117 protein-coding genes and 1 pseudogene (2 of these 118 running past the window's edge) are annotated in these 114,400 nt (G+C 64.2%); 35 read left to right on the forward strand and 83 right to left on the reverse strand.

The genetic code is table 11. The features are described 5' to 3' along the window. Positions 1-43, reverse strand: the 5' end (the start) of a protein-coding gene (locus tag MAB_RS20050; protein ID WP_005080323.1) for an SRPBCC family protein. 416 nt of this gene lie to the left of the window's left edge; 43 of the gene's 459 nt are visible here — the first part of the coding sequence; it begins with the start codon at positions 41-43; its stop codon lies beyond the left edge, outside the window. Between the two features lie 52 nt (positions 44-95). Here MAB_RS20050 and MAB_RS20055 point away from each other — a divergent pair, with 52 nt between their 5' ends. Then, on the forward strand, positions 96-593 hold the full coding sequence (locus MAB_RS20055) for a pyridoxamine 5'-phosphate oxidase family protein (RefSeq protein WP_005080322.1): 498 nt from the start codon (positions 96-98) through the stop codon (positions 591-593). Here MAB_RS20055 and MAB_RS20060 read toward each other — a convergent pair. Then, a complete protein-coding gene (locus MAB_RS20060; protein WP_005080321.1) occupies positions 590-1,363 on the reverse strand; it encodes an S-methyl-5'-thioadenosine phosphorylase in 774 nt (257 codons plus the stop codon). The two genes, MAB_RS20055 and MAB_RS20060, sit on opposite strands and share 4 nt — an antisense overlap. Before the next feature lie 320 nt (positions 1,364-1,683). Between MAB_RS20060 and MAB_RS20065 the strand changes: the two genes are divergently transcribed. Together MAB_RS20065 and MAB_RS20070 are read left to right on the forward strand one after the other, a co-directional pair. Then, the gene (locus tag MAB_RS20065; protein ID WP_005094663.1) at positions 1,684-2,301 is read left to right on the forward strand and encodes a superoxide dismutase; all 618 of its coding nucleotides are present in this window, start codon (positions 1,684-1,686) and stop codon (positions 2,299-2,301) included. A 40-nt stretch (positions 2,302-2,341) separates the two neighbouring features. Next, positions 2,342-3,214 carry a 1,4-dihydroxy-2-naphthoate polyprenyltransferase gene (locus MAB_RS20070; RefSeq protein ID WP_005094666.1) on the forward strand — a complete coding sequence of 291 codons (873 nt, stop codon included), beginning with the start codon at positions 2,342-2,344 and terminating at the stop codon, positions 3,212-3,214. On the opposite strand, the gene MAB_RS20075 is transcribed toward MAB_RS20070, so the two are convergent. From MAB_RS20075 to MAB_RS20090, 4 genes are all read right to left on the reverse strand, one after another. Then, a complete protein-coding gene (locus tag MAB_RS20075; protein ID WP_005094669.1) occupies positions 3,211-3,792 on the reverse strand; it encodes a Clp protease N-terminal domain-containing protein in 582 nt (193 codons plus the stop codon). The genes MAB_RS20070 and MAB_RS20075 overlap by 4 nt on opposite strands. A 6-nt stretch (positions 3,793-3,798) precedes the next feature. After that, positions 3,799-4,020: a sigma-70 RNA polymerase sigma factor region 4 domain-containing protein gene (locus MAB_RS20080; protein WP_005061819.1), complete on the reverse strand. Its 222-nt coding sequence runs from the start codon at positions 4,018-4,020 to the stop codon at positions 3,799-3,801. A gap of 76 nt (positions 4,021-4,096) precedes the next feature. After that, a complete protein-coding gene (locus tag MAB_RS20085) occupies positions 4,097-5,278 on the reverse strand; it encodes a cytochrome P450 (protein WP_005112110.1) in 1,182 nt (393 codons plus the stop codon). A 169-nt stretch (positions 5,279-5,447) separates the two neighbouring features. Beyond that, on the reverse strand, positions 5,448-5,639 hold the full coding sequence (locus tag MAB_RS20090; protein ID WP_005088954.1) for a hypothetical protein: 192 nt from the start codon (positions 5,637-5,639) through the stop codon (positions 5,448-5,450). 55 nt (positions 5,640-5,694) lie between these two features. Here MAB_RS20090 and MAB_RS20095 point away from each other — a divergent pair, with 55 nt between their 5' ends. Next, positions 5,695-7,029: a cytochrome P450 gene (locus tag MAB_RS20095; RefSeq protein WP_005080314.1), complete on the forward strand. Its 1,335-nt coding sequence runs from the start codon at positions 5,695-5,697 to the stop codon at positions 7,027-7,029. Here the strand turns inward: MAB_RS20095 and MAB_RS20100 are convergent. Beyond that, positions 7,013-7,534, reverse strand: a complete 522-nt coding sequence (locus MAB_RS20100; RefSeq protein ID WP_012296709.1) for a nitroreductase/quinone reductase family protein — start codon at positions 7,532-7,534, stop codon at positions 7,013-7,015. The genes MAB_RS20095 and MAB_RS20100 overlap by 17 nt on opposite strands. Positions 7,535-7,723: 189 nt before the next feature. Between MAB_RS20100 and MAB_RS20105 the strand changes: the two genes are divergently transcribed. Together MAB_RS20105 and MAB_RS20110 are read left to right on the forward strand one after the other, a co-directional pair. Further along, positions 7,724-9,109, forward strand: coding sequence for a wax ester/triacylglycerol synthase family O-acyltransferase (locus tag MAB_RS20105; RefSeq protein ID WP_005112112.1), 1,386 nt, complete (start codon positions 7,724-7,726; stop codon positions 9,107-9,109). Then, a complete protein-coding gene (locus MAB_RS20110; protein ID WP_005112114.1) occupies positions 9,106-11,271 on the forward strand; it encodes an aminotransferase class III-fold pyridoxal phosphate-dependent enzyme in 2,166 nt (721 codons plus the stop codon). The genes MAB_RS20105 and MAB_RS20110 overlap by 4 nt, the downstream gene beginning before the upstream one ends. A gap of 37 nt (positions 11,272-11,308) precedes the next feature. Here the strand turns inward: MAB_RS20110 and MAB_RS20115 are convergent, their stop codons facing one another. Further along, on the reverse strand, positions 11,309-12,253 hold the full coding sequence (locus MAB_RS20115; protein WP_005088949.1) for an SDR family NAD(P)-dependent oxidoreductase: 945 nt from the start codon (positions 12,251-12,253) through the stop codon (positions 11,309-11,311). A 55-nt stretch (positions 12,254-12,308) separates the two neighbouring features. Between MAB_RS20115 and MAB_RS20120 the strand changes: the two genes are divergently transcribed. From MAB_RS20120 to MAB_RS20130, 3 genes are read left to right on the forward strand one after another with little or no spacing between them, the layout of a single operon-like run. After that, positions 12,309-13,781, forward strand: a complete 1,473-nt coding sequence (locus tag MAB_RS20120) for a flavin-containing monooxygenase (protein ID WP_005094685.1) — start codon at positions 12,309-12,311, stop codon at positions 13,779-13,781. Next, complete coding sequence (locus tag MAB_RS20125) at positions 13,781-15,037, forward strand: sulfotransferase family protein (protein WP_005094688.1); 1,257 nt, start codon at positions 13,781-13,783, stop codon at positions 15,035-15,037. The genes MAB_RS20120 and MAB_RS20125 overlap by 1 nt, the downstream gene beginning before the upstream one ends. A 4-nt stretch (positions 15,038-15,041) precedes the next feature. After that, positions 15,042-16,205 carry a hypothetical protein gene (locus MAB_RS20130; RefSeq protein ID WP_005112117.1) on the forward strand — a complete coding sequence of 388 codons (1,164 nt, stop codon included), beginning with the start codon at positions 15,042-15,044 and terminating at the stop codon, positions 16,203-16,205. A 21-nt stretch (positions 16,206-16,226) separates the two neighbouring features. Here MAB_RS20130 and MAB_RS20135 read toward each other — a convergent pair whose 3' ends face one another. Next, positions 16,227-16,565, reverse strand: coding sequence for a DUF4229 domain-containing protein (locus tag MAB_RS20135; protein WP_005088828.1), 339 nt, complete (start codon positions 16,563-16,565; stop codon positions 16,227-16,229). Between the two features lie 89 nt (positions 16,566-16,654). On the opposite strand from MAB_RS20135, the gene MAB_RS20140 reads away from it, so the two are divergent. Next, positions 16,655-16,816, forward strand: a complete 162-nt coding sequence (locus MAB_RS20140) for a hypothetical protein (RefSeq protein WP_005061846.1) — start codon at positions 16,655-16,657, stop codon at positions 16,814-16,816. Between the two features lie 29 nt (positions 16,817-16,845). On the opposite strand, the gene MAB_RS20145 is transcribed toward MAB_RS20140, so the two are convergent. The 8 genes from MAB_RS20145 to MAB_RS20180 all read right to left on the reverse strand — a co-directional run bounded on the left by MAB_RS20145 (position 16,846) and on the right by MAB_RS20180 (position 24,842). Beyond that, complete coding sequence (locus MAB_RS20145; protein ID WP_005112119.1) at positions 16,846-18,240, reverse strand: MinD/ParA family ATP-binding protein; 1,395 nt, start codon at positions 18,238-18,240, stop codon at positions 16,846-16,848. Between the two features lie 240 nt (positions 18,241-18,480). After that, the gene (ccsB, locus tag MAB_RS20150; protein ID WP_005112121.1) at positions 18,481-19,452 is read right to left on the reverse strand and encodes a c-type cytochrome biogenesis protein CcsB; all 972 of its coding nucleotides are present in this window, start codon (positions 19,450-19,452) and stop codon (positions 18,481-18,483) included. Continuing rightward, complete coding sequence (resB, locus tag MAB_RS20155; protein ID WP_005088832.1) at positions 19,449-21,056, reverse strand: cytochrome c biogenesis protein ResB; 1,608 nt, start codon at positions 21,054-21,056, stop codon at positions 19,449-19,451. The genes ccsB and resB overlap by 4 nt, the downstream gene beginning before the upstream one ends. Next, positions 21,056-21,847, reverse strand: a complete 792-nt coding sequence (locus tag MAB_RS20160; protein ID WP_005080301.1) for a cytochrome c biogenesis CcdA family protein — start codon at positions 21,845-21,847, stop codon at positions 21,056-21,058. Before MAB_RS20160 ends, resB begins: the two co-directional genes overlap by 1 nt. Then, the gene (locus MAB_RS20165; protein ID WP_005080300.1) at positions 21,844-22,455 is read right to left on the reverse strand and encodes a TlpA disulfide reductase family protein; all 612 of its coding nucleotides are present in this window, start codon (positions 22,453-22,455) and stop codon (positions 21,844-21,846) included. Before MAB_RS20165 ends, MAB_RS20160 begins: the two co-directional genes overlap by 4 nt. Positions 22,456-22,458: 3 nt before the next feature. After that, positions 22,459-23,046: a histidine phosphatase family protein gene (locus MAB_RS20170; protein ID WP_005094697.1), complete on the reverse strand. Its 588-nt coding sequence runs from the start codon at positions 23,044-23,046 to the stop codon at positions 22,459-22,461. A 49-nt stretch (positions 23,047-23,095) separates the two neighbouring features. Then, positions 23,096-24,400, reverse strand: a complete 1,305-nt coding sequence (gene hemL, locus MAB_RS20175) for a glutamate-1-semialdehyde 2,1-aminomutase (protein ID WP_005112123.1) — start codon at positions 24,398-24,400, stop codon at positions 23,096-23,098. A gap of 52 nt (positions 24,401-24,452) precedes the next feature. Continuing rightward, positions 24,453-24,842 (reverse strand): nitroreductase family deazaflavin-dependent oxidoreductase, encoded by a 390-nt coding sequence (locus MAB_RS20180; protein ID WP_005088836.1) that lies wholly within the window; start codon positions 24,840-24,842, stop codon positions 24,453-24,455. Between the two features lie 21 nt (positions 24,843-24,863). On the opposite strand from MAB_RS20180, the gene MAB_RS20185 reads away from it, so the two are divergent. Next, positions 24,864-25,235 (forward strand): nitroreductase family deazaflavin-dependent oxidoreductase, encoded by a 372-nt coding sequence (locus MAB_RS20185; RefSeq protein WP_005061864.1) that lies wholly within the window; start codon positions 24,864-24,866, stop codon positions 25,233-25,235. 19 nt (positions 25,236-25,254) lie between these two features. Here MAB_RS20185 and MAB_RS20190 read toward each other — a convergent pair whose 3' ends face one another. Beyond that, positions 25,255-27,339: a M13 family metallopeptidase gene (locus MAB_RS20190; protein ID WP_005112125.1), complete on the reverse strand. Its 2,085-nt coding sequence runs from the start codon at positions 27,337-27,339 to the stop codon at positions 25,255-25,257. Between the two features lie 98 nt (positions 27,340-27,437). Here MAB_RS20190 and MAB_RS20195 point away from each other — a divergent pair, with 98 nt between their 5' ends. Then, complete coding sequence (locus tag MAB_RS20195; protein ID WP_005114647.1) at positions 27,438-28,217, forward strand: sulfite exporter TauE/SafE family protein; 780 nt, start codon at positions 27,438-27,440, stop codon at positions 28,215-28,217. Positions 28,218-28,338: 121 nt separating this feature from the next. On the opposite strand, the gene MAB_RS20200 is transcribed toward MAB_RS20195, so the two are convergent. The 12 genes from MAB_RS20200 to MAB_RS20255 form a co-directional block, all read right to left on the reverse strand. Further along, positions 28,339-28,911, reverse strand: a complete 573-nt coding sequence (locus tag MAB_RS20200) for a hypothetical protein (RefSeq protein WP_005112128.1) — start codon at positions 28,909-28,911, stop codon at positions 28,339-28,341. A gap of 55 nt (positions 28,912-28,966) precedes the next feature. Then, positions 28,967-31,138 carry a heavy metal translocating P-type ATPase gene (locus MAB_RS20205; RefSeq protein ID WP_005112129.1) on the reverse strand — a complete coding sequence of 724 codons (2,172 nt, stop codon included), beginning with the start codon at positions 31,136-31,138 and terminating at the stop codon, positions 28,967-28,969. Positions 31,139-31,185: 47 nt separating this feature from the next. Beyond that, positions 31,186-31,944 carry a class I SAM-dependent methyltransferase gene (locus tag MAB_RS20210; protein WP_005112131.1) on the reverse strand — a complete coding sequence of 253 codons (759 nt, stop codon included), beginning with the start codon at positions 31,942-31,944 and terminating at the stop codon, positions 31,186-31,188. 41 nt (positions 31,945-31,985) lie between these two features. Next, on the reverse strand, positions 31,986-32,255 hold the full coding sequence (locus tag MAB_RS20215) for a hypothetical protein (RefSeq protein ID WP_005061872.1): 270 nt from the start codon (positions 32,253-32,255) through the stop codon (positions 31,986-31,988). After that, the gene (locus MAB_RS20220) at positions 32,249-32,767 is read right to left on the reverse strand and encodes a hypothetical protein (protein WP_005112133.1); all 519 of its coding nucleotides are present in this window, start codon (positions 32,765-32,767) and stop codon (positions 32,249-32,251) included. Before MAB_RS20220 ends, MAB_RS20215 begins: the two co-directional genes overlap by 7 nt. Then, complete coding sequence (locus tag MAB_RS20225; RefSeq protein ID WP_005080288.1) at positions 32,760-33,197, reverse strand: hypothetical protein; 438 nt, start codon at positions 33,195-33,197, stop codon at positions 32,760-32,762. Before MAB_RS20225 ends, MAB_RS20220 begins: the two co-directional genes overlap by 8 nt. Positions 33,198-33,237: 40 nt before the next feature. Then, positions 33,238-33,714 (reverse strand): hypothetical protein, encoded by a 477-nt coding sequence (locus MAB_RS20230; RefSeq protein WP_005077855.1) that lies wholly within the window; start codon positions 33,712-33,714, stop codon positions 33,238-33,240. 120 nt (positions 33,715-33,834) lie between these two features. Continuing rightward, entirely contained in the window at positions 33,835-34,818 is a 984-nt protein-coding gene (gene hemB / locus MAB_RS20235; RefSeq protein WP_005080287.1) for a porphobilinogen synthase, read from the reverse strand. Between the two features lie 26 nt (positions 34,819-34,844). Then, the gene (locus MAB_RS20240) at positions 34,845-36,494 is read right to left on the reverse strand and encodes a bifunctional uroporphyrinogen-III C-methyltransferase/uroporphyrinogen-III synthase (RefSeq protein ID WP_005080286.1); all 1,650 of its coding nucleotides are present in this window, start codon (positions 36,492-36,494) and stop codon (positions 34,845-34,847) included. A 104-nt stretch (positions 36,495-36,598) separates the two neighbouring features. Then, positions 36,599-37,519 (reverse strand): hydroxymethylbilane synthase, encoded by a 921-nt coding sequence (gene hemC / locus MAB_RS20245; protein ID WP_005061881.1) that lies wholly within the window; start codon positions 37,517-37,519, stop codon positions 36,599-36,601. A 105-nt stretch (positions 37,520-37,624) separates the two neighbouring features. Next, positions 37,625-38,956 carry a glutamyl-tRNA reductase gene (locus MAB_RS20250; RefSeq protein ID WP_005061882.1) on the reverse strand — a complete coding sequence of 444 codons (1,332 nt, stop codon included), beginning with the start codon at positions 38,954-38,956 and terminating at the stop codon, positions 37,625-37,627. 144 nt (positions 38,957-39,100) lie between these two features. Beyond that, positions 39,101-39,355 carry a glutaredoxin family protein gene (locus MAB_RS20255; RefSeq protein WP_005061885.1) on the reverse strand — a complete coding sequence of 85 codons (255 nt, stop codon included), beginning with the start codon at positions 39,353-39,355 and terminating at the stop codon, positions 39,101-39,103. Positions 39,356-39,452: 97 nt separating this feature from the next. Here MAB_RS20255 and MAB_RS20260 point away from each other — a divergent pair, with 97 nt between their 5' ends. Continuing rightward, on the forward strand, positions 39,453-40,370 hold the full coding sequence (locus tag MAB_RS20260; RefSeq protein WP_005071061.1) for an HAD family hydrolase: 918 nt from the start codon (positions 39,453-39,455) through the stop codon (positions 40,368-40,370). A gap of 86 nt (positions 40,371-40,456) precedes the next feature. Beyond that, positions 40,457-40,924 carry an FAS1-like dehydratase domain-containing protein gene (locus tag MAB_RS20265; protein ID WP_005061887.1) on the forward strand — a complete coding sequence of 156 codons (468 nt, stop codon included), beginning with the start codon at positions 40,457-40,459 and terminating at the stop codon, positions 40,922-40,924. On the opposite strand, the gene MAB_RS20270 is transcribed toward MAB_RS20265, so the two are convergent. Beyond that, positions 40,921-41,925: an AraC family transcriptional regulator gene (locus MAB_RS20270; protein ID WP_005080285.1), complete on the reverse strand. Its 1,005-nt coding sequence runs from the start codon at positions 41,923-41,925 to the stop codon at positions 40,921-40,923. The two genes, MAB_RS20265 and MAB_RS20270, sit on opposite strands and share 4 nt — an antisense overlap. Before the next feature lie 109 nt (positions 41,926-42,034). On the opposite strand from MAB_RS20270, the gene MAB_RS20275 reads away from it, so the two are divergent. The 3 genes from MAB_RS20275 to MAB_RS20285 are packed head-to-tail and all read left to right on the forward strand — an operon-like array spanning position 42,035 to position 44,098. Then, positions 42,035-43,468, forward strand: a complete 1,434-nt coding sequence (locus MAB_RS20275; protein WP_005112138.1) for a DUF1254 domain-containing protein — start codon at positions 42,035-42,037, stop codon at positions 43,466-43,468. A gap of 10 nt (positions 43,469-43,478) precedes the next feature. Beyond that, positions 43,479-43,823, forward strand: coding sequence for a heme-binding protein (locus MAB_RS20280; RefSeq protein WP_005080283.1), 345 nt, complete (start codon positions 43,479-43,481; stop codon positions 43,821-43,823). Then, positions 43,820-44,098 carry a hypothetical protein gene (locus MAB_RS20285; RefSeq protein WP_005071070.1) on the forward strand — a complete coding sequence of 93 codons (279 nt, stop codon included), beginning with the start codon at positions 43,820-43,822 and terminating at the stop codon, positions 44,096-44,098. The genes MAB_RS20280 and MAB_RS20285 overlap by 4 nt, the downstream gene beginning before the upstream one ends. Here MAB_RS20285 and MAB_RS20290 read toward each other — a convergent pair. The 6 genes from MAB_RS20290 to proC all read right to left on the reverse strand — a co-directional run bounded on the left by MAB_RS20290 (position 44,095) and on the right by proC (position 48,933). Beyond that, on the reverse strand, positions 44,095-45,024 hold the full coding sequence (locus tag MAB_RS20290; protein ID WP_005088843.1) for an NAD(P)H-dependent flavin oxidoreductase: 930 nt from the start codon (positions 45,022-45,024) through the stop codon (positions 44,095-44,097). The genes MAB_RS20285 and MAB_RS20290 overlap by 4 nt on opposite strands. Before the next feature lie 98 nt (positions 45,025-45,122). Then, complete coding sequence (locus tag MAB_RS20295; protein ID WP_005080281.1) at positions 45,123-46,196, reverse strand: lysophospholipid acyltransferase family protein; 1,074 nt, start codon at positions 46,194-46,196, stop codon at positions 45,123-45,125. A gap of 22 nt (positions 46,197-46,218) precedes the next feature. Beyond that, a complete protein-coding gene (locus tag MAB_RS20300; RefSeq protein ID WP_005080280.1) occupies positions 46,219-47,283 on the reverse strand; it encodes an SDR family oxidoreductase in 1,065 nt (354 codons plus the stop codon). Between the two features lie 63 nt (positions 47,284-47,346). Then, positions 47,347-47,448: a 30S ribosomal protein bS22 gene (locus MAB_RS20305; RefSeq protein ID WP_003402602.1), complete on the reverse strand. Its 102-nt coding sequence runs from the start codon at positions 47,446-47,448 to the stop codon at positions 47,347-47,349. 194 nt (positions 47,449-47,642) lie between these two features. Beyond that, a complete protein-coding gene (locus tag MAB_RS20310) occupies positions 47,643-47,903 on the reverse strand; it encodes a helix-turn-helix domain-containing protein (RefSeq protein WP_005061934.1) in 261 nt (86 codons plus the stop codon). Between the two features lie 142 nt (positions 47,904-48,045). Continuing rightward, positions 48,046-48,933 carry a pyrroline-5-carboxylate reductase gene (gene proC, locus MAB_RS20315; RefSeq protein WP_171512658.1) on the reverse strand — a complete coding sequence of 296 codons (888 nt, stop codon included), beginning with the start codon at positions 48,931-48,933 and terminating at the stop codon, positions 48,046-48,048. A gap of 172 nt (positions 48,934-49,105) precedes the next feature. On the opposite strand from proC, the gene MAB_RS20320 reads away from it, so the two are divergent. After that, positions 49,106-50,350: a serine hydrolase domain-containing protein gene (locus MAB_RS20320; RefSeq protein WP_005112140.1), complete on the forward strand. Its 1,245-nt coding sequence runs from the start codon at positions 49,106-49,108 to the stop codon at positions 50,348-50,350. On the opposite strand, the gene MAB_RS20325 is transcribed toward MAB_RS20320, so the two are convergent. From MAB_RS20325 to MAB_RS20355, 7 genes are all read right to left on the reverse strand, one after another. Continuing rightward, positions 50,347-51,288 (reverse strand): R2-like ligand-binding oxidase, encoded by a 942-nt coding sequence (locus MAB_RS20325; protein WP_005094720.1) that lies wholly within the window; start codon positions 51,286-51,288, stop codon positions 50,347-50,349. The two genes, MAB_RS20320 and MAB_RS20325, sit on opposite strands and share 4 nt — an antisense overlap. A gap of 73 nt (positions 51,289-51,361) precedes the next feature. Further along, positions 51,362-51,805, reverse strand: coding sequence for a nitroreductase/quinone reductase family protein (locus MAB_RS20330; RefSeq protein ID WP_005061943.1), 444 nt, complete (start codon positions 51,803-51,805; stop codon positions 51,362-51,364). 9 nt (positions 51,806-51,814) lie between these two features. Further along, positions 51,815-52,270 (reverse strand): nitroreductase/quinone reductase family protein, encoded by a 456-nt coding sequence (locus MAB_RS20335; RefSeq protein ID WP_005080275.1) that lies wholly within the window; start codon positions 52,268-52,270, stop codon positions 51,815-51,817. Positions 52,271-52,297: 27 nt separating this feature from the next. Next, positions 52,298-53,137, reverse strand: a complete 840-nt coding sequence (locus MAB_RS20340; RefSeq protein WP_005098444.1) for a thioesterase family protein — start codon at positions 53,135-53,137, stop codon at positions 52,298-52,300. 5 nt (positions 53,138-53,142) lie between these two features. Next, the gene (locus tag MAB_RS20345; RefSeq protein ID WP_005080273.1) at positions 53,143-53,988 is read right to left on the reverse strand and encodes a sugar phosphate isomerase/epimerase family protein; all 846 of its coding nucleotides are present in this window, start codon (positions 53,986-53,988) and stop codon (positions 53,143-53,145) included. A gap of 16 nt (positions 53,989-54,004) precedes the next feature. Then, a complete protein-coding gene (locus MAB_RS20350) occupies positions 54,005-55,261 on the reverse strand; it encodes a hypothetical protein (protein WP_005112142.1) in 1,257 nt (418 codons plus the stop codon). A gap of 57 nt (positions 55,262-55,318) precedes the next feature. After that, positions 55,319-56,266: a Ppx/GppA family phosphatase gene (locus MAB_RS20355; RefSeq protein WP_005061956.1), complete on the reverse strand. Its 948-nt coding sequence runs from the start codon at positions 56,264-56,266 to the stop codon at positions 55,319-55,321. A gap of 34 nt (positions 56,267-56,300) precedes the next feature. On the opposite strand from MAB_RS20355, the gene MAB_RS20360 reads away from it, so the two are divergent. Then, positions 56,301-57,116 carry a DUF3109 family protein gene (locus MAB_RS20360; protein WP_005077870.1) on the forward strand — a complete coding sequence of 272 codons (816 nt, stop codon included), beginning with the start codon at positions 56,301-56,303 and terminating at the stop codon, positions 57,114-57,116. 88 nt (positions 57,117-57,204) lie between these two features. Here MAB_RS20360 and mca read toward each other — a convergent pair whose 3' ends face one another. From mca to MAB_RS20375, 3 genes are read right to left on the reverse strand one after another with little or no spacing between them, the layout of a single operon-like run. Next, entirely contained in the window at positions 57,205-58,077 is an 873-nt protein-coding gene (gene mca, locus MAB_RS20365) for a mycothiol conjugate amidase Mca (RefSeq protein WP_005112145.1), read from the reverse strand. Between the two features lie 51 nt (positions 58,078-58,128). Further along, positions 58,129-58,674, reverse strand: coding sequence for an SRPBCC family protein (locus MAB_RS20370; protein WP_005061963.1), 546 nt, complete (start codon positions 58,672-58,674; stop codon positions 58,129-58,131). Next, positions 58,664-60,232 carry a flavin-containing monooxygenase gene (locus tag MAB_RS20375; protein ID WP_005130449.1) on the reverse strand — a complete coding sequence of 523 codons (1,569 nt, stop codon included), beginning with the start codon at positions 60,230-60,232 and terminating at the stop codon, positions 58,664-58,666. The genes MAB_RS20370 and MAB_RS20375 overlap by 11 nt, the downstream gene beginning before the upstream one ends. 269 nt (positions 60,233-60,501) lie before the next feature. Here MAB_RS20375 and MAB_RS20380 point away from each other — a divergent pair, with 269 nt between their 5' ends. Beyond that, positions 60,502-61,272: a class I SAM-dependent methyltransferase gene (locus MAB_RS20380; RefSeq protein WP_005080268.1), complete on the forward strand. Its 771-nt coding sequence runs from the start codon at positions 60,502-60,504 to the stop codon at positions 61,270-61,272. Between the two features lie 17 nt (positions 61,273-61,289). Here the strand turns inward: MAB_RS20380 and MAB_RS20385 are convergent, their stop codons facing one another. The 8 genes and pseudogenes from MAB_RS20385 to MAB_RS20420 all read right to left on the reverse strand — a co-directional run bounded on the left by MAB_RS20385 (position 61,290) and on the right by MAB_RS20420 (position 70,349). Then, on the reverse strand, positions 61,290-63,110 hold the full coding sequence (locus MAB_RS20385) for an SDR family oxidoreductase (RefSeq protein ID WP_005112148.1): 1,821 nt from the start codon (positions 63,108-63,110) through the stop codon (positions 61,290-61,292). Between the two features lie 15 nt (positions 63,111-63,125). Then, on the reverse strand, positions 63,126-64,196 hold the full coding sequence (locus MAB_RS20390) for a PDR/VanB family oxidoreductase (RefSeq protein WP_005114661.1): 1,071 nt from the start codon (positions 64,194-64,196) through the stop codon (positions 63,126-63,128). A 53-nt stretch (positions 64,197-64,249) separates the two neighbouring features. Next, positions 64,250-65,134 (reverse strand): metal-dependent hydrolase, encoded by an 885-nt coding sequence (locus MAB_RS20395; RefSeq protein WP_005077882.1) that lies wholly within the window; start codon positions 65,132-65,134, stop codon positions 64,250-64,252. A 4-nt stretch (positions 65,135-65,138) separates the two neighbouring features. Further along, entirely contained in the window at positions 65,139-66,092 is a 954-nt protein-coding gene (locus MAB_RS20400; RefSeq protein ID WP_012296716.1) for an SDR family NAD(P)-dependent oxidoreductase, read from the reverse strand. 6 nt (positions 66,093-66,098) lie between these two features. Next, positions 66,099-67,019, reverse strand: coding sequence for an SDR family NAD(P)-dependent oxidoreductase (locus tag MAB_RS20405; protein ID WP_012296717.1), 921 nt, complete (start codon positions 67,017-67,019; stop codon positions 66,099-66,101). Continuing rightward, positions 67,016-68,587, reverse strand: coding sequence for a flavin-containing monooxygenase (locus MAB_RS20410; protein ID WP_005085991.1), 1,572 nt, complete (start codon positions 68,585-68,587; stop codon positions 67,016-67,018). The genes MAB_RS20405 and MAB_RS20410 overlap by 4 nt, the downstream gene beginning before the upstream one ends. A gap of 29 nt (positions 68,588-68,616) precedes the next feature. After that, a pseudogene (locus MAB_RS20415) lies at positions 68,617-69,470 on the reverse strand (metal-dependent hydrolase). A gap of 183 nt (positions 69,471-69,653) precedes the next feature. Next, a complete protein-coding gene (locus MAB_RS20420; protein WP_005085989.1) occupies positions 69,654-70,349 on the reverse strand; it encodes a TetR/AcrR family transcriptional regulator in 696 nt (231 codons plus the stop codon). A gap of 293 nt (positions 70,350-70,642) precedes the next feature. Between MAB_RS20420 and MAB_RS20425 the strand changes: the two genes are divergently transcribed. From MAB_RS20425 to MAB_RS20475, 11 genes are all read left to right on the forward strand, one after another. Then, complete coding sequence (locus MAB_RS20425; RefSeq protein ID WP_005085988.1) at positions 70,643-71,302, forward strand: TetR/AcrR family transcriptional regulator; 660 nt, start codon at positions 70,643-70,645, stop codon at positions 71,300-71,302. Positions 71,303-71,649: 347 nt separating this feature from the next. Beyond that, positions 71,650-72,612 (forward strand): MlaE family ABC transporter permease, encoded by a 963-nt coding sequence (locus MAB_RS20430; protein ID WP_005077888.1) that lies wholly within the window; start codon positions 71,650-71,652, stop codon positions 72,610-72,612. A gap of 2 nt (positions 72,613-72,614) precedes the next feature. Beyond that, positions 72,615-73,493: an ABC transporter permease gene (locus MAB_RS20435; RefSeq protein WP_005085987.1), complete on the forward strand. Its 879-nt coding sequence runs from the start codon at positions 72,615-72,617 to the stop codon at positions 73,491-73,493. A gap of 3 nt (positions 73,494-73,496) precedes the next feature. Continuing rightward, positions 73,497-74,591, forward strand: coding sequence for an MlaD family protein (locus MAB_RS20440; RefSeq protein ID WP_005085986.1), 1,095 nt, complete (start codon positions 73,497-73,499; stop codon positions 74,589-74,591). Further along, positions 74,588-75,601, forward strand: a complete 1,014-nt coding sequence (locus MAB_RS20445; protein ID WP_005085985.1) for an MlaD family protein — start codon at positions 74,588-74,590, stop codon at positions 75,599-75,601. Before MAB_RS20440 ends, MAB_RS20445 begins: the two co-directional genes overlap by 4 nt. Positions 75,602-75,615: 14 nt before the next feature. Then, on the forward strand, positions 75,616-76,620 hold the full coding sequence (locus MAB_RS20450; protein WP_005077892.1) for an MlaD family protein: 1,005 nt from the start codon (positions 75,616-75,618) through the stop codon (positions 76,618-76,620). Positions 76,621-76,628: 8 nt separating this feature from the next. After that, positions 76,629-77,876: an MlaD family protein gene (locus MAB_RS20455; RefSeq protein ID WP_005077894.1), complete on the forward strand. Its 1,248-nt coding sequence runs from the start codon at positions 76,629-76,631 to the stop codon at positions 77,874-77,876. Continuing rightward, complete coding sequence (locus MAB_RS20460) at positions 77,873-78,907, forward strand: MlaD family protein (RefSeq protein WP_005071126.1); 1,035 nt, start codon at positions 77,873-77,875, stop codon at positions 78,905-78,907. The genes MAB_RS20455 and MAB_RS20460 overlap by 4 nt, the downstream gene beginning before the upstream one ends. Continuing rightward, positions 78,904-79,983: an MlaD family protein gene (locus MAB_RS20465; protein WP_005094759.1), complete on the forward strand. Its 1,080-nt coding sequence runs from the start codon at positions 78,904-78,906 to the stop codon at positions 79,981-79,983. Before MAB_RS20460 ends, MAB_RS20465 begins: the two co-directional genes overlap by 4 nt. Further along, positions 79,980-80,807, forward strand: coding sequence for a hypothetical protein (locus MAB_RS20470; RefSeq protein WP_005094761.1), 828 nt, complete (start codon positions 79,980-79,982; stop codon positions 80,805-80,807). Before MAB_RS20465 ends, MAB_RS20470 begins: the two co-directional genes overlap by 4 nt. Before the next feature lie 3 nt (positions 80,808-80,810). Continuing rightward, positions 80,811-81,620 (forward strand): hypothetical protein, encoded by an 810-nt coding sequence (locus MAB_RS20475; protein ID WP_005071137.1) that lies wholly within the window; start codon positions 80,811-80,813, stop codon positions 81,618-81,620. Here the strand turns inward: MAB_RS20475 and MAB_RS20480 are convergent. The 22 genes from MAB_RS20480 to MAB_RS20585 form a co-directional block, all read right to left on the reverse strand. Beyond that, complete coding sequence (locus MAB_RS20480; protein ID WP_005071139.1) at positions 81,617-82,153, reverse strand: SRPBCC family protein; 537 nt, start codon at positions 82,151-82,153, stop codon at positions 81,617-81,619. The genes MAB_RS20475 and MAB_RS20480 overlap by 4 nt on opposite strands. Before the next feature lie 14 nt (positions 82,154-82,167). Then, the gene (locus MAB_RS20485) at positions 82,168-83,733 is read right to left on the reverse strand and encodes a flavin-containing monooxygenase (protein WP_005086236.1); all 1,566 of its coding nucleotides are present in this window, start codon (positions 83,731-83,733) and stop codon (positions 82,168-82,170) included. Further along, complete coding sequence (locus tag MAB_RS20490) at positions 83,730-84,431, reverse strand: hypothetical protein (protein WP_005085981.1); 702 nt, start codon at positions 84,429-84,431, stop codon at positions 83,730-83,732. The genes MAB_RS20485 and MAB_RS20490 overlap by 4 nt, the downstream gene beginning before the upstream one ends. A 50-nt stretch (positions 84,432-84,481) precedes the next feature. Then, positions 84,482-85,039, reverse strand: a complete 558-nt coding sequence (locus MAB_RS20495; RefSeq protein ID WP_005116030.1) for an SRPBCC family protein — start codon at positions 85,037-85,039, stop codon at positions 84,482-84,484. Positions 85,040-85,066: 27 nt separating this feature from the next. Next, positions 85,067-86,611 (reverse strand): flavin-containing monooxygenase, encoded by a 1,545-nt coding sequence (locus MAB_RS20500; RefSeq protein ID WP_005112160.1) that lies wholly within the window; start codon positions 86,609-86,611, stop codon positions 85,067-85,069. Next, complete coding sequence (locus MAB_RS20505; protein WP_005094770.1) at positions 86,608-87,465, reverse strand: SDR family NAD(P)-dependent oxidoreductase; 858 nt, start codon at positions 87,463-87,465, stop codon at positions 86,608-86,610. The genes MAB_RS20500 and MAB_RS20505 overlap by 4 nt, the downstream gene beginning before the upstream one ends. Further along, positions 87,462-88,463 (reverse strand): alpha/beta hydrolase fold domain-containing protein, encoded by a 1,002-nt coding sequence (locus MAB_RS20510; protein WP_005085977.1) that lies wholly within the window; start codon positions 88,461-88,463, stop codon positions 87,462-87,464. Before MAB_RS20510 ends, MAB_RS20505 begins: the two co-directional genes overlap by 4 nt. 101 nt (positions 88,464-88,564) lie before the next feature. Beyond that, on the reverse strand, positions 88,565-89,914 hold the full coding sequence (locus MAB_RS20515; protein WP_005112162.1) for an ABC1 kinase family protein: 1,350 nt from the start codon (positions 89,912-89,914) through the stop codon (positions 88,565-88,567). 73 nt (positions 89,915-89,987) lie between these two features. Continuing rightward, positions 89,988-91,268 (reverse strand): TetR/AcrR family transcriptional regulator, encoded by a 1,281-nt coding sequence (locus MAB_RS20520; RefSeq protein ID WP_005112164.1) that lies wholly within the window; start codon positions 91,266-91,268, stop codon positions 89,988-89,990. 136 nt (positions 91,269-91,404) lie between these two features. Next, positions 91,405-92,091: a response regulator transcription factor gene (locus MAB_RS20525; protein ID WP_005062021.1), complete on the reverse strand. Its 687-nt coding sequence runs from the start codon at positions 92,089-92,091 to the stop codon at positions 91,405-91,407. Continuing rightward, on the reverse strand, positions 92,088-93,569 hold the full coding sequence (locus tag MAB_RS20530) for a sensor histidine kinase (RefSeq protein WP_005112166.1): 1,482 nt from the start codon (positions 93,567-93,569) through the stop codon (positions 92,088-92,090). The genes MAB_RS20525 and MAB_RS20530 overlap by 4 nt, the downstream gene beginning before the upstream one ends. 150 nt (positions 93,570-93,719) lie before the next feature. Further along, positions 93,720-94,490, reverse strand: coding sequence for a phosphoglyceromutase (locus MAB_RS20535; protein WP_005071158.1), 771 nt, complete (start codon positions 94,488-94,490; stop codon positions 93,720-93,722). 85 nt (positions 94,491-94,575) lie between these two features. Then, positions 94,576-96,150, reverse strand: a complete 1,575-nt coding sequence (locus MAB_RS20540; protein WP_005085973.1) for a flavin-containing monooxygenase — start codon at positions 96,148-96,150, stop codon at positions 94,576-94,578. Further along, on the reverse strand, positions 96,147-97,088 hold the full coding sequence (locus MAB_RS20545) for a hypothetical protein (RefSeq protein WP_005094778.1): 942 nt from the start codon (positions 97,086-97,088) through the stop codon (positions 96,147-96,149). Before MAB_RS20545 ends, MAB_RS20540 begins: the two co-directional genes overlap by 4 nt. 25 nt (positions 97,089-97,113) lie before the next feature. Continuing rightward, a complete protein-coding gene (locus MAB_RS20550; RefSeq protein WP_005098458.1) occupies positions 97,114-99,150 on the reverse strand; it encodes an alpha/beta hydrolase fold domain-containing protein in 2,037 nt (678 codons plus the stop codon). After that, positions 99,140-100,024, reverse strand: a complete 885-nt coding sequence (locus MAB_RS20555; RefSeq protein ID WP_005112168.1) for an SDR family NAD(P)-dependent oxidoreductase — start codon at positions 100,022-100,024, stop codon at positions 99,140-99,142. The genes MAB_RS20550 and MAB_RS20555 overlap by 11 nt, the downstream gene beginning before the upstream one ends. Positions 100,025-100,147: 123 nt before the next feature. Further along, positions 100,148-100,702 (reverse strand): pyridoxamine 5'-phosphate oxidase family protein, encoded by a 555-nt coding sequence (locus MAB_RS20560; RefSeq protein WP_005094783.1) that lies wholly within the window; start codon positions 100,700-100,702, stop codon positions 100,148-100,150. Between the two features lie 53 nt (positions 100,703-100,755). After that, the gene (locus MAB_RS20565; RefSeq protein WP_005094785.1) at positions 100,756-102,330 is read right to left on the reverse strand and encodes an AMP-binding protein; all 1,575 of its coding nucleotides are present in this window, start codon (positions 102,328-102,330) and stop codon (positions 100,756-100,758) included. A gap of 67 nt (positions 102,331-102,397) precedes the next feature. After that, on the reverse strand, positions 102,398-102,901 hold the full coding sequence (locus MAB_RS20570; RefSeq protein WP_005086244.1) for a type III secretion system chaperone family protein: 504 nt from the start codon (positions 102,899-102,901) through the stop codon (positions 102,398-102,400). Beyond that, complete coding sequence (mshA, locus tag MAB_RS20575) at positions 102,898-104,229, reverse strand: D-inositol-3-phosphate glycosyltransferase (protein ID WP_005112169.1); 1,332 nt, start codon at positions 104,227-104,229, stop codon at positions 102,898-102,900. The genes MAB_RS20570 and mshA overlap by 4 nt, the downstream gene beginning before the upstream one ends. A gap of 64 nt (positions 104,230-104,293) precedes the next feature. Beyond that, positions 104,294-104,755 (reverse strand): SRPBCC family protein, encoded by a 462-nt coding sequence (locus MAB_RS20580; protein WP_005112171.1) that lies wholly within the window; start codon positions 104,753-104,755, stop codon positions 104,294-104,296. Positions 104,756-104,847: 92 nt separating this feature from the next. After that, the gene (locus MAB_RS20585; protein WP_005062045.1) at positions 104,848-106,086 is read right to left on the reverse strand and encodes an ROK family transcriptional regulator; all 1,239 of its coding nucleotides are present in this window, start codon (positions 106,084-106,086) and stop codon (positions 104,848-104,850) included. A 312-nt stretch (positions 106,087-106,398) separates the two neighbouring features. On the opposite strand from MAB_RS20585, the gene MAB_RS20590 reads away from it, so the two are divergent. After that, positions 106,399-107,148 (forward strand): SDR family oxidoreductase, encoded by a 750-nt coding sequence (locus MAB_RS20590; RefSeq protein ID WP_005062048.1) that lies wholly within the window; start codon positions 106,399-106,401, stop codon positions 107,146-107,148. Between the two features lie 284 nt (positions 107,149-107,432). Here the strand turns inward: MAB_RS20590 and MAB_RS20595 are convergent, their stop codons facing one another. From MAB_RS20595 to MAB_RS20605, 3 genes are all read right to left on the reverse strand, one after another. Continuing rightward, a complete protein-coding gene (locus MAB_RS20595; RefSeq protein WP_005112175.1) occupies positions 107,433-108,797 on the reverse strand; it encodes a L,D-transpeptidase in 1,365 nt (454 codons plus the stop codon). A gap of 99 nt (positions 108,798-108,896) precedes the next feature. Continuing rightward, the gene (locus MAB_RS20600) at positions 108,897-109,340 is read right to left on the reverse strand and encodes a hypothetical protein (protein WP_005094795.1); all 444 of its coding nucleotides are present in this window, start codon (positions 109,338-109,340) and stop codon (positions 108,897-108,899) included. A 91-nt stretch (positions 109,341-109,431) separates the two neighbouring features. Continuing rightward, positions 109,432-109,872 carry a winged helix-turn-helix transcriptional regulator gene (locus MAB_RS20605; RefSeq protein ID WP_005085961.1) on the reverse strand — a complete coding sequence of 147 codons (441 nt, stop codon included), beginning with the start codon at positions 109,870-109,872 and terminating at the stop codon, positions 109,432-109,434. Between the two features lie 88 nt (positions 109,873-109,960). On the opposite strand from MAB_RS20605, the gene MAB_RS20610 reads away from it, so the two are divergent. After that, positions 109,961-111,196, forward strand: coding sequence for an MFS transporter (locus MAB_RS20610; RefSeq protein WP_005112177.1), 1,236 nt, complete (start codon positions 109,961-109,963; stop codon positions 111,194-111,196). On the opposite strand, the gene MAB_RS20615 is transcribed toward MAB_RS20610, so the two are convergent. Continuing rightward, complete coding sequence (locus MAB_RS20615; protein WP_005114672.1) at positions 111,101-112,192, reverse strand: UDP-N-acetylmuramate dehydrogenase; 1,092 nt, start codon at positions 112,190-112,192, stop codon at positions 111,101-111,103. The genes MAB_RS20610 and MAB_RS20615 overlap by 96 nt on opposite strands. A 26-nt stretch (positions 112,193-112,218) precedes the next feature. Here MAB_RS20615 and MAB_RS20620 point away from each other — a divergent pair, with 26 nt between their 5' ends. Both MAB_RS20620 and MAB_RS20625 read left to right on the forward strand, forming a co-directional pair. Next, a complete protein-coding gene (locus tag MAB_RS20620; protein ID WP_005112179.1) occupies positions 112,219-112,722 on the forward strand; it encodes a DUF2505 domain-containing protein in 504 nt (167 codons plus the stop codon). A gap of 10 nt (positions 112,723-112,732) precedes the next feature. Then, on the forward strand, positions 112,733-113,248 hold the full coding sequence (locus MAB_RS20625; protein WP_005112181.1) for a DUF2505 domain-containing protein: 516 nt from the start codon (positions 112,733-112,735) through the stop codon (positions 113,246-113,248). A 38-nt stretch (positions 113,249-113,286) separates the two neighbouring features. On the opposite strand, the gene MAB_RS20630 is transcribed toward MAB_RS20625, so the two are convergent. Both MAB_RS20630 and MAB_RS20635 read right to left on the reverse strand, forming a co-directional pair. Next, positions 113,287-114,366, reverse strand: coding sequence for a hypothetical protein (locus tag MAB_RS20630; RefSeq protein ID WP_005112183.1), 1,080 nt, complete (start codon positions 114,364-114,366; stop codon positions 113,287-113,289). Continuing rightward, on the reverse strand, positions 114,363-114,400 hold the 3' portion of the coding sequence (locus MAB_RS20635; protein WP_005086251.1) for a hypothetical protein. It continues 1,291 nt past the right edge of the window; 38 of the gene's 1,329 nt are visible here — the last part of the coding sequence; the start codon falls outside the window, past its right edge; its stop codon occupies positions 114,363-114,365. The genes MAB_RS20630 and MAB_RS20635 overlap by 4 nt, the downstream gene beginning before the upstream one ends.

Consider the following 114,400-nt stretch of genomic DNA (forward strand, 5'->3'; position numbering starts at 1 on the left):
TGTCGGCGGGAGCGGCGATATGCACGGTGACCGAATCACGCATGGCGTCACGGTACTCGCGATGAATCCCGGCGCCGGGCCGGGTCTACATCTGCATGACCCTCACCCCTCGTTGTGATCAGCGGTTCAGCGAACCGGGCGCCTGCGCCCCGGCGTGGAGCGACGTCTCGGCGCTCTTGGCCGCCGCCGAGCTGTACTGGATCACCACCGTCCGGCCCGATGGCAGCCCGCACGTGACTCCGCTCGTGGGAACATGGCATGACGAATCATTCGTGTTCTGCACCGGACCCGCCGAGCAGAAGGCCCTCAATCTGGAATCGAACCGCGCCGTCGCGATCACCACCGGCGTCAATACCTGGAACGACGGGCACGATGTCGTCGTCGAGGGGACCGCGGAGCGCATTGTCGACGCCACCGCACTGCAACTCCTCGCGCGTTCCTACGTCGAAAAGTACGGCGAAGAATGGACATTCACACCGAGTGCGGGCGGATTCGGGGAAGGCGACCAATTCGCGGTGGTGTACCGGGTGGTGCCGTCGAAGGTTCTCTCCTTCACCAAGCGCCCGCACGCTCAGACGAGCTACGTCCGCTAGGGCAGTTCGATGGGGAGTGTGACGCCGTCGTGTGCGCGGCAGTGCCCACAGGTATCGACAGATTCGGTGGCGGTGACCGCCGATCGCACCAATTCCTTGAATCCGCCGATGTTGCGCTCGAATTCGGCGAACACATCCACCGCCCGCACCCCCTGGCCATGCTCAACGCCGGCATCCAGATCTGTCACCAATGCGATTGCCGCATAGCAGATTTCGAGCTCGCGTGCCAGCACCGCCTCGGGATATCCGGTCATGTTGACCAGGGTGAAACCCTGCGACGCATACCAACGGCTTTCGGCGCGGGTCGAGAATCGCGGACCCTGTACCACCACCATGGTGCCGCCGTCAATGGTGCCGGGCTGTAGGGACACCGCGCGCAGGCCTGGGCAGTACGGATCGGCGAATTCCACATGGATGCCGGCGCTGTCGAAATAGGTCTGCGCACGCCCACTGGTGCGGTCCACCAGCTGGTCGGGTACCACGATGGCACCCGGCCCCAGGTCGGCGGTCAGGCTGCCCACCGCGCAGGGCGCGAAGACCCGGCGCACACCCACGGCCCGCAGCGCCCACATGTTGGCGCGGTAGGGCACGGTGTGCGGCGAGAATTCGTGACGGCTGCCATGGCGTGGTAAAAAGGCGACCTCCCGCCCGCCCACCAGCCCGATCGTGATCGGCGCGCTGGGCTCACCGTACGGTGTCGCCGGCGTGACGGTCCGCACCGGTTTGTCGAAGAACGAATAGAAACCGCTTCCACCTATCACCGCGAGCATGCCGCTATTGTCGTTTATCGCCTGAGCCCCAAGCCATGTGGGGTATGCACACAAAGCCGACATTCATTAGTCGCTCAAGCAACCGGGATAGTTCCCGGCAATTGCCCGCCACAATGCGAGATGCCCCGCTTTCGACAAATTTACTCCACACGCCTTGACGAATCGTTTACCACGATTACCGTGGAGGCGTGAATTCGATTGAGCATCAACTAGATCGAAGACAATTCTTGATTACGGCCGCCGCATCGGCGGGCGCCCTGGCGCTCGCGTCGTGCACCAATCAGACCCACGAACAAACCCCTCCCACCAAGGAGACCGGCGTGTATCACTTGCCGAATCTCGACTGGGATTATTCGGCTCTTGAGCCCCATATCTCTGGCGAGATCAATCAACTGCACCACGACAAACACCATGCCGCTTACGTCAAGGGCGCGAACGACGCCCTAGAACAGCTCGCTCAGGCACGCGAGAAGGGCGACAATGCGGCCATTGTGCAGCTGGAGAAAAATCTCGCCTTCAACCTTGGCGGACATGCGAATCACTCCATCTGGTGGAAGAACTTGTCCCCCCACGGCGGCGACAAGCCCGAAGGCGAACTCGGCGGCGCCATCGACGAACAATTCGGGGGGTTCGACAAATTCCGCGACCAGTTCTCGGCGGCCGCGAACGGCGTCCAGGGTTCGGGCTGGGCCTGGCTGGGATACGACACCCTCGGAAAGAAGCTACTCACCTTCCAGATGTACGACCAGCAATCCAACGTGCCATTCGGAACGATTCCGCTCCTGGGCCTCGATGTTTTCGAGCACGCCTACTACCTGCAGTACAAAAACGTCAAGGCCGACTACATCAAGGCGTTCTGGAATGTGGTGAACTGGCCCGATGTCCAGGCACGGTTTGCCGCGGCGGTATCCAAGACACCGGGTCTGATCTTCCCCTAGCGTCCGGTACAGCCGGATCGCGCCATGGCAGGATTCCCGCATGGCCAGCATCGCGCAGTGGATCGAAGGCTCCCGTCCCCGCACCTGGCCGAATGCGGTGGCGCCCGTCATCGCGGGTACCGGCGCCGCGGCGGCGGCGGGCTCGGCCGTCTGGTGGAAAGCCCTGCTTGCGCTGGCGGTGTCGGTGTGCATGATCATCGGCGTCAACTTCGCGAACGACTACTCGGACGGCATCCGCGGTACCGACGATGACAGAGTGGGGCCGCTGCGGCTGGTGGGCTCCCGGCTGGCATCGCCGGCGTCCGTCAAGGCAGTCGCCTTCGCGTTCTTGGCGCTGGGCGCGGCGGCGGGATTGGCGCTGGCCATCACCACCGCCTGGTGGCTGGTGGCGGTAGGGGCGGTGTGCGTAGCCGGGGCCTGGTTCTACACCGGCGGATCGAAGCCCTACGGATACAGCGGCTTTGGCGAGATCGCTGTTTTCGTGTTCTTCGGCCTGGTGGCTGTGCTGGGTACCGAGTACGCGCAGACCTCGACAGTCAGTCCCGTCGGCGTCGTGTTGGCGGTGGCGATCGGCAGCTTCTCCAGCGCGGTGCTCGTCGCCAACAATCTGCGCGATATCCCCACCGATCGCGAGTCGGGCAAGATCACTCTGGCCGTCCGGTTGGGCGACGCGCGCACCCGAGTGCTGTTTCCTGCCCTGCTCGCCGTTCCGGTCCTGGCCAGCATCGGCCTCGGTGTCGCACACCCGTGGCGCCTCCTGGGGCTCGTGATGTTGCCGCTGATCGCCAAGGCCGCCCGTCCGGTGGTGACGCGAGCATCAGGGCCGGCGCTGATCCCGACATTGCGCGACACCGGACTGGCCATGCTGGGCTGGGCAATCCTCACCGCCGCGGCCCTTGCCTGGTTGAGCTAGGCGGCTTGATCGAGGAGACCGACCACTGCCTGGCGCAGTTCGTCGGCGGATACCCGCTCGGTGATGACGGCCAAGGCGACCGGGTCGCCGCCGCGCAGGATGCCCAGCACCATGTGCTCGCATCCGATCCAATTGTCTTTGTGGGCGATGGCCTCCCGCAGAGCCAGCTCCAGGCACTTTTTGGCCGACGAATTGAACGGGATCATCCCAAACGGGCGCCAGCCACGCACGCGCGCCTTGCGGCGCCCCGACTTTTCGAAGGCCTTATCGAAGGCCTGCGGACCGAAGACTTTCGAAACACTCTCGCGCACCTGAGATAGATCGATACCGATCGCCCTGAGCGCCTCGGCATCCTCATCATCCATCGGTGGTTGTTCGGATCCGGCACGCAGCCGATCGCGCACCCCGTCTGCGGTCAGGCCATAACCGCCCATCAGCTCCGACAGCGGCGCGCCCGCGCTGTCGAGCACACCGACCAGGACGTGCTCTGCTCCGATACGGGTGTCGTCCATTTCGCGGGCTTCTTCCTGCGAGAGCATGACCGCCACCTTGGCCGATTTCTGGAACTTTTCAAACATGGCTGCTCACTTCCTCGCCCGGTTGTATTTCTGATGCACTGCCTGACGGCTCACTTCGAGCGCCTCGGCGATCGCCTGCCAGCTCCAGCCCTGATTGCGCGCATTGGTCACGTGGATCGCTTCCAGCCGTTCACATAGCCGGCGCAAGGCTTGCACCGCCCGCAGCCCTACCGCCGGATCAGTACTGCTGACGGCATCGTCAAGATGGGCCGACGAAAGGTCGCTCATATTGTCAACATAGGTTGACGGCGGATGCGTGTCAAGAGAAGTTGACAGAACACGATCTAGGGAACCCGCGAAAGGGTTACCAACCGACCGGAACCTCCCGCAGGCCGCCGGTGAGCAGATCGCCCCGCATCGTCAGTTCCGAGATATCCCTACGCAGATGCAGCCCGGGCAAGCGTTCGACGAGCTGGCCCAGGACTTCGGTGAGCTGCATACGGGCAAGCGGCGCACCGACGCAATAGCGCGAACCGTAACCAAATATCACATGCGCCAAATGCTTTCGCGCTACATCTAGCTGGTCGGGGCAGCCGAAGACCGCGGGATCATGGTTGGCAGCTCCGACGTCGAGTAGCAGCAGCTCTCCCGCGGCGATATGGACGCCGTCGATCTCCAAGTCCTCGCGCGCATAACGGGGAATCTCTCCGCCACCCGTACGCGAGGCCCGTAGCGTCTCCTCGACCGCGTTCGGCACCAAATCCGGTTGCGACACAAGCAGCGCCCATTGCTCGGGGTTGGCCAGCAGCAGCAAGGTGGCCAGACCGAGCTGGACCACGGTGGTCTCATGGCCGCCGAGCAGCAACGCCATGGACTGGGAGGCGATTTCGTGGTCGGCTACCCCGTCTATCGTGCACAGGCGAGAGATGACATCGTCACCCGGCTGCTGGCGCTTGCGCCCGACCAGCTGCATTCCGTAGACGAAGAGCTGGCCCATGCCCCACTCCGAGCGACTTCGGTCACGCGTATTGGAGGCGGCCACAGTCCATTCACGAAACTCATCCCGGTCCGCATACGGCACGCCGAGCAACTCGCACAGCACCATCATCGGCAGCGGCACCGCGACAGCGGTGTAGAAGTCGGCAGGCGAACCCCGATCGATCATCGCGGTGATCAGTTCGTCGGCAAGCTCATGCACACGCCCCGCAAGCGTCCGCATCTGCTTAGGCGTGAAGTGAGGTTGCATCAGCCGGCGCCCACGTGCGTGGTCCTCGCGTTCTGTCTCGTAACTGCCGATCGGGCCACCAAAGAACGCCGAATCACCCGATCGGGCGGCGGTGTCCGGCTCCGGATGCGATCGGCCCACGCGCTCGTCATCGAACAACTGGCGAACCGTTGCATAGCCGGTGATCAGCCAAGCGGGATCGCCGACCGCGGTAGTGACTCGATGCACGGTCCCGGCGCGCTGCAGTTCACGTTGCTGGGCGGCAGGCACAAACAGACCCTCGCGCGGAAAAGGCAACTGAGGTGGTTGCACAGCATTCACAGGTCCCCCCAAGGGCGAAAAATAGAACCTCTAGTCAATATCTCAGCCGAGACCTAGGCAGCATAAGACGTCGCATAGCACCGCGGCAGCCAATCGGCGAAAACATCGGAACCTACCGGTTAATCTTACGAAAACTATTCAATACCAAACTATTTCGCCAACCTATCGGTCACACGTCGATGCCGCCACCCAGGCCCTTTTCATCTACCGCTCCACCGGTGCACGTAAAGCTGACGCACAAGTCAACGAATGTCGAGACAAGAACTAGGACACGTTCTAGTGTGGGCTCGTTGACCGGGTAGCGGGCATCCAACCGATCAACCCGGCCGGAAACCATGGGGGTGGAAATGGCACGAATCACAAGCGTTCCCTGCGACGGAGAGACGACGACGTACGTCAGTCCGCCAAAACTTCGCGTGGCACGCGCGCTGGCCAGACTTCCGCGGCTCGGCGACACGGTGGGACTGATGCTGGACCCCACGTTCTATCTTTTCGAGAAGTACCTCCGACACGGCCCCGTGTTCACCGTCAAGATGCCCTACCAGACATACACCGTGCTGGCCGGCTCCGAGGCCGCGACGTTCATGAGCAGCAAAGACGGTCGCGAATGCCTCACGGTGGGTAGCTCGTGGCGATTCGTCGAGGAACAATTCGGTGGCAAGGACTCGCTGGTCGCCGTTGACGGTCCGCAGCACAAGCAATGGCGCACCCTCTTGCAACGCGGCTATTCGCGTGAGGCGATCGCCGACCGGTACTCCGAAGCCATCGATGTCATTGACGACGCCGTCGACAAGCACTGGCGGCCGGGAGAATCGGTGCCGGTCCTCCCGGCGATGCAGAAGTTGTCGATCGCCCAGGTGGGCACCTTCCTCGGCGGCGTCCGGCCGACCGACGACGATATCGAAGATATCGCACTGGTTACTCGCGAGATTCTGAAGATTGCTCCGGTACAACATATTCCGAAATTCATGCTGCAGCTTCCCCGATATGTCAACGCGCGCTCACGGGTGGCACGGGTGGCGCAGAACGCTCTCGCGCTCGCGGGACACTCGAGCGCGAGTGGTCGCCGCGGGCAATCCACGCTGCTGGAGGACATCCTCGAATCCTGCCGCGACGACCCCAATGCGGCCAACCAGCGCAATATGCTGTTCCACTCGGTGCTGCCCTATTTCGCGGGAGTGGAAACCACCTCCGCGACTGCGACATACGCGCTGTACCTCATCTTGAGACACCCAGATGTGTTGTGCCGGATACAGGACGAGGTCGCCGTCATGTTCGAACGGGGCGGTATCACCCACGACAGCCTGTTCCATTCCACTCCCGTACTGCACGGCGCGATCATGGAAGCAATGCGCCTTCGGCCTATCGCATCATTCATCATTCGTGTTGCGGCAAAAGATTTCGAGTTCCATGGTCATCAGATCCGCAGCGGCGAAGGCGTATTCATCGGCACCACCGTCCCGCACTTTCTCAGCGAGTTCTACGAAAATCCCATGAAGTTCGACGTCGACCGGTATGGGGACTCGGCAGGACCCAACCGAACCCCGGGCGCGTACTCCCCCTTCGGCCGCGGACCACACATGTGCGTGGGGAAGGGACTGGCCGAGTCACTGATGCAACTCATGCTCGCTCGCATCATCCATCGCCGGACGTTGGAGCTCAGTTCCCGCTCCTACCGCCTGTCCAATCGAGTGTCATCAAGCTCTCCATCCCCGAAATTCGCCGTACGCGTGGTTAGTTCGCGCCGGTGATGGATTCATCCAACCGGAAAACCCGTGGCTGCCGGTTTGCTTTGCGCTCACAGTTGGCTTGGTACGGGGCCTCCTGCAGGATTCTCGCCCAAACCCTGTCGCGATCTTCTCCCAGCATGAGGATTGCCGTACGCGAACTCTCGCGGCCACCGATGTTCACCCGGCATTGCGGCCGCTTCATCAACCATGAAGACCACAGCGGATGGTTCGGACGCGACCAATTGGTGCCCACAATGTATAGGTCGCCGTCAATTGCCAAGTACTGCAACGGCACAACCACGCCCTCGCCACGCGCATTGGTGACAAGGAGTGTCAATGACGGAATCCGAGAGACGGCCGTGATGGTCCACCGACCGCCGCCGATCCGGTACAGCAGGCGATCGGCCACGACGGACGACCTCCGAATAGGTGCGGCCAGATCGTGGTGCCCCACAGCCAGCACGGCGCGCCGGATCACTCCGACGAGCCCCCCTCGCTCCTGCGACGTATCAGCTGATGAATTCATGTTGCCCTCCCGAATCCAGACCCCCGAACATTGCCACGACGATAGCGCCCAACGGGTGACACGCCATACGAATCGTCAGCATTCCGTCGCGAGCCGTTACGTGGCCCAGATGTGAAATCCACGACCAAAAATGCCGGGCCCCTTGTGGTCACGGCGAATTTCTCCGACTACCGATAGAAGGAACTGAGCATGGAACAGCTGACTGGGTATGACGCGAGCTTCCTCTACCTGGAAACACCTACGCACTATCACCAGGGCTACGGTGTCGTCATTCTCGACACATCCACGATGCCCGGCGGATACAGCTTCCCCATCGTCCGCGAGTGGCTGGCGTCCCGAGTCGCCCAGATCCCCACCTACACCGAGAAGGCCTACGACCCCTGGTACAACCTGGGGCACCCGTTCTGGGTGGCCGACACCTCGTTCGACCTGGATCGCCACGTGCAGCGAGTTGTCATCCCTGCGCCCGGAACCGAGACGGAGCTGGCCCAGGCATGCTCCGAGATCGCGTCGTTGCCGCTGGACCAGCGCTACCCGCTGTGGGGAATCTGGGTGCTGGAAGGGCTTTCCGACGGAAACGTGGCGATATTCATCAAACGCCACAACGCGAGTCTCGATGGAGTGCGCGGTAATTCGCAGCTGGGCCAGTTATGCGGTAACGCGGCCACCGAATTGGCGGTTGTCCGCGATGCCGGTCCCGTCGAGCCGTTGGCGTTGGCCCTGGGCGGCGTGCGGACGCTTTCCGCCAAGCCGGTCAAGATGGCCAGGATGCTGGCCGAAAACATCCGTGCACGCCGCCGCGGTGTCGTCCCGGCGCTACCGCCGGGCGTACCCGAACCAATGTCCGCCCCGAGGACATCCTTCAACACCACGTTGACGGCCAACCGCAATCTGGCGTGGGCGAGTCTGCCCATTGCCGATGTGCTGCAGGTGAAACAGCGCCTCGGCGTCAAGCTCAACGATGTGATGTTGGCGCTCACTGCGACCGTGATACGCCGGTACCTCATCGAACGCGGTGAACTACCGGACCAACCGCTGCGAGCGTTCGTTCCCGTCTCGGTGCACGACAAGCCCGGTCAACACGGCCGCAACCGCACGACGGGCCTGCTGACCAGCCTGCAGACCCTCACCGACGATCCACTGCGGCGGGCACGTGAGATCGCATCCATCACCAATGCCGCCAAGGTCCATGCCGAAGCATTGGGCCCTGGACGGATCCACGACTGGTTCGACTTCAGCGCCCGGTACTGGGGTGTGTTGTTCCGGGTGTACTCACGTCTACGCATGGCCGACCGGCACAAGGTCATGCAAAATCTGGTGCTTTCTAATATCGGCGGGCGGCACCAGGATCTGTATTTCGCCGGCGCACGGATCAGCCGCTTCTATCCCTTCGGCGCACCATTCGACGGCGGCGCGCTGTTCGTCACGGTGGCTTCGCACGACGATCGGCTCAACGTGGGCCTGATCGCGTGCCCCGAGATCATCCCGTCACTCGCCGACCTGGCCGCCGACTACCAACAAGCACTGTCCGAACTCGCCGCCGCCTTGGATACCGCCGAGGCGGTGGCCGAATGACCGCCCACGTAGGGCCGAGCGGTGACCTGGACTCACGTCGGTACCGCGCCGCCACCCGCGACACCATCGATACACTGATCGACCTCAACACCTCCAAGCGCCCGAATATTCTTGTTGCGGGACTGGCCATCACGGCCGAAAGTGCGCAGACGGGCTACCTGATCAGTGATGTGCTGCCCGCTGACGCCGGGTACGTAACCTACTACGCCAATTCGTTGGAGGAGGCGCTGTCGGGAGCCATCCGCCTGGTCCGCCACACCAGCAAGGTCGAGGCCGGGTATGACCCCGAAAGCTGGATCCTGGTGGTGGACCGGGACGAACGGTTGCGGCGGTATTTCGACCCGCTGTCGGAGGGTGAGCACGGAGCGCTGACGCAACACGTTACCTTCGCAGTGTCCGCGGCAGAAGCGCTCACGATGCTGCCGACCCGGGCATGGTCCGGCCTGGTGATCCTTGATCCTGGCGAAGACTCCACAGAAGTGTTATCGGCTGCCCAGCGGCACAACATACTTCGTGTCATCGCAGAGAGCCGCGCGTTCGGGGCGATCGACGCCGGACGCCGGCTGCCGGCCGGTGACATTTTTGTCTTCGGCGAGAACCTCACCGACTTCCAGGTGCCGTTCGGATCCTATTCGATATCGCAGCAGGCCTACCGGGTATGGAACAACCCATTGGATGCCATGGCCCAGACCTCGACATTCGCGGCCAACGCGACCGCTCTGACGCTGGTGACCGAAAACCTGCGCCGGCACGGTCACATCAGTCGGTCCCAAGAGGAGACGCTAGCGAACATTCACGCCGACCGCCGCGTCCGCAACAACTACTTCCGTCGCTTCTGCAACCCGTCCGCGGCCGACTTGATGGAGGCTTTTGGGCTCGACTTCGATTTGTCCGGAGCCGATGGCGGTCAGATTCTGCTGCGGGACGGCACGACGCTGCTCGATTGTGCGCTCGGCAACGGGGCCAGCCTGCGCGGACACAATTCACCCGACATGGCAAGGGAATTGGCTGAACATGACCCTCAGATCGACTACACCGGCCGACTCTCACAGTTGTTGAGGACGCTCAGTGGTTTCGATGAGATGTTCCCCGCGGTCAGCGGGGCGACGAGCGTCGAGAACGCGCTGGGCCTGGCCCGGCTGGCGCGCCCCAACAAGCCCCGCATCGTGACATTCCGGGGCAATTTCTCAGGAAAGACCATCGCTACCCTCAACGTCAGTCGCTACGGCCCACAACGCTCGGCCAGTATCGAGGGCGCGTTCCGGCCGTACTATCCGGACGTCGTGTTCATCGATCCGTTCCGTGCGGACGCCGCCGAGAAACTCACCGCCGCACTGGATCACCCGGATGTGGGCCTGGTGTGGTGCGAACTCATTCAGGGCATGTCGTGTGTCGCGATACCAGCCGAATTGCTACAGATCGTGGCCAGCGCCAAACAACGCGGCGGTTTCCTCATCGGGGTGGACGAAGTGCTGACCGGTGTATGGCGCAGTGCCGAGACGTTCTTACTCCAGCAGACCTGGATGCCGGACATCGTGGACATCGTCACTATCGCCAAACCCTTGTCGGACATGATGTTTCCGATGGCTGCGGCGCTGACGACAGCCGACGTGGCGGAAGCAGCACGCAGTACCAACCCCCAGGCTTTCAGCGATCTGCAGAATCGTTACCGCAACAATCTCGGTGCACACATCGCCTGGCATGCCCTCAGTACCGTCAACACACCGGAATCGCATGCCAGGCGCATTGCCGAGCGGGCCGTGCTCGCCGAAGGCCTTCGCCGGCTTACCACCAACTCACCGCTGTACCAGTCGGTGGAGGGCTACGGGGCCCACCTGCGGCTGGTCACGCATTCGCGGTACTTCCCCTTCCAGGAGAACACCCTGATGGGGGAATTGTTGGGTCAGGCGATGGAGGACTTGATTCTTCGGCGCTGCCACGTGGTACTGGGTCGAGGCCGGTTCTTTCCCCCGTTGTTCCCGCCGGAGGGGATGATGGCCGAGGCCGTCGCCCGCCTGGAAAAAGGATTCGAAGGCGTCACACCTGCCACGGTGTATGCCACGTTGGTGCGATGCGTTGGGGGGCTGGCCGCATTCATGTTGGGAAGACAGCTGAAGCGGCTCGTTCCTCAATCGATCCTGCTGCGGCGCAATGGGAAATAGGGCGATGGCACGACGACGACCAGCGCTCATTGAACCGTCAGCCAGATTGTCGTGGACTGCCCAGGAACCACCACGTGGCCGTGACATCCGCGGTGATACCCGCGATGTCGTTGGCCTCGGAGAACAGCAGGCCCGCAGCCTCCGGCGGGCACGCCGCACTCGGCCACGGCTGATAGCGATCCACCTTGGCGTACGACAGCACCGGCGGATCCTCCCGAGTGAGGTAGGCGCACAGCCACCGCGCCGATCGCTCCGGGGTGCTGAAACCCTTGGCCCCAACGAATTTGGTGAGAACCCTCCGGAAAAGCCAGCGAGAGACCGCGTTCATGTTCCTGGTGATGCCCGTCGCCGGCATGATCCCGGGGTCGTAGGCCAGCACCGCGGAGTGTTCGGGGAAGCGCTCGGCGTAGGCCTGCCCGAGGTACACCATGCCGCGCTTACTGGTGACATAAGCCTGCGGGCCACTCAGGGTGCCGGGCGTGCACGCGTCGGCCAGGGCCAAGGCCGCGGGTTCGGGGAGTCCCGTCCACCAACGCTTCCGGTCATGCGCACCCGAACCGACAAGCACCGTGCGGGCGCCGGGACTCATATACGGCGACATCAGCGCCAAGAGCAGATGCGGTCCTACGAGATTGGTGATCATCGTGGCATCCAAGCCCTCCGCCGTGCTGCCGGCGAGATGTCCGGGATGAACCGCCGCATTCAGGACCACCGCCCCGACCGGTGCGAGATCTCCCACACGCACCGCCCGGGCGATCTCTGCGGCTGCCCCGCGAATACTCGCCAGAGCGGAGAGATCACACACGACGTAATGCGCTGCGTGTGCACCCAGCCAAGAGATCAGCTCGTCCCGACGTTCTTCGTTACGGCACAGCAGTATCAATCGATAAGCATCGGATTCGGCGAGGAGGCGGGCCAGTGCTAGCCCCAACCCCGACGTGGCACCCGTCAGGACGAGTGAACGACTGCTGGTTCCACCCATGCATCAGGAATATACGGCCAACACAATCCCTCCAACGCGCAGCCGGGAGAACCATATGAACCCCGCAGCAGACCGACACATCGATGCCCTCGTGATCGGCGCAGGTATCGCCGGGATCAGCGCGGCGTGGCACATTACACATCACTGCCCGTCACTCAACGTTGCGGTGTTGGAAGGCCGTTCAGAGATCGGCGGCACCTGGAGTCTGTTCCGGTATCCCGGTGTGCGTTGCGACTCTGACATGTACACGCTGGGCTTCTCCTTTGCTCCGTGGACCGGCAAAGAGGCGATCGTCGAGGGTGCGGCCATCCTGCGGTACCTGAAGGACGTGGTGGAGCAGGAAAATCTCGATCGGCTGATCCGCTTCGATCACCGCGTCCGTGAGGCGCGATGGTCGTCACAGACGTCCCTGTGGACCTTGCGGGTCGACACCCCGGCGGGCGAGCAAACCATCACGTGTTCATTTCTCATGGTGTGCACGGGCTACTACCGATACGACGGGGGTTATCTTCCTGAATTCTCCGGAATCGATGATTTCCCCGGGCCGGTGGTACATCCGCAGGAATGGCCCGACGACCTCGTAATCGCCGGTAAGCGAGTCGCTCTCATCGGCAGCGGTGCCACCGCGATGACTCTGGCACCGCGTCTGGCCGATACGGCTGACCACGTCAGTGTGGTGCAGCGCTCGCCGAGCTATGTGATCAGCCGCCCACAACGTGATCGCTTCGCCAATCTGCTGTTGCGCTGGCTACCGCGCACGGTCGCACTGCCCGTCATCCGTGCCAAAAACATTTCACTGATGACGTTTTCGCTCTACCTCGCGCGGCGGGTGCCACAGCGCATGGGTGACGCGATCGTCGACCGTGCGAAGCGCGAGCTGCCGCCCGGATACGACAGCGAAAAGCATTTCAGGCCGCGATACAAGATATGGGACAACCGGCTCTGCCTCATCCTGGATGGCGATCTGTTCCAATCGATCGGCCGCGGAGACCTGACGATGGTGACCGGGGAGATCGAGCGGTTCACCGGGGAAGGGCTACTACTCACCTCCGGGGAGCACATACCTGCCGATATCGTGGTGGCAGCCACGGGATTTCACATGCGACTGTTCGGTGGCATCGAGTTCTACCGCGACGATGAGCCCATCGATTTCAGCAGCACCGTCTGTTACAAGGGCATGATGCTGGACGGGATTCCCAACTTCGCATTCACCGTCGGATACCAGGCGGCCACCTACACCCTCAAGGCCGACATCGTGTCGCGATACGTCAGCAGGCTGCTGGGTTATCTCTTCGAGAATGGGATCGCCTCTGTGACGCCACATCTCGAGGACAGCTCGGTGGACCTGGAGCCATTCACCGGCTATCGGCCGGGTTACGTGCAACGCGTACTGGCCGACCTGCCGCGCCAGGGTTCCAAACCCCCGTGGCGGCTGAGCATGAACTACTACCGAGACATGTGGATGGCGCGCGCGCAGCCCGTCGAAGACGCCAACCTCCACTTCTCAAGAAACTCAACGGTATCGTGATGCGTGCCGGGTTCAAGGCGGCCCGTCCATGGCCGATCCGCGCGCTCAACCGCGTCGGCAACCCCTTGACGGGCATCGGCGCAGCACCCACGCTCGACACGCAGTGGCTCCGCAGCGCGGCCCGCCGGGCCACCGGACTCGAATGGGTCGCCGATGCGTATCTCGATGACGCGCTTGAGGTGTTGGCCGCATCGTTGCGCAACGATGCGAAGCTCAGTTTCCTGGGCCGAAAAATGGTGCAAGTACGGCTGGTTGGGATGTTGAGCACACGTCTGCGACTACGCGAACTGATCAGAAAGAATCCGGGTATCGCACAGCTCCCCGTCGAACCGCCCATCGTGATCGTCGGCCTACAACGCACCGGAACGACCCTGTTGCATCGTCTTCTTGCCGCGGATCCGTCGGCCGGCTCCATGAGCTCGTGGGAGGGCGCCTCGCCACTACCCCATCCCGAGCAGCCGAGCGGCGCGCCGGATCTACGAATAGCACAGGCCGCCAAGGATGAACGCTCACTGAGGTATCTGGCACCGCAGTTCTTCGCCATCCACTCCGTGGAAGCGGAAGCACCCGAAGAGGACGTGCTGCTTCTGGACTTCGCGCTGCACAGCCAGATGCCGGAGGTGATGTTTCATGTTCCGGGCTACGCGAAGTGGCTGGCCGATCAGGACATGACGCCGGCGTACGAGCTGCATCGCCTGCTCTTGCAGGTGCTGCAGTGGCAGCAGCCCCGCGGCCGCTGGGTGCTCAAGACTCCGGCCCACCTGGAGCACCTCGACGTGCTCCTGCGCGTATACCCGGGGGCGGTGGTGGTCTGGACCCACCGCGACCCGGCCCAGACCACTGCCTCGTCATCCAGCATGCTCGCGCACTACCAAGCGCTGTTCAGCGACCGAGTAGATCACCACGAGCTGGCCCGATACTGGCTCGGCAAGAACGCACAAATCATCGACCGTGCGATCGCGGTTCGCGCCGAACACCCGGCCGCCTTCGTCGATATCAATTACACCGAGCTGCTTGATGATCCGATTGCCGCGGTACAGCGGATCTATCACGCGGCGGATCGCAGGCTTTCCGACGATGCGTTAACAGCGATGCGCGTCTCGCTGCAGCAGAACCGGCAACACAAGCATGGCGAGCACAGGTACAGCCTTGCGCAATTTGGGCTGACAATAGCGGAAGTGGACGCGGCATACCGACGCTATATCGACCACTTCGCAATCCAAACGGAAAGGGGCGGAGTCCGTGGCGACCGATGATGCAGTGACCCAACCGTTCACCGACGCCATCGCCGAGGCGGAAAAACTGGTCGCCTCCGCGCCGCATATCGAATCGGAGGCCGATCTACTCGAGGGCCTCGAATACCTCGCCGGAAGCATCGCCGCATCGCTACACCTGGTCTACAACTTCAGCACAGAACATCCGGTATTGCTCAGTGGAACAGGGCCTTTCACCAAAATGGGGCTGGATAACCCCGATTTTCTGTATTTCGCGACACAGATCGACGGCCACCACGACTACGTGCTCAGTGGCACGCGGGGCAGCACGGTCGACCTGAACTTTCAGCTGTTGGATAGCGCGTACACAGATCGTGACGTGCCCGAAAGTGTCACGGCGTTCGATGACCGGAACTTGGCGATCCACGAGGACGGCAGTTATCGGGTAAGCATCGGCGCTGCGCCGGTGACGGGCTGCGACACACACATACCGATCGCCCCGCGGCCCGCCCAACTGATCGTGCGCGAGGCGTACAACGACTGGACGGAGAACCGCGGAACGGTGGCGATCAGCAGGGCCGATACCCTCGGCATCGGCGCCGCTCCCCTCACCAAGGAGTTTGTCCTAGGCCGGTACATCGGTGCCGGACATCACCTGATCAATCGCGTGAAGACGTGGCTACAGTTCCCGCAATGGTTCTACATGAACAATCCACCGAATGTCTTTGAGCCACCGCGCATTACTCCCGGTGGGCTATCCAGCCAATTCTCGTCGGTGGGCTACTTCGAACTCGAGCCCGGCCAGGCACTGATGGTCACCGTCCCGAAATCCGACGCGCCATATCAGGGATTTCAGCTGGGCAGCATGTGGTACGTGTCGCTGGACTACATCAATCATCAGACTTCGCTGAACTCCCATCAATCACATGTAGATCCCGACGGCAAAATCCGCCTGGTCATCAGCGACCAGAACCCTGGCGTCGTCAATTGGATCGAGACGGTGGGACACCGCCGGGGTTTCCTCAAATTCCGGTGGCAACGGACGAACCGGCCGATCCTCGACGAGGACGGCCCGCGGGCCGAAGTGGTGGACTTCGACCGCATCAAAGTCTCGCTACCGTTCCACGCCGACCACATCGTCACCGCGCAGCAGTGGCGGTCCCGAATCGCTGCCCGACAAACGGCCGTGGCGACCCGAATGCTGGGCTAGCTGTCAAACCGCATGAATCGGTCAGGACTCCGCGTCAGGCTTGCCTGGTCCGGTGGCTCCGTGGGGTTTTTCACCGCGCAGCCGCGCCTGCAGGTCGGCGCGGTCGGCGCGGCGCCGCTCGTCGACAACGGCGATGCTCGCGGTCACCCGACGTCGTAGCGGCGCGAACACCGCCATCCCCAACGGGAGCGCAATGATCAGCGCGAACAGAATCGCGATGGCCAGGGGGAAGTCCTCGTACCCGATGAGCCGGGCCAGCCAGAAAATGACGAGCGTCAAGACAACCGCAAGACCCAGCCGCGCCAAGGTGTACAAGGCGATGTCGATAGCGAGCCGGCTTCCCGGCGAACGTTCAGCCACGTCACCACCCTATCGCTGTGCCGAATATCGTCCTTGGCCGCGCGTATATTCGGAGTTAGTTGTTCAGGAGGCTTGCAGAAGGATTTGTTGTGTACTACGTGCTCATCGCGATCGTGCTCGGCGCGCTGGTCTACGCCGGATGGCGAATCAGCCAGTCGGTCCCGACCCGTCCGCAGACCCGCGTGACCGGCCCCGACGACGACCCCGAATTCCTCTGGCGCATCGGCAAGGACAACCCGTCGGGGCACTGAAGTCATGCGGCCGGCGGCCGCACGACTCTCTAGCCCTGGAACGTCTGCTGCTGGCGCTGAGTACCGGTGAATCCCTGTGCCACGACCGCGGCCAGCTCGATGAGCGCGCGCCGCGTCTGCGGCCGTAACCGGTCCAGGCTGATCTCGGCGCCCTCTTCCAGGTGCGGATCGAAGGGCACCAGGCGCACCGCGCGGCACCGGCGGGAGAAGTGATCGACAACCTTCTGCATGTCGACCTTGCCCGAACGCGGACGCACCGCGTTGATGACCGCGATCGAGCGGCGGACGAGTTCCCGGTGTCCGTGTGCGTCAAGCCAGTCCAGCGTCGCCGACGCACTGCGGGCACCGTCCACCGAGCCGGAGCTGATGACGACCAACGTGTCCGCCTGCTCCAGCACCGACGACATGGCCGAGTGCATGAGTCCGGTACCGCAGTCGGTAAGCACCACGCTGTAGAACTTTTCCAAGATCTCCAGGGTGCGGGAATAGTCCTCGGCGCTGAACGCCTCGGATACCGCCGGATCGCTTTCCGAGGCGAGGACCTCCAGGCGGCTGGGCCCCTGCGAGGTGTAACTGCGCACGTCGCTGTAGCGCTGAATCGAATTGGCGTCCCGCAATAGGTGACGCACCGTTGCCGGGGTCTCCAGCGGCACCTTCTGACTCAGCGTGCCGCGGTCCGGGTTGGCGTCGACGGCGATGACACGGTCACCCCGGATGGATGCGAAAGTGGCGCCCAGGGTCGCGGTGACGGTGGTCTTGCCGACACCGCCCTTGAGGCTCAGCAGGGCGATCTTGTAGCAGCCCTGCAGCGGCTGGTTCACCTGTGCGATGAGGTCGTTTTCCTCGGTCTTCTTGGTGCCCTCGCCCAGGTTGATCGTGCCGAACGACGCACGGTAGACGGTCTTGCGCCATCCGGCGGACGGCGCCGGCTTGTGCGGGCGCAGCAGCGCGGAGGTGGACAAGTCGCGGGAGGACGGCGGCAGCTCGGGCCGAATCTGCCCGCCGACTCCGGTCTGCTGGCCACCAACCGGGGTGTAGTACCGGGAGCCACCGACAGGAGGCTGCTGCGCCTGCTGCGGGATGCCCGACGGGGGAGTGTCGCTGGCCCAGCGGTCCGCCGTGAACGGCGTCGGCTGCGCAGGCTGCTCGCCGGAATCGCTGAATCGGTTGTCGGCCCGAAAGCCGCCCGGGCCGCCCGACGATCCTGCCGCGCCGACAGCGGTGGGGTCGCCCGCCTCCTGGCTACCCGATGGCGTGAAATCAAGGGGTGCGAAGGAGCCGCCCAGACTGTTCAGCGACGGCACCGCGGGATCATGTCCCAGACCCGCGATGTCCTGCTGCGGAGCAAACGGGTCCTGGAACGGGACAGCCTGAAATTGCTGGGTCATCTCATGGGGCTGCTGCGGCGTGCTCTGGCCGTACATGACCGGCTGCGCGGGCTCCTGTGCTGCCCATGGCGGGGCCGTTGGTCCACCCTGCGCCTCGTCGGCGGCGTATGGCGACGGTCCATCCGGCGCGCGGTGCGCGGGATAGTCAGACATCGGTCCCCCAATGCATTGGTTGAATGTGCAGTTCGGACACGGAGTGTTCGGAACGGCCGTTCAGAACGACTCAGCATCGCACCCTATCGCAGGTGTGATGAACCGATCTGGCAGAACAGTTCGTTAGCTCACACCAGCGTACGAGTGAAGACCAACCGTCACCAGGTTGACGAAGAACAGGTTGAACACCATGGCCACGAATCCGGCCACATTGATCCAGGCGGCCTTCTTGTCGCGCCAGCCGGCAGTGGAGCGTGCGTGGAGATAGGCCGCATAGATAACCCAGGCAACGAAGGAGACCGTTTCCTTGGGATCCCATGCCCAGAACCTTCCCCATGCCTCCTCGGCCCAGATGGCACCGAAGATCACTCCGAATCCGAAGATGGGAAAGCCAAAGATGGTGGTCCGATATGCCAGCCGATCGAGAGCCTGGGCGTCGGGCAGCCGCTGTACGAACGAGTTGTCCGGGAAGTACATCTTGGCCAAGAACAAGATGCTTGCCACCCCGGCTACCAGGAAAACACCCGAACCGAGACTGACCACGGACACGTGGATGGGCAGCCAGTACGACTGCAGGGCCGGCATCACCGGGGCGGCATAGGTGTAGAGGTAGCGGCCGGACACCGCGAGCAGGATGAGCACGGGGATCAACACGAAGACCCACAGCGCCCTGCGCCCTTCCGCGTTGCCGCGTGGGCGCAGCACGATCGCCGCCGTCACCAACCCGCACGCACAGGTGAGGTTGATGAATTCGTACATGTTGCCCCAGGGCACCCGGGTGGTGGCCACACCGCGCAGCACGATGCACAGCAGCAGCAGCCCGATACCGAGGTAGGCCAGGGCCTGCCCGGCACCACCCACCCGCTCGGCGAGCGGGCGCCTGCCTTGCGGCACCACCAGGCCCGGACGGTTCTCGCCCGCGGCTACCACATCACCGCCGGAGCTGACGAGTTCACGCTGCGCCGCCCTGTCGCTCTGCCGGTAGGCCAGCTCGATGGCCAACAGCACCAGCGCACCGACCATCACCACGATCGCCGAGGTGAAGGCGTAGTCGGAGAACTTGGCCAGATTCACATCGATATTGGTGGAATTCATTCGGCATCCTCATCTTTGTGGCCGTTTCCGGCCCTGGCTGCGCCCGTCGGCGGGAAACCCTCAAGGCAGCGGTCGCACAACCGCTCAAACTCATCGCCCCAGCCGGAGCTGTCGGTACGTGCCAGCCCTCCCAGCTCGACATTGACCGTACCCGCGGCCGCCCCAGGAGACAGCCGCGCCCAGACCCGACGGCGCTTGATGACGAGCGAGACCACCAGGCCCGCCATCATGGTCAGCGCGAAGATCAGCACCCACAGTTGGGCGGGGTCCCGCGACACCTGCAGATTCACGAAGTTCACGGCTCCGTCGAATCGGACGATCGTGCCGTCGTTCAGCTTCACCGACTGCCCGGGCAGCAGATTGGCCCGCGCCACCTGGTTCAGGCGCTTCTGCTCGATCATGCGGGGGTCGAGGTCAAAGATCGACTGCGCCCTCCCCGAGTCCAGTCCGGTGTCCCCGCGATAGATGTTGATGGCGACCGCGGGCTTGCGCATCTCCGGGAAGCTCGACGAGAGCAGCGTTCCGTGCAGTTGCTCGGTGGGGGCGAACAGTCCTTGGATGGCGATCTGGTTCTTGCGACGCACATTGGGGTCTGGGTAGGTGCCGGCAGGCGGATCGATCCGCACGGCTCCCGACGACAGCAGCGTGGTGGGGTCATCGGGTCGCCATTGGATGGTCTCGCTGCGCTTGCGGCCGTCCGGGAAGGTGACCGTGAAGGTGGGCGCGTAGCCGTACCCGAGCAGGTACACGCGGTTGCCGTTGACGCGCAGCGGATGGTTCATGGCCAGGCGATCGGGTCGCCACACGTTGTTCTGTATATCGTCGCCGGCCTGGTACTGGATATTCGATTCGAAGGAATGCGCCTGCCCGGAGGCGAGGTAGGTGGCCTTGAAATCCTGGACCTTGACACACACCGGGTCCAGGTTGGTGCCGTCGACGGTGTTACCGGCCCGGAATGAGTCGAACGCCGCCGGTGACGAGGAACAGAATCCCGGGCCATTGTCGGCGATGACGATGACGTTGCCCTCGTATCCGAACAGCTTGCCGACCGCGAACGCAACCAACAGCCCCACCAGGGACAGATGGAAGACCAGATTCCCGAACTCGCGCAGATAGCCCTTCTCCGCCGAGATCTCGGTGATCCCGTCCTTCTCTCGGGTGCTTCGGCGCCAGCCGCGAAGCCGGCCGGAGATGGCCTCGGCCAACTGCCCTTGGTCGGCGACCACGGCTCGTTCGGCGTGTTTGGGCAACCGCCCCAGGTTGCGCGGCACCGGGACCGGCTGGGCACGAAGAGCCTTGGCATGCTCGACGGTCCGGGGAATGATGCAGCCCACCAGCGAGACGAACAGCAGCACATAGATCGCGGTGAACCAGAAGCTGGAGAACACGTCGAAGGCCTGCACCCGATCCAGCCAGGGGCCGATGGTCGAGTGTTCGGCCAGGTACTCGTCGACCTTGGCTTGATTGAGTGCGCGTTGCGGCAGCATCGCGCCGGGTATCGCACCGAGCGCGAGTAGCACCAGCAGCGCCAGCGCGGTGCCCATGGAGGTCAGGCCACGCCAGGTGTTGCGCGCATACGCGAGGAGACGCTTCGCGATCGTCATCAGATGGGCAACCTCGCGTCCGAAACAAAAGAATCACGCACCCAGGCGACGAAATCAGCCCAGACACCGGTTATCAGCGCCACCCCGACCGCCAGCAGCGCGATGCCGCCGATGACCTGAATCATCCGGGTATGTCTGCGCAACCAGTCCATACCGCGCACCGCGCGCGCCGAACCGAAGGCCAGCAGCAGGAACGGCATACCCAATCCGAGGCAATAGGCAATCACCAGCGCGATCCCGCGGGCCACATCGGCACCCTCGGTGGCCGAGGCCACCGCGACCACGCCGGTCAGGGTCGGCCCCAGGCATGGTGTCCAGCCCAGCGCGAACACCGCACCCAGCAGCGGGGCACCGGCGACCGTCGAGACGCGGCGCGGCGTGAAGCGGATATCGCGTTGCAGGGCCGGCACCAGACCGATGAACACCAGACCCATCGCGATGGTGACCACTCCCCCGATGCGTTGCAGCAGCACCTGATTGGTGATCAGCGAGGTCGTCATACCCATCACCGCGACGGTGCCCAGCAGGAATACCGCGGTGAACCCCGCCACAAACAGCAGGGCCGATCCGGTGACCCGCAACCGATGAGGTTGAGCTCCGGCTCCGTTCTCCGGTCCGTTGTCAGCGCCCACCACCGCCGCCAGATAGGACAGGTAGCCGGGCACCAAGGGGATCACGCATGGCGACGCGAAAGACACCAGCCCTGCCAGCGCGCAGGCCCCCAGGGCCAGCAACAACGGTCCGCTGGTCGCCGCGTCCTGAAACGCGGAACCGGCGTCGGCGAGAATCACTTCACTTCTCCCGCAGTCTCTTTCGCCGATTCCTGTGCCAGGCGCTCTACTACTGGCCGCAGATCCTGGGCCAGCAGTTCACGGAGAAATACCGCGGCCACCCGATGCTGGCGGTCCAGCACCAGAGTCGCGGGAATGGCTCCGGTCGGAAACTTCTTGCCGAACGCGATGAGCGTGCGCATCGACGGGTCATAGATAGACGGATACGGCACCTTGCGATCGGTCACGAAGTCCTGCGCCTTGGTGATCTCGTTGTCCCGGACATTGATGCCCAAGAATTCGACACCCTGCGCGTGCGTGGCCCTGTATACGTCTTCCAACGCGGAAAACTCCGAGCGGCAGGGGCCGCACCACTGCCCCCATACGTTGATCACGACGACCCTGCCGCGGAAATCGCTCAGCGACAACGTCTTGGTGGGGTCGAGCAGACTCGGACCCGATATGGGACCGGGCGTCTGACGGGATTGCGGCGGGTCGTAGAGGATGTCTGTCTTGCCGCCCGGTGAGACGAACTGGAACTGGCCGCCGCGCGCCACCGCGTCATCACCGGTGGAACACGCGGTGATGAACAGAGCCAGCGCGGCCAGCGCCGCGACCAGAAGGCGCACTCGCTACCCCGCCGGTTCCGAGTAGACGACATCGACGAGCTGTTCCCCCTCGAACACCAGTGAGGTGAGCGAGGCGACGTTGCACTGCCGCTTGCGCGGGTCGTGCCACAGTTTTTTGCCGAGCAGGTGCTGGCGCGCGGTCCAGACCGGCAGTTGATGGCTGACGCACACCGCCTCGGCGCCTTCGGCGCTGAGGCGGGCGCGGTCGATCGCAGCCGTCATCCGCGACGCGATGTCGCGGTAGGGCTCCCCCCAGGACGGCGTGAACGGATCCCGCAGCTTCCACCAATTGCGGGGGTCGCGCAGTGCGCCGTCACCCACCGACACCTTCATGCCTTCGAAGGAGTTTCCGGCCTCGATGAGGTCGTCGTCGGTGACGATGGTGAGCCCGTGCACTTCGGCAATGGGCGTGGCCGTCTGCTGAGCCCGTAGCAGCGGCGAGGCGACCACCGCCGTGATTTTGTTGTCCACCAACGATTTTGCCACCGCAGCGGCCTGCCCCTGCCCCTTGTCCGAGAGCCGGAAGTTCGGAAGCCGACCGTAGAGGATCCCCTCGGGATTGAATACCTCGCCATGACGCATCAAATGCACGATGGTGCGGGTCTGGGATGAGCCGCTTGCGCGAAGACCATCAGTCACGTCAGTTCTCCTCGGCAGCGGCCGCGGCGCGGGCAGCGGCGGGTAACGCGTCGGCAATGCGGTCGAACGCCTCGTCATCGAGGGCGGTGGAGACGAACCAGGTCTCGAAGGCGCTGGCCGGGGGGTACACGCCACGGCTCAGCAGCCCATGGAAGAACGCGGGATAGCGCCAGGTTTCGGTGGCCTTGGCGCTCTGGAAGTCCCGCACCGGCTCCGTGCCGAAAAAGACGCTGAACATGTTGCCTGCGCGGCCGATGTGGTGCGCCACCCCCTCGGCGTCCAGCGAGGCGGTGAGCAATGCGATGAGCGCATCGGCGTTGCGGTCAAGCGTTTCATAGGCTTTCGCGTCGGCGGCGCGCAGCGACGCAAGCCCGGCCGCGACCGCCACCGGATTGCCCGACAGCGTGCCCGCCTGATACACCGGGCCCAGCGGCGCCAGCCGGTCCATGATGTCGGCCCGGCCGCCGAAGGCCGCGGCGGGCATACCGCCGCTCATCACCTTGCCGAAGGTGACCAGATCACCGGCCACCTGGTCGATGCCGTACCAACCCGACCGGCTCACCCGGAAACCCGTCATGACCTCATCCATGATGAGCAGTGCGCCATGGTTTTCGGTGATGCGCCGCAGCCCGGCGTTGAAATCCGGGCCGGGTGCCACGGTGCCCATATTGCCGGCGGCGGCCTCGGTGATCACGGCGGCGATGTGATCGCCCTGTTCGGCGAAGACCTGCGCTACCGCACCGATATCGTTGTACGGCAACACGATGGTGTCGGCCGCCGAGGCGCCGGTGACACCGGGAGAGGAGGGCAGGCCGAAGGTGGCCAGGCCGGACCCGGCATCGGCCAGCAACGCGTCGGCGTGCCCGTGGTAACAGCCTGCGAACTTGACAATCTTGGGGCGTCCGGTGAATCCGCGCGCCAGGCGCACCGCGCTCATGGTGGCTTCGGTGCCGGAGTTGACCAGACGCACCTTTTCCACGGGCTGGACGCGATCGATGATCTCGCGGGCGAGCTCGATCTCGCCCTCAACGGGCGCGCCGTAGGAAAGCCCGTCCTTGGCGGCCCGCTGCACGGCCTCCACCACCGCGGGGTGCGCGTGGCCCAGGATCAGCGGACCCCAGGAGCAGACCAGGTCCACATACCGGTTGTCGTCGACATCGGTGAGCCAGCATCCGGCGCCGGATCTGACGAACCGCGGAACCCCACCGACCGCCGCGAACGCGCGCACCGGCGAGTTCACTCCACCTGGGATGACGGTCGAGGCGTCGGCGAACAGACGTGCGGAGTTGGGAGTCTCATCAGACACGGCATCCAGTGTCTCAGCTGATGCCAAATCGTCCACTACAGGGTGTAGTGGATTAGGCAGGTCTCAACGCAAAAGTGGGGTGATCGGCGTCGTCGGGCAGCTGCGCGAAGTAACCGTCCACCACCTTGCCCGCCTTGGGTTTGTAGGCGGCGATGATGGGAGCACGATCGGCGACCGGCACCTCCGTGGCCGTGTACACCGCACGGACGCCCTTGACAGTGAGCGTGACCTGCGGATTGGCCCTAATGTTCTTGACCCACTGACTCTCCCCGCGGGTGGACACCAGGTACTTGCCCCCGTCGACGTCCACGGTGGTCACCGGAATCTGCTGCGGCTCCCCGCTGACCCGTTTGGTGATCGTGAGGGTCTCGCCGATATTGGCGGCCATCGCCAGTCGGTTGAAGACCTTGCGCACAAACCACGGGGGCTTGAGGTATGCCATGGATCACAGTTTGATAGTGGTATGCAGATACCGCAATCGGTCGCGCGCTTCAACAAATACGTCACCAACCCCGTCCAGCGCCTGTGGGCGGGCTGGGCCCCGAGCTTCGCGATCATCGAACATAAGGGCCGTAAGTCCGGCAAGGAGTTCCGGACACCGGTCACCGCATTCACAACGCCCGATGGCGTGGCCATCCTGCTGACCTACGGCCCGGACCGGGACTGGCTCAAGAACCTGCAGGCCGCCGGGGGCGGACGGGTGGTGCGCAGGGGCAAGACGCACGATGTGGTCAACCCCCGGGTGGTCAGCCGCGACGAGGCCGCGACACTGGTGAAGAGCCGCGCCTTTGGCCGGCTGCCGTTCGAGCAGGCCGTGCTGCTGACCTACGCCTAGGTTTCTCCGCGGTACGCGACTACCAGATCTTCACGAACTTGTCCGGCGAGTTCACCATGGGATCACCTGCTAGGCAACCGAATTCGGCCGCAAAGGGCGCAACGTTGGGCACCACACCGTTGATCCGCAACGCCGGCGGAGAATGCGGATCGCTGGCCAGCTGCGTGATCGCGTCCTCGGGACGTTGCTTGTCACGCCAGATGCGCGCATAGTTCAGGAAGAACCGCTGCTTCTCGTTGAACCCGACGATCCCCTTCGCCTTTTCGGCATCGTTGTGCTTGGCCAGCTCGGCCACCAGCGCGTCATACGCGGTATTCACCCCGCCGAGATCTGCGATGTTCTCGCCCAGGGTCAGCCTGCCGTCGACGTGCAGGTCGGGGCGGCCCGGAATCGGCGTGTAAGCGTTGAATTGCTCCACCAGCCGATTGGCGCGCTTGTCGAACTCCTCGCGATCGTTCGGCGTCCACCAATTGACCCGATTGCCCTCGCCGTCGAACTGGCTGCCCTCGTCGTCGAACGCGTGGGTGAACTCGTGGCCGATCACCGCACCGATACCGCCATAGTTGAACGCCGGATCGCCCTTGGCGTCATAGAAGGGCGCCTGCAGAATCGCGGCGGGAATGGTGATGCTGTTCTCGGTGGGGTCGTACTGGGCATTGACCGTCTGTGGAGTCATCCCCCACAGCGACCGGTCGGTGGGGCGCCCGATCTTGGCCATTTCGAAGTCGTAATTGAACTTCAGCGCCGCGGCCCGGTCGGTGTAGAAGTTGTCGCCGGCGAGCTTCAGTTTCGAGAAGTCCCGGTTCTTGTCGGGGAAACCCACTTTGAGAAGTAGCTTGTCCCACTTCCTTTTTGCGGCCAGCTTGGTCTGCGGACTCATCCAGTCGACGGCCTCGATGCGCTTCCGCAGCGCCTCCTTGACGTTCTGCACCACCTCGGTGGCCGACCGCTTGTCCCGATCGCTGAACATGCGCTCGACGTACAACTGGCCCAGGGCCGGACCGACCAGCGTGTTGACGATCTCCAGGCCCTGCTCCCACCGCTGTTTCTGCGCGGTCGTCCCGGTGAGGGCCGACTTGTATTTGAACGCGTTGTCGCGGAATGCCTTCGACAGTGCGTCGGCCGAGCGATGCACCGCATGGAAGGTCAGATACGACTTCCAGGTGTCCAGGTCGGTGGTGGTGAGCAGCCGGTCGAACGCCGTGAAGAACTCGGTCTCGGCAAGAGAGAACGACCTGTCCGACGGCGCACCCTGCGCCTTCAGATAGGCGCCCCATTCGAAATGGGGTGTCACCGCGTCGGCTTGCGCGACGGTGACCAGTTTGTACTGATTGGCCGGATCACGCTCCTGCACCGGGCTCAATGTCGCTGCGGCCAAGGCGGATTCCAGCGACGCCACCTGCTCGGCACGCGCCTTGGCCAGCTCTTGGTCGGCTCCGATCAAACCGAACGTCGACGCGATGTAGGCGCGGTAGGCGTCGAATACCGACGCGTACCGCGGATCGGTGTAGTAGTCCTTGGTGGGCATGCCCAACGCATCGGCACGGACGTAGCCGATCTGCTCGGTGGCATTCGCGTAGTCGGCGCCGGCCTCCAACCCGAATACCAGGTGCTGCCCGGTGGCGCCGTCCGCGGCCAGGAAGGCGGCAAGCTCCTCGGGCGTCTTGATCTGATCGATCGCGGCGAGCGTGGGGCGAATGGGGTCGTATCCGGCGGCGTCCAGCTTCGCGTCGTCGGTGGCAGCCCGGTACAGCAGCCCCACCTGATAGTTGACCGACTCATGATCGGCGGTACCGAGACCCGAGACCGCGCCGTCGACGATCTCATGCTGAACCTTGCGGGCCTCATCGTTCAGCATGTCGAAGCTGCCGTAGCTGGCCTTGTCCGCGGGAATGGTGGCCTGGGCGATCCACTTGGCGTTGACAAACCCATTGAGGTCGGCGCACGCGGCAAAACGCATGCTCAGCTGGGCGTTGTCGAACGTCGGAATGGGTGTGTTCGCGGCCACCTGCGTGGTGGGCTGGTCACGGGTACACCCCGCGATGGAGACGGTCAGCACTAGCGCCGCCACACCGGCGGATCGACTCAGACGCATGACCACCATTTTGCCCATCCGGGCCGCGAGGTCGAGCCGCACCCTGTGGCGGGTTTCACCGAGAGCCGGAATTGGTTCGGCTGGCTAACGGTCGTACGCTGGCACGGGTGCCGGTGCAAGAGATGGTCTTGATCGCGCTTGCGGCGTTCGGTGCTGGCGCGATCAACGTGGTCGCCGGGTCAGGCACCCTCATCACCTTCCCCACTCTCATCGCCTTCGGCTACCCACCCGTGGTGGCGACGATGTCCAACGCCGTCGGGCTGACCGTCGGCAGCATGACGGGCGTGTGGGGGTATCGCCGGGAGCTGTCCGGACAATGGTCGCGGCTCAAGTGGCAGATACCCGCCGTGCTGCTCGGGGCGCTCATCGGATCGTTCCTGCTGCTGCACCTCCCCGAGAAGACCTTCGTGACCGTTGTGCCGGTGCTGCTGATCCTGGCGCTGGTTCTCGTGGTGGTGGGCCCCAAGATCCAGGCCTGGGCGCGACGGCGTTCCGAGGCCCAGGGCCGGGACGCCGATCATGTGCCGCCCGGCCGGATGGCCGCACTCACCGGGGGAAACTTCCTCGTCGGCATCTACGGCGGGTATTTCACCGCCGCCCAAGGCATTATGCAGATCGCGGTGATGGGTGCGCTGCTGCCCGAATCCATGCAACGGATGAACGCGGCCAAGAACGTGTTGGCAATGATCACCAATATCGTTGCCGCACTTGCTTACACAATCGTCGCCTTCGACCGGGTGAGCTGGACGGCGGCGGGCATCATCGCCGCCGGCTCATTTGTGGGCGGTCTCGCCGGCGCCCGTTGGGGGCGCAGGCTGTCCCCCGGCGCGCTGCGTGCGGTCATCGTCGCGGTCGGCCTGATCGGCCTGTGGCGGCTGCTCTTCTAACAGGTCCCGTCTCTTCTAACAGGTGCCGTCGATCTAACAGGTGCCGTCGACACGCCGCGTTGTGATCTATCGTGCGAGTAGTTCGCGCATAACACGGCGTGTCGGCGGCAGAACAGACGGGCTAGACGACCTCGGTGAAGGCGCCGGCCAGCGTGTAGCGGACATTCTTGTTGGCCCGCGGGCTGGAGACGGATACCTGAATCTTCGGCTCGGGCTCGTTGGCGAAGAACTTGTCGACGGACAGGTGCGTTACCTTGCCGTCCTCGATACCGGAATCCTTGACCGCCGCAGTCAATACGTTGGCCAACACGGCGGGATCGACGATGTCGCTCTTGAACGAACTCTCCTCGACAATGCCCGGCTCGTTATCGCTGACGTCGACGGGCGTCGACTTCACGCTGGTGCCGTCGTACCGATACTCGTCGACGTTCTCACGCTTCTTCGGGTCGATGGCCCGCACGGCCAGCGACGGGCCGGCGACCGAGATACTGAGGTAGTCAGCCGGATTGGCACCGACCTTGTCGTTGATAGTGCCGAAGGCCTTGCTCAGCGCTTCGGCGTTCCATCGGCCGATGTCGTTGCTCGGCGCCCCGGCAGCCTGCGACGCAGCCGATTCCAGTGCGTCCGTTGCCTTTCGGCGCACGTCGGAACAACCGACGACCGACAGACTCAACGCCACACCCAGCGCGATCACACGCGTATACACCTACGAATCCTCCTGATGGTCTTCACAACATTCGCTAACGAACCTAGCGGAAGGTTCTCAGCCTCAGGCTGTTCAGTACCACGAACACAGAAGACATCGCCATCGCCGCACCCGCGATCATCGGGTTGAGCAAACCCAGCGCGGCCAGCGGAATGGCGGCGGTGTTGTAGGCGAACGCCCAGAACAAATTGGCCTTGATGGTGCCCAGTGTCTTGCGTGACAAACGCAGTGCGGTCGGCACGGTGGTCAGGTCGCCACGCACCAGGGTCAGATCGCTGGCCTCGATGGCGGCGTCGGTACCGGTGCCCATGGCCATGCCGATATCGGCGGTGGCCAGTGCGGCAGAGTCATTGACGCCGTCGCCGACCATGGCAACCCTCTTGCCCTCCGCCTGCAGGCGCTTGACGACATCGGCCTTCTCGGTGGGTTTGACCCCGGCGATGACATCACCCGCCGCGATACCGACTTCCGAGGCGACCCGCGCGGCTACTTCCGCGTTATCACCCGTCAGCAACACCGGTGTGATGCCCATGGCCTTGAGTTCGTCGATGGCTCGGCGGCTCGAGGGCTTCACCGTGTCGGCCACTTCGATCTCGCCGCGGCGCAGCCCACCCCAGCTGACCGCCGCGGTGGTGTTTTGGCCTTCGATAGCCTCGATCGAAACCTCTTGGCCGTCAACCACACCGCTGACACCGACACCGGGCTCGTTGCGGAAGTTGGTGACGGGCGACAGGGTAAGTCGAGCCGATGCTGCGGCCGCGACGATGGCCCTGGCGACCGGATGCTCGGAAGCGGATTCCACCGAGGCGGCGATGCGCAGGATTTCGTCGGCATCGGCCACGCCCGAGCCGATGCTGCGCCGCACCTCCACCACGCTCATGACGCCGGTGGTCACGGTACCGGTCTTGTCCAGCACGACGGTGTCGATGTCCTTGACGTTCTCCAGCACCTCGGGACCCTTGATCAGCACGCCCAGCTGCGCGCCCCGCCCGGTGCCCACCAGAATGGCCGTGGGGGTCGCCAATCCGAGCGCGCACGGGCAGGCGATGATCAACACCGCCACCGCCGCGGTGAACGCCGAGGCGAGCGAGTTGCCCAGGGCCGCCCAGGCCACAAAAGTCAACGCCGAGATAGCGAGCACGACGGGCACGAACACCGACGACACCCGATCGGCGAGCCGTTGCACCTGCGCCTTACCGGTCTGCGCGTCGGACACCAACCGCGCCATCCGGGCCAGTTGCGTGTCGGCGCCCACCTTGTTGGCGCGCACCACGATCCGCCCGTGGGTGTTCACGTAGCCACCCAGTACCGGCCCGCCCACGGTGACCTCCATGGGCACCGACTCGCCCGTCATCGTCGACGTGTCCAAGGCCGAGTGACCCTCGATCACCTCACCGTCGGTGGCCACGCGCTCGCCCGGGCGCACCACGAACTCGTCGCCCACCGCGAGCTGGTCGACGGGAATGCGCGTCTCGTGTCCCCCTCGCAGCACCGCGACGTCCTTGGCCCCCAGCGACAGCAGAGCGCGCAGCGCCGAGCCTGCCGAGCGCTTGGCACGAGATTCGGCGAACCGGCCCGCGAGCAGGAAGACGGTGACCGCGGCCACCACTTCGAAGTACACATGAACATCTCCGTGGGTGTGTCCGGCATTGGCGAACAGCACCCACAGCGACCACAGGTACGCGGCGATGGTGCCCAGTGAGACCAGGGTGTCCATTGTCGAGGCACCGTGACGCGCGTTGACCAACGCGGCGCGGTGGAACGGATAGCCGCCCCACAGCAGAATCGGCGTGGTCAGTGCCGCGACCAATATCTCCCAGCCGGAGAAATGTAAGGGCATCGCCATGGAGATGACCACTACCGGGATGGCCAGGATAAGCGAGCCGATGAGCCGTGACTTGAGCTGATCGTCCGGCACATCGTGGTTCATGTGATCGTGCGGATCGTGGCCGTCATGGTCGCCGGCGTGCGCATCCTGGTGTGAGCCGCCGACGACCTGCGCCGTGTAGCCCACCGATTCGACAGCCTTGACCAGATCCTCACCGGTGACCGAGCCGTCGTGTTCGACGCGGGCACTTTCCAGCGCCAGGTTCACTCGGGCGTTCACACCCGTGATCTTGTTGAGTCCTTTTTCCACACGGGACGCGCATGACGCGCACGTCATGCCATGCAGCCGCAGATCAGTGGTCTCCATGCCCGTGTTAGTGGTCTCCATACCCAGACCATACCCCTAGGGGGTACCAACTGCCAGGGTGACCTGCGCTACAGGCCCCGCCGCGCCACCACGATCTGCAACGGCATAGGCAGCTGAAGCCTGGCGCGGAGTTCGATGATGATCGACGGATCCGCATGTTCAGCAAGGCTACGTAACGCCCTCGGACCGTAGGCACGCAGCTGACTGATGGCGCCGTCATGGGCAACCGGACGCACCCATCCGACGGCCGCAGCGAAAAGGTACGCGGGCGCCAGCAGCGGAGCCGGCAAGCGCAACAGATCGATGATCAACAGAGTGCGCCCCACCCGGGTGCCCTCGACGAACACCTTCGCGGCAAGCGACGGTGGGAGATGGTGGAACGACAAGGCGAACACCACCAGATCGAACGCCCCGTCCGGCGCATCGATAGCCGTCGCGTCCATGACACGGACGCTCACCCGAGGATCCGAGCCCATACCGGACGCGGCAATCCCCGCGACGGAAGAGGGCTCGATGTCCGTCACCGTGATCGAGGCATCGGGGCGCAGCTTCAGCAGTTCACGAGACAGCCCACCGTGGGCGGCACCGAGCTCGAGCACCCGCGGACTGTCGATACCGACCAGGAATCCCGCCGCCTGTTCGGCATTCCACCTGTGCAACCCCTTCTTCTCACCCAGGAGGTCGAGCGACTCGACGACGGACCGTTTCTTCGCCGGAACATCGTCGCGGTCCAAATACTCCAGCCGATCCGTCTGCAGCTTGCGGTCCCACACGGGAGCGCCGAATCCCGCACGCGGCATCGAGTCGATATCAGCAGTTTCGGTCATGACACCAGCGTAGATTAATGTCAGCTATCCTGACATTAGAATTAGCTATGAATCGCGCGGGCGGTGCCACGCCGAGCCCGGACACCCCGCGATATCGCCATCACCAGGAATATTCCGGCGACGGCCGTGAGCGCAAGCGCCCGCGCCACGCACGCGCCGTCCAACACGGTGAAATACAGCGTCGGCTCGCCCTTCGCGACGGGTGCGACCTCAGTGGGTACACGGGCAGCCAGCGCCGCCCACGCGGCCAGGGCGACCGCCACCATTGCGATGGCCAGATCCACCGCTACTCGCGTTCCGAACTTCACCATTGCTCACTCTCACTATCGATTTCCGGGTCATCACCCAGATCCATGCCGGCCGGCGGGGCCGGCACCAACGTGGCAAGGGCTGCCCGCAGCTCCTCATGCTTCTTGGCCCACGCCTGTGCCCGGCGTCCTCCGGTCAGCCGCAGCCCGACGGGTTTGCGCCCCTTGGGCACACCTGTCAGTTCGCCCAGCGGGCGGGACTCTTCCCAGATGTGCCTGTCGTCGTCGGAATAGAGCCACCTGATCTGGCTGACCGCCAGGATCTCGCCGCCCTGCCGAAGTTCCGTGGGCGTCAGCTCCACGCTGGCATGCACCCGCACGGCATAGATCTGCAGAGAGACAAAGAACGCGACCAGAACCGCGGCGATCAATGGCATGACGGGGCTCACGCCACCCCTACCCCACACCTGCAGGCCGAACATGATCAGCCCGGCGAGCGGGCCCAACAGCAGCCACAGCCAGCGACCGCCCGGTTCATAGAACAGGCGCGGCTCAGCCTCCAACTCCTTAGCCATGATCGCCCCCGTCGAACCACTCCTGGGCGGCAGGCCTGATGATCAGCACATTGGCGACGATCAACGACAGCGCGGCGATGAGCAGCAACGGGCCCACCGAGCCCGAACTTGCCATCACGATGGCGCCGAGCACCGAAACCACCGACAGCGCGATCAGCGCCCGGCGATAGCGCTTGTCGCCCTGCCGGGTGCGTCCGGCAAGAAACGCGATGCCGGCCGCCAACAGGATGCACAGCGCGCCCCACGCCCGGAAATACGTGACGAGATTTCGCACATCCTCGTCGGTCAGACCGTGCCTGGCTGCGGCACGCACCGCGTCGTAACGCTGGGTCACCCCGGCGAGCCCGTTGAGGAACAGCGCCGCCGCCGACACCACCCAAAACCAGAAAGCCACGTCGACACTGCGCGGACGCGGCTGTTCGGCAGTCATTCGGGGCCCTTCATCATCATTCGGGCAGCGTATCGGGGCGTTACCGCTGCCTCGTCAAGTACGCGGTGGAGTCCTCGCGGTGCAGCAGGAACAACCCGCCGCAGATCAGGACGGACGCAGTGATACCCGAGAGCGCCTGCACTATCGCGGGTACACCCTGCAGGTCGATCAATCGTGTCGCGGTGAACACCACCGACCCGACGGCGCCACCCGTCAGGAATGTGCGGGCCAGCCGGTAACCCGCACGCATCAGGAAGATGCCCGTGACGACGAGAGCACCAACCACGACCACGATGAATCCGTTGAAGGCGTAGACCGTCCACAGCGGGGCGGCCTTGTGGACCTCGGGGTCCTGTTGCCACTGCCCGACATTCGCGGCCATGTAGCTCACGATCATCAAGGGAAGTGCGGCCAGCCAGAGCCAGCAGCCGGTATCGATATCGTCGGGCCGCGGCTTGGCCGGACCTGCGGAGGGTTGTCCAGCCAATCCGCTCCGATGGTGCGGATCGGGATACATCACCCAACCACGGTAATGGAGAGACGGCGGGTGCTGTCCCCGGCAACCTGATGAGTGATGGATGCAGTGGCCAAGATCGCAGGAACTGCCCTGGGCTGTGCTAGTCGGACCGAGTCGGTGCTAGTCGGAAAGCCAACCCGCGGCCTCGGCCGCCCAGTAGGTCAGCACGATATCGGCCCCCGCACGCCGGATGGAGGTCAATGTCTCCAGCGCCATAGCCTGCAGGTCAATCCAATTGTTTTGCGCCGCAGCACAGATCATCGCGTACTCGCCCGACACCTGGTAGGCAGCCACCGGCACCGGCGAGACATCGGCCACCTGCCGCAACACGTCGAGGTAGGCCATCGCCGGTTTCACCATGACGATGTCGGCGCCCTCCTGGACATCAAGCTCAAGCTCGCGGAGGGCTTCTCGTCCGTTGGCCACGTCCTGCTGATAGGTGCGGCGGTCTCCGCGCAGCGAGGAGCCCACGGCCTCCCGGAACGGGCCGAAGAACGCCGACGCGTACTTGGCGGTGTAGGCCATGATGATCACGTCGCTGTGCCCGGCGGCGTCCAGGCCCGCCCGAATCGCGGCCACCTGGCCGTCCATCATGCCGCTGGGCCCCACCACTCGCGCACCCGAATTTGCCTGCGCCACAGCCATGTGCACGTATTGCGTAAGGGTGGCGTCGTTGTCGACCCGGCCGGCGGCGTCCAGCACCCCACAGTGACCGTGATCGGTGAACTCGTCAAGGCAGGTATCGGCCATCAGGACGGTGGCGTCCCCCAGGTCCGCGGACAGCACCGACAGCGCCCGGTTCAGGATGCCGTCGGCGCACAGACCGGCGCTACCGGTGGCGTCCTTGTCTTTCTCCTGTGGCACCCCGAACAGCATCAGCCCGCCCACCCCGGCCTTGACCGCGTCCTCGGCCGCGCGGCGCAGCGATTCGGTGCTGTGCTGCACCACCCCCGGCAGCGACGAGATCGCCTTGGGCTCGGTGAGGCCGTCTGCCACGAACATCGGCAGCACCAACTGTCGCGGCGCCAACGTGGTCTCGGCAACCAACCGACGGATCGCCGGGGTGGCCCGCAGGCGGCGCGGCCGCTGGTAGGGAAAAGGCAAGGTGACGGCCTCCGCTAGCTCTCCGCTTATCTCCGCCGGCTCTTCTTACGCGGCGGCGGCAGTGCACCTTCGGTGCGCAGCCGGGCGGCGTGCTCGGCGAGGGCCTCGACCAGCGGGCCCACGGCCGCTGTCTCCGGCTGCACATCCACTCGCAACCCGAATTCGACTGCGGTCTCAGCGGTTTTCGGCCCGATGCACGCCACAATGGTGCGTGCATGCGGCTTGCCCGCGATACCCACCAGGTTGCGAACCGTAGAGCTCGAGGTGAAGCAGACCGCGTCGAACCCACCGGTCTTGATCATCTCGCGGGTCTGCGCCGCCGGCGGGGCCGCGCGCACGGTGCGGTACGCGGTCACGTCGTCGATCTCCCAGCCGCGTTCCCGCAGTCCCTCGGCGAGGGTCTCGGTGGCGATGTCGGCCCGCGGCAACAGCACCCGGTTCACCGGATCGAAAACGTCGTCATAGGGCGGGAACTCGTCGAGCAGGCCTAACGAGGACTGCTCACCGGCAGGAACCAGCTCCGGGTTGATGCCGAAGGCGCGCACCTTGTCGGCGGTCGCCTGGCCCACACATGCGATCTTCACACCGGAGAACGCGCGGGCGTCCAGGCCGAACTCGGCGAACTTCTCCCACACGGCACGCACCGCGTTGGTGGAGGTGAACACCACCCACTGGTACCGGCCGTCGACCAAACCCTTCACGGCCCTTTCCATTTGAGCCGGACTGCGCGGGGGTTCGACGGCGATGGTCGGCACCTCGACGGGCAGGGCGCCGTACCCGACCAGCTTGTCGCTCATCTCGCCGGCTTGATCCTTGGTACGGGGCACCAACACGGTCCAGCCGTACAGGGCACGGCTTTCCCACCAGTTCAGCTTCGAGCGGCCGGCGACCACGCGGCCGATCGTCAGCACCAGGGCGCCGGTCATCGGCCCGTGCGGGTCGTTGGCGTCCACCGGGACGCCGTCGATCAGCGAGGCCAGTGTGGTCTCCACGGTGCGCTGTGCGCACGTGGTGCCCTGCGCGGTGACCGCGACCAGAGTCTGGTCGGCCAGGCCATGCTCGATGAGCGCCTTGGCGGCGTCGGGCACATGTGTCGGGGTCGCGTGCAGAATCAGCGGGCCAGGAGCAGCGGCCAGGGCCGCCCAATCCACGTCGCCCCGCACATCGGCCACGGTATGGGCCGAGCCCGGAGGCAGGCCTGCGTAGGCGGGCACCGCGGTGCTCGAAGCGAGGCCGGGCAGGATTTCAAAGGCCACCTGGGTCCGCGTGACGGCATGGACCTCGGCGAGCACCGAATCGATCGAGAGTGGGTCGCCGGCGACCAACCGCACCACGTCCACACCGCTGCGGGCCTCGGCGACGAGCGTCTTGGCGACATCGGCCGGATCACCCAGGGCGGGACGAATGTCGATGGTGAGTGGCGGCTCGGCAGCGGCTTCGTTGTCCGCCGCGGCGGGAGCCTCATCGCCTCCCGTCGCCGGTTTGGCGGGCGCGGGTTCAGGAAGTTCGACCGCCGACCCCACGAGATCGAGTACCGCCTGCGGCACATCGGGATCGGTGAACGCGACCGTGGCACCTGTGAGCACCGCGCGCGCCCGGACGGTCAACAGACCGGGGTCTCCAGGTCCGGAACCAACGAACAGAATGCGCCCTGGCTTCTTGCGCCCCCTGGTCATGCGGACCTCACCTCGGTCGCACTGCGCCACGGGGTCATCACGCGCCCTCGGGTCACTACTGCCTCCCAATCAAACGGCATTACGTCGCGCTATGCCGTGTCTAGTCACCGGCCAATCAGTGCTCGCGCACCGAGATCGAGCAGTTCCCTCGCGACCGCGAGCCCAAGCTCGGCGGCCCGGTCGGGGGTGCCAATCCCGGAGGCCCGAATCACGTCAGATCCGTCCAGCGCCGCCGCACATCCGCGCAACGACAGTTCGTCGAAGACGCGGCCTTCCTCATCGATCGACTCGACCACCTCGGCGATCGCGCCGACCGGTGCGGTACAGCCCGCCTCCAGCTCGGCAAGCAGAGCCCTTTCGGCAGTCACCGCGGCGCGCGTGTCGGCGTGATCGAGTTCCGCCAGCACAGCCACCAGATCGGTGGCTTCACTGCGGCACTCCACCGCCAGCGCTCCCTGAGCCGGCGCGGGCAATACCTGCACCGGTTCCAGTGTCTCGGTGATGTGGTCCAGACGTCCGATTCGGGCCAAACCCGCCCGGGCGACTACCACACCATCAAGATCACCATTGGAGACCCTGCTCAACCTGGTATCCAGGTTGCCTCTTAGGGGGCGAATTTCCAAACCGAGACCCAGTGCTCTAAGCTGTGCCGCCCGTCGCGGGGACGAGGTACCGATGACGGATCCAGCGGGCAACTCCCCCAGCACCAATCCATCACGGGCCACCAGGGCATCCCGATAGTCTTCACGAGGTGGAATGGCCGGTATCACGAACCGCGGATCGGCGGCAGTCGGCAAATCCTTGTACGAGTGCACGGCAACGTCGACCACATCATCGGCGATGGCCTCCCGCAGAGCGGCCGTGAAGACCCCCACTCCAATTTGCTCGACAGGTGCCGCCGACTGGTCTCCGGCGGTCGTCACGATTACCAGCTCCGCCTCGTGCCCCTTGGCACGCAGCGCGTCCCGAATCCCCCCGGCCTGGGTGGTCGCCAACAGGCTGCCGCGGGTACCAATTCGGATCATGGATGAGCCTCTCGGGCGAAGACAGTCACGGTTGGATGAGCCTCTCGGGCGAAGACAGTCACGGTTGGATGGCCCAGGTGGCCCCAGCCCATCCACCACGACGCTCTATTCGTGCAATTCCTTTGTGGCGAGCGGTAGTTCGCCGGCCGTGGCCACGGCCTCGACGGTATGCGGGTCGAGCTCGAACAGCTCGCGCAACGCCTCGGCATAGCTGTCGCCACCGGGCGCCGACGCCAGCTGCTTCACCCGCACGGTGGGGGCATGCAGCAGCTTGTCGACAACGCGGCGAACGGTCTTGGCGACTTCATCCCGCTCGGCTCCGGCCAACCCGGGCAGGCGGCCGTCCAGGCGCAGCAGCTCGGCCTCGACAACTTCTGCGGCGCGCTGACGCAGCGCGGTGACCGTCGGGGTGACCTCCGCCATCCGCTCGCCGGTCAGGTACCGGGCGACCTCGTCGTTGACGATCTGACGGGCAGCACCCGCATCGTTGGCCGCGGCACGGGCGGTCGGCTCGCGCTGGATGCGCTCCATGTCCACCACGACCACGCCGGGCAGCCCGGCCACCGTGGGGTCGACATCGCGCGGCATGCCCAGATCACAGAAGACCAGCTGACGGCCGCCCTCCAGGGCGTGGTGCACATCAGCCAGGGAGATCACCGGGCGGACCGCACCGGTACAAGAAACCACCACATCGGCCTGAGCCAGGGCCTGGTCCAGGTTGTCCAGTGTGATCGCCTGAGCGTTCACACCGGCTTCGCGCGCGGTCGCGGCGAGGCGCCGCGCGCGCTCGGCGCTGCGGTTGACCACCCACAGGTTGTCGATGCCCGCGCGAATCAGCTGTGCGGTGGCCAGCGAGCCCATTGAACCGGCGCCGACAACCGCGGCCGTACGTCCCGGCAGGCCATCGAGCTTGTTGTCGGCCAGGTTCAGTGCCACCGACACCACAGAGGCGCCTGCCGCGTCGATTCCGGTCTCGGAATGCACCCGCTTGCCCACCCGCAGGGCGCTCTGCGACAGCTCGTGCAGTACACGGCCCACGGCCTGATGCGATTCGGCGGTGGCGTAGGCGTTGCGCACCTGACCCAGCACCTGTTGCTCGCCGACGACCATCGAGTCCAGGCCGCTGGCCACCGCGAACAGGTGCTCGACGGCGGCCTCGCTGTAACGGACGTAGGCGTATTTGGTGAGCTCGTTCATCCCCATTCCGGCATGCCGGGCGATGGCCTCGCCGATGACGGTGAGGCCGCCGTGGAAGGCCTCAACCACGGCATATACCTCGACCCGGTTGCAGGTCGACAGCACCATCACCTCGGTGACCAGGGGTGATTGCAGAATATGTTCGATGATCTTGGGCTGATCGGCCTCGCCAATCGCTAGCTTCTCCAGCACCGGCACAGGCGCGCTACGGTGCGAGGCTCCGAACAGCAGGACGCTCACCGCAGGTCACTCCGCTGACATCTCAGGGCCTGACGCTCTTCCCGCGAGCGGCTCATCACTGTCCAGCTCCCTTGCTTTTGGTGAGGCTCGAACTTCATGCACGGTAGCCCGAATATGGCCACTGGGCAAAATCCAAACAGCCTGTTATCGGTCACGTTTCAGGTCCGCCCGGAGCCGGGGCTCGTCTACTTCCCAGTAGCTGTGCTCCTGACCGTCCAGCAGAACCACTGGAAGCCGGTCGCCAAACTCCGCGCGCAGCGAGGAATCTGTGGCGGCCGCCTCATCGACATCGGTGACGGTGAGTGTGACGCCGAACTCGTCGGCCAAAGCCGCCAACTCGCTCTCGGCACGGTCGCAGGCAGCGCATCCGGCCCGCGTCAGCAGCGTTAGCGACGTCATATGCCAATTCTGCCACCGGGTCCCCCGCGTCCTCGCCGCCCTCAGTAGGGTTGAACGGCATTCGCACGCTGCGCACAGGAAGGGCGGGTAACCAGGCATGACCAGCCCCCAGATCAACGGCGAACCCCCTGCCGAAGGCCCTACCGAGGAGCAGGTGCTCGCCGAGGCTTTCGCCGAGGACGTCGCGCGTGCCGCATCCTTCGCCGAGGCGGACGCGGCCGCCGAGCAGCCGCCCGGGCCACCTCCCGCCGACCTGACCGCGGCCGCGTTTTTCGATGTCGACAACACGCTGGTGCACGGCTCATCGCTGGTTCATTTCGGCCGCGGCCTGGCGCAGCGCGATTACTTTCAGTATTCGGACATGCTTCAGTTCGTCTGGGCACAGGCGAAATTCCGGCTGACCGGCCGCGAGAACTCCGACGATGTGGCAGCGGGCCGGCAGAAGGCGCTCTCGTTCATCGAGGGGCGCAGCGTCGACGAGCTCGTCGCACTCAGCGAGGAGATCTACGACGAGACCATCGCCGACAAGATCTGGCCCGGTACCCGGGCACTGACGCAGATGCATCTCGACGCCGGCCAGCAGGTGTGGCTCGTCACGGCCACACCGAGAGAGCTGGCGGAGACCATTGCCCGGCGGCTGGGCCTGACCGGGGCGCTGGGAACCGTCGCCGAATCGGTGGACGGTGTCTTTACCGGACGCCTGGTCGGCGACATCCTGCACGGGCCGGGCAAGGCACGGGCGGTGCGCAACCTGGCTATCCGCAATGGACTGAACCTCAAGCGCTGCACCGCCTATAGCGACAGCGTCAACGACGTCCCGATGTTGTCCCTGGTGGGCACCGCGGTGGCCATCAATCCGGATGCCGAGCTGCGGGACGTGGCCCGGCGCCGCGGATGGGAAGTCCGCGACTTCCGAACTGCTCGCAAGGCCGCCCGCATCGGGGTGCCGTCGGCCGTACTACTCGGCGCCGCGGGCGGAGCGTTGGCGGCCGCACTGGCCCGCCGCGAGAAGTGACGATCACCATTACCGCTGCTGATAGGCTCAGCGCCGCTCGAACTGTCCTAGATTCGTCACTGACCTGCAGCGAAATGGGTTAATGCATGGCCATCCGCCAAGACATCGTCGGAACGCACTACCGCTACCCCGATTACTTCGAGGTGGGCCGCGAGAAGATGCGCGAATTCGCGGCGGCCATCAAGGACGAGTGCGAGGTCAACTCCGGCGTGGTCGCGCCCATCACCTTCCTGGCGGTCGCCGGACGACGGGTGCAGCACAAGATATTCACCGAGATGGACCTACCCATCAATGTCGCACGGGTGCTGCACCGCGATCAGAAGCTCAAGTTCCATCGGCCGATCCGGGTCGGCGACCGGCTGTACTTCGACAGCTACCTGGACAGCGTCCTGGAATCGCACGGCATGGTGACCGCCGAGGTGCGCGCCGAGGTTACCGACGAGAACGGTGATCCCGTCGCCACCAGCATCGTGACCATGATCGGCGAAGCCGAAGGGCATGAGCGGGACGCGGCTGCCATGGCCGCGAACATCGCCTCACATCGCAAGAACTAGGCGCGCCTACGGTCCGACCGGTAAGCACTCGGGGTGGTACCGAACCAGCGCTTACAGCTGCGGGTGAACACACTCTGCTCCGCATAGCCGAGCTGTCTGCTCAGGTGGTCCAGGCTCAGGTCGGTATCGGAAAGCAGCCGCTCTGCCGCCTCCCTCCGGATCTGATCGACGAGCTCCGCGAAGGTCATCCCCTCGGCGCGGAGCCGCCGTTGCAATGTCTTCGGGTGTACGCCGAGATGTAATGCAATGTCTCCCAATCCGATTGCACCGGTCGGCAGCAGCTGCCGGATGAGGATCCGGACCAACTGACTGGAATCGGGCTTGCGGCTCGCGTGGGTTCCCGTCAAGTAGTCGACCGCCGTCTGGTGGGCCAAATTGTCCTTGGGCAGCGCCTTCTGCATGTCGGTGGCGCGCAACGTGAACCCGCCGACAGGCTCACAGAAGAACGGCGGACACCCAAAATAACGCTGATACGCCGATGCCGGCGTGAGGGCTTGGTGCGGTAGATGAACTGACACCGGGCGGTAACCGGCACCCAAAAAGTGATGCAGCACCCGCAGCGTGACCCCCAGAGACAGCTCAACAGCCTGCGCCTGTGGCGGGGCCGGGTTGAGCAGGTACTCGAACTCGAATCGGCACAGCGCGGGATCACGGTGATCGGTGACTCGCGCGCTGATCACCGGACAGTATGCGCCCATGAACTTTTCGAGAATGGCGAAGGCGTCGGCGACCGTCGCGGCGGTACGCGCCGCCAAACCGACCGGACCCAGAATCTCGATGCCTTGCCTGCGGGCAAGCTGACGGCCGAAGTCCGGCGCGTTCAGCGCGGCCGCGGTGGCCTCCAGCGCGCGGGCGCCGTTGGGCAGCGAGATGAACCTCTCGTACGAGCCGGCGTCGGTCGGTGAAACCCGGGCCCCGGCAAGCAGTCTGCTGCCGTCGCCGCCGAGCTCGGCCACCAGCTCGTGGTAGTTGGTGAGCGCCGAGCCCCGGATGACCGCCATGTCCCGAACTGTCAAATATTTGTCCTCCATTGTCAAGACAAGTGGGCCGAATGTGCTGCACGATCAACATTCGGCGACCAAGATCGTCGCAACAGGAAAGGGAGGGCCCGTGAAGATTTGGTGTACGCAGTGGACCAAACTATTGGTCGTGATGAGCACCGTCGCGCTGGCAACGGGACTTACCAGCTGCTCCAAAGAGCCTGGCTCCCAGAAGCTTTCCGCCGACGAGGCGAAGTCCATCGCGATGGACGCCTATGTCTACGGCTACGCCCTGGTCACCATGGAGATGACCCGCCGGGTGATGACCAACGTGGAGAAGGCGGAGCCGCCGCGTGCGCCCATGGGACAACTCATGCGGATGCGCGAGTACCCCAATGCCGCCTTCCGAGATGTCACCGCCCCCAACGCCGATACCCTGTACACCAACGGTTTCATCGACGTCGGCAAGGAGCCCTGGATCCTGAGCCTGCCGGAGGCGGACGGCCGGTACTACCTGTTCCCCATGCTGGACGGATTCACCAATGTCTTCGAGGTGCCCGGCAAGCGCACCACGGGCACCGGCCCGCAGACCTACGCAATCACCGGCCCCGGCTGGAAAGGCACGCTGCCGCAGGGGGTCCAAGAGTACAAGTCTCCGACCGCACTGGTGTGGCTGCTGGGCCGCATCTACTGCACGGGCACCCCAGAGGACTACGCGGCCGTACACACGCTGCAGGACGCAATCTCACTGGTGCCACTGAGCTCATACGGCAAGCCGTATACCCCGGCCGCCGGCCATGTTGATCCGAGCATCGACATGACAACGCCTGTCCGCGAGCAGGTCAACAACCTGAGTACCAAGGCATACTTCGATCTGCTGGCCACCCTGCTGAAAGACAATCCGCCCGCTGAGGCCGACAAGCCGATTCTGGAGAAAATGGCCACGATCGGCATCGAGCCCGGAAAGCCCTTCGATACAGACAAACTCGGCACGCAGACCGTCAGCGCACTGGAGTCGGTACCCAAGGAAGCGTTCGCCAAGATCATGGCGCACTTCAAGGAGGCCGGCAACAACATCAACGGCTGGGTCTTCACCACCAAGACCGGTCAGTACGGCACGGATTACCTGCAGCGTGCACTGATCACCGCAATTGGATTGGGCGCCAACCGGCCCCAGGATGCCGTGTATCCCACCTCCGAGGTGGACAACACCGGCAAGCCCTACGACGGCGCGAACAAGTACGTGCTGCACTTCGACAAGGGTCAGTTTCCCCCCGCAGAGGGTTTCTGGTCGCTGACCATGTACGACGCCGGAATGTTCTTCGTCGACAATCCCCTGGGCCGCTACACCCTGAGCCAGCGCAACACCTTCACACCGAATCCCGATGGCTCGGTGGATCTGTACCTGCAACATCAGAATCCAGGGCCCGAGAAGGAGGCGAACTGGCTCCCCGCACCCACCGGCAAGTTCAACCTCATGCTTCGTCTCTATTGGCCCAAGGAGACCCCGCCGTCGATCATCGACGGCACGTGGAAGCCGCCCGCTGTACAACAAGTCCCGTAAGGAGCCGTTCATGAAACCGATTGCCACAGGCCTGTTTACGGCCCTGGGTGCCGCGGCGCTGTTCAGCGCGGCAACCGCGAACGCAGAGCCGGAGCGCCCGGCCAACTGCACGGCCGCCGATCTGGCCGGGGTCTCGGCGGGTGTCGCCGCCTCCACATCGAGCTATCTGTTCACGCACCCGGACGTCAACGACTTCTTCACCAGCCAAGCGGGCAAGCCGCACGGCGAGATGCAGGCCGCCGTGAAGGCCTACTTCAGCACCAACCCCGAGGCCGAGAACGATCTGCGCGCCATCCGGCAGCCTGTCGTCGACTTCCGGGAGCGGTGCCAGTTGCCGCAGGAGCGTCAGCCATGAGGCGCCTGACGGCCGCGCTGACCGTCGCGGTGGCATTGGCTGGTCTGCCGATTACGCAACCGGCGGCCAACGCCGATGTCTGTGTCGGTGGCGGCCGCCGGATTACGGTGAGCGGCTGCGCGAACATCGCCGATACCGTGCAGCGGTATGCGCCGCCGCCCGAGGACTATGCGCCGCTTCCGGACGACCCGCCGCCTCCACCACCAGCGCCGAATGTCCATGCGTGCGTGGGATACAACGGCCGCTGGGTCAGCGCCAGCGGCTGCAATCCCTAGACGTACTGTGCCGCGAGCTTACCGATCACCGCGGTGAACTCGTCCATGGTGGCGTCGAGGATGTCCTTGACCGATTCGACGCCGCCAATGCGCCCGGCAACCTGGCCGCCAAGCGGCACAAAGGTTTCCATGTTGCCTCCGAAGTAAAGGTCCAACGGGTCTCCGGTTTCCAGCAGTGACACCAAGTCCCGTCGTTCCATCTCCTCGGTACGTGCGCTGCGCAGCGCACGTAGCCCCGGCTTGGTGAGCCGGTTGAGCAACACGGTGTCGGTCTCACGGGCCGCGACCACCGCCGCCTTCCAGTTGTGGTGGATGGGCGACTCGGCAGCCGACATCATTCGCGTGCCCATCTGTACGCCTTCAGCACCAAGCGCGAACGCAGCAGCCATCGAGACGCCGTCGCAGATGCCTCCTGCGGCGATGATCGGAATGTCGACGTGCGAGCGCACCAAGGGCAGCAGCACCATGGTGGACGCGCCCTTAGGGTCCTTGAATCCGCCGCCCTCGACACCCTCCACCACTAGGCCGTCGACGCCGGCATCGACCGCCTTGAGGGCCGCCGCCAGCGTGGGGACCACATGAAAGACCGTGAGCCCGTTATCTTTCAGGACGCGGGTGTATTTGTTGGGGTCCCCCGCGCTGGTAGTCACGAAGGTGACGCCTTGGTCCACCACGAACTGCGCAATGGAAGGATCACGCACGAATGCCTGCGCGATGTTGACGCCAAAGGGCTTGTCGGTGAACTCACGCATCGCACGGATCTCGTCCTTGATGGCGTCCAACTCACCGGAGCTCGTCTCGATGATGCCGAGCCCACCCGCGTTGCATACCGCGCTAGCCAGCTGGGATCGCGCTATCCAGCCCATCGGGGCCTGCACGATCGGCCGTTCGACACCCAGCAATTCGGTTACCCGGTTTGTGATCACGCGTTGAACCTACGCCGCCGTCACTTCGCCTGGTGACGGCAACTGCGATACAGAACCACCGCAATACGGCGTGTCGGCAGGGTCGGCGGCCGGGCGTCTTAGCCGAAGAACATGTTGCGACGGCCCGCGAGTAGCCGGTACAGCGTCTGCTGAATGGTCTCGCGCACCTGATCGGTCACCTCGAAGGTCACCATCGGATCGTCGGCTGCGGCCTCGTCGTACCCATCCGTCGGGATCGGGGTGCCGAATTCGATATGCCACTTGGACGGCAGCGGCACCAGCCCGACGGGACCTGCCGCCGGGAACAGCGGGGTCACCGGGAAGTACGGCAAGCCGAATAGCCGGGCGATCACCTTCAGGTCGGCGATCATCGGGTAGATCTCTTCAGACCCCACGATCGAGCACGGGACGATGGGAGCACCGGTGCGGATGGCTGCCGCCACAAACCCGCCACGACCGAACCGCTGCAGTTTGTAGCGATCCTTGAACGGCTTGCCCAGGCCCTTGTAACCCTCCGGGAACACCGCCGTCAACTCGCCGCCGGACAGTAGCCGGTGCGCATCGGCCGTGCATGCCAGCGTATGACCGGCCTTTCGCGCCAACTGCCCCAGGAACGGTGCGTCGAACACCATGTCGGCGGCCAGGTTACGCAGCGTGCGGTTGCCGGGGCACCGGTCGTGCACGGCCACCGACAGCATCAGCCCATCCAAGGGCAGCACACCGGCATGGTTAGCCACAACCAGGGCTCCACCGGTAGCGGGAATGTTCTCCACCCCGGTCACGTCCACTCTGAACCAACGGTTGAACAGTGGCCTCAGCAAAGGAAGTAACAGCGATTCGTTGAGGTGCTCGTCGAATCCGAAATCATCAACGCTGTAATCGCCGCCCACTCGCCGGCGAATGAACTCAGCGACGGCGGCAATGTTGGCCGCGAGAGCCGTCAGCGACTCCTCGTCGCCCACGTGAGCGTTGCCCTGTGCCGCCCGAATCTCATTGAGGTCGTGGATCACTGCGGCGGTTTCCGCGGGATCGTGGACGGGCGCACCGTTGGTCAACGACGAGGGGTGCCGCCTGCCGGCGTCGGCACGCGCCTCGGCCCGGCGAGCACGTGCAGCATGGCGTTCCGAATTAGCCTGCAGTTGAATAACTTTCGCTTTGGTCTCACCAGCCACGCTGTTCACCTCCACCCTATTTTCACGAACTGATCTTCTGCGCGAAAGCCACCGCGCGATCTCCCAATGAGCGTACCCACTCCGGCTCGATAACTGGAGTGATCCCGCGTCCCCTTACGTAATCCCCAAATGCCCCGATGGTGGTCCACTTGGGCTGATACCCGAGCTCGGTCTTCATCCGGGTGTTGTCCATGGCGCGTCCGTAAGCCAGCCAGTCACGCTGTTCGGAACTCAGTTCGGTGTAACGGGTGCCCTTGGTGAAGGAGGCGATCGCCGCAACCGCAAACGATGGCACAGGAATGCCGAGCTGCCCCGAGCGCCGGACTGCCTGCGACATCATCATCATGCCGTCGGCCGCGATGTTGAAGGTGCCCGCCTTACCGGCCATGGTGGCGCGTTCGAGCGCACCCAGCGCGTCCTGCTCATGCAGCAGCTGCAGTCGGGCGTCGCGCCCGAGCATGGTGGGAACCACCGGGCCCGCCAGATAGCGAGCCAGCGCGGTATCCATGCCAGGACCGATCAGATTGGCCAGTCGCAGGATTGTCACGGCGACATCGGGCCGGCGCCGGCCCAAGCCGCGGGCGTAGCTCTCGATGTCGATGCTGTCGCGTGCGAACCCGTCGGCGGGCGGGCGACGCGCGCTCATCTCCTCGGTGAACATCACCGGGTCCCGGGCGCTGGCCCCATACACCTGCGCGGTGGACTTCACCACGACGCGCTGCACGGTGGGGGCCTTCTGGCAGGCCGCGAACAGCTGCATCGCGCCCATCACGTTCAATTCCTTGAGCGCGGCACGCCCGCCGGAACGCGGCGAGTAGGACGCCGAAGCGGTGTGCACCACCGTGTCGACCTCGCCGTTGCGAATAACCTTCGCGATGAACGGGTTGCGGATATCGGCCCGGACAAACTCGGCCCGGCCCATGCGGCGCAGCAGGTCCTTACTCGGAGCGACCGCATCCACTGCGATCACGCGATTGATCATCGGATTCTGGACCAGGCGCGCAGCCAGGTAACCCCCGAGGAATCTGCTGGCCCCGGTAACCAGCACGACCCTCGGGTAATGCAGGTTGGACTCGCCGGCGCTCACGGACGAAGCTTATCCATCAAGGCAGTAGTGGGCATCCGGAGCGGATGCCCACTAACACAGGGTTTACTTGCCGAGTTTTCTGCGCTGCACGCGGGTGCGACGAAGCAGCTTGCGGTGCTTCTTCTTGGACATACGCTTACGCCGCTTCTTGATGACTGAACCCATGAACTCCTGCTAACTACTGTGAAATCGTCTTTACCGTGGGCGGTGTACAACGGCTGATGCCAGCCGTACACGAGCGCCCCAACCCCTCAAGGCTTAAACCAGGGTGCCGCACGACTCTACCCGTTACGGCCCCCCGTCAGGAAACCGGCCGAATCGGGAAGGTGCTCTTGTCCAGTTCCTACCCGCCGTTTGGCCTACCCGGCGTCGAAGTAGGAGGCCTGCAGCAGATCGTTTACCGCCTTGGCGTGCACCCGGAACGACCGGCCAACCCGCACCGCGGGCAGCTCTCCGTTGTGTACCAGCCGGTAGACAGTCATCTTGCTGACGCGCATCAGCGCGGCAACCTCAGCGACTGTAAGGAACTGAGCCTTCCCGGATTGGCCAGCAGCCGACGCGTCCCGGCCCGGCTTGGCGCCGGCCCCGTCGCGTGCGGATGGCCCGTTCATTGACGTCATCGCATACCCATTTCCCTCGGCACATGTCGTGCCGCCGATCTTCCCCATCGGCGGTACGGACACGCACGTGCTAGAAGGAGAATAGCGGGACCAGTGGGGTTACTGATACCCGTGTGGGCTAATTGATCAAGATTTGGTTAAATTACTCTGATGTGATTCCGAGCTGCTCGGAGCGTGTTTTTGCGGCATCCACGGCCGCGTAGACGCTTGCCCGCAAACCTCCGCGTTCCAGTTCACGCAGCGCAGCGGCGGTAGTACCGCCCGGCGAGGTAATCGTCGCGCGTAGCTCGGCGGCGGTCGTATCCACCTCGGTGCGGGTCTGCAGTCCGGGGGCGCGATTCTCGTCCGATTCGGCCCGTTCCAAGAGCATCGCGGCGGATCCGGCCATGGTTTGGATGACCAGATCGGTTGCGACGGGGCGGGTGAGGCCCGAGGCCACCCCCGCGTCGACCAGCGCCTCGACGAGCAAAAAGAAGTAAGCCGGCCCTGATCCGGAAATGGCGGTCACGGTGTCCATCTGCGATTCGGCGACGGTGATGACGGTGCCGACGGACTCGAGCAGCTCGGCGACGGCACTGAGCTGCTCATCATTGGCGAATCGGCCCTTGGCCAGTGCGCTTACCCCCGCACCGACCAGCATCGGGGCATTGGGCATCACGCGCACCACCGGTGCTCCGGCCGCCAGCTTGGATTCAAAGAATCCCGTCGATACCCCGGCGGCCACCGACACCAGAACCTGCTCGGTTTCCCGCTCGCTGCCCTCGGCGTCCAATTTCGCCAGCGCCGCGGCGATCTCGGTCGTTGCGCTCTCCACATCGGAGGGTTTGACCGCCACCACGATGAAGTCGGCGCCCTCGACGGCGTCGGCCACCTCGCTGATCCGGATGGAGTACGCGTCGGCAAGGGCCCTGGCCCGTGCCGGTACCTTCTCCGAGACAACAATGTCCTTGGCCTGCCGCCCGGCCCTCAGCAGCCCGGAGATGAGTGCTTCGCCGATATTGCCGCCACCGATAATTGCGATTCTGGACATGGCGACCAGCATGGCAGACCAATTAGCACGTCCGGAAACGGCTTTCCGGCGCGCCGGTGGCGCCGGCGGTGTCTGTGCCCCTCGATACCCGCAGTCGGCCCGATGGGTGACTCTTCGCAGACCTGACCTGGCGTAGTAGCGCGCAAGCGGATACGCGGACTACAAGTTACATATGTCACAACCGCAGCGTCGCGTGGAGACGGCCCCCGCTATCGCACCCGTCCCCGTCCGCACCGAGCTGCCTGGCGGGGTGCACGGCTGGGCCCAACCCGAGTTCGATCGGGTGGTTCGCAAGTTCGCGTCGATGTACGTGGGCCGCATCGGCGGCGGCGCACTCTGCGTATATGTGGACGGCGAACCGGTGCTCGATATCTGGGCCGGCGAGGCGCGTCCGGGCATGCCCTGGACCCACGACACCGCGCCCATCGTCTACTCGGCGTCCAAGGGCGTAACCGCCACCGTCATTCATCGGCTGGCCGACCGCGGGCTCCTAACCTATGACGCTCCCGTGGCCCGGTACTGGCCGCAGTTCGCGGCCAACGGCAAGGAGTCGATCACCGTCCGAGAGGTGTTGTCGCACAAGTCCGGGCTCGCCGCGCTCGCCCCGCTGGCATCCACACCCGAGGAACTGCTCGATCACGAACTCATGGAGGAGCGGCTCGCCGCCGCCCCCGTCGGGCGCTTCTACGGCAAGGCCGCTTATCACGCGATGAGCTACGGCTGGCTGCTGGCCGGGCTCGGGCGCGCGATCACCGGCCAAGACATGCGTGCGCTCTACCGCGCCGAGATCGCCGAACCTCTGGGGGTGGACGGCATCCACCTAGGACGACCACCTGCCGATTCGCCGACCATCCCCGCGGGGATCTACGCGCACCTCGAGAAGGCAGTGAGGACGCCCTTCTTGTCGCGGGGCCTGTCCCTCGGCGCGCGCGTCATCGACGCCATACCGGCAGCACGCGGCGCCACCGGCGCGATCCATGTCCCGGGGGCCGAACGCATCGTCGCCGACAACGGACACACCAGTGCACCGCTGTACGACACCCAGATGGGCGCGGGTAATGCCATCTGCACCGCGCCCGCGCTGGCCAAGCTCTATGCCGCGTTGAGCAATCGGGGAAGCGTCGACGGCCGTCAGCTGCTCTCGGCAGAGAAGACCGCCGAACTGGCCCGGGGGCGCGGGATCCGACCCGGCCTTCCCCTTGCCCGCGATATCTGGGACCTTGGCTACCACTGCTTCCCCGCCCCCGGGCTGCTGGGCGGGTTCGGCCACATGGGCGCCGGGGGCTCCACCGGATGGGCAGACCCCAAGCGTCGCATCGCCGTTGGGCTGGCGCATAACCACCTGATACTGCCCAACCCGATGCACAATGTGGCCTTCCCCCGGCTATGGGCCGCCACGGTACGCAGCGCGCGCTAGGCCGTGGCGGCGAGCGCCTGACGGTCCTCCGCGGCGAACGTATCTTCAAGCTGCAGTGGTGAATAGTCCAGATCGATCTCCGCGAGCGGGCGGCCACGGGCACTGCTGATGGTTCCGAATCGGCGCATACCCTTGTCTGCGGAGTACTGCATGAACTCGTCCAGAGAAAGCCCAAACGGGGTGTCGTCGCCGTAGAGTTCGAAGCCTTCTTCGGTGAGCCGCAGGGCAATCGGGATGAGTTCGTTCATCCGTGCTTCGAACACCGACCAGTTCGCGTCATCGGCCGCGACATGACGCCGGCAGGTGAAGGTGCCCCAAGCCATGTGGCGCCGCTCGTCATCTCCGATCCGGTGCACCAGCTCCTGCATGCCCGGCAGTATCCCGCGATCCACGCAAATCTTGTGCCAAGCAAAATATCCGGTGAGCGCGAGCATGCCCTCCACAACATGGTTATAGGTCACCGACGCACGGACCTGCGCCGCCGGCGACGGGTCTGCGGCCAACATTCCGAGAGCATCGGGCAGCCGATCGAAGAAGATCTCGCGGTAGGCCGGCAGATCGTCGAGATAGCCGTGCAGATCCTCGCTGACCCCGACGGCGTCGAGCCAGAGCCGAAATACCTGAGTGTGCTTTGCTTCCTCAAAGGCGAACTGCGTCAAGTACATTTCATCGCCCAGCCGCCCCTCGGCGCGCATCGCGGACATGAACGGCTGAATATCCTGAGTCACCGATTCCTCGCCCGCGATGAACTGCGCGCATAGCCGGGTGGCATAGTCGCGTTCGCGTTCGGTGAGCGATTCCCAGTCCGCCCTGTCGCGCGAGAAGTCGATACCGGCCGGATCCCAGAATTTCGCGTTACCGCCCGCGAATAGCTTGAGCGGCATGGAATCCCAATTGAGCCCTCCGGCCCGCAGCGATCCGTATTGTGTGCGCGTCATAAGGGCCTCCTAGTGTCGACATTGACCTAGCACCCATCCTGAATGTGACTCAGCCCACAATCAAGGGCCGGCGCTAGGCCGGCACGCAGATGATGACGGGGATATCCCGGTCGGTGTTCTTCTGGTAGCCCGCATAGCCCGGGTTGACCTTGACGATCGTGGGCCACAGCGCGGCCTTCTCCTCGGCCGAGGCGGTGTGCGCCGTAAAGGGGCGTGCGACATCGTCGACAGCGATCTCGACGGCCGGGTTCTTCACGAGGTTCTTGTACCAGGCCGGGTTCTCGGTGCCGCCACCGTAGGAGGCCACCAGCACCACCCTGTCGGGCTCGTAGATGGGAGCGGTCAACAGGGTGCCGCGGCGCTGCCCCGTCTTGCTGCCGATGGTGTACAGCTCCACTGGCTGCATCCCCAGCACCTTCTTGGGATAGCGCCCGCCGGTGAGCGCGAGCAGTGCTCGGTGACCGTTTTCCAAGAACCAGGCACCAATCCGGATGGCCCAGTCGGGTTGCTTGCTCACAAATTCTCCTTATGCCGGTTCACAGATGACGACGGGAATGTCGCGGGTGGTGCTGCGCTGATATCCCGCGTAGGGGTTGCCGAATCCCCGGGTGATCTCCGGCCACAGTTCCGCCTTCTCTTCCGCCGAGGCGGTACGCGCGATGTACGGCTTGGTCTCGCCGCGCACAGTGATTTCAACATGGGGATCGGCGACGAGATTGAGGTACCAGGCGGGGTGGTGCGAGGCACCACCCAGTGAGGCGATGACGATAATCCGGTCCGGCCCAAAGACGGGAGAGCTCAACAATGTTGAGCGGCGTTCACCGGACTTGCGTCCGATGGTGTGCAGCTCCAGGGTCTGCATGTACCCGAGTTTGTGCGGCCAGCGGCCGCCTGTCAGTTTCAACAAGGCCCGGTGCCCGTTTTCCAACACCCACGCGCCGCGCTCGGCGACCCAGTCAGGCGTCTTCTGCTTGTCGCCCATGCCCGTCTCCCTCGTCAGGTAGCCCGATCAGTTTACGGGCACCATGGCGAGCTGGCGAGACTGCACCACCAACGCGCCTTCGGAGTCGATCACCGTGTGCTCGGAATCAAACCAATGCTGCCCGATCTGATTGGTGCTACACAGCACGCGCAGCCAACCATCCGCGGGCAGCGTGCGCAGATACGTGGTCAGCTGCACGGTGGGCGCCCAGCCAAAACGCCCCAGCGGGAAGGTCACGGGCACCGAGATGTCACCGCAGACCAGCGCGAACAGCCCGTCGGGCGCCATATCGCGGGGCCGGGCCCAGAGGACGATCTCGGGCTTGCCGCGCTCGCTCAGATCGCTCATCGACCGCAGTGACGGGCGCACATCCAACCCGCCAAACAGGTGAAAGATCTCCCCCATCGGATGCCCCTCGGCTATCGGGGCCACTCCCGGCGGCGGCTCGGCCGGCAGCTGGGTGAGTGCCGGCGGCAGGGCCGTGAGAAGCGGGCCCACATGCTGCTCCGGAGTGCCCAGGGTGACGACGGCATGAACCGCGGTGCGGTCGCCCTGGATCAGCTCGGCATCAACGAGAGAAATCTGCTTGCCGTGCTTGCGCACGGACGTACGCACCTGCATGTCACCGGGAGACGGCGCGAACAGGTAACTCGCGCTGACGGCGATGGGCTCACGCTGACCCGCGGATGAGCCGCTTGTGCGAAGACCTTCGGTCAGCGACTCACGCGCCGCCCCCGCGAGCAGCGCGAGCATCACGCCACCGTGCAGCTTGGGCCCGATCGTCCAGGTGTCATTCAGGTGAGCGTCAAACAGTCCCTCCCCGGCCGGGGTGAGAGACATAGCTTGCGCGAAGGGGGCATCTACCACGCCGTCTATCGCACCAGATGAGTTCTGGCGAACTCCAGCGACTCCCTCAAAATGGCCTCGCGCTGGTCTTCGGTGCGCGCCGTCGAGGTGTGCACCTCCAGCACCACCTGTCCGGTGAAGTCACCGCCCGCCAGCTCCTGACAAACCTGCGCTACGGGCTGAGTTCCCTTGCCGGGCACCAAATGTTCATCAACAGACGCGCCTGTGCCATCGGTCAGATGTAGATGCGTTAGCCCAGATCCCATGCGGCGCATCATGTCCAATGCGTCGGTACCGGCGGTCGCGGTGTGCGACAGATCCAAGGTGTAGTGGGCGTGGTTGGCGTCGGTGGGATCAAACGATGGGGAGAAAGCGGACACTCCGATTCCCGGCCTGCCACCGCGGCGTTTCATACGTTCTACCGACGTCTGCCCGGCGCCGAAGAGACGATCGGCCCGCAGGGGGAACATGTTCTCCACCGCCACGTGGACGTCACTCGAGTCCTCCAGCGCGGCAACCTGTTCGGCGAATCCCTCGGCGTACCGGCGCTGCCACCGAAACGGGGGATGCACGACAACGGTTTGTGCGCCCAACTTCTCGGCGGCGCGAACGCTGCGTTCCAGCTTCGGGATCGGGTTGGCTCCCCAGACGCGCTGCGACACAAGCAAGCACGGTGCGTGCACGGACAACACCGGCATGCCGTACTTACGGGAGAGTTTCGCGACGGCGTTGACGTCCTGACTCACCGCCTCGGCCCACACCATGAGCTCGACACCGTCGTACCCGAGCCGGGCCGCATACTCGAAGGCAGCTTCGGTTTTGAGCGGATATACCGAGGCCGTCGACAGACCAACCTTGATCGCAGGGCGCACGGTTGGGTAACGCTACCTAATCAACTGCTTGCAGCATGAGGACAAGTGGACCGAATGCGATCAGGGCTCCCACCACGATGGCGATGAGGATGCTGATCAAGTCCACCGTCTTGCGAATCACCCACAGCGACGCGACAAGAATTGCGATGAACAACACACCCAGCACCAGGGCGATGCCCTGGTTCCAGCTCCACAGCTCCCGGAATCCGAAGAACAGGCCGGCCCCGGCAGCCGCCGCCAACAGGTACTGGGCGGCGATCCAGCCGCCTTGCAGGTAGGTCTTGATCTTCTCCTTGCGCTCGGCCTTGGCCTCGGCGTCGGTCTTCTTCTCGGTCTCGACATCCGCGAGCTGACTGGCCTCGGTGTCGACCGGGCTCCCGTGCTCATTGACCAGCTCCTGAAGCTCATGCTCCAGTTGATAGTCATTCTCGTCGTAGTCGTTCTCTGCGCCCTCGACATCGTGCTCGGCGTCGTGTGAGTTCCATTCGACGGCCGTGGAGCGCCCGTACTCGCCGTCGTCCTCTTCGCACTCCGCGTCGTCCTCGTACTCGTCCGCGATGACCTCGGGACGGGCGTCGGGCTCCGGCTCCGCTTCCGGCTGCACGACGGCTTCGGGTTCCGGCTCGGGTTCAGGTTCCGGCTCGGGTTCGACGGGGCGAGACACCGGCGCCGGCGGAGTCGCGGGAGGCGCGGATGGCGCCGCCGGCGGAACGGGTGTGACCGGCTTGGCGGCTTCGGGCTTGGGGGTGGGCTTGGGGGTGGGCTCGGAGGTGGGCGCACTGGTGACCGGGGAGATGACGCCGGTGGCGTCGTTGAAGTCGATCGACTTCCGCGGTTCACCCGGCCGCGTGGCAGGGGTTGGCGTCGGCGGGAAGATGCTGCGCAGCGAGGACGCCATCGAAGACGGCTGAGCCGGCGTGGACGGCGTGCTGGGACCACGGCGCGCCGCCTCGTCGGCCATGCTGTCGCCACCGAACAACGCGTCCTCATTGGAACGCAGGTAGGAACGCGTCTCCGACGGTGCCGCTGCCTCGGGCGCCTTGGTTGCCTCGGGTGCGGCGGTTTCGGCGGCGGGCGACGGATTGGGACGTGCCCGGCCGCCCTTCTTGTCACGGATGACGGGGATCTCACCGGTCAGCTCGGCGACCGGGATCGCATCGGCGTTACCGCGCATACGGCGGCGGTGTCCGCTGATCTTGCCTTCGGCGGCACCATTGCGCGCCAGCAGCTCGGCAACCGATACCGGCCGCTGCGTGTCGTCTGACTCGGTCATGTCCTCTCCTACCGTCCGAGGCTAATGTCGCCGGCCCTGCGGCTCCGGGGACGGGTCTTAGTCCACAAATGCGGTGCCATCCGCTTCGCTGTCCAGCTTGCGCAAAATCAGGCCCTCGCGCAGAGCCCAGGGACAGATATCGACCGCCTCTAACGACAGAGCACGCATGCTTGCCTCCGCGACGAGTGCTCCGGCGACGATCTGAGGCGCCCTGTCGACACTGACTCCCTCCAACTCCGCACGGTCTGCGGTCGTCATCCGCGAGATGAATGCGATCAACTGACGCAGTCCGCTTGCTGTAAGTGTCCTCTTAACTCGTGGTCCTGCGCCGGAAGGTGCAGCACCGGTGAGTCGCGCAAGCGACCGGAACGTTTTCGAGGACGCTACGGCCAGGTCAGGCACCCCGGCCGCCGCCACCTGTTTGGCGGCGTCGACCAGTTCCGATTCCAGCCAGTCACGCAGCATAGCGACGCGGCGCCGTCCCGGCGGATCTTCGGCCAACCACTCCCGGGTCAACCGGCCTGCCCCCAGAGGCAGGGACAACGCGATGTCGGGTTCTTCGTCGACTCCGCACGACATCTCCAGAGAGCCGCCGCCGATGTCGAGGTTGATGATCCGTCCGGCGCTCCAGCCGTACCAGCGCCGCACCGCCAGGAAGGTCAGCCGCGACTCGTTGACACCGGAGAGGACCGCGAGGTCTACGCCGGTCTCCTTCTTGACCCGGGACAGCACCTCATCGGAGTTGGTGGCGTCGCGTACCGCGGAGGTGGCGAACGCCATGATCTCCGTGCAGCCAGAGCTGCGGGCAATCTTTGAGAACTCTCCGATGGTGTGCACCAGGCTGTCCGCTCCCTTACGGGTGAGCTTGCCGGATTCATCGATGGCCTCTGCCAGACGCAGCGCGGCCTTGGTGGAACTCATGGGTGTGGGGTGCCCACCCCGTCGGGCATCAACCACCAACAGGTGCACCGTGTTGCTGCCGACATCCAGCACGCCTAATCGCACGCTGGACAGGTTAGTGGGTCTACCGTTGACATCTGTGACGACGCTGCCAAAACAGCCCTTTGGACGTGACGCCTCCCTCGACGGTCAGGAGGTGGAGCTCGACTTCGCCCGCGAGTGGGTGGAGTTCTATGACCCGGAGAACCCGGAACATCTGATCAAGGCCGACATGACCTGGCTGCTGTCGCATTGGACCTGCGTGTTCGGCACACCGGCATGCCAGGGAACCGTTGCTGGGCGCCCCGACGATGGTTGCTGCTCACATGGGGCCTTTCTGTCCGACGCAGATGACCGGGCGAATCTGGATGATTCGGTCAAAAAGCTCACCGACGCCGACTGGCAATTCCGGGAGAAGGGGCTGGGCCGCAAGGGCTACCTCGAGAAGGACGAGCTCGACGGGGAAAAGCAGTGGCGCACACGCAAGTACAAGGGCGCCTGCATCTTCTTGAACCGTCCCGGCTTCGCCGGTGGCATCGGCTGCGCCCTGCATTCCAAGGCGCTCAAGCTGGGCGTGGAGCCGTTGACGATGAAGCCCGAGGTGTGCTGGCAGCTGCCGATCCGGCGGACGCAAGCCTGGGTGGACCGTCCGGACGGTTCGCAGATCCTCAAGACGACGATTACCGAGTACGACCGGCGCGGCTGGGGTGAAGGCGGCGCAGATCTGCACTGGTACTGCACCGGGGACCCGGCAGCACATGTCGGCAAGAAGCAGGTGTGGCAGTCGTACGCCCCGGAACTGACCGAGCTGCTGGGCGAAAAGGCATATGCGGAGCTGGCCGCGATGTGCAAGCGCCGCAAGGGACTGGGACTGATCGCGGTGCATCCCGCCACGGTCGCCGCGGCGCCGCACTAGCGCCCGGCGCGCCCCCACTCACCGCACGGCGCGCCCCACTCACCGCACGGCGCGCCCCACTCACCGCACGGCGCGAGCATGCTCGCGGCTAGAGGCCGGCGAAGAGGTCGGTCTCCGGGGCCTTGGTCGCGACGCGACTGTGCGCGAGCTCGAACTTTTCGGTGGGCCAAAGGTGCTGCCGCCAGGTCCATGGCACCAGGAAGAACGGCCCGTTGGGGTCCACTTGCGACGCGTGTGCCCGCAATGCCCTGTCCCGAACGCAGAAGTAGTCTCCGCACGCAACCAGGGTCGTTGCACGCCGGCTGCCTACCCGTCGCGTCAGCATGCTCGAGACCCGCACCCAGCCGGGCACCGTCACGTCGCCCAACCGCTGATCCGTGGATGCCGCGGCGGCGGATTGACGCCGCGGCATCCGGCTGACGATTCGTTCGGCCCGGCCCGCGAACCGCACCATGCGCGGTGTCACCCGGACTATCTCGTGAAAGTAATAGAGCTTGGCCACGTCGGGGCAGGCCCCATAGGCCGCGACAGCCATCTGATGACAGCGGATGTGATCGGGGTGTGGATAGCCGCCGCATTCGTTATAGGTGACCATCACATGCGGCCGAAACTGCTCGATCACCGCCGTAAGGCATGCCACCGATTCGGCCAGCGGCACAAGCGCGAAGCCATCCGCCGGCAGCAGACCAGGATCCAGCTGCAGGCCGGAGTCCGTGAAACCCAGCCAATGGTGCTCGACACCAAGGGTTTTCGCGGCAAGCGCCATTTCCTGACGGCGCACCTGGCGCAGGTTCTCCTGAACGCCGGCCCGGTTCATCGCCGGGTTGAGAATGTCCCCACGCTCACCGCCGGTGGCTGTTACGACGAGAACCTGGTGCCCCTCGGCCGCATACTTGGCCAGGGTCGCGGCACCACGGCTCGACTCGTCGTCGGGGTGGGCGTGCACCGCCATCAACCGCATGTTGTCAGTGGAACACAGCCCGCCCTGCCTGTACTGCCCGGCCGGGCAGTCTCAACCGGTGCGCTGTGGCCCGCGCACCGGCAGCTCGCGGGCCAACCCGCCGAGCCCAAACCAGAACACCGGCTGAAGCACGGCGGCGACCGGCCGAATCAGGAACCGCGAACCCGGGATGTTCGTCAGGTACCGCGGCGCGCAGGCCAGCGTCCAGTCGACGGTTGCCTTGCCGGGTTCGGGTTCCGGCACCACCCGGTATTCCTCGCACCAGGACCCGAACACCGGCAAGGTGGCATCTAGCGCCGTGTATCGCATGACGCGGGGAGCATCGAAATGAATGATCTGCTCGTGCTGGGCGAACACCATCCAGGAGTGGATGTACATCTGAAAGTCCCGGACGGTGCCCGGGGTGGGCGTGATGTCCAGCGGATACCGGCAACCCCAGACCGACGGCAACCACGACCACATCCGGTCGCCGGACACCACTCGCCAGACATCCTCGGGTGGGGCGTCGAAGGTGCGGCGAACTCGGGTCACAAACGGCGCCGTCGCGAAGAAGTCCTCGACCCCGTCCGCCGCAATGGGCACTGCGTCAAACCGCATGTTCGATCTCCTTCACCGGGCTGCTGATGCGCTTGAATTCGTATGCGGTCGATGGGAATTGGACACTGCGCCGGTAAGACTGCAACACCGTCCACGGCCGCACGTAGGGCGTATCGCCCTGCGAATTGATGAAATAGCTGTTGGATCCGGCGCAGTTCACGGTGAAGTACCGGTTCAGGTTCGCGCCGCTGCGGGAGATGCTGGCCTGAAAATCGTCGAGGGCCTCCTGCGTCACCTCAACCCAGGTCGCTCTCCTGGCACGGGCCAGTTTGAGTACCGCTTCGATATGGCGCATCGAGTTCTCGAGGATGTAGTGAAAGCTGGTGCCCGTCCACGAATACGGGCCCACGAGCATAAACCTGTTGGGCAGCCCAGGAACCGACGTACTCTGATATGCCTGCAGACCGTTGTCGCGATAGAACTCGGCCAGGTCGAATCCCTTGGTGCCCAATACCGTCCCCACTCGGTAGGTCTCGGGATCGGAGAACATCTCGTAGCCGGTGGCCAGCACCAGCACGTCAATCGGCCGCTCCGTCCCCGCCCTGTCCACGATGCCGGTCGGGGTAATCCGTTCGATACCGTTCGACACCAGCGTCACATTCGCCCGGTTAAAGGTGGGGAGGTAATCGGCACCCAGCGTGCCGCGGGTGCATCCCGCTCCGAACCGCGGCCGCAGCTGCTGCCGCACCTCCGGGTCTTTCACCTTGTATCGCAGCCATCCGAGATACGCCCACAACGCCACCCGATCGAAAATTGCTCCGCCCGCACGGAAAAGCGGCTTGGGCGTGTAGATCAGCACGCGTAGGCCAAGTTCGATCCCGGCCAAGGCGATTCCATTCAGGGCATTGGCGAACCGGCGCCGCGACAACAACCGCTGCAATGGCCGCGGCAGCCGGAAGTCGGGTTTAGGGAAGTACCACTGCGGGGTCCGCTGATACACGTCCAGGTGTTCCACCTCGCCGGCGATGGCCGGAGCGATCTGCACGGTGGAGCTGCCGACACCGACGATCCCGACGCGCTTACCACGCATGTCCACGTCGTGTTGCCACCGGGACGGTACCTGGACCGGACCGGCGAAGGTGTCCAAACCCGGAATGTCCGGCGCCGTACGAGGATTGATGTAGGCGCCGATCGCACTGATCAAGAACCTCGACGAGATGACCTCGCCGCCTGTGGTGTGCAGCCGCCAACTGTGGTTGTCTTCGTCGAATACCTCACGCTGAACACATGTCCCGAACCGAGCATGCGCACGCAGCCCGTGTTCGGCCACCAAATCCAAGGCGTACTGCTGTATCTCAGCTCCACTGGCGAAGAACCGCTGCCAGTCCCCCTTCGGGGCGAACGTGAATTGGTAGGCCACCACCGGAATGTCCGCACCGACGCCCGGATAGGTGTTGCGCAACCAGGTGCCACCGAAATCCTCGTCCCGATCAATGATGACGAAGTCTTTGATACCGATCTCAAGCAGCTTGATGGCCGCGCAGATGCCGCCCAGCCCGGCGCCGATGATCGCCACCTCGTAATCAGGTTCGTCGGGCAATCCCATGGCTGTCTCCATGGTTCTTTTCACGGCACATTCCTTCCATTCCTTGCGGGGTATCTCGCCGAACGTCCCGGCTGCCCACGCATCGCGCGCGACGACCCACCCAACCGGACAAGTGGAGAATATTTAATAGACTGACACGCCATTCACTAAATAGCAAGATGGTTGCGGCGGTCCATACTGCGAAAACCGCTCCATCACGGACCTATGCGTGACCTTAAGTATCCAGTACTATCCGTTCCACAAACTCGCTCGATCGACGTTGACCGGGAGGCATCGTGGGCATGCTGCACCATCCGACACTGGCTGATTCGCTGATCGATCCGGCCCGGATCGATCACCCCCCGCGGCGTGATCACGGCTATCTCGACGTCCTGGGCCCCGAAAGCGATGAACCGGTGTCCGTTGCCAACCGGTTCATGCAGAGCCCGCTATTGGCGGCGATCTACGAGCGTGCCTGGCGGCCGATGTTCACCCGCGGGTTCAGCTATGGCGGAAAGAGCACTCTCAAAGCCCATACCGCGCTGATGGACGAGATAGCCGGTCGCGGCGATCACAAGATCCTTGATGTCGCATGCGGTCCCGGCCTGTACACCCGCGAGCTGGCGGCGCAGCTCGGCACGGCCGGCGTGTGTATTGGGCTGGATTTGTCCGGGCCGATGCTGCGGCGCGCGGTGCGCGACAACTCGGCGGAACGGGTCGATTACATCCGCGGTAGCGCGCACTCGTTGCCCTTCGCCGACGCCACCTTCGACACGGTGGTGTGCCTCGCCGCGCTGTATCTGATCCCCGATCCCGAGCAAGCCGTCCGGGAACTATGCCGGGTGGCGGGGCCGGACGGTCAGATCGTCGTCTTCACGTCTCTGAGGACTCGGGCGGCGTCCCTGCCCGGTGTCACCACGGCCATGCGCATCGGCGGCTTTCGTGCGTTTGGGCGCGACGAAGTCACCGGCTGGCTGCGCGCCCAGGGCTGGACCGATATCGACCAGACAGTCACCGGACAAGGTCAATTCATCCGGGCACGCCGCGCGGTCGCCCTCCGGGTGGCAACCTAGCGGCCCGACCGCCGCCGCTACTTCTTGTTCGGCACCAGCTTGATCAGATCGGTCATGCCCGCCTTGGTGGCGAAGTAACGAGTCAGCCCGGGGGCCAGCCGATTGTTGAGGTATTGCAGTCGGGCCTCCGGGGTCACGGGTACAACCTGCTTGTTCTTGCGCACCGCACCGACAATCTGGCGGGCGACCTTTTCCGGGCCGTAGCGGCGCATCGCGTAGGCCCTATCCCCGGCCTGCTGCATGCGCGCCTCTTCGTCGGCACTGACGCCCGAAATTTTAGTGGTGGCAACGATATTGGTGTGCACAACCCCGGGGCAGATGGTGGTGACGCCGATGTTGTGCGCGGCGAGATCGGCACGCAGGCAGTCGGAGAACATGAATACCGCCGACTTGCTCGTCGAATATGCGGTGAAGGCCTTCTGCGGGCTATACGCGGCCATGCTGGACAGATTGACGATGTGACCGCCGAGCCCGCGTTCGGCCATCTTGGCCCCAAATGCTCGGCTACCGTTCACCACTCCGAACAAGTTGGTCTCGATGACGCGCCGGAACTCTTCCGAGGGGGTGTCCAGAAATCCACCGGCAGCGCCGACCCCGGCGTTGTTCACCAGAACATCAGGCACACCATGACGTTTCACGACCTCCTCGGCGTGTGCGTTGACCGCCTCCTCGTCCGCGACGTTGAGCCGATAGGCGTGCGCCACCCCGCCCGATTGCTCGATGAGGGACACCGTTTCGTTAGCGCCATCCAGATTGACGTCGGAGAGCACCACCTCAGCACCCTGACGCGCGAATTCGAGCGCGGTTTCTCTACCGATGCCGCTACCGCCACCGGTGATGACCACCAGCTGATCCTCAAACGGTCTGCGACTCTTGCCCATTTCTGCCCGCCGTAGCCCACGTCCGGGCTGGTTCCCCGATACCGCATCGATCAGTTCGGCTGTCGCGGCCGCGAGCACCTGCGGGTGGGAGAACGGCAGCCAGTGGCCGCCATCCAGCACACGCCGCCAGGTCTGTTGATTCCACTTGAGCTCGTCGTCATAGTTCGATTGCCGCACGGCGGGATCCCGGGTGCCGACGATGACCTGAACGGGCACCCGGGTATGCCGGTCCTGTGGATGCAGCATGGCCGGCAGTGCGTTCGCGCGGTATACGCGCAATGTCCTGGTGATATCGCTCATGAATGTCGACCCGAGGTGAATGTCCTCCACCGGCGCCCCCTCGGCAAGGGAGAGACCTGTGCGCCAACGTCTTTCATTCATCGTCAGCTTGAGCAGGACGTTCGGGATGACCGGAGTCATGGATCCGAACATGTAGAGCAGCGAGCCGATCTGGCCCAGCGCCAGTGCCAGGTTCTTGGGTGTCGGATTGCCGAACCGTGATCGCACCCACTTGCTCATGTGATGCGCGGAGGGGCCCGACACCGACGTGAATGAGGAAAATCGGTGCTCCAGTTCGGGATCGCAGATCGCTTCCCACATCGCGACGCTGCCCCAGTCGTGCCCGAGCACATGCACCGGCTTATCCGGACTGACCGCATCGGCTACGGCAACGTAATCACTGGCCATCTCGGTGAGCCGAAAGTCACGGAAGCTCTTGGGGTTGGAACTCTTGCCCGCTCCGCGATTGTCAATCGCGACCAGTCTAAAGCGGTCCCGGAGCAGCGGCGCAACACCGTCCCATAGATGGTGCGAGTCGGGCCACCCGTGAACCAACAGGATGGTCTCGCCCTCGGGGTTGCCCTGCATGAAGTACGCGACGTCGATATCGCCGTTGCGCACCACATGCTCGGTCATACCGCCGTTCGTCACACCATCACGTTCGGTCGTGAGAGTCATCCGTATCTCCGTTTCTCAGATGTCCAATACCAAGCGCTCGCCGTCAGCCCGTGACACACACAGGAGCATCTGGCCTTCGGCGCGCTGAGTTTCCGTCAAAAGGCTGTCGCGGTGATCGGGACGGCCCGCGAGCACCTTGACCTTGCACGTGCCGCAGAAGCCCTGCCTACACGAGTGCGGTGTGCCGGGCCTGCTGGTGAGGACCGCTGCCAGGGCGCTCTGATCGGCGCCGACTTCCAACACGGGGCCCCCAATACCCAGCTGGACCTGGAACGGCACACCATGTTCGATAGGAGGAGCCGAAAATCGTTCGAAATGCAGCTCGGCTCCATCACATTCGGCCACGGCATCACGAACGACGTTCAGCATGGGTGCAGGGCCACAGCAGTACACCGCAAGATCGGGATGTAATGGCGGCAGCAGATCCGCCGGCGTGGGCAACCCGTCCTCATCGTCCGTACGGATGGTGATCCGGTCTCCATAACGGGCCAGCTCATCGCGGAACGGAATGGACTCCCTACTGCGGCCGGTGTACGTCATCGTCCACGGCAGTCCCAACTCCGTCGCCACCGCCAACATCGGCAGAATCGGGGTGATACCGATACCGCCTGCCACGAAATGGAACCGGCGCGTACCGGTATTCAGATGGCCGGTGGTGGCCAGCGGGAAGGCATTGCGCGGACCCTTGACGCCGAGCACATCACCGACGCTCACCCCGTCGTGCAGCTCAATCGATCCCCCATTACCGTTCGGTATGCGCCGCACCGCAATTCGGTAGCTAAACCGATCGCGCGGATCGCCACAGAGCGAGTACTGCCGGACGGCACCCGACGGCAGCGTCACATCCAGGTGCGCGCCCGGCCGCCATCGTGGTAACTCCCCACCGTCGTGCGCGCCGAGGGAAAGGGCGACGACATCCTGGTCGGCGGCCACCACCGACCGTTCCCGCACCGTCAGGTGGAGCGACCGGTCCACCCATTTGGGTGGCCGGACGGGGCCCAGTAGCGGACTCAGTCGCAGCACCGCGGGCAGTGTCTTCCCGAGAGCCGCGACAGCGGTCGGTCCCACGACGTCGAGAACCCTCATGCCCCAGGCGAGGGGATGACGACCTGTCTGGGTCGCCATCGGGAGTGCGTGTGTCATGCCGCGGCCGCAGCCTTGGCCGCAGGAGATTTTGCCAAGTACGCAACCGCCTGCGCGGTATCGCCGATCGATTCCGGAGTGAATCCGGGCCGCAGAAAACTCCTGAAGCCCTCTCCCAGCACGCTCCACTTCAAGGTGGCGCCACGCTTCATCGCTCGGTTTGTCTCGCGCAGCCATCGGACCAAACTCATCTTCGGCACCCCGGGGTCGGCCCGCGCGAGCAGCCAGCTGAGCAAGATGAGCCCCACCGGGATGGTGGCGCAGGAACCGATGAAGTACGCCATCATCCGCGGGCGTCCGACTCCGACGTGCCGTGCAAGATCCCAGGCGACGCTGCGGTGTTCGACTTCCTCCGCCCCGTGCCAGCGGAACATGTCGGTGATCACCGGGTCGGCACCGTAATTCTCGAATTCGAAGTTGAGCAACCAATCGCCGGCGGTGGCGGTGAGATGCTCGATGCCCGCAATGATCGCGATGCCCTCGACCATTACGCGATACCGCAGCTTCGGCGGGAGACGATCCATCTGCTGTCTGAATGTGGCGAGCACGCGCTCGGTCAGCTCGTGTAGCGGTTGCGCGTCGATACCGTGCTGGCTGAAGTACTCCAGCAGTGCCTTGTCGTGCGTATCGGAATGTAGCTGTTCCTGACCGATGAAGCCGATGACCTCTTCACGCAGCTTGTCGTCTCTGATGTGCGGTAGCGCCCGGCCGAATACTTCGACGAAGAACAGCTCGCCGGCCGGCAGCATGAAGTTGAGCGCCGATAACGCGTGGGAGGCTACCGGCTCGCCAGGGATCCATTGCAGTGGAGAATCCGAGAAGTCGAATCTGACATTGCGGGCGTGCAGTGCCACCTCGCCGATGGCTGCGGTGTCATTCATCTGGTTACCTCCTCGCCGCCGTGGGCTTTCGATCCTCCTCGACACCGCCTTGGCGCGAGAGCAGGTTCAGATCGTCGAGCTTGCCGAGTGCCCAGGCACCCCAGCGCTCGGCACGTTCGATCGAGAACGCCTGTGTCGTCCGACGGTTGATTCCTGGTGCGACCCGGCCGAGGACATATCCCAGCCACGCCTCGGTACGCACCGGAACCACGGCGAGGTCGTACCGCACCGCACGGGTAACAGCACGCGCCACCAAGTCCGGGCTCATCGGAGAGAACGGCAAGTGGGCGGCGAACTCCTGTGCCCGGCGCATGATTTCCTTGCCACGCTGGACCATTTCTTGATCGACCCCAACGGTTATCCCGTTGAGCCCGATGTTGGTGTTGATAAACCCGGGGCAAATGGCACTGACCCCAACACCTTTGGGCCCCAGCTCGAGCCTCAAACATTCGGTGAGCATCTTCACCCCGGCCTTCGACACCGAATACGGCGCCATCACCGCCGTCGGCGTAAACGCGGCAGCCGAAGCGATATTGACGATATGCCCACTACCGCGTTCGACCATCTGCTCACCGAACACCCGGCACCCATGCACCACCCCCATGAGGTTCACCGAGAGCAAGCGATCCCAGTCGGCCGGCGTGAGTTTCAGGAATGGTCCACCCAGCGCGATTCCGGCGTTGTTCACCAGCACATCGGCCACACCGTGATCGGCGAGCACATCCCGGGCGAAGGTCTCCCACTGATCCGGGTCCGTGACATCCAACTGCACTGCCGAGGCGGTGTTGCCGTCGGCCTGGATCATCGCCGTCGTGGCATGCGCAGAGTCGAGATCCATATCGGAGACCACCACGTGGGCACCGCGTTTGGCGAACCTTATGGCCGTGGCCCTACCGATACCGCTGCCCGCCCCAGTCACCACGACAAGTTGGGGTTGGAGCTGATTGAGTTTCACCATGATCGCCTACCCCACGCTCTCGACGAGCGCCGGAACATAATGCTCCTGCTGTTTGACCAGTGCACGCGCACCGAGTCGCTCGAATCTGTCCACGCCGAACGGCGCCATCAGTCGTCTGTTCACCGCAGGCAATGCCCGGGAGACGAAGTATCCGAACCACGATTCAAGCTTCACCGGAACCACCACCAGGTCCAGGCGGATGGCGCGCGTGACGGCCCTGGCCACCAGCTCGGGACTCATCGGTGTCCAGGGCAGCTTCTCGGTGAATTCACGAATCCGTTGGATGCGCCGTTGACTCGCGTCGGCGATTTCCGGATCGACTCCCACCATGGTGCCGTGTACGCCGATGTTGGTGTTGATAAACCCGGGGCAAATGGCACTGACCCCAACACCTTTGGGCCCCAGCTCGAGCCTCAAACATTCGGTGAGCATCTTCACCCCGGCCTTCGACACCGAATACGGCGCCATCACCGCCGTCGGCGTAAACGCGGCAGCCGAAGCGATATTGACGATATGCCCACTACCGCGTTCGACCATCTGCTCACCGAACACCCGGCACCCATGCACCACCCCCATGAGGTTCACCGAGAGCAAGCGATCCCAGTCGGCCGGCGTGAGTTTCAGGAATGGTCCACCCAGCGCGATTCCGGCATTGTTCACCAGCACATCCGGGACGCCGTACTCGATGGAGACGTAGCGGGCGACGTCCGCCCAATGCGCAGGGTCGGTGACATCGAGTTGTACCGCGGACGCATTGCGTCCCATGGCCAGAATCAGGTCCACCGTTTCATTGGCGGTATCCAGATCGAGGTCGGTAACTACCACGTGGGCACCGCGTTTGGCGAACCTTATGGCCGTGGCCCTACCGATACCGCTGCCGGCACCGGTCACCACCACCAGGCGAGGCTCCGACGGATTGACTCTCACACACTCTCCCCGGCGGTCGATGCCACGGTCTCTGGCACCACCGAGGCGGTCGAGTAGCGATACACATCAAGGTTGTAGTGGCGGTTCTGCCAATACATTTCACCGTGCGTCGTCGGCCGGAACGGTGAATCACCGTTCTGGTCCAGGTAGTACGTGTTGGAGCCGGCGCACACGTCGGTGAACAGGAAATTCTTCTCCTGCCGCTTCAAACACTTTCTAAAGTACTCATCGTGGGCTTCCTGGCGTATCTCACACACAGTGGCCCCACGCCGCTTGGTCTCGGCTATGGCACGGGCGAGGTGCGCCGAAGTAGCCTCAATCATCCAGAGATAGGACCCCAATACAAATCCGTATGGGCCGGTGATGGAGAACATGTTGGGATATCCGGGTACCGAAACTCCTTGGTAGGACTGGAAACGGTGCCTGTCCCAGAATTCGCCCAGGTCTTGTCCACCACGGCCGTGCACAGGGAACGGCGGTACCGAACCCTTGTCCCACAGTCTGAACCCCGTCGCGCAGATGAGCACATCGACCACGTGCTCGACACCATCAACCGTGCGCACTCCGTCGGGCGTGACGCATTCGATCGACTCGGTGATCAAACTGACGTCATCGCGGTTGAAGGTCTTGAGGTACTCATTCGACATCGACGGCCGCTTACAGCCCAGCCCGTACCGAGGAATCAGCTTCTCGCGAATCACCGGGTCGTCGACTTGGCTCCGCATCCAGCGGCGCATCGGTGCCTCACCCGCGCGCCTGACCGCGTTGATCAGCCAGGCCGGTCCGGCCACCTGACCGCTCATCGCCATCTCGATGCCGACGGTCGCAATCGCCCGGATAGCAGAGCGAATCCTGCTGTTCCCCAGGATTATCCGACCCAGCGGGCCAATTTCCAGGTCGAACTTCGGACCGACCCAGATCGGCGTACGCTGGAAGACGGTGAGATGACTTGTCTCGTCGACGATGGCTGGAACCAGCTGCAGCGAGGTCGCCCCCGTTCCGATCACGGCAACGCGTTTACCCGCGAGCGCCACATCGTGATCCCACAGCGCGGTATGCATGAGCGTCCCACCGAAGTCGTGCACACCCGGGATGTCGGGCATCTTCGGGCGCTCCAGTCCGCCGACCGCCATCACGCAATATCTGGCGGTGATCTCCTTGCCGCCATCAGTCGCCAATCGCCACAAGCTGTTTCGCTCATCGAACTCCGCACGAGTGATGCTCGTACCCAACCGCAATTTGTCACGCAGGCCGTACTTGTGCACCATCGATTCGGCATATTGTTGCAACTCGATCCCCGGCGCGAACAGACGCGACCAATCGCCGCGCTGCTCGTAGGAGAAGCTGTACACCACCGAAGGGATATCTACCGCCACTCCAGGATAGGTGTTCGCATGCCAAGTGCCACCCACCTGATCCCATTTGTCGAGAATGATGAAGTCGTGGATCCCTTTGCGCTGCAGAGAGATACCAGTTCCAATGCCGCCGAATCCAGCCCCGATCACCGCCACCTCGTGATCAGGTTGTTCCAGCTCAGCCGTCGTTGCATGCCGTGCGGCAGGGCTCACGGTTCGCGTCTCCTTTGACGTTTCGCGGTCTATTTGAGGTGGTCTACGAGAATTCCCTTGCTGCCGAACAGTTCCTGCTGCCAACGTTCCAGCAGCTCATCGGTGTTGATGTCGTCGGGATGGAAACCGGGCCGCAGGTACTTGCGGACATCACCCACGATTCCCTTGAACAGGGGGCCACCGAAGAGTCCCCTCGCTTCTCGCAACAGCCGCAGCGGCTGGCGGCGTGCGACGGGATCAGCAAGCAGCGAGCCGGCGAGGATGCCCAAGGTCAGCGGCGGCACGATGGTCATCGCCGCAAGCATCAAGCCTATCCGCATCGTCTCGGTGCCCCCAACGGCACGGTAGACGTCAAAGGCCACCGACTTGTGTTCCAGCTCCTCCAGGGCGTGCCAGTTGAGCAGATGCCATACCTCGGGATCCCCGGGAATGGCCTGCACTTCGTCACTACCGAGCGTCCGCTCGGCGAGGATCGCCGTCATGTGTTCGGCCATCGCGGTGAAGGCCAGGTGAGCCCGCGGGGGCAGCATGTTCTCAAACCGGATCAACCGGTCGACTTGCTTCTTCGAATCCAACCACGCGATGGGGTAACCCATCTCGATCAGCTTCTCGTTGACCCGCCGGTGCTCTTGTCCGTGCACCGACTCTTGTCCGATGAAGCCTGCGACACGCTTCTTGAGCACTGGATCGGTGATCTGGTCGGAGAACTTGCGCACCGAACGAATGAAGCCCTCTTCACCGGGCGGGAAACCCCGGACAGTCCGGCCACGAAATGGCTGTAGACGATGTCGTTTTCCACGAAGTACTTATGGGCGTTGCCGTCGTCGCCAAAGCGGAATCGGATCCGCCGGGTCTTCGGATACGCCGCAGCCGGGCTCGCCATTTCATCACTCCCTTGTGACGGAAAGTTACTAGTACTTGAAGTACTACCTGGAGTACACCATAAGACCGGGGCAACGCGGGACGCAATACACAGCTTTAGGTCAAATCAGCCCAAGAAAGCACCCGGCCGGCGAGCAGCCAGTCGGTGTCACAAGAAGAAGACGCACACCCAAGAGGTGGGAGATCAGTCGGTGGGTAGCAGGATCGGATCGTCCGGGTTCAGCTCGACACCGCGGGCTTTGGCAGATGCCGCCAAGCCGCCCCACACGTAGACCACCAGCTCGTCAACGAGGGTCTCCTTACTGATCACCGGCTCATCGAACCAGCGCAGCACCGCGATACCGGTGGAGGCCAGCATCGCGTCGATCACGTACTCAATATGGTCCGCATTACCACCGCGAGAACTGAAGACCGATCCCACCAACTGTGCAATGGCATCCGACAACGGACGCCCGCTCTCGATGAGCGATGTCGCGTTCGCATACTGCACGCCCAGCAGAAAGCGCACCAGGTTGGGACGCTCATCGACAAGGTCGACGTATCCGGCCATACCTGTACGGAAGAGCTCCAGCAAGGAAACGGACAGGTCGATGTTCGACACCACCCGCTCAACGACCAGCTCCTGCACGCGCATCGCCACCGCGGCGAAGAGGGCTTCCTTGTCGGTGAAGAAGCGATACAGCTTGGGCCGCGAGATACCCGCGGACTTGAGCACATCGTCGATAGACAGATCGGGACCGAGTTCATCGATCGCATTCAGTGTGGCTTCGACCAGTTCCGCGCGGACCTTCGCGCGATGCTCACGCCACCGGTCGACGCGGGCGTCACCGGTCAGCTCAGGAAGGCCGCGCTCCGGGTACACCTGCGTTGACACGCCCACATCGTAGACCGACCATCGGCCTCCCCGACGCGCATATCGCCAGGTACAGGTCTCGGGAATCTCAAGGCACTGCGAGTACGGGCAAACCGTACCGTACTTCCAGCAAACAAACCACGCCAGCGGGCATGAGGTTGTCCCCCTAGAGACAGGTATGCGCCACACCTATCCGACCTCACAGTATTTACTCGACCTACCGTTCAGCTAATGAGCCAGCTTGTGACGGCGCCCGAACGGTGTCGTGACAACTTCGTGTATTTTCCAACATATTTGCCAGCAGTGGTTAATGTGATCGCGTGGCCAGTACCAGCAGTGGCCGGCGAGGGCCGGGGCGTCCGCCCAACCCGGCGCGTGCACGCGAACGTCAGCGAGCGCTGACGGAGGCGGCCGCGCTGGAGTTCGCCGAGAAGGGCTACCACAAGGCCAGCATCACCGACATCACACAGCGCGCCGGAGTGGGCCGTGGGACGTTCTACCTGTACTTCGACACCAAACGCGACGTCCTGGACGCGGTGATCGACAGCTACTTCCAGCGAACGGTCGCCGCCGTGAATGACACCAGCGACCTGCTCGGGAACGCCAGCGATTTCGAGCTGCACCTGCGCACGGTATTCACCCGCCTTTTCGACATGTTGGACAACAGTCCGGAAATCATGCAGGTCATCCTGCGTGAAGGCCTGCTCGACACCGCGATGACCAAACGGATGTTCGGCATCCTCGACCTCATCGAGGCCATCAACGTCACCATCATCGAACAGGCCGTCATGGACGGCGCCATCACCGCGGCGGTGGACATCCCGTTCCTGGCCCATGCGATCACGGGGTTGTCCATGGCGGCCACCCTCAAAGCCATCAGGGGCGAACTAGAAGGGGACGCACGCGAGGCCTACATCGGCTCGTTCATCCAGTTGGTGCGGACCGCGACGACCGGTTCCACACCTGTCGCAAATTCTTGACAATTCGCGTCCCAAGATCATCAACCTCCGCTAGCCTCGGCCCTAGCCAATAATCTGACTACCAAGTCAGTGAATTGCTGGGGCCAGGGTCGGGGGACCTCCGGCGGCCTCGCGACGACGGCGCCCCGACCGGGCGACATGACGCATCCGCGTGCGCATGGCACACAGCTGCTAACGCCAAGCGTGGCAACACCACGCTTGACACAGACCATGAGCTACACCATACTAAGCCACCATATGTGATGCAGGGTACTAGTAACCCAGTGTTACGCAAATGGAAACACTAGGGCCGTTAGGCCACTTCAGCCGGATATTTGAAGCCAGAGGAGCCGCTGTTGAGCTCAGCAATGAGTCATGTAGCGGCCGATGCACGTCTGGAGCCCGCCGCCGACGATTGGACCGAAACACCGGATGTTGAATCCGGCAGCAAATCTGAGGACGATCACACTAGCGATCCGGCAGCGGGAGCACTCCCCCAGCTACTCGATCGGGCGCCTCGGCTTATCAAACGCCCGGTCGCATACGCGGTCTCTCAAACCGATTCGATGCTCAAAACCCTCGGACGCTACGTCGATCTGGTGGTGCAGTCCTTCGCGTTTCTCATCAGCGACATCGTCCGGCTCCGCCATCCATGGCAGGACACGGTGATCCAGTCCTGGTTCATCCTGACCGTCACCGTTGTCCCGGCCATCCTGGTATCGATCCCATTCGGAGTGATCGTTGCCGTGCAGGCGGGCAGCATCATCTCGCAGGTGGGCGCATCCTCTATTTCCGGAGCGGCCGGTGGCCTGGGGGTCATTCAGCAGGGCGCCCCCATCGTCGCCGCGCTCCTTCTCGGTGGTGCAGCGGGTTCGGCGGTCGCCACCGACCTCGGCGCCAGGAGCATCCGCGAAGAGGTGGACGCCATGCGCGTGATGGGGGTCAACCCGGTTCAGCGGCTCGTGACGCCTCGGCTGGCCGCGATTCTTTTCGTGTCACCGCTGCTGTGCATCTTCATCATCTTCGTCGGGATCTTCGCGGGATACCTGGTCAACGTGGGCTTTCAGGGCGGCACCCCGGGCAGCTATCTATCCTCGTTCGCTGCCTTCGCCAATGTCAGTGATGTCACCGTCGCTGTCCTCAAGACCTGGCTTTTCGGTGTGGTGGTCATCTTGGTGGCCTGCCAGCGTGGACTGGAGGCCAAGGGCGGCGCGCGGGGCGTCGCCGATGCGGTCAACGCCACAGTGGTAATCGGCGTGGTCACCGTCATGGTGCTCAACACCGTGATCACGCAGATTGTCGCCATGTTCATGCCGTCGAAGGTGGGCTGACAATGGCCACCTCCCGACCATCCCGGTACTTCCCGGATGAGCTGCCCGCCGCAGTGCGTTCCGTGTGGAACTTCACCAAGGGCGCGGGCGGTTCGGCCGAATATCTCGGGCACCAAATCACTTTCGTCGGCCTGGTGCTGGCCGCGATACCCCAGACCCTCAAGCGCTACCGACGTCAGACCGGGATTCTGCTTGTCGACATGACGTGGGGCAACGGCTCGATCATCGTGGGCGGCGGAGTCATCGGCGTATTGGTCTTCATGGGCATCGCGGTCGGCGCTTCTGTTGGCATCGTGGGCTTCTCGACCCTCGACATGGTGGGCATGGGCTCACTCACCGGCTTCATCTCGGCCTATGTGAATACCCGGGAGATGGCACCGATGATCGCCGCGATCGGATTCGCCGCCCAGGCCGGATGCCGGATGACCGCGGAGATCGGCGCCATGCGCATCTCCGAGGAAATCGACGCGCTCGAGGCCCAGGGCATCCGCTCCATCCCGTTCGTCGTCACCACCCGCGTGATCGCCGGAATCATCATCATCGTTCCGCTGTACGTACTGACTCTGCTGCTGGCCTACGGCTCCTGCGCCTTCATGGTGTTCTTCGTCCATAACCAGTCGCAGGGCGTGTACAAACACTACTTCGACTCATTCGTCCATCCGGTGGACGTGCTCTATTCGGTGATCAAAGCCGTCGTATTCGTTGTCATCATCATCGCCATCCAGTGCTACCAGGGCTATTACGCGGGTGGCGGCCCCGAGGGCGTGGGTATGGCTTCCGGCCGCGCGATCAGGGCCTCGCTGGTGGCGGTCGTGCTCTTCGACATGCTCCTCACGTTGCTCTTCTGGGGCAACAATCCTGGAATTCAGATATCGGGGTAACAGGTGGCCATCTACAAAGATCCCAGTGGGCGCTCCGCGGGCCCGACCGCCCTCAAGGTACGGGGGCTTGTGCTGGCGCTCGCGGTCGCGGCCGGCGGCTACTCGCTCTATCAGTCGGGTATCGGCAGCTACGGCGAGCCGTTCGAGCTCACCCTGATCACCAACACCATCGGTGAGGGCATGGGCCCGGGCGGCGAGGTCAAGTACCGGGGCTACAACATCGGGCACGTCAAGTCCCTGCAGACCACGGGTTACAACAAACAGCGGATGACGGTGATCCTCGACGGCCGACAGGCCAAGGCGCTCACCTCCGACACCAAGGCACAGTTCACCTCGTCGAACATCTTCGGCACCGCCGCAGTCGAACTGGTCAGCAGTGGCGTCGGCGAGCAGCTGAAATCTGGTGGCGTACTTGAGATCAGCAGCGACGTCCAGGCCGCGTCCATCACCGGATTCCTGCGGATGGGTCAGCGGCTGGGCGCCATCCTGGACACTCCTCAATTCAACGCGATCATCGCGACGTTCGAGCGGCATGCTGATCTGACCGGTCCCGTCGTGAAGTCCTTCTGGGACTTGTTCGCGATGATCGCCGACACGCAGAAGGTGCCGTTCTCAAAGACGCTGGATGTGATGGCTTCGTTGATCGAGGGCGCCAACGACTTCGTCCCCGTCATCGGATCCACCAACAAACTGCTGGACAGCCTCGACTTCATGGTGGGTCCGGGCAACACGGAAAGAGCTGCCGCCGCGCTGGGTTCGCTATCGGATCTACTGAAATCGGCCGGAGACGGGCTGCGTGCCAACAACGACTGGCTGGTTCCATTGATCCGGTCGATCATGGATCTCGCCGTTCCTTTCACCTACTTCTTGGGCAGCCTCGCGCCCGCGTACGACCGGCTCAACGGTTTGCTCGACCGCACCACCGCCGCCTTCCCCGTCGACAACGGCAAGGTACGCCTCAACGTCCAGCTGATCATGGACACCGCTCCGGGGCTCGGTGCGGCACTGCCAGTACCGCTCGACGGTCAAGCCGCTCCCGTGGCGGCGACCGCACCCACCGGCCCCGCCCCCGGACCGACCGCTGGAGCGCCACGATGAAGCGGATCGTGTTTCTGATGGCAGGCCTCACCGCAATCGTCGCGGTGGCGGTGGTGTTGACCCTGATCATCGTGAACGCCCTGCGCACACCGGTCAACGGGCCGGTCCGGCACTACGACGCACTGTTCACCGACGCGTCGGGCCTGATCGTCGGCAACGACGTACGCATCTCGGGTGTCCAGGTGGGCAAGGTCGAGAAGATTCATCTGGACGGCAAGAACGCGCGTATCACCTTCAACGTGCTGACGGACCATCCCCTGTACCAAAACACCACCGTGGCAATCCGATACCAGTCGCTGGTCGGGCAGCGCTACGTCGAGATCGCACAGGCGCCGACACCCAGCGCCCCTCTGGCGGCCGGCACCACCATACCGCTCGGCCAGACCATTCCATCTTTCGATATCGCCAAGTTGTTCAATGGCTTTCGCCCCATTTTCGAGACTCTTGATCCCGCGCAGTTCAACAGGCTGACCGAGAACATCCTGCAGCTCATCCAGGGCGATGAGCGCGGAATCGGACCGATCCTGCGCGATATCGACGCCGTGCTCAAGCTCTCGGTGGACCGCCAGGCCGCACTGCAGACGATCATCACGAATCTGGGTGACATCTCCAAGGATTTGGGCGGCACCTCGGATCAACTGTTCTATCTGATCAATGACCTCAATGACGTGTTGGAGCCGTTCGAGAAACAGGCCGACGAGTTCAACAGGGCGGGGGCGGATGCGCTGCCGGTACTGCGCAGATCGGTGAGCTTGCTGCGATACATCGAGAACTCGGTCGACGGCGCACAGCTGCCGCTGTACGACGTAGCAAGCCGCACCACCCCGGGAACCCCGACCATCATGGCCGGGCTATCGCTGATCCCCGACCTTGTGCAGGGCATGCGCGATGCGCTCATCGAGGAGAAAACCGCACCGCCCACCGCCTACGAGTGCAAGAACGGCGTGGTCAAGATGCCGGGCATCGGCGAGGTCTCCTTCGCCAATCAGGATCTGGTGGTGTGCAAGTGAAGTCCCTCAAAAGCATGTTCGCACGAAACCGCCCCATCCTGGACGAACACGAAGCCGCCAAACGCAATCGCCGCAACGGCCTCATCGGTGTTCTCGTCATCGCCGCCGTGCTGGCGGCCACCGGAGTGGCCTTCGTGAACACCAGCGGTATGAAGACCTACGCGCTACATCTGCGGGCCTCTGGCGGGCTGCGCGCGGGCGATGACGTGCGGATCGCCGGCATTTCGGTGGGCAAGGTGTCGACCGTGCGTATCGATAAATCCTTGGTGGAGGCCACTTTCACGGTGGACCATGCGGTGCCCGTCGGGTCCGAATCACGTGCCGACATCCGCATGCTGACCCCGCTTGGCGGACACTATCTGGCGCTGTATCCCGAAGGGTCAACGCCACTCGGCAAGACCCCGATTCCGCCCGAGCGCACCAGCATCCCTTTCGAAATCAACGAGCTGTTCCAGAAGTTCACCCCGGTGGTCAAGAAGGTGGACGCCAAGGTAATCCACGACAGCCTGATGGAAGTCGCCAATGCGGTCGATAAGTACCCCAACGGTCTACGAGACTTCTTTCAGTCGTCGCAGTCCCTCATCAAAGCACTCGAGCCCACCACCGAGGACTTTCACGCCACCCTGAACTACGCGAACGAATACCTGCGGGCCTTCAAGACCGGCAAGGAGCAGCTCGCCAGCATCGTCACCATGATGTCCAAACTCGGTGCCAAATACAGCAAGTCCACCACGGACCTCATCGAGGTCTTCGTGCTGCTGCGAGACCTGGCCCGGATATTCGACCGATTTTTCAAGGCCTACGCGCGCGACTACGAGCCCATGCTCAACGGACTCGACGACATCGTCGACACACTCACCAAATACCCCGAGAAACTGGGTAAGGCCGCCGAACAGTGGGGCCAGCTCGTCGGGATCGTCCTGCCCATGCTCAGCGGCAACGGCATCACCATCAATGAGAACGACCGAGTGATACCCGGACAAGATGTTTGCCTACCGCACTTCTTCAGGTTCTGTTGAGGCCCTTGATGACACAGCCAGTATTTGTCCAGAACATCCTGACCCGCCTCGCGAACATGCGTCCTGCCGCACGCGCGGCAGTGGTGAGCGCGGCCGCGCTGGTGCTTGTCGCGGTGATGGCCATCGCCGGTATCTTCGGTGCGCGCACCATCTTTCCCGCCGTCAAGAACATGGTGATGCCGTACCTGGGAAATGCCCATATCCCGTTGCTGGACCACACCCGCTCGCTCTGCGCGAACTTCCGTGACGGATCCGGGCTGTACAAGGGCAACAAGGTTCTGCTGCTCGGTGTCGAGGTCGGAACGGTGACGGCGGTTACCAACAAGCCCGATCATGTCGAGGTCGACTTTGAGATTCCGAGCGATATGGAGCTGCCTGCCGACGTAGGTGCGGCGAGCTACTCACAATCGGTGATCACCAATCGGAGCATCGAACTCACCCGGCCATGGAGTGAAGGGCCAAAATTTGCGGGAGCCCAGTGCATCTCGACCGAGAACACCAGAACCCCGGTAACCGTCACCGAGTCGTTCTCGGCGATAGGCGAACTCGCTGACACCCTGATGCAGGCAACGCCCGGACAAGATCCCGGGGACTCGCCGGGCGTGCGGGCACTCAACAAGACCCTCAAGGGCGCGGCCAGATCACTCGATGGTGTCGGCCCCGGATTCAAGGAGATGCTCAACAGTCTCACCAAGATGGTGGGAGATCCGTACAAGGCAAACGCCGACTATCGGCAGCTGTTCGAGAACAGCGCCATCGTCACCTCGAACTGGCTGCAGTACTGGAATGAATTCGCCGGCGTGGTCACATCGCTCCCCGAAGTCGGGCGCCTGATCGCAGGCATATCTGACAATTTCGCTCAGGCTCTGGACAACCTGGTGTCGCTTCTTCCGACGCTGAACGGCATGGTGCAGCGCGCGTCCGGCCGGCTGTACAAGAACGTCTTCGACAAGCTGGTGCCCTGGATACGCGACATCCTCAATGCGTATACCCCGCATATCCTCACGTTTTTCAACACGTTACCGCCGGTGATCAATTGGCTGGCCGACGACATCTATCTGCCGAACACCAAGACCCATGGCGTGACCTACATCCCTCCGCGCGTTGCCATTTCGCCCGAGCAGGCCAGTGCCATCTGCCAGAATCTGCGTGATCGAAACACCCCCGGCTCGCAGGCGGCCTGCGCGCCCGGAACCGGCTCGGACCCGGTGACGCTCGGCCTGACCAACCTGATCATGGGGGCGGCGCTGTCATGATTCGCAGCATCCTGATAATCCTGTTCGCGGCGGCATTCGCGGTAGTACCGGCATGTTCATCGGAGGCGCTGGATCCCACCAAGATGCCGATGCCCGGGGCCTACCTGCCCAAGAACACATATCGCCTCAAGATCGAATTCTCCAGCGTGCTGAATCTGCCGGGTCGGGCGAAGGTCGACTCGGGCGGCGTGCAAGTGGGCTTGCTGGACCGGGTGGAGCTCAAGGGCACCACGCCCGTGGCGTACGTCGAAATAGACGGAGACGCCAAGTTCCCGGAAAATGTCAGGGCCGAGCTCCGGCAGGCCACCGTGCTCGGGGATATCTATATCGCGATGATCTCCCCCAAGGATCCGGCGACCACGCATCTCAAGGACGGCGACACCATAACCCTGGCCAATACCGTCCCGGCGGCGAACGTGGAAGACCTCATGCGGTCCATGTCGAATCTTATTGGCGGCGGCAGCCTTAACACCATGCAGACCACGGTCGCGAACATGAACAGCGCTTTTCCACCCCCGGAGGAACTCGACCGCATCCATCGAGCGCTGGCCGGCGTCATCCACGACCTGTCCAGCAATCAGGACACCCTCAACAAGATCCTGACCAACATGCAGACCGTGAGCGAGAGCTTCCGGGCCAACAAGGGGACGTACCTGCGGCTGCTCTCCGAGGGTCCCACCAAGCTGCCGTCACTGGCCAAAGTTGTACTGAGTCTTAGTGATCTGATCATCAACGCCTCCGAGTTCGGACGGCAGATCGGACAGATCTTGGATTACCCCAACCTGATGCAGATCCTGTCCTATCTCACCCCGTTCGTCCACAGCGCCTCGACCGCGGATACCACCATTCCGGTGCTGGGCGACAAGATGGTCCGGACAATCCGTGATCGGATCATCCCCTTCTTCAAAGACGGCGGCCCCAAGTACACCGTGACCGATATTCAAAATCCCGATGGCACCCTGGGTGTCAGTCCCGGCGAGCGCGCCGATTCGGTCATCCGGAACATGCAGACGATGGGGCTGGTGCGATGAGGCTCAAAGTCCTGCTCACTCTCGCAGTGCTCTCGATCATCTCGCTCGTCGGCGCGGTCTACATGGCCTTCGGTGTGCTTGATATCGCGTCCACCAGCAAGACCAATCACATGACGCTCATGTTGAACAGCTCGGGCGGCTTGATGTCCACCTCCCAGGTCACCCTGCGCGGCATCAAGGTGGGGCGGGTCACCGATATCCAGGCCACTGCTACGGGTCTGGCCGTCTCGATGGCACTCGACAGCGGGTATCCCATCCCGGTGGACAGCCAAGTGAGCGTTCAGAATCTCTCGGCCGCCGGTGAACAGTACGTGGAGTTCAAACCGGTTCGGATCGAACCTCCGTACTACAGCGACGGAGCCGTCATTCCGGCGTCGAAGGCCGCCCCGGTCTACACCGTCAGCGATCTGCTGCAAAAGGGCAATGCGCTCATGCAGGCCATGGACGCCGACGCCCTGGAAACCACACTGAACAACGTAGCGGCCGGATTCGTGGACAACACCAAGACCATTGACGAACTGGCCACCACCGCAAGGCTGTTCGCCCAGATGGTCAACGACGATAAGCACTATCTGGCCGAGCTGATTGGCAATACGTCCACCATAACCAATGGCCTCGGCGAGATTCGGGCGGGCGATATCTTGAAGCAGTCCGCCAAGACTGTCCCACGGAGCCTCGCTGGCTTGGGGGATCTGGTCAAGGTGATTGAGAAGCTTGAGCCCATCGTCGAAGCCGGCATGGGCGACGGCAAACCACTGACCGATCTGGTGGACAAACTGTTCGACTACATCAATGCCCTGTCCGAACCACTCTCGGAATTCACGACGGTTCTCGAACCCATCGTCGCGCCGCTCCGTGACGTCAAGTTGGATGCTGGGCACTGGCTTGATTTCTGGGATTCGACTTTCAACAACCAGGGCGGCCTGCGCATCCACCTGGGTGTGCCCGAGTGGCCTCAGCCCGACCCACACCAGACCGCACCAGGCACCCAGCCGGCGCAACCGACGGCCAAACCATCAGCCCCGCAACCGACACCAGCACCACAAACGGCAACAGCAGGAAGGTCCGGATCATGACCGACATCGTCGAGCGCGCGCTCACCCTGGATGACGCAGATCCCGAAGAACTCGCGGAAATGGCCGAGGAGCCGAACCCGGGATCGGCCGAGACGCAGACCACCGGCAAGGCCGCGAAGAAGAAAACGGCGAAGACCGTCAAAGCTGTGGAGCGGACCGCTGATCCGGTCATCGGTGAAGGCGACGACGACAGCGGCCCCGGCATCTGGAAATGGATCGCGATCGGTCTCCTCGCATTGGGAATCATCGGCGCGCTCTTGGGCGTTTGGCAGTACCAGAAGTTGTCCGACACCCTGGCCACCGTCCGCTCGGCTGACGCCGAACGCACCGCGGCCACCGACGCGGCATCGGCCTACGCCATGAAGTCGCTCACCTATAGCTATGAAGACCCAGACGGATTCTTCAAGGCCGTCAAAGAGAATGCGGCAGAACCCCTCAAGAACAAGTACAACGACGCCGAGAAGCTACTCAAAGCCATCATGCTGCAGGCGCAGGTGACCTCCAAGGGAGAGATCATTGCCTCGGACGCGGTCGCCCAGCAGAACGGCATCTACCAGGTGATCGTCACTACTCGGCAGACCACCCGCAATGTACAGAACCCCGAGCCGCGGGCGACGACCCTGGTTCTGCAGATCACCGTGAAGAAGGACGGCGATGCCTGGCAGGTAACAGATATCGGCCCCAAGAACGCCAGTTCAACCGGAACCATCATGCATCCGGGTGACCAGAAGCTCATGCCCGAGGGGCCCGAAGCGCCGGCTGCGCCGGGCAAGACGCCGGCACCCGGCCTGCCGCCGCTGCCCGTACTTCCCGGACAGAAGTAGGTCGTGTCCCACCGTCTGCGTGGCCTGCGCGCGGGTATCGCCGCGACTGCCCTCCTGGCGTCGGCACAGGTGATTCATCCGGTAGCCACGGCACGGGCGGCGCTACCGCCCTGTGCCAGCCGCACCACGATGATTGTCCCGGAAAGCACGATGGCGCATACGGACTGCCGGCTGACCGCGGCCGATGGCACCGGGATCACCTTCGACGTCGTGTATTGGAAACCGTTACCCGACAACAACGACGCTCCGGGCTACCCACCGTTGTCGGTGCGGGTCACCATCAGGGACGCCTCCGGCAACACGTTGCAAGAGGTCAACGAGCTGCTGGAGCCGACCAGCCCCTCGCCTGTCGGCCTACAGGACATCGACGGCGACGGCCGGGACGAGATGATCATTCCGATGTCTACCCGTGTCATGAATGGTGCGGTGAATACCCGATTTTCGGTGTGGCGGGCCGAAAAGCAGACCACGCACTTCGAACGGATTCAGATGTTCGGACAGGCCATCTATCCCAGCGGGGACGGCTACGTGGTGGTCAACAGCGGCGCCTTCTCCAGCCGCGATCTCGATTTCTACCTGCCCACCGCGGCCGGATACACCCACATCATCACCCTGACGATGACCACCGAAGAGGTCGACCTCAACACCCGCAAGGTGCTCACCGCGAGCTGCATGGTGCACAAGCAGGCGGGCTTGGGGGCGATCGATATGGACTGGCAGGACTCCCCTGTGTTCTGTGACTCGCCTGCGGCCAAAGCTATTTGGCCGGATGCTGAGCGAGTGGAGACGAACCGCCGGGTGCAGGGCCGCTAGCGGTTACCGGGTGTGCGGCCCGGGCCATCCAGGAGCTCGATGAGCGACCGCAGGCCGGGCCGCATTCCCCAGGTGAACACCGCACGCAGCAGCGGCTGTAGCCAGCGCAGCGGCATCCATGAGACGAAGCGTGGGGTTATCGCGACGGTCCACTCCAGCACACAGCCATCGGGAGTGCCGGTCAGTACATAGTCCTCGGCCCACAGCTTCAGCAGCGGCCATGTCCCGGCCACCGCAGAGTAGGTGATGCGATGCGGCGGGTCATATCGCCAGAATCTTTCCCGCTGAATCCACAGAAAGCGCCACGGAGCCGATACCGTGCCCATCTCTCGCTCCATACCGGCACGACGGTCCGGCTCGTCGTAGCGCACACCACATCCGAAGGGAAGCCACGACCACGCATGGTCGCTATCCAGAGCGGCCCACACCTGGCCGACGGGCGCATCGAACGTGTGGGATGTGCGCAGCACGATGGCGGCCGATTCGAACGCCGAGTCGTCGGCTACCGGGATCGGGCACGTGGGGGCAAGCATCGGCCAACTCACGGTCAGACAGTTGCCTGTGAATGAACCACGGCCGCCGTGGAATTCGTGGCGTGCTGCTCGTAGACGTAGTCCATAGCCGGGAAATTTCTCGCTGCTCTGCGCGCCTGCAGCGTGGTGGTCGGACGCAGCAGCGGAACATCGTCGTCAGCATTCTTCCAGTACGAACGCACGCCCCGGTTGAGCTCGGTGAAGTAGTACTTCAAGTTCCGGCCGTTACGCAACATGCTCTGATGGAAGCGATCGAGCGCTTCTTGCCGTACTTCCATACGCGTGGCATGACGCTCACGCGCCAACGAGATGGCACGGACAATATGAGTGACCGCGGTGTCCGCGAGTCCGTGCCAACCGCCGTTGCCCGTCCATGAGTACGGACCCACAATGATCCAGCGGTTCGGGAACCCGGTGATAGAGACACTCTCGTACGCCTGCATGCCGTGGGTGTTGAAGAAATCGCCGAGGTCGCGGCCCTCCGCTCCTATCACCCGCCCCCGCTTGTAGGAGGCCGGCTCGGAGAACAGATCAAAACCCGTTGCGGTGATGAGGAAGTCAGCCTCATACACGGTTCCATCGGTGGTTCGCACGCCCTCGGGCACCACTTCGTCGATGGGGGTGGTCACCAGGTCGCAGTGCGGCTTGTTGAAGACGCGCGGGAAGGCTGAGTTCAGGGTCGGCCGGTTGCCCAGCGGACCGAAAGAGGGCAACAGATCTCTCGCCACCCGTGCGTCCTTGACCACCGCACGTAGATAAGCCCCGTACAGTGCGCGCCCCGCCCTGTCGAACAAGCGCATCAGCGGCCTCATGACCACACCGGGCGTGTTGATGAGGAACCACAGACCTACACTCCCACCCACCAGAGCACCCCACTCGATCGCGGCGGTCAGGCCTGGGATACGCAGCGCCCATTGAGCTATCGCGGGGATCCGAAAGTCCGGCTTGGGTATGCAATAGACCGGCGTCCTCTGGAACACCACCAGTGACGCGGTGTCGTCAGCGATGGCGCCCGACAGCTGCACACCGGTTGCACCGGTACCGATCACGGCCACCCGCTTGCCGCGCACGTCGTGTTCGGGTAGCCACTGGGACGGTGTCACCCGAGTGCCCTTAAAACTCTCGATCCCCTTGATGCCGGATTCCTTCGGGTCGAAGAAGGGACCGATTGCCGAAATCACGAACCGGGCCGTCATCACCGAACCGTCCGCGAGGTTCAGCCGCCAGTGGTGCTGCCCTTCATCCCATTCCTCACTACGCACGTCCACGCCGAACCGGAAATGCGGACGCAGACCGAAGTTCTCGGCGACGCGCTGGTGGTAGGCCTGAACCTCGTCGCCCGGGGCAAACACCCTCGACCAGTGGGGATTACGGAAGAAGGAGTACTGGTAGATCACCGACGGGATATCCACCGCGATTCCCGGGTATACATTGTCCCGCCAGGTACCCCCCAGGTCCGCCGCCCGGTCGATGATGACGAAGTCTTCGATCCCCGCCTGTTTGAGACGCACACCGGCGCACAGGCCTCCGACCCCCGAGCCGATCACGACGACGTGGTGGTCGGGAATTGATGCCGTCATTGGAGCTCCTCACTCGACGTCCGGGAAGGACAATTGGCTGATACTTGGTGCGATGGCGATGACGGGTCATCGGTCAACCATCGGTGCATATAGAAAGTCGTGGTACGCCAGCGGCGCGTGAAGGGAATCCGTACCGGAATCCTGGCCAGGATGACCCGTCCGCCCACGAGACCGACCAATTCGCTCCTGGTCAGATCCCACACGAACCATCGGATCACGGGACGCGCGAGTGCGGTAATCCAGCGGTTCATCTTGCCGGCGGGAAGATGCCAGTCCAACAACGTCACTCGATGCTCTGGGCGCTTGGCATCGGCGACGGTCACGGCGCGAAAATCGAATACCTCTTCGCCCCGGCATCCGGACGGACGCGGATACCCGGGGAAGAGCAGCCGCCAAACCCAACGAAACTGTCGCGGTGTGTTCGAGATGCCGCGTCGGCCCTCGTCGTAGAAACGATGGCCTTGCCACCAGCGGGTGAGTCCCCAGCGCAGCAACGAATCGACGAATCGGCCGTACGGACTGGCCAGATACCTGGCCTGGGTAAGCCCGGCCCGCTGTACCAGCGGGGCTCCCATCAGGAAGATGGCCTCCAGTGTCGTGACATCTCCCGCTTTGCCTAGCTCGTCGAGCCATTGCCAGGTGAGTTCGTCGACACGGGCGGGATCGGTTCGGTCCAGTCTGGTCAGCTCTGCGATCAACCGGCCAGGTTCAGCGTCCGATAGCCGGCTGCGGGAGGTGAATGCTTCGCTCAACGCATTGCCCTCTTGAGAAGGATCGACATGAATGGACGGATCGCAAAAGCGGTCCAACGCAACGGGAACCAACCTATCCATTGGGGTGTGAAGGCCACCGTCCACCGCACGGTGGTGCCCGAAGGTGCCGGCACGAGCACCCATCGCTCCGCAAACGAGGTGAGGAACAGCGGGATCGACAACCCTGTTCCCACCGCGACGAGCTCCCGCGCCGGGTTGTGACGGACGACGCGCTCGCTCAGCGCGATGAGCACTGCGCGATAGCTCATGTCGAGGCCTATGATCTGCGGCCCAGTGACGAAGGGTACTGAACCGAAATAACCACCCGCACTGAGCCGTTGCCAAATCTGCTCGGCGGAAGCTGGCACCGTGGTCTCTACGACCGTGGCCCAGGTGGCACCCTTGTCGAAATACTCGTCGACGTCCGGCACGGAGGCGGGCACGGCGAACCGCTGCGGCCCCCCACTCCCGGATGCCAACGCAGCCAACGCCACTGCCGCCAACACGCCGCCGATGACCACCAGCACGGCGGCGACCCAGAACAACAACGGCATGGACACGTGTCCCCTTCGAAATATCGGTTAGTTCGACCGCGTGGTGGCGGTCTCGGCCAGCTGCGGGCTCTTCGGCTCGGGTAACCGGTCAAAACGGAAGTCGTCCAGCGGAAAACGCTTGCTGGCTCGCGTCGACTGGTACGCCGTGGTGGGCCGCAGGAATGAGAAGTCGCCGTGGCGGTCGATGTAGTACGAGTTGGCGTTGACGCAGGCACGGCCATGCATGAGCGTCGACTCGGCCTTGGGCGCGATGAACTCAAAGAATCTGTTATTGGCCTCTTCCGTCACCGCGAACGCCGTGGCCCCTCGCTTGCGCGCCTCGGTGATGACCCGCACCGCGATACGCGTGGCGTTCTCCACCATGACGTGCCAGGAGCTGCCGCTCCAGGCGAATGGTCCAAAGACCATGAAGGTGTTGGGCAACTGGGGCATCGTGACACCCTCGTAGGCCCGGGCACGATTGTTCTCGTAGTAGTCCGCGAGGTCGAAGCCGTTGCGCCCCTTGACGGGGCGGGCGCGATACACCTCAGGGCTTTGTGACATTTCGAACCCCGTCGCGAGCACCAGCACGTCGATATCGCGGCGCACTCCGTCTCGGGTGACAATTCCCGTCGGCGTGATCTCGGCGATCGGATCGGTCACCAGATCCACGTGCGGCTGGGTGAAGGTCCGATAGTAGATATTCGAGACACTGGGACGCTTACATCCGAATCCGTACTCGGGTGTCAGTTTCTTGCGTAGCTCGCGGTCACGCACTTGAGTGAAGAGGAAGGCACGGCACGCCCAGTTTGGGATGAGGGTTATCGGCGCTATCTGCTTGCCGTACACGGTGATTGCCACCAACCCGACTTCCACCGCAGCCGCGGCTATTCCCCGGATCAGCGACTGTAGACCAGGAATGTACTTCAGCGCCCAGCGGGCGGCGCGCGGTATCGGAAAATCAGGCTTGGCGAAAACCCAGATGGCACGGCGCTGATAGACGTCCAGATGCGATGCCACCCGCGCCATTTGGGGAATGAGCTGAACAGACGTAGCGCCCGTACCGATGACGGCAATCCGCTTGCCGGACAGGTCGTAGTCGTGATCCCAGTTCTGGGTCTGGATAACCTTGCCGCCGAACGACTCCAAGCCTGCTATGTCCGGCACCTTGGGCTCGACGAAGGCACCGACAGCGGTGATGACGAATCGGGATGTGATCACACGGCCATCGGCGAGGGTCAGTCGCCACAGGTGATTGTCCTCATCCCATACCCGCGCCATGACCTCATGCCCCAAGCGGAGATGGTCGTTCAACCGGTACTGATCCACCAGCCCCGCGATGTACTGCTGCACCTCTCGCCCCTTCGGAAAGGTGCGCGACCAATTGGGATTCTTCGCGAACGAGAATTGGTACACGATCCCGGGAACATCCACAGCCACATCGGGATAGTGGTTGTTGTACCAGGTCCCACCGATCCCGGCGGAACGCTCGAGGATGACGAAGTCGGTCAGACCGGCGCGCTTCAGACCTATGGCGGCACCCAGCCCACCTATCCCCGCGCCGATGATGACGGTTTCGTGCTCGGGATTCATCGTGCCGCCTCGACCTGGCGCTCGATACGGCCGTCGTACTCGCTGCGCGCCTGCCGGTCCACCGGGCCAACCGTTCTGTCGGCATTGACAACTCGCCTGCCGAGCAACCAGAGCCACTCGGGTACGAGGTGCTGCAACCGAAGCGCTAGGACCGTACCCCTCGGGGAACCGACCACCGCCGGGCGGTTACGCACGGTCCTGACCGCATCGCGCGCCACCCATCCCGGCGGGATGATGCCCAGCTTCTCCCACCATTTGAAGGGGATTCCGTCGACCAGTTGCGTGCGAACGGCCGAGGGCATGACGGTCGAGATGGTTACACCGGTGCCAACGAGTTCCTCGCGAGCACTGCGCGCGAATCCGGTGGCGGCATGTTTGGAGGCGACGTAGCTAGCCAGTCCAGGCGAGTGAATGGCGCCGGCCGCCGACGTCACGTTGATGAAATGCCCTCTACCCCGGTCGACCATCCGCGGCGCCAGCACCTGATAAGAGTTGTAGTGGCTCCAGAAGTTGACGCGCATTGTCGCCTCGGCCACCCCACGGGACTCTCCGAGTAACGGGCCGACCGGCATGATCCCCGCGTTGTTCACCACGATGTCGACGGGCCCGATGGAGTCCTCGATCTCGGTCACCACTCGCAGATACTCGTCGAACTCGGTCACGTCCAGAAAGAAACCCCGCGCGCCCGAACCGACTTCACGTGCGGCCTCCTTCGCGGCGGCGCCGTCCAGGTCGGCGATCATTACTCGGGCACCCATATCTGCCAGCCGATGGGCGATGGCCAGCCCGATACCTCGGGCACCGCCAGTGACCAACGCGACCGCGCCGTCCATCGGAATCTCTGTGAATTTCATGCGGACCGCCCTCCGACATGCGCCCCGACGAAGTCCGCGATCTCACCGACGGCAGTCCTCGCGTCGCCGAGCACATCGGCGGCGATCTGGAACACGTGCACCTGGTTCCTCCATATCTGCAGTTCGACGGGCACTCCAGCCTCGGACAACCGGGCGGCCGCGAATTCGGTATCAGGGCGTAGGATCTCGTCGCTGCCCACCTGAAAGAGAGTCGGCGGCAAGCATGCCAACGTGGGTAGACAGCCCTCAACGAAGCTGTCCAGAACCTCTAGTCCGGCGGTGGTCTTCTCGGCGGACAGCATGAGGCGCTCCATGGCGATCAGCGCCGATTCCGGGAACAGCGGGTCATTGGACTGCGCGGCGAGCACGAGCTTGCCCGCTGGGTCACGTTGTACCAGTGGCGATATGCACACCAAGGCGCCCGGCGCGCCATATCCGCGACGTTGTGCGATCAGGCTGGTGACCAGACTGAGGAAGCCTCCGGCGGAATCTCCCGCAATGACGATCTCCGATGGCCGATAACCCATCTCGGTGAGCAGCCGGAAGCCGTCGAGGGCGTCCTCTACGGCCGCGGAAACGGGATGGGCCGGCAGCTTGCGGTAGTTGACGGCAAGTGAGGTCACGCCGGCCGTCGTGACGATGCGCGAGACCAGTCGACGATGCGAATTCAGGCCCCCGACCACAAATGCGCCGCCGTGCAGGTAGAGCATCGCGCCGTTCGACGGACCGTCAGCGCGAGACATGAGCTCGGCCTCGCAGTTCCTCAGCCGGACCCGTGATCGGCGTACTCCCCGCACGGGCCGGAGCACCGCGGCTGCCAAGTCAACAACGCGATACGGCCATGGCAAAGCCGGGAATCGCGCCCACAGCGCAATTACCGGATAGGCGACGGCGCGTACGGCCAATCGCCCGAGCCGCAGCGGCACAGTCAGCGACCCTCGTTCGGAGCGCACAGGCTCCACGCGCTCCACATGCAGCGGCACCACATTGGCCGTCATCGGCGCTCCTCGGTGATCTCGAACACGAACGGATGTTTAACAGACTGACATGCCATTCACTAAAATACAAGAAGGCTTTTCCACTCGCGCCTGAATGGCTGTTATCGCTGTTGAGACCAGATTTCTATGTCAGCACCCATGGGGGTGACGGTGTCCGCCAGATCAAGATATTCGCGCGCGATAGCCGACCAGGGCGCCTCGGCGCCGAGCTTGCCGAGTAGCGCGGCCACGCACATCTCGGTGCGCCGCGCCATCGCGTGCGTCTCCACCAAACGCTGGTTCCGAATGCCGTCGTAGAACCTTGACGAGGGCAGCACCGCGTCGGCGACCGAACGCCGAGCGATATCAGGGGTCATCCGCAGGCTTCCGTCGACGAGATGCCAGCTACTGACCGCGCGGATGTATTCGATGGCGGCGCCGCGTTCCATGGATGCCGGGTCGGCCAGGAAGCCCGCCGCCACGGCGAGTTCGAACGCCCCGTCGTCGTCCCCGGTGAGCAGCGCCCGAAACACCTTGCGCTGTACCTCGGCGTCGTACGGATCCATATCCGTGCACAGCCCGAAGTCCACGAATCCAACGCGCCCGTCGGGTAGCAGCATGATGTTGCCGGGATGCGGGTCGGCGCAGAAGAAACCCGTCCGGTACATCTCCCCGCAGTAGAAGCGGTAAATCGCCTCCCCTACCCGGTCGCGTACCGGCTGATCCTCATCGGTGAGATGGTCGAAGGGCACCCCGTCGAGATACTCGGTGACCAGCACGTGCTCGGTACACAGTTCTGAAATCGGTGCCGGGATACGGCATACCGGATGCCCGCAGAACGTCTCGAACATGCGCTGGTGATGCACCAACTCGGTGCGGTAGTCGACTTCCTTGATCATCTGCCGCTGCACCTCGGCGACAATGGCCTGGGTATTGCTCGCCGGCATCTTCTTGGCCGCGAGTTTTGTGATCAGCTGAAGGTTTTTCAGATCCGCGCGGACCTTGGCCGCAATATCCGGATATTGGATCTTGATCGCGACCGTCCGCCCGTCGTCAAGGCGCCCGCGATACACCTGTCCAATCGAGGCCGAGGCGATCGCGCCCGTCTCGATATCCGCGATCCGGGACCGCAGACTGCCCAGCTCACCTTCCAGGGCAGCATGCATAGTCGCGTCGGGAACCCTTGGCGCATTGTCGAATAGCGGCGCCAGCCGCGCCGTGAACTCATCCCGCACCGATGCCGAGGTAATGCCCACATCCACGACGGACAGCAGTTGACCCAGCTTCTGGGCGGCACCCTTCATCGAACCCGCGACAGCCACCAGATCGTCGGCGAACCGCAGGATATCGGCGTCCCGCCGGGCGGCCACGTCCGCGGAGACCGGCTTGATGGCTGTGGTTATCGCCGAGCGAACGGCGTGACCGGCAACCACCTTGCCCAGTGCGGCCGCCCTCTTCGCACGCAACGGCACACCTGCCCGGGTTGCGTTGACCTCGTCGTCAACCGGTTCGCCGATGGGAGTGCTCCTTTGTTCCCGCGCCGTCCTATGGCACTGGGTTCAGACCATAGAGCAAAAACTGCGTGATGGCTTGTGCGTACTCGTCGACACGGTCGGTGCGCCCGTCGTCATCGACGACCAGCGTGACGGCACCGACCAGCAACGATACGAAGGCCTGCCCCAGGAATTCCGTGTCCATCGCCGGGTTGATCCGGTCCGCGCCGATCATCGAGAACACCGACTGCTCACTGCGCACCGACGCGAAGCGGAAGAACTGAATGATGGACTGCAGCGCTTCCGGATCTACCCCGGCGGCCTCGGTGCACACGAAGATCAGCGCCGGTAACCGGGCCGCCACCGCCTCCAGCGCATTCCTAAATCCTTGTGCAAGAGCATGTTCTATGTCTCGACGCGCATCGAGCCGGGCAACCGAGCGCGACAGCGCGGGTTCCATGGCCGAGAACTCCCGCACCATCAGTGCGTCGAGCAGGTCGCGCTTGTTTTGGTAGTAGTTGTAGAACGTGCCGTGGCTGACCCCGAGTTTTTCTACGATCTCGTTCACGCCGACCGCGTGATACCCGTCGGACAGGAAGCATGTGAGCGCGGCATCGAGGAGTTCGTTGCGCCGGTCGGCCGCGGCCGGCAATGGAACATGCACCGAGTCAACGGTTTCCCCCGCGACGCGGCCCTCTCCCGGCTCCAGGACCACACCGTCACGCAGGATTCCCTTCTCCGCGATCAGCGACGCAGTGGTGACGAAACGCTCTCGGGTACTGGGATTGTCGTGTCGGCTTTGGGCGAGCAGAAAGCCGGGCAAGACCAGTGCCGGCAGCAGACGCGCCAGCACCGCCTGGTTGTGTGCGTCCTCCGGTAGCCAGCCGGCCCGGCGGCCGGATTCCAGGCCACGTTGCACGTACGAATCGAGCATCGACTGAATGCCAAGGACGCGCTGCTTGAGTTCCTTGTCGGCCGCCGCGGACTGAACGGTGAGAAGTTTCAGCAGCGCGGGCTCCTGATCGACCAGCGCGTAGAGGCGCCGGCCGCCCTCCATGATGATGTCGTTTCGTTCTTCGATGCCGGCCGTACCACCGACCACTTCGAGAAAATCGTCGAGCGCCAAGGTGTCGACGAGCCGCTCCACGCCGTAGTCAAAAACCAGGTCGAGCACCTCGCGCTTACTCTCGACGTACCGGTAGACCGTGCCCTGCCCCATACCTGCCCGGGTCGCGATATCGGACATGCTGGTCTGCTCGTAACCGTTTTCGGTGAAGGCCGCGAATGCGGCGTCGACGATCTGTTGACGCCGTCTGTCGGCAAGCCCGGACACCGGGGGCCGTCCTCGGCGAGGGGGCTCCTGCGCCACTAGCTGCTCCATCGACGTGTCCGACCTGACTGCGGCGCGCAGATGTGAGCGCCTCGTTGCCGTCCGAGTGTAAACGCCTATCCGGTCAGACTCAGCAGACTCAGCCTTCCAGCTTGTAGCCCAGCCCGCGCACCGTCACCAAGTGGACCGGGTTCGCCGGATCCGCCTCGATCTTCGAACGCAGCCGCTTGACATGCACGTCGAGGGTCTTGGTGTCGCCCACGTAGTCCGCACCCCACACCCTGTCGATCAGCTGCCCGCGGGTGAGCACCCGGCCGCTGTTGCGGATCAGGTATTCCAGGAGGTCGAACTCCTTGAGCGGCAAAGTAATTGCCTCGCCATTCACGGAGACGGTGTGCCGATCGACATCCATGCGCACCGGTCCTGCCTCCAACACCCCGTCACCGGAGGCCGTCTCCTCGGAATCCGATCCGCGGCGCAGCACCGCACGAATGCGGGCGATGAGCTCGCGCGCCGAATACGGCTTGGTCACGTAATCGTCGGCACCCAGCTCCAGCCCGACGACCTTGTCGATCTCGCTGTCGCGCGCGGTCACCATGATCACCGGAACGCTGGACTTGGCGCGCAGCTGCTTACAGACATCGGTGCCGCTCATGCCGGGCAGCATGAGGTCCAACAGCACGATATCGGCGCCGGCGCGCTCGAATTCGGCGAGCGCGGAGGGGCCGTCGTTCACGATGGTCGCCTCGAACCCCTCCTTGCGCAGTAGGAAGGCCAGTGGATCGGCCAGCGAGTCTTCGTCCTCAACAATCAAGACACTGGTCATCGACGTACATGTTCCTCTCGTGTAGTCGCTTTGTGCTCTTCGCGTAAGCGGCTGGGCGGTACTTGGGATGAGCCGATGCGAAGACCATCGGCCGGGGATGAGCCGATGCGAAGACCATCGGCCGGGGATGAGCCGATGCGAAGACCATCGGCCGGGGATGAGCCGATGCGAAGACCATCGGCCGGGGATGTGCTGGTCAGAAGCCCGTCAGCTTTCGATGATCCGCTGGCGGGTAGACCATGGGGTCGTGGGGGATGGTTAGTCGCGTCTTTGCGAGGTGTGGTGTCGCCGGTTGGTGAATCGGCCTGGGTGTCTTCGGCATCGTCATCGTCTACATCGTCCTCGTATACGGGCAGCGACAGCGTGAAGGTCGATCCCGTACCCGGCTGACTCCAGAGTTTGATGACGCCGTTGTGGTTGGCGGCGACGTGCTTGACGATCGCCAGCCCCAGCCCGGTGCCTCCGGTATCGCGCGAGCGCGCCTTATCCACCCGGAAGAACCGTTCGAATACGCGTTCCTGGTGTTCCTTGGCGATCCCGATGCCCCGGTCGGTCACCGCGATCTCGACCTTGTCGCCGCGGCGGCGCCGGCTGATCGATACCGGTGAACCCTGCGGCGAGTAGGCGATCGCATTGGCGACCAGGTTGCTGATCGCGGTGATGAGTAGCGTGGGGTCGCCGCGCACCTCAAATCCGCTGGGTGCGTCGGTGGTGACCGCGATATCGGCGTTCTCGGCGGCCACCTTGGACCGGCTCAACGCCTCAGATACCACGAAGTCGACGTCGACGACCTCCAGATCGGGCAGCTTTTCGGCCCCCTGTAGCCGTGATAGCGCGATGAGTTCGGTGACCATGTTGCCCAGACGGCGTGATTCGGCCAGCACCTGCTCGCCGAAGTGGCGCACCGTCTCGGGGTCGTCGGAGGATTCCAGCAGTGCCTCGGCGAGCACCCCCATCGCCCCGACCGGCGTCTTGAGCTCATGACTGACATTGGCCACGAAATCGCGACGGGTGGCCTCCATACGCACATGCTCGGAGTCGTCGTCGACGTAGATGACCACCCAGCGGGTGTCGGCATCGGACAGCCGGCGCACGTGACCGCGCAGCGAGAATCCCGCGCGACCCGGCGCCCTCGGCTTGGTGGTCAGGTCCACTTCGACGGCCTCACCGGTGGCCAGGGTCCGCTGGGCGGCGTTCCATGCCTGCCCGTCGAGCTGACGGTCGCGCACCAGGCCGAGCTCGCGGGCCCGGGCATTGACCAGGACCACGTCCTGGTGCTTGTCGACGACGACAATCCCGGTCGGCGAGATGGCGACGATGCGCTCCAGCATCTGGGAGACCGTCAGGCCGGTCTGGGCTACTTCGGAAGCATTTCGATGGGTCGATGCGCGGCGCGAGTACCACACGCCCAGCGCCGCGCCCACAGCAAGCGCCGCGAGCGCAGCGGTCGCGACGAGAAGGGCCGATGCGGCGGTCACGCGAAAAGCGTACGCATTCGGTGAACGTCACCCCAGCAGCGTGCGGCTAAATGCCGAGCAAGTCACATATTCCGGCACAGGTGTTAGGCCTGAGTTCACCGAGTATTCGCCGATTGGCGACCTTCTGGTGGGGCCGGACTCGCGATGAGGTTATTTTGCACCCTGGTTGGCTACCGCGGCCGCGCCGGCGGCCGCAGCCTCCGGATCCAGGTAGACCCCGCCAGGAGTGACCGGCTTGAGGTTTTCGTCGAGGTCGTACCGCAACGGAATGCCGGTGGGAATGTTCAGACCGACAATCTCCTCGTCGGAGATCCCGTCGAGATATTTGACCAGCGCGCGCAGCGAATTGCCATGCGCGGCAACGAGCACTGTCTTGCCCGCACGCAGCTCCGGCACAATGGCCTCTTCGTAGTACGGCACGAATCGCGCCACCACGTCGGCCAGACATTCGGTCAGCGGCCCACCGTCGATATCGGCGTAGCGCGGATCCTGATCCTGGCTGTAGTGGCTGCCCCGCTCGATGGGTGGGGGCGGGGTGTCATAGCTGCGGCGCCACGCCATGAACTGCTCTTCGCCATATTTGGCCTTGGTTTCCGCCTTGTCCAAACCCTGCAGCGCGCCGTAGTGCCGCTCGTTGAGGCGCCAGTCCCGCACCACCGGAATCCACAGCCGGTCGGCGGTGTCGAGAGCCAGATGCGCGGTATTGATGGCGCGACGCAGCAGCGAGGTGAACAGAATGTCGGGCAGCAGACCCTGCTGAGCCAGCAGCTCACCACCGCGCTGTGCCTCGGACCTGCCCTTTTCCGTCAGGTCGACATCGACCCAGCCGGTGAACAGGTTCTTGGCGTTCCACTGGCTCTCGCCGTGGCGCAGCAGGATCAGGGTGGCTCCGTTTGTCTTACTGGAGGTCTCGCCGCTCATGAGCGTTACCTTATCCCGCCGATTGTCGACGCATCGCGGTGTCTACTCGCGCTGGCCCTGAACACCCGGGCACCCCCGCCCCGGACTAGACAACTGCCTTGTTCGCCACAGCCGCCGCCCGCTCCGGCTCGGCGTGCCCCTCGAACGCATAGTCATGGAGCGGGAAGGTGCGCGACGAGCGCCGCGCGGCCTGCGTGGACATCGGCCGGATGTACGCGGACTCGCCGTTGTGGTCGAAGTAGTAGCTGTTGGCGGTAGCACAGTTGCCGACCTGAAATAACGAGGTGGCGTACCGGCCCCGTACCTGCGCTGTCCAGTCCGCCGCCGCCTGCCGGCGCACTTCGACATCGGTCGCGCCCAGGCGCTGCGCCTGGGCGATCACGCGGCTGATGTGCGCGCCCGCGGTATCCACGACGCTGTGCCAGGTGCCGCCGGTCCATCCGTAGTGCCCGAACACCTGGAAGTAATTGGGCAACCCGGGTATGGAGATGCCGTGATAGCTCTGCGGCAACTGATGCGCATAGAAGTCGCCCAGGTCAAAGCCGTCGCGCCCGGTGACCGGGGTATCGCGGTAGATCTGGGGGTCATAGAACAGCCGGAAACCGGTCGCGAGCACCAGCACATCGATATCGCGCTGGGCACCGCCGCGGGTGCGGATGCCCGTCCGGGTGATCGTCTCGATCGGATCGGTGATCAGGTCGACATTGTCTCTAGTGAAGGTCTGCAAGTACGAACTGGAGACCGCGGGCCGCTTGCAGCCGAAGTCGTAGTCCGGGGTGAGTTTGGCGCGAAGCTCCTTATCCGGTACCGCCATCCGGTAGGTCACGTTGCGCAGGAAGCTGGACACCGCCTGCGGGACGATCTTGACGTTCGCGTAGTACATGACGCCGTAGACCAGCACCCCGGCATAAACGAGTTCCAACCCCTCCTGCAGCAGCCGCTGCGCCAGGGGGACCCGGCGAAAGAAGGTCTTGACGGCCCTCGGAGTGGTGGGATCGAACTTGGGGAAGATCCAGATCGGCGTGCGCTGATAGACGTCGAGGCGACCGACCTCGCGGGCGATCTCGGGAATGATCTGTACGGCGCTGGCCCCGGTGCCGATGATGGCGACCCGCTTGCCCGCCAGGTCGACGCGCTGATCCCAGGACGCCGATTTCAGGATGGTGCCCGCGAAGTCGTCGAGCCCCGGTAGCTCGGCCGGTTTGGGCTCCGGGAACGGTCCCGCCGCGACGACGACGAATCGTGCGGTCACGTCCTTGCCGTTCACCTTCATGCGCCAAAGATCGGCGTCATCGTCCCAATGGCGCTCCCCTACTTCACTGTTGAAGCGAATCAGCGCACGTACGCCGAAGTCGTCGGTCAACCGCTCGATATATGCCAGTACCTCGGGGCCCTTGGCATAGAACCGGGACCATTCGGGGTTGCATGCATCCCGGAATTGATATGCCTGCGCCGGGACATCAACGCCGATGCCGGGATACACGTTGTCCCGCCAGGTGCCACCGACGGCCGCGGCCCGCTCGAAGATGGTGATATCGCTGACGCCGGCCCGCAACAAGTCGCGGGCCACCCCGATACCGGACAGCCCGGCACCGATGATCACCACTTCGTGATCAACACGGCGGTCGGGCCCATTCGTCTTGCGCCGCCGCGCGCTCATGCCGTGGCCTCGTAGGTCAATTCCTTTGACCAGGAGGGCTGTTGGGCCAGTCGCTTGCGCGGGTAATGGTCCGAGAGCCGCACCATGGAGTTGGCCAACGCGTGGTACGGCCGGTGGAACCGGTTGTCCGGGTCGGTGATGAGCTTGGCGCCGCTCTTGAGCACCTGGTACACCAGGAGTCGCTTGCCGTCGCCGCGGTCACCGACATTGATGAAGCGCAGCATCGCGTCGTAGAGGCGCTGTTCGCGCAGGCCCATTCCGATCAGATTGCCCTTGATCCGATTGATCAGCGGAATACCGGTGCCAAGGCCGAGGAGCAGGCCCAGGAGCAGCGACGGGTTGATCACCGTTGCGACGTTCTCGATGACAACGCGCCGCAGATTGCCGTGCCCCATCATGTCCAGAACATGGAAATCGACCGCCAGATGCCGGGATTCGTCGGAGTTGATGTGCCGGAATGCCTGATGGCACACCGGATCCTGGACCTCTTCCAGAAGGAACTTCAGCAGCGCCCCATCGAGGGCTACCTCCAGTAACGGAATGACGGTGCCCAGCACGGTGAGAGAGAGACCGTCCGAGTACTTGTCCAACCACTCGATGGCCAACCGCACATTGATGTTTGGTTCCGGAATCTCATCCTTTTCCAGCATGCCCCACCGGCGCATCAAGGCAAGTTCGGCATTGGCGTGCTTCTGTTCTTCGGCGTGAAAGTACCGATAGATCTCGGCGAGCGTGGGATCTGGAGCCTTCTTGGCCAGGGCCGCGAACCCGCGGGCGCCGATATTCTCTATCCACACCAAGTCGGCCATGAAACTCTTGAGTTTGGGCCATAGCTCGGGACTGATCGTCTCGGCTCCGGGGGCATCCCAATCGACATCCGCCAGTGCCCACTGCTTGTCCTTGACGGTCTGCAGAGTCTCTTCCAGTACGAGCGCCATTGCTCTTCCTCCTTGTAGAACTGTCTTATGCGGACTGCTCGGCGGTCAGTTCCGATCGCGCGGCCAGGGTCGCCGTGATGAAGCGCGCGGCCTCACGGACTGCCGCGGTCGCCTCGGAACTGAAGCGGGGCAGTGCCTGGAACACGTGCACCTGGCCGGGCCACACCTGCAGCTCACAGGCGCCACCGGCACGCGTGATCATCAGCTCGAGGTGCTCGGCGTCGGCGACCATCATTTCGCGACCGCCGACTTGAATGAGAGTGGGCGGCAACATCACGCCCGGCCCCAGCGCAAGTCTCAGCCGCGGCGAATCCACAGGCTGCGCCGCGGTGTAGCAGTCGACGAGCCGCCGGGCCGCCGCAGCCGAGATGATCGGGTCGGGGGCATCACGTTCACGTTCGGCCGACAGCCCTAGCGTCAGATCGGCAAGCGGCGAGAACAACACCAGGGCGCCCGGCTGCGCCACGCCCATTCGGTGGTTCTCGGCGATGAGATCGACCGCGAGATGGCCACCCGCCGAATCGGCGGCGATCACAATATCTTTAGCCGCATGCCCCGTGGACAGAAGCCACTGGTACGCCGCACGTACATCGTCGGCAGCCGCGGGGAAGGGATGCTCGGGCGCCAACCGGTAGTCGAGACTGAAGGCGGGAAGCCCGGAGGCCTGCGACAATCGGGCCACCAGACGCCGATGCGTCCGCGACGAGCACACCACGTATCCGCTGCCGTGGATGTAGAAGATGACGGGGCCATCACGGTCACTGTCGGGTGCGTGTACCCACTCCCCGCGCAGGCCTTGCTCTCTGACCCGGTCGATCCGCACGTTCGTGGGCATGGGGCTGCCCGCAGTCATGGCGGTGGCCACCAACCGCCGTGAGGCTGCCACCCCCAGACGACTCATGGGGACTCTTTCGATCAACGGCCGCAGCCCCATTGCCGCCAGCGCGACTGTTGCCCTGGTCAACCGCGACGCCGGTAGCACCCCGATGCTGGTTTCGGGCCGCACCGTTCCTTGTACCCGCGCGGCCACCCGGTGCACGCGGCCACGTATTCGCTGTACCGCGTCTCTGCCGGGCTGCCAAGGAGGCGGGTCCGCCAGGAACAGATTGGGGAAACCGGCCACTGAGATCTCGTCGGACTCGGGCAGCGGTTGGCCGCCGTCGCCGGTCACCGGAATCTGCGATGCACCCGCGTCATCGGGCGCCGACGCGAAAATGATGACGTCGCAGTGATGTTCGATCCCCTCGGCAGTGCGGATGCCGCGGGCGCTGCACCGCGCGATGGGCCAGGTGATGAGCTTGCAGTTGGGCGCTTGTAACGCTGTGTAGAACTCATCGGCGATCACCACGTTGGGGCGCCCGGTCAGCGGCAGCGGGGTCAGCTGGCGCCGGACCCAGGGATCATCGACATGCCGACGCAGGTGGATGCGCGCCAGCAGCTCCATGATGCCCCTGCGTTGCGGACGGCGTCCGGCGAACCAGGCCTGCCGGGTTGCCTCGCGGACAACCGGCACACCCTCCAGCAGACGTACGATTCGCCCACCTTGGCGCGGCAGTACCCAATCGGGCGAGCTCTGGAACAGCTTGACCGAAGCCGCTTCTCGCACGATCTCGGGAAGCAGGGTAGCTGCGGCGGCGCCGTTGCCGACCACAGCTACCCGCTTACCGGCCAGGTCCACGTCCCTGAAATCCTGGCCACGCATGACGACCCCGGTATAGGCCTCGATACCGGGAACCGTCGGGTCTCCTGCAGTCCGCGACCCGGTGGCCAGTACCACCGATCTCACGGACAGGTCTTCTCCCCCAGCGACTTTGATAGTCCACCGCTCATCGGCGGCATCGTAGGCCAGGGCTGCCGCTTCGTGCCCCGAATGTAGGTGCTTGGCCAGGGCGAACAGCCGAACGGTATCGCCGCGCCATTCCTCGCTCGACGCCGCCGACCGACGATCGAGCACTACAAAGTTGTGCACACCGGAGCGCTTGAGCGCGGCGGCTACGCTCAGCCCCGTGAAGCCGGCCCCGATGATGGCGACGTCCGTATGCAGGGTCATATCACCGCACATCCGCTCCGAGTAGTTCCTTGGCCTCGACCGCCGTCGGCATCAGCCGTCCGATCAGACCGGCCCCCCACCGATAGGGATTGGGGATGTGTCGTTTGAGGTGCCACACCAGCTTGGCGTCGAGCTGCGGCACCACGTAGAACCGGCCACGATCGTGGGCGTCGAGCGTGCCGCGCGCGATCCGCTCCGGCGAGACGCCGGTGTACTTCATCATCGAGGCGGCCAGGCCACTGGCCGAACCGCTGATACGCCCGTCGTTGACAATGTTGGTCTTGACGAACGTGGGGCACAGTACGGTGACCTTGACGCCCGACCCACTCAGCTCGGCGGACAGCGTCTCCGAGAGCGTCAGCACTCCAGCCTTGCTTACGTTGTAGGCAGCCATCAGCGGCGCGGCGGCGAAGCTCGCGGCCGACGCCACGTTGATGATGCCGCCGAAACGTTGCTCGCGCAGCAGCGGCGTGAACACCTGGCAGCCGTGTATGACGCCCCACAGGTTGATGGCCAGGGTGCCTTCCCAGTCCGACATCGACATCGCGCCCACCGGCAGCCCGCCGGTGCCGATCCCGGCGTTGTTGATCACCAGGTCAGCAGGCTGTCGCAGCCAGCTCGTCGCCACGCGCGCAAGCTCGGCCACCTGCTCGTACGAAGTGACGTCGCAGGGCACCGCGTGGGCTTTGCCACCGCCGATGATGTCAACGGTCTCCTGCGCTCGCCCCACATCGATATCGGCACAAACGACGCGGCCGCCACGAGCGGCGAGTGTCTGCGCGAAGGCGCGGCCGATCCCGCTGCCCGCACCGGTCACCACCGCGCTCGCTCCGTAGCTGACCTTCGGACGTCGGCGCGGGTAGATTCCCACGTCGGGTGCCGTCATTGGCATCACCCTTCGCTTACCGCTTACGCATGACGCATAAACGTAAACCAAGAGTGTGGCACGCCTGCCCGCTTGTCAAGGGTGCGGCGAGATTAATGTCGGGTTAGTCGTCCCGCGCAACGGCTAACGCAGTGCGGGCAGCCCATCGATCGAGCTGCCATTGGTCTCCAGCGCACTCTGCAGGGTCATCTTTTCTTCGGGCACCCTCTCGACATGCTTTTCATACACGTCGCGATGACCCACGAAGTCCATCAGCGGAACCGAGTACCCACACGAATCGGCCACTCGTGTCACGTCAACCAAAATTATTGAACGAGCGCCTTTTTCGAGCTCCTTGGAAAAACTTGTACGCAGTCGCGGGTATTCGGGCTCGTTGAACTGCACCACACGCGCCCGGCCGTGTAGCCGAATAATGCGGCAGCGCTTGTCGAATGAACAGAACATCAGGACGATGCGCCCGTTGTCTCGCACATGCGCGATGGTCTCCGCGCCGCTACCGAAATAGTCCAGATAGCCCACCTGGCGGGGACCCAGCACCGCAAAAGTGCCTGCCATCCCCTTCGGGGAGACGTTGACATGCCCGTCGGAGCCGCTCGGCGCGGTACCCACGAAGTACACCGGCTGCTCGGTCAGCCACCGAGCGAGTTTGTCGTCGATCTCCCCGTACACATGACCCATGCGGTCCAGGGTGCCATCTGGGCCCGACACCTCACCACCGAAATTCCGGAAGGTTAGATACGGGCGCGCAGGTCCTTGCGCAAGATCTTGCCCGCCGCACTCTTGGGAATCGCGTCGATGAACTCGACCTGACGAATCCGCTTGTGCGGAGCCACCTTCTGCTCGACAAAGGCCATCACAGCCTCATCGGTGAGGTCATCGTCGGTACGCACCACAAAGGCCTTGGGGATCTCACCGCTGGACGGATCGGGCACTCCGATCACTGCGGCGTCGCCGATACCCGGGTGGGTCAGCAGCAGTGCCTCCAACTCCGCGGGCGGCACCTGGTAGCCCTTGTACTTGATGAGCTCCTTGAGCCTGTCCACGATCGTCACCACGCCATCGGCGCGCACGACCGCGATATCGCCGGTGTGCAGGAACCCGTCGGGCTCGATCGTCGCGGCGGTGGCTTCCTCGTTGCCGAGGTATCCGGCCATCACGTTGGGGCCCCGTACCAGCAGCTCCCCGGGTGCGCTCTCTCCCTCGGCGGGAATCTCGATCTCGTCACCGGTCTCGGTGTCGATGATCTTGTTCTCCGAGTTCGGCACCGGGATACCCACTGAGTTCAGGGGGATATCGGGACGGTCGGGCGGGATGAGGTGGCTGACGGGGCTCAACTCGGTCATGCCGTACCCCTGGCTCACGCGGCAGTTGAGGCGTGCGGCGACGGCATTGCCCAGCTGCTCATCCAGCGGAGCAGCACCCGAAAATACCGAGCGCAGGCAGGACACGTCGTACTTGTCGACATCGGGGTGCTTGGCCAGCACAACGGCGACCGGTGGTGCCACGAAGACATGATCCACGCGGTAATTGGCGATGGAGCCCAGGAAGGTATCGAGCTCGAAGCGCGGCAGAATCACCAGCTCTGCTCCCAGCTTCAGCTGCACATTGAGCAGCACCACCAGTCCGTAGATGTGGAAGAACGGCAGGACTGCCAGCACCCGGTCGCCGCGCTGCACCCCGTAGAGGTGCTTGGCCTGGGCGATATTGGCCACCAGGTTGTGATGGGTGAGCATGACGCCCTTGGCCTTGCCGGTGGTTCCCGAGGAATACGGAAGCACTGCCAGATGCGTTGCCGGATCAAAGGTTACCTGCGGCGGCGCGAGGTCGGGCCGGGCGATGTCGGCCAGCGACAGTCGTCCTTCCACAGGGTCGACGGTGATCACGCCGGCGGCGTCGATCCCCGCGATCTCCGCGGCCTCGAGTGCGCGCGACAGCAACGGCGACACCGTGAAGATGAGCTGAGCCTTGGAGTCGATCAGCTGTTTGGCCAGTTCCTCGGCGGTGTACAACACGTTGACCGTGCTGGCAGTGCCGCCGGCGCGCAGGATGCCGTGCAGCACCACGGCGAAGGCCGAGCAGTTGGGCAGGAATACCGCCGCGACATCTCCGATGCCGAACCCGCGTTCGGCCAGCCCGGCCGCCGTCGCGTCAATCTGAGAACGCAGCTCGCCGAGGGTGGTCTGAGCGCCGGTGAGCCCGTCGATCAGCGCGATGCGGCTGTCTTCTGCACCTGTGTCACCGAACACGTACTCGTAGACAGAGCAGTCGGGAATCGAAACGTCTGGCAGCGGGCTTCGGAAGGTCACGCGAGACAGTCTTGCACGCCGCGTCTAGTCCCTGCTGAGTGTCCTTGCCTCCCACCCTGGACGACGGTCAGTCGTCGATGAGGTGCTCGAATGCCTCAAGATTCTTCAGCGACTCGCCCCGGGAGGTTCGCCAGGCCCATTCCTTCTGGATTGATGTCTTGAATCCCAACTCCAGCAGGACGTTGAAGTCGCCGTCTACCGCTTCCAGTACCTGTCCGAGCAATCGGTCGATCTCATCGGGGGTGATCGCGGGCAGCGGCAGGCGACCCACCAGGTAGATGTCGCCCATGTTGTCGATCGTGTACGCGACGGCGTACAGCCGTCGATTGCGCTTGAGCAGGTAGCGGTACACGCCTTCGGTGTTCTCGTCGGGATGGCGGCACACAAACACCTCGACGCGCACGGCGTGCTCGCCGGGGCTGAGCATCGCGGTGATCCTCTGTTTACGTTCACCGGGCAGCTCCACGACGAGCGCCGGCTTGCCGTCGGGTCCGTGGTGCTCGCTGAAGGTGACCTCGCGGTCCACCAGCGTCCGCACGATGGTGGCGTAAGCCTGATCTGCGGTGGTCATCGCCGCAGACCCGACAGCCTGCGTGGCCGGAAACGCGCACGAGACGCCCACTGCGTCGAAGGTCTTTGTGGTGCACGGTAATCGGCGATCGCACGGCCGTAGCTCGACAATAATGAGTCGGCAGTGCTTGACCATGAGAAGCCCGCGGCATGCTCAACAGCGGCACGACTGAACCCTGCCCCCTTGCGCACCAACAACTCACCGATGGCGTCCGCCCAGTCCTCGGTGCGATGCGTCGGAACCAGTAGACCGGTGCGCTGGTCGGCGACCGCGACCGGAAGACCGCCTACCGCGGCAGCCACCACCGGGGTGCCGCAGGCTTGCGCCTCAATGGCCACCAGCCCAAAGGACTCCGAATAGCTGGGCACTGCAACAATATCGGCGGCCCGATAGACCTGCGCGAGCCGTTCCCGCGTCTGCGGCGGCAGGAACGTGACCCGATCTGCGATCCCGAGGTCCACGGCAAGGTCCTGTAGCGCCGTCGGCTCGTCGAGACCACTGCCGGACGGTCCACCGACAATCAGGACGCGAACGCCCGGCAGGCGCTCGGCAGCTCGCACCAACAGATCCGGGGCCTTCAGGGGCTGGATCCGCCCGACAAAGGCAACCACCTGCTCATCGGCCCGTAGCCCGAATTCAGCACGGGCAGCGGCCTTGTCGCCCGGCGTGAAAACGTCCAGGTCCACGCCGGGATGCACGATGTCGATGCGCGCCGGATCCGCGTTGTGTATCGAAACCAATTGGTCGGCTTCATCTTTGGTGTTAACGATGAGCCTGTCGGCCTCGTCGACCACCTGCTGCTCGCCCACGCCCCGCAACGCGGGCTCGGGGCGGTCACCCTCGGCGAGGGTTTGGTTCTTGACCGCGGCGAGTGTGTGCGCGGTGTGCACCAGCGGGACACCCCAGCGGTCGCGGGCGAGCCAGCCCGCTTGACCCGAGAGCCAATAGTGCGAGTGAACCAGGTTGTAGTAGCCCGGTTCGTGGACCGCTTCGGCCCGCAGTACCCCGGCGGTAAAAGCGCACAGCTGGGTGGGCAGGTCGTACTTGTCCAGACCCTCGAAGGGACCCGCGACGATATTGCGCACCGTCACCCCGTCGGTGACGGAGACCACGGGCTCGTCGGACGACGAGGTGGCACGGGTGAATATATCGACGGCGACACCCCGACGGGCCAGCTGAAGGGCCGTTTGCAGCACGTAGACGTTCATCCCGCCGGCATCGCCGGTGCCCGGCTGGGCCAGTGGCGAGGTGTGTACGGACAGGACGGCGATGCGGCGCGGCTTCAGTGCCGCAACCGCCCGGCGCGCGAACTCATCGCCACTAAGCACACAGCCATCTTGTCACTTGCATACAGGCTGTCCACGCGCAGCACCGCTACCAGCGCATTGGGCCTCAGCGTGACGCGATCTCCTGGCGGTGCCCCTCCTCGAGGATCTTGCGCAGCTTCTCGTCCGAATGCGTGATGGCCAACGAGATGAAAGGCGAGATGACCTTGCCGAGCGCGCGCCCGGCAAGCCCACCGGGCAGGCGGTAGTCAATGTTGATCTCCAGCTCGGTTTCGCCGTCGGAGAGGGGCCGGAACCGGCATTCGATCTGGTTGTCGATACCCGAACGCGACTCGGTGCTGAACAGCGTGTCGGGGTCCCACCCGGTCACCTCGATTGTCGAGCGTAGGGTCGCGCCGAGGTTGATCGCGATGTCGTACTTGGCGCCGAGCCCGCGTGGCACGTCGTTGACAAAGCGGACGTGCTCGATCCCGAACATCCAGTCCGTCAGATTGTGCGCATCGCTGACGTAATCGAAGGCGTATGCCATGGGCACCTTCGCGGAGGACACGTGGTGGATATGCGTCATGTGCACATCCCTATCACTTTCGCGGTCGCCGAGTGTGACGCCATGGAGAAAAACGCGGGAATCCAACTGCGTCACACTCGGCGCGCGCCGCGCTAAGCCAGCGCGGAGGCCTCGCCGCGACGAGCGGACGCCCGTCGCATGGCCCCCAGCGGATCGGCGAACAGGCCGCCCAGGGACACCACGCCGGCGCCGGCCTCCTGCACGCGGTTACCGAAGGCAGTTACGCGAATATCGCGCTTGGACAAGGTCGATCGGTCCAAGAAGGCGGTTTCGACATCGTTCATCACTTCCGGGTACTCGGTGAAGGCCTGCCCGCCGACAATCACTTCGTCAGGGTTGAGGATGTCGCGCAGCAGCGCCACCGACTGACCCAGCACACGCCCACGTTCGGAAAGCAGTTCACGCGCAGACTCATTGCCGCCGCGGGCGGCCTTGTACACCGCACTCACCGAGACGCCATCACCGGCGGGCACGATACGCAGCTTGCGCGCCGCGGCCAGTACCGCCTCGTCGCTCACCGTGGTCTCCAACTTGCCGCTGCCGCCGAGCAATTCGGAATCGACGGGCAGCGCCGCAATGGTTCCCGGCCCACTCGACGGACTGTGCACCCGTCCATCGATAGCGAGCGCGAAACCGACTGTCTCACGGGCGTATACGTACAAGCTTGTCAGAGAACGGGCGGCGAACCGACGCAGCCCCAACAGCAGTTCGGCGCCGGCCATCGCGTCCACGTGCGAGGCCACCGAAACCGGCAAACCGAGCGTATCGGCGAACACCCGGCCCACAGGTGCCTCGGTCCAGCCCAGGCGAGGATGATCCACAGTCCCGGCCGGTCCGTCGACCACTCCACCGGTGGCAACTCCCACCCACAGGGGCCGACGACGGTGCCAACGGGCCAGGTAGCGCTGTGCGCTCCCGGCCAGCGAAGCCAGCGCGGCGCCCTGCGGACCGTTTGGCGTCGGAGTTTCCACCACGTCGAGGGTCCGGCCGAACAGATCGGTTGCCACGATGCTGGTGGCACGGGCTCCGATGTGGATACCCAGGGTCAGGAACGGCTCGTGGTTGAGCTCCACGGGCACCCGGGGACGCCCGATGGCACCCGAGACCGCCAGATCGGCGCGTTCGCGCAGCAGCCCGGCATCGAGCAAGGCCGTCACCTGTCGGTTGACGGTAGCAATGGAAAGGCCTGTGACCTGGGCGATCGCGTCTCGGGCGACAGGTCCACGCACACGTGCGGCACGGAAGACGGACGAGGCGGCGCTATCACCGATGTAGAGGGCGGGCGGGTGGATCTGGTGGCGGGAAACGGGTCGGCGAACTGGTGCGGTCATGAGATGGGTCCTTTGGCGAAAAGGCCGGGTTCAGACGAATGCTGAAGCGCGGGCTAAGGGTGGCTTTTGGTGTTGTGAACTGGGGCGATACCGCGCCCGAGACGTCAGGAAGACGTACAGAAATTAGGCGCAGCGACAGACGCAGCGACAACACAGCTCGCGAGCCAGCGGCAGCCGGGAACCAATACCCGCGATCACGAAAGTGACCCGGGGTTCGGCGGCACGCATGTTGGACACAGGCGAAATTTAGCATCCCTACGAGGCAATGTCCTAGCAGCGGCCCAATGCCGCTGCCTGACTACAGTGGCGACCATGACCAATCCCACGTTCGACGGCCGGGTCGCGGTTGTCACCGGCGCCAGTTCCGGAATCGGCGCAGCTACGGCTAAATCCCTTGCCGCTCTTGGATTCCACGTAGTGGTCGCAGCCCGCCGAGAAGACCGCGTCAAGTCGCTGGCCGGAGAAATCGGGGGCACTGCGTTTGTGCTCGATGTCACCGACGCCGATTCGGTTGCGGCCCTTACACAGAGCCTGGATCGGGTCGACGTGCTGGTCAACAACGCCGGCGGCGCATGGGGCCTGGAGCCGGTGCTGGAGGCAGATCTTGAACACTGGCGTTGGATGTGGGAAACCAACGTGGTGGGAACCCTGCAGGTGACCCGCGCCCTGCTGCCCAAGCTGATCGACTCCGGCGACGGGCTCATCGTCACCGTCACGTCCATTGCCGCACTCGACGTGTACGACGGCGGCAGCGGATATACCTCCGCCAAGCACGCCCAGGCGGCGCTGCATCGCACTCTGCGTGGCGAACTCCTCGGAAAACCGGTGCGACTTACCGAGGTGGCACCGGGCGCGGTGGAGACGGAGTTCTCAGTGGTTCGCTTCGACGGCGACCAGGACCGCGCCGACGCGGTGTACCGCGGCATCACGCCTCTGGTAGCCGAGGACGTCGCCGAGATCATCGCCTTCGTGGCATCGCGGCCCCCACACGTCAACCTGGATCAGATCGTCGTCAAGCCGCGCGATCAGGCGTCATCTACCCGCAGGGCCACGCGCCAGTAAGAGCCGGGCCGTCCCGACCATTCATTGCGTGGTGTTACACCGGTCCTTCCGACGGAGGCACGTCACGGAGGAAGGCGACGGACCCGGCAGCACACAGTATCCACTGCCCGCTCCGCAACAGTGGTGCATCGCCCTCCGGCCGGTGTAAACCCCTCAATTCAGGTTAATACGTTGTGTTTCAAATGTTTTCGCCCGGCGTTGGCTCCTCAGCCCGTCTGCGGCGCGGTAAGTCGCGGCGGTACCAACCATCATCGGCTGGACGATATGGTTCTCCGAGTGCTGGGCTATCGCCGCGTAGTCGTCGGGGTAGCCGACAGCGAAGGCGCGCCGGAGGTGGTCGATGGAGTTGACGTCGGCGTTCCCGAGAGTGTGGGAGCGCCCGACGGTGTCAGCGGGACCGTCGTCGGGATCGACGATGTCGCCGGTGAGGATGTGACGGTCCGTTCCCTCGGGTTCGGGGGAAGCGCGGACATCGACTGCCAGGTCGGCCAGTCCACCACCCAGTCCCACAGATCACCGTCGGCGTACGACAGCTCGATCGAGGTGCCCGTCACCTCGACAGGATCGCCGTAGATGGCGGTGCGGAAATAGGACTCCGCATCACCCAGGGAGAGATTGATACACCCATTGGTGACATTGGTATTCCCTTGCTGCCCAATGGTATTAGGGTTGGCGTGAATAAACTCGCCGTTGTTGGAAATCCGGACCGCGAAGCGCTCGTGGACGTTGGAGTATCCGGCCGCCGGGTTGGACATCCAGAAGTCCTCGTACTTCTCCGTGACAACGTGAATTCCGCTGCGAGTGACGTTGCGGGGCAGGTCTCCCTCGCCGTAGCTGCACGGCAGGTCCAGGATGGTGCCCTCGTCGGTGGTCACCCTGATCCGGTGGCTCTGCGCGTCGGCATAAACAACCTGACGGCGCCCCACACTGAAGTCCAGGGACATGTCCTCATTGCCGAACGCACCGTCTCCGAACGGAATTCCATACAGGTTGGCCTTCACCTCGACCTTGGTGCCGGCCTTGAAGTATTCGCGTGAACGCCAATGCACCCGAGAGCCCTGCGCCTCGTCGGGCAGCCAGGCCCACCCACCTTCGGTGGGCGGATCGCAGCTGATGCTCAACGACCGCTCCACCGCGGCCTTGTCCGCGATGTGCGCATCGAACTGAATGATGACGGGCGCCGCGATACCGACCGTCTGTCCGTCCGCGAGCTGGAACTGGCCGTTGACCTTCGCTGTGGGTACCAGGGTGGTGAACGCACCGGACACCGGAACGGCCTTGCCGTCCAGGCCTACCGCAGAACCCTTCCAGGTGTACTTCACGTCAAACCCGAGCGGCTCGGTGGTGTGGAATCTCGTCTGATCGCGGCTGAGTGCGCCGGCCACCACCTTGCCGTCCGCGTTGACCAGCTTCACATCCCGAAACCAGCCATTGGTCACGGTCACACTGACCGGCGCGGTCGGATTGACGTCCTTGGCCTTGTCGTCGGGCAGGAATGTCAGCGAGGCCCCTGGCGAGGGCGCTTCCTCGGGCTGATTCGACCCCACTGTCGTGCAGGCCGCAGCAACGGCGGGGACCGTCAGACCCAAAATCGTGAGCGCGCGTCGCCGCGTCAGCGCATCACCGAGATGGGGTCTGGGGTACTTCACGACACCCCACGATACGGGCCGTCGCGGACAGCTTCGCCCAGCCCGGCCAGGATCACACCCACGATCACGCTGGACGTGCGGTTTTGTCCTACGAATCGGCTAGTAGACCGGGATATCGAAGATCGCCGCAGGTGCGCCATAATGGGCACTCCAGCCCGCCCAGGCGATATCGCTCGGCCCCACGCGCTTGTCGACGAGCGACCAGCCCTGATCGTCCTGATGCAGCAGGGCCACGTATTTCTTGGACAAGACACCGTTCGCGGCAGCCTCGGCAAAGGGTGTCCCGGTGTAGTCGACCGGGCTGCCGTCGGGCTCCTGCATGGCGGACCAGAGAAACGCCCAGCCATCGGCAGCCTTGAGGCTGCGCACATCCAAGCGAATGGGCTTACCGAGTTGGGCCGCCGCATCCGCGACAGCGGGCGCCAGGACGGCCGCACCTTCTGCCGAGGACGGGTCCATCGGCGTGGGCCCGGGGTCGGCAGTCGCCGGCGGCGCCGCCGTCAGTCCCAGCCACATCACAAGTGTCACGATCGCGATCCGCACGGGCACTCCTTCATTCCGGGACACTCGAACGGTAGACGACTCGTTGTCCAGACCGCGGCAGACGAGCTCAAACACGACCTCAACCAATCCGCTAGCCCGCCGTCTGAGCCACCGTCGTGTCTTCGGGCGCCAGCAGGCGGCCATCGGCGGCGCGCAACTCGAACCGCCGCACCGGGCTCGATGTCTTGCGGTCTATCAGCGAAACACGGGGTTCGCCTGGCCGGAAACAAAACTCGCCGCTCCACTGCCGCAACGCCACCAGGACGGGAAACAGCCCACGTCCCTTTTCCGTCAGTTGATACTCGTGACGCGCGCCCGCGGGAACGACCTCCAGGATGCCGTTCTCCACCAGGGTCGACAGACGCGATGCCAGGATGTTCTTGGCAAGCCCAAGACTTTTCTGGAATTCCCCGAATCGGCGTAGTCCGTCGAACGCGTCACGAACGATCAGCAGCGACCAACCGTCGCCGATCTCTCCCAGCGGCCGGGCCAGGGTGCAACTGGATTCCGCATGACTTGCTCGCCCCACCATCGCCAGTCTCCTTTGGTTGCAATATGCAACCGAATCGTGCGATGCTCAAACGGTTGCGAAGTGAAACCAACTCTACCGAGGAGTGCGCGTGCTGACCAGACCCGTCATCGTGTTGTTCTCGTTTTCCTGCGGGCTGGCGGTGGCAACGATCTACTTCTCCCAACCGCTCCTGGACACCATCGGCTCCCAATTCTCCATGCCCACAGCGCAAGTCGGAATCGTGCTGACACTCACCCAGATCGGCTACGCGATCGGGCTGCTGCTGATCGTGCCCCTCGGCGATATCGTGGATCAACGTCGGCTCATCGTCGGCCAGACCGTACTGCTCGGGGTGGCGCTACTCGCCACCGCGATATCACCCAACGCGTGGACGTTCTTGCTGAGCATCACCACGCTGGGCGCACTCGCTGTGGTGACCCAGGTGATGGTCACCTACACAGCGGTCCACGCCGCACGGGAACGACAAGGGTGGGCAGTCGGGGTCGTCACCGGCGGCATCATCAGTGGAATACTCCTGGCGCGCACCGTATCCGGAGCACTATCTGATCTGCTGGGCTGGCGGTCGGTCTATGCGGTGGCGGCAATCGCCGTAGCGGCAATCGCCACAATCCTGGCGCGCACCCTGGTGGGATCCGATCCCACGCGCCACGGACCGCCCTATGGCCGCCTGCTGCTCTCCACGCTGCGGCTCCTGCGCGACGAGTCCGTCCTACGCTCCCGGGCCATCATCGCCATGCTCGTCTTCGCCGCCATCACCGTCTTACTGACCCCCATGGTGCTGCCGCTCACCTCCGCGCCATACCACTTGTCGCATACCCAGGTCGGGCTGTTCGGATTGGCCGGAGCGGCGGGAGCAGTGGGCGCCTTCAAAGCCGGCACGTGGTGCGATCGCGGCTGGGCCAACCGGGTCACCGGCGCAGGCCTTTCGCTGATGCTGGCGGCATGGGCACTGGCCGCGACGCTGCACTGGACGCTGCTGGGGCTCGCCGTCGCCGTCGTGATCATCGACTTCGGCCTGCAGTCGGTGCATGTGGCGAACCAAAGCCTGATCTACCGGCTGGATCCCGAGCTCCACGGTCGCGTCACCGCCGCCTATATGACCTTCTATTCCATCGGCAGTGCCATCGGCGCCATCGCGTCAACATGGGTCTACGCGGCCCGGGCATGGAGCGGGGTATGCCTGCTCGGTGCGGCCATCAGTCTTGGCGCACTTGCCTACTGGGCTGCGCTACAACGAGCAGCCCACCAGCACCGGCTCCGGCACCAGACGCACGCCGAAGGTCTCCAAGACCCCGTCACGCACGGTACGGGCGAGTGTCAATAACTCATCGGTGCTGCCGCCGCCGCGATGCGTCAATGCCAGAGCGTGTTTCGTGGACACCCGCACCGCCGACCGCTCTCCCGGATAGCCCTTGTCGAATCCGGCCCGTTCCACGAGCCAGCCCGCCGACAACTTCACGCCATGCTGGGCCGAATACAGCGGCATCACGACACCGGGGCCCAGGTGCTCATGCACCCGAGCCCGAACGCCATCCACATCGCCTTCGGCGACAACAGGATTTGTGAAGAAAGAGCCGACGCTCCACGTGTCACGATCGGACTCGTCGAGCACCATGCCCTTGCGCCGTCGTAGTCCCAGCACGGCCTCGCGCACTGCCGACGCATCGGTGCGATCGCCTTGTGCCACGCCCAGCTCCTTGGCCAATTCCGGGTATCGGATCGGCGCGCTCAGCCCATCCGTGGACAGACCGAACTCGACCTCCAGCACCACACGCGCACTGGTGCCCTTGAGAATGCTGGTGCGGTAACCGAACCTCAGCTCATCAGGCCCATACCAACGCACCCGGCCGGTCTCGCGGTTCAATACCCGGACTCGTCGCAGTAACGAAGAAACCTCGACTCCGTACGCACCCACGTTCTGCACAGGGGTAGCGCCCGCGGTACCCGGGATTCCCGACAGGCATTCCAGCCCACCGAGACCGGCCCGCAGCGACAACGCCACCACCTCGTCCCAGTTGGCGCCGGCCTCGGCCCGCAACAAGGACCCGTCCACCGTGACACCCGCCGCGGCAATGTGCACCGCCGTCACGTCCGCCAGGTCATCGGCCAGCACCACATTGGAACCACCCGCGAGCAGCAGGGCCGGATGACCGTCCAATGCCGCCAGCGTGCCGGTCACCTGCCGGGTGCTCTCACACCGAATGAGCGTGGCGGCCACCGGCCCTAATCGCAGTGTCGTCAGCGGAGCCAGTGCAGCGCCCTCGGTCACCACAGCGCCGAGGTCCTCGATCTCCGCGCGCGTTGTTCGTGCCAGGCCCACGGGCGGTAACGGTAGCCTTGCCACCCATGGCGCGCTCATTCGACCTGTCAGTGGAGTATTCGGCTACCGTCGAGCAAGTCCATGCGGCCTTCGCCGACGAGAGTTACTGGCATGAACGTCTAGCGGGCTCCGGAGCCGATACCGCGACGCTGGACTCCCTGAAATCCGACGACGGCGACCTCGAGATCGTCACCACACAGGTGTTGCGCAGCGACCGGCTGCCCGGCATCGTCTCGCAGTTTCACCGAGGTGACCTGCAGATCGTCCGCACCGAGAAGTGGGGTGCCATCGCAGACGGCACATCCGAGGGCACCGTGGTGGGCTCGATCCCGGGCGCACCCGTCACCCTGTCGGGCATCGCGCGGTTACAGCCGGGAGCCAAGGGTTCACGACTTGATCTGAAGGTCGGCGTCGAAGTCAAGATCCCCCTGGTAGGCGGCAAAATCGAGGGCTTCGTCGGCGGAAAGCTCATGGACCTGCTCTCTGCCGAACAGCGATTCACCTCCGAATGGATCGCCACCCACGGCTAGCCTGGGTCCGATGTCCAGGCGTTCCGTCTTCACGGTGAGTTTTCCGGCTCCGGCCGAGAAGATCTACCAGGACTTCGCGAGCCGGGACTACTGGGAAACCCTGATGTCGGCGTATGGCTGGCTTACCCCCGTCTCCGAGATTCAGGCCTTCTCGGTCACCGACGGCGGTATCGACGTCGTGCTCAAGCAGCATCTGCCCCGCATCTATCTGCCCCCGATCGCGCAGAAGGTGATGCTCACCGACCTGATCATCACCCGGGTACAGCATTTCGCCCCTTTCGACCAGCGCACGGCGTCGGCGATAGGCAACTACAGTGCCTCGGTGGTGGCCGGGCCGGGCTCTTTTACCGGAGTGTGCGCGCTGGCCGATACCGGTGAGGGTTCTCAGCTGAGGCTCTCCAGCACTTGCAGGGTCTACCTCCCCTTCATCGGGGGCAAGCTTGAGGACTTGATCCTGTACCACCTCAACGACCTCTTCCGCGTGGAGGAAGGCTTCATCGCCGACTGGGTCGCCAAGCACCACTAGCCTTCACACTCACCGCGTGAGCATGTCGAGGGCAGCCATCAGTAGTCCGATTCGGCGGCCAACAGCTCGGCGAGAAACGCGTCGGCGGGCGGCACGGCCAGCCGGGCCCGCGCGAATCTCCGAACCCGGTCGCGCGATTCACTCGAATCGGCGGCCCGTCCGGCACCCACACTGACCTCCGCTACCGACCAGTCGGCATTCCATGCCTGCATTTCGCCGGCGGGCTGCCCGTTGGTATCGAGAACGGGCAGCGTCGCGGCCCCCTCGGCATCCAGCACACCGATTGCCTGAAAAACGCCGCAATGCAACGTGATTGGAAGGTCGAGCGCCGAACCCGGGCCGCATATCGCTGCCCGTAACCGTATGGTGACGGTGGCACCGTCGGAAACGACTGCCCAGTCCAGATTGTGTTCGGCCGCATCGAAGATCCCCGGCGGCACATCCGACCACGCGATGGTCGCGGTGCCCATCGCTATGGTGCCTGGCGCTCCGCGCTCATCACCGGCGCCTGCGGCCAACGCATAGTCCTCGCGCCGTGCCACCTCGGCGTCCCGCACATCCCACTGAAGACCCATCTCGTCGGCCAAGTCCCGACAGCGTGCCGCAAGCAGGCCTACCCGCGGGTCGCGATGAGAGTCCAGCGCCGCCGCATGGGGTGCCAGGAGTCCGGCAACATCGGCATCCAGGGTGTCGTCGGTGAAATAGTCCTCGGCCGTCGCGGTCAGCACCGCTACCTCGGCATCCAGCACTGCCCGATCCAATGGGCCGACGCCCTCGCGGAGGCTGGCCGGCCACCATCGCCTGAGCCAATGCCCCAATGCCAACCGCCGCAGCGAATCCGCAGGCCGGGGCAGCACCGACACCGACGGCAGCTCGATGGCTTTCCCCGGGGCGGCATCCCGCAGTGCCTCCACGACCGCGACATGCCCGGCCTCGCCGAAGACCCGCCACATCCAGTCCGCCCGCATCGCATCGGTGAAACTCACAACCGGGGGCTGCGAGGGGTCGTCGACCGGCCACGACAACACCGCGCCGCTCACTTCCAGCACCGCCACCAAAGGAACCGGCGCCGGGGCGGGGCCCGTTGTCCACAAACCGGCTTCGTTGACGAGTCTCATTCGGATACCTGCAATTCCAGCATCACCTTGATGC

Origin of the sequence: Mycobacteroides abscessus ATCC 19977, assembly GCF_000069185.1 — a bacterium.
Lineage (GTDB): Bacteria > Actinomycetota > Actinomycetes > Mycobacteriales > Mycobacteriaceae > Mycobacterium > Mycobacterium abscessus.

Excerpts from the sequence above, each read along its gene's own strand:
- MAB_RS20055 (WP_005080322.1), top strand. The coding sequence starts at position 96 with ATGACCCTCACCCCTCGTTGTGATCAGCGGTTCAGCGAACCGGGCGCC.
- MAB_RS20060 (WP_005080321.1), bottom strand. The coding sequence starts at position 1,363 with ATGCTCGCGGTGATAGGTGGAAGCGGTTTCTATTCGTTCTTCGACAAA.
- MAB_RS20070 (WP_005094666.1), top strand. The coding sequence starts at position 2,342 with ATGGCCAGCATCGCGCAGTGGATCGAAGGCTCCCGTCCCCGCACCTGG.
- MAB_RS20075 (WP_005094669.1), bottom strand. The coding sequence starts at position 3,792 with ATGTTTGAAAAGTTCCAGAAATCGGCCAAGGTGGCGGTCATGCTCTCG.
- MAB_RS20080 (WP_005061819.1), bottom strand. The coding sequence starts at position 4,020 with ATGAGCGACCTTTCGTCGGCCCATCTTGACGATGCCGTCAGCAGTACT.
- MAB_RS20100 (WP_012296709.1), bottom strand. The coding sequence starts at position 7,534 with ATGAATTCATCAGCTGATACGTCGCAGGAGCGAGGGGGGCTCGTCGGA.
- MAB_RS20105 (WP_005112112.1), top strand. The coding sequence starts at position 7,724 with ATGGAACAGCTGACTGGGTATGACGCGAGCTTCCTCTACCTGGAAACA.
- MAB_RS20110 (WP_005112114.1), top strand. The coding sequence starts at position 9,106 with ATGACCGCCCACGTAGGGCCGAGCGGTGACCTGGACTCACGTCGGTAC.
- MAB_RS20115 (WP_005088949.1), bottom strand. The coding sequence starts at position 12,253 with ATGGGTGGAACCAGCAGTCGTTCACTCGTCCTGACGGGTGCCACGTCG.
- MAB_RS20120 (WP_005094685.1), top strand. The coding sequence starts at position 12,309 with ATGAACCCCGCAGCAGACCGACACATCGATGCCCTCGTGATCGGCGCA.
- MAB_RS20125 (WP_005094688.1), top strand. The coding sequence starts at position 13,781 with ATGCGTGCCGGGTTCAAGGCGGCCCGTCCATGGCCGATCCGCGCGCTC.
- MAB_RS20145 (WP_005112119.1), bottom strand. The coding sequence starts at position 18,240 with ATGTACGGCCAGAGCACGCCGCAGCAGCCCCATGAGATGACCCAGCAA.
- ccsB (WP_005112121.1), bottom strand. The coding sequence starts at position 19,452 with ATGAATTCCACCAATATCGATGTGAATCTGGCCAAGTTCTCCGACTAC.
- resB (WP_005088832.1), bottom strand. The coding sequence starts at position 21,056 with ATGACGATCGCGAAGCGTCTCCTCGCGTATGCGCGCAACACCTGGCGT.
- MAB_RS20180 (WP_005088836.1), bottom strand. The coding sequence starts at position 24,842 with ATGGCATACCTCAAGCCCCCGTGGTTTGTGCGCAAGGTCTTCAACCGA.
- MAB_RS20185 (WP_005061864.1), top strand. The coding sequence starts at position 24,864 with ATGCAGATACCGCAATCGGTCGCGCGCTTCAACAAATACGTCACCAAC.
- MAB_RS20190 (WP_005112125.1), bottom strand. The coding sequence starts at position 27,339 with ATGGTGGTCATGCGTCTGAGTCGATCCGCCGGTGTGGCGGCGCTAGTG.
- MAB_RS20205 (WP_005112129.1), bottom strand. The coding sequence starts at position 31,138 with ATGGAGACCACTAACACGGGCATGGAGACCACTGATCTGCGGCTGCAT.
- MAB_RS20210 (WP_005112131.1), bottom strand. The coding sequence starts at position 31,944 with ATGACCGAAACTGCTGATATCGACTCGATGCCGCGTGCGGGATTCGGC.
- MAB_RS20215 (WP_005061872.1), bottom strand. The coding sequence starts at position 32,255 with ATGGTGAAGTTCGGAACGCGAGTAGCGGTGGATCTGGCCATCGCAATG.
- MAB_RS20220 (WP_005112133.1), bottom strand. The coding sequence starts at position 32,767 with ATGGCTAAGGAGTTGGAGGCTGAGCCGCGCCTGTTCTATGAACCGGGC.
- MAB_RS20225 (WP_005080288.1), bottom strand. The coding sequence starts at position 33,197 with ATGACTGCCGAACAGCCGCGTCCGCGCAGTGTCGACGTGGCTTTCTGG.
- MAB_RS20230 (WP_005077855.1), bottom strand. The coding sequence starts at position 33,714 with ATGTATCCCGATCCGCACCATCGGAGCGGATTGGCTGGACAACCCTCC.
- MAB_RS20240 (WP_005080286.1), bottom strand. The coding sequence starts at position 36,494 with ATGACCAGGGGGCGCAAGAAGCCAGGGCGCATTCTGTTCGTTGGTTCC.
- hemC (WP_005061881.1), bottom strand. The coding sequence starts at position 37,519 with ATGATCCGAATTGGTACCCGCGGCAGCCTGTTGGCGACCACCCAGGCC.
- MAB_RS20255 (WP_005061885.1), bottom strand. The coding sequence starts at position 39,355 with ATGACGTCGCTAACGCTGCTGACGCGGGCCGGATGCGCTGCCTGCGAC.
- MAB_RS20260 (WP_005071061.1), top strand. The coding sequence starts at position 39,453 with ATGACCAGCCCCCAGATCAACGGCGAACCCCCTGCCGAAGGCCCTACC.
- MAB_RS20265 (WP_005061887.1), top strand. The coding sequence starts at position 40,457 with ATGGCCATCCGCCAAGACATCGTCGGAACGCACTACCGCTACCCCGAT.
- MAB_RS20270 (WP_005080285.1), bottom strand. The coding sequence starts at position 41,925 with ATGGCGGTCATCCGGGGCTCGGCGCTCACCAACTACCACGAGCTGGTG.
- MAB_RS20280 (WP_005080283.1), top strand. The coding sequence starts at position 43,479 with ATGAAACCGATTGCCACAGGCCTGTTTACGGCCCTGGGTGCCGCGGCG.
- MAB_RS20285 (WP_005071070.1), top strand. The coding sequence starts at position 43,820 with ATGAGGCGCCTGACGGCCGCGCTGACCGTCGCGGTGGCATTGGCTGGT.
- MAB_RS20305 (WP_003402602.1), bottom strand. The coding sequence starts at position 47,448 with ATGGGTTCAGTCATCAAGAAGCGGCGTAAGCGTATGTCCAAGAAGAAG.
- MAB_RS20310 (WP_005061934.1), bottom strand. The coding sequence starts at position 47,903 with ATGACGTCAATGAACGGGCCATCCGCACGCGACGGGGCCGGCGCCAAG.
- proC (WP_171512658.1), bottom strand. The coding sequence starts at position 48,933 with ATGTCCAGAATCGCAATTATCGGTGGCGGCAATATCGGCGAAGCACTC.
- MAB_RS20320 (WP_005112140.1), top strand. The coding sequence starts at position 49,106 with ATGTCACAACCGCAGCGTCGCGTGGAGACGGCCCCCGCTATCGCACCC.
- MAB_RS20325 (WP_005094720.1), bottom strand. The coding sequence starts at position 51,288 with ATGACGCGCACACAATACGGATCGCTGCGGGCCGGAGGGCTCAATTGG.
- MAB_RS20335 (WP_005080275.1), bottom strand. The coding sequence starts at position 52,270 with ATGGGCGACAAGCAGAAGACGCCTGACTGGGTCGCCGAGCGCGGCGCG.
- MAB_RS20350 (WP_005112142.1), bottom strand. The coding sequence starts at position 55,261 with ATGACCGAGTCAGACGACACGCAGCGGCCGGTATCGGTTGCCGAGCTG.
- mca (WP_005112145.1), bottom strand. The coding sequence starts at position 58,077 with ATGCGGTTGATGGCGGTGCACGCCCACCCCGACGACGAGTCGAGCCGT.
- MAB_RS20370 (WP_005061963.1), bottom strand. The coding sequence starts at position 58,674 with ATGCGGTTTGACGCAGTGCCCATTGCGGCGGACGGGGTCGAGGACTTC.
- MAB_RS20375 (WP_005130449.1), bottom strand. The coding sequence starts at position 60,232 with ATGGAGACAGCCATGGGATTGCCCGACGAACCTGATTACGAGGTGGCG.
- MAB_RS20380 (WP_005080268.1), top strand. The coding sequence starts at position 60,502 with ATGCTGCACCATCCGACACTGGCTGATTCGCTGATCGATCCGGCCCGG.
- MAB_RS20385 (WP_005112148.1), bottom strand. The coding sequence starts at position 63,110 with ATGACTCTCACGACCGAACGTGATGGTGTGACGAACGGCGGTATGACC.
- MAB_RS20390 (WP_005114661.1), bottom strand. The coding sequence starts at position 64,196 with ATGAGGGTTCTCGACGTCGTGGGACCGACCGCTGTCGCGGCTCTCGGG.
- MAB_RS20395 (WP_005077882.1), bottom strand. The coding sequence starts at position 65,134 with ATGAATGACACCGCAGCCATCGGCGAGGTGGCACTGCACGCCCGCAAT.
- MAB_RS20400 (WP_012296716.1), bottom strand. The coding sequence starts at position 66,092 with ATGGTGAAACTCAATCAGCTCCAACCCCAACTTGTCGTGGTGACTGGG.
- MAB_RS20430 (WP_005077888.1), top strand. The coding sequence starts at position 71,650 with ATGAGTCATGTAGCGGCCGATGCACGTCTGGAGCCCGCCGCCGACGAT.
- MAB_RS20435 (WP_005085987.1), top strand. The coding sequence starts at position 72,615 with ATGGCCACCTCCCGACCATCCCGGTACTTCCCGGATGAGCTGCCCGCC.
- MAB_RS20445 (WP_005085985.1), top strand. The coding sequence starts at position 74,588 with ATGAAGCGGATCGTGTTTCTGATGGCAGGCCTCACCGCAATCGTCGCG.
- MAB_RS20450 (WP_005077892.1), top strand. The coding sequence starts at position 75,616 with ATGTTCGCACGAAACCGCCCCATCCTGGACGAACACGAAGCCGCCAAA.
- MAB_RS20455 (WP_005077894.1), top strand. The coding sequence starts at position 76,629 with ATGACACAGCCAGTATTTGTCCAGAACATCCTGACCCGCCTCGCGAAC.
- MAB_RS20460 (WP_005071126.1), top strand. The coding sequence starts at position 77,873 with ATGATTCGCAGCATCCTGATAATCCTGTTCGCGGCGGCATTCGCGGTA.
- MAB_RS20465 (WP_005094759.1), top strand. The coding sequence starts at position 78,904 with ATGAGGCTCAAAGTCCTGCTCACTCTCGCAGTGCTCTCGATCATCTCG.
- MAB_RS20470 (WP_005094761.1), top strand. The coding sequence starts at position 79,980 with ATGACCGACATCGTCGAGCGCGCGCTCACCCTGGATGACGCAGATCCC.
- MAB_RS20480 (WP_005071139.1), bottom strand. The coding sequence starts at position 82,153 with ATGCTTGCCCCCACGTGCCCGATCCCGGTAGCCGACGACTCGGCGTTC.
- MAB_RS20485 (WP_005086236.1), bottom strand. The coding sequence starts at position 83,733 with ATGACGGCATCAATTCCCGACCACCACGTCGTCGTGATCGGCTCGGGG.
- MAB_RS20495 (WP_005116030.1), bottom strand. The coding sequence starts at position 85,039 with ATGCCGTTGTTGTTCTGGGTCGCCGCCGTGCTGGTGGTCATCGGCGGC.
- MAB_RS20500 (WP_005112160.1), bottom strand. The coding sequence starts at position 86,611 with ATGAATCCCGAGCACGAAACCGTCATCATCGGCGCGGGGATAGGTGGG.
- MAB_RS20505 (WP_005094770.1), bottom strand. The coding sequence starts at position 87,465 with ATGAAATTCACAGAGATTCCGATGGACGGCGCGGTCGCGTTGGTCACT.
- MAB_RS20510 (WP_005085977.1), bottom strand. The coding sequence starts at position 88,463 with ATGACGGCCAATGTGGTGCCGCTGCATGTGGAGCGCGTGGAGCCTGTG.
- MAB_RS20525 (WP_005062021.1), bottom strand. The coding sequence starts at position 92,091 with ATGACCAGTGTCTTGATTGTTGAGGACGAAGACTCGCTGGCCGATCCA.
- MAB_RS20535 (WP_005071158.1), bottom strand. The coding sequence starts at position 94,490 with ATGAGCGGCGAGACCTCCAGTAAGACAAACGGAGCCACCCTGATCCTG.
- MAB_RS20540 (WP_005085973.1), bottom strand. The coding sequence starts at position 96,150 with ATGAGCGCGCGGCGGCGCAAGACGAATGGGCCCGACCGCCGTGTTGAT.
- MAB_RS20545 (WP_005094778.1), bottom strand. The coding sequence starts at position 97,088 with ATGGCGCTCGTACTGGAAGAGACTCTGCAGACCGTCAAGGACAAGCAG.
- MAB_RS20550 (WP_005098458.1), bottom strand. The coding sequence starts at position 99,150 with ATGTGCGGTGATATGACCCTGCATACGGACGTCGCCATCATCGGGGCC.
- MAB_RS20555 (WP_005112168.1), bottom strand. The coding sequence starts at position 100,024 with ATGACGGCACCCGACGTGGGAATCTACCCGCGCCGACGTCCGAAGGTC.
- MAB_RS20560 (WP_005094783.1), bottom strand. The coding sequence starts at position 100,702 with ATGGGTCATGTGTACGGGGAGATCGACGACAAACTCGCTCGGTGGCTG.
- MAB_RS20570 (WP_005086244.1), bottom strand. The coding sequence starts at position 102,901 with ATGACCACCGCAGATCAGGCTTACGCCACCATCGTGCGGACGCTGGTG.
- MAB_RS20580 (WP_005112171.1), bottom strand. The coding sequence starts at position 104,755 with ATGACGCATATCCACCACGTGTCCTCCGCGAAGGTGCCCATGGCATAC.
- MAB_RS20585 (WP_005062045.1), bottom strand. The coding sequence starts at position 106,086 with ATGACCGCACCAGTTCGCCGACCCGTTTCCCGCCACCAGATCCACCCG.
- MAB_RS20590 (WP_005062048.1), top strand. The coding sequence starts at position 106,399 with ATGACCAATCCCACGTTCGACGGCCGGGTCGCGGTTGTCACCGGCGCC.
- MAB_RS20605 (WP_005085961.1), bottom strand. The coding sequence starts at position 109,872 with ATGGTGGGGCGAGCAAGTCATGCGGAATCCAGTTGCACCCTGGCCCGG.
- MAB_RS20620 (WP_005112179.1), top strand. The coding sequence starts at position 112,219 with ATGGCGCGCTCATTCGACCTGTCAGTGGAGTATTCGGCTACCGTCGAG.
- MAB_RS20625 (WP_005112181.1), top strand. The coding sequence starts at position 112,733 with ATGTCCAGGCGTTCCGTCTTCACGGTGAGTTTTCCGGCTCCGGCCGAG.
- MAB_RS20630 (WP_005112183.1), bottom strand. The coding sequence starts at position 114,366 with ATGAGACTCGTCAACGAAGCCGGTTTGTGGACAACGGGCCCCGCCCCG.